The 115,343-nt window shown below is 45.8% G+C and carries 96 protein-coding genes and 2 tRNA genes (2 of these 98 cut by a window edge); 57 read left to right on the top strand and 41 right to left on the bottom strand.

Features of this window, described 5'->3' with window-relative positions:
* Together NWE73_RS14050 and NWE73_RS14045 are read right to left on the bottom strand one after the other, a co-directional pair.
* Positions 1 to 4,044, bottom strand: the 5' portion of a protein-coding gene (locus NWE73_RS14050; RefSeq protein ID WP_277578973.1) for an LVIVD repeat-containing protein. Its footprint begins 87 nt before the window's first position; the window shows 4,044 of its 4,131 coding nt (coding positions 1-4,044); it begins with the start codon at positions 4,042 to 4,044; its stop codon lies off the left edge, out of view.
* Between the two features lie 58 nt (positions 4,045 to 4,102).
* Positions 4,103 to 10,225, bottom strand: a complete 6,123-nt coding sequence (locus NWE73_RS14045) for a tail fiber domain-containing protein (RefSeq protein WP_277578972.1) — start codon at positions 10,223 to 10,225, stop codon at positions 4,103 to 4,105.
* A 201-nt stretch (positions 10,226 to 10,426) separates the two neighbouring features.
* Between NWE73_RS14045 and NWE73_RS14040 the strand changes: the two genes are divergently transcribed.
* The 3 genes from NWE73_RS14040 to NWE73_RS14030 all read left to right on the top strand — a co-directional run bounded on the left by NWE73_RS14040 (position 10,427) and on the right by NWE73_RS14030 (position 15,661).
* Positions 10,427 to 13,120, top strand: a complete 2,694-nt coding sequence (locus tag NWE73_RS14040; protein WP_277578971.1) for an RCC1 domain-containing protein — start codon at positions 10,427 to 10,429, stop codon at positions 13,118 to 13,120.
* A gap of 145 nt (positions 13,121 to 13,265) precedes the next feature.
* Positions 13,266 to 15,098 (top strand): methyl-accepting chemotaxis protein, encoded by a 1,833-nt coding sequence (locus tag NWE73_RS14035; RefSeq protein WP_277578970.1) that lies wholly within the window; start codon positions 13,266 to 13,268, stop codon positions 15,096 to 15,098.
* 158 nt (positions 15,099 to 15,256) lie between these two features.
* Positions 15,257 to 15,661 (top strand): SRPBCC family protein, encoded by a 405-nt coding sequence (locus NWE73_RS14030; protein WP_277578969.1) that lies wholly within the window; start codon positions 15,257 to 15,259, stop codon positions 15,659 to 15,661.
* Between the two features lie 87 nt (positions 15,662 to 15,748).
* On the opposite strand, the gene NWE73_RS14025 is transcribed toward NWE73_RS14030, so the two are convergent.
* The 3 genes from NWE73_RS14025 to NWE73_RS14015 all read right to left on the bottom strand — a co-directional run bounded on the left by NWE73_RS14025 (position 15,749) and on the right by NWE73_RS14015 (position 18,735).
* Positions 15,749 to 15,824: transfer RNA gene (locus NWE73_RS14025), tRNA-Arg, on the bottom strand.
* 18 nt (positions 15,825 to 15,842) lie between these two features.
* Entirely contained in the window at positions 15,843 to 17,936 is a 2,094-nt protein-coding gene (locus NWE73_RS14020) for a M1 family metallopeptidase (RefSeq protein ID WP_277578968.1), read from the bottom strand.
* A 109-nt stretch (positions 17,937 to 18,045) separates the two neighbouring features.
* A complete protein-coding gene (locus NWE73_RS14015) occupies positions 18,046 to 18,735 on the bottom strand; it encodes a pseudouridine synthase (RefSeq protein WP_277578967.1) in 690 nt (229 codons plus the stop codon).
* A gap of 158 nt (positions 18,736 to 18,893) precedes the next feature.
* Here NWE73_RS14015 and NWE73_RS14010 point away from each other — a divergent pair, with 158 nt between their 5' ends.
* A complete protein-coding gene (locus NWE73_RS14010; RefSeq protein WP_277578966.1) occupies positions 18,894 to 19,637 on the top strand; it encodes a type 1 glutamine amidotransferase domain-containing protein in 744 nt (247 codons plus the stop codon).
* Position 19,638: 1 nt separating this feature from the next.
* On the opposite strand, the gene NWE73_RS14005 is transcribed toward NWE73_RS14010, so the two are convergent.
* Entirely contained in the window at positions 19,639 to 20,901 is a 1,263-nt protein-coding gene (locus NWE73_RS14005; protein WP_277578965.1) for a glycoside hydrolase family 113, read from the bottom strand.
* A gap of 161 nt (positions 20,902 to 21,062) precedes the next feature.
* On the opposite strand from NWE73_RS14005, the gene NWE73_RS14000 reads away from it, so the two are divergent.
* Positions 21,063 to 21,632 carry a hypothetical protein gene (locus NWE73_RS14000; protein ID WP_277578964.1) on the top strand — a complete coding sequence of 190 codons (570 nt, stop codon included), beginning with the start codon at positions 21,063 to 21,065 and terminating at the stop codon, positions 21,630 to 21,632.
* Between the two features lie 47 nt (positions 21,633 to 21,679).
* On the opposite strand, the gene NWE73_RS13995 is transcribed toward NWE73_RS14000, so the two are convergent.
* Positions 21,680 to 22,519 carry a CvfB family protein gene (locus tag NWE73_RS13995; RefSeq protein ID WP_407652962.1) on the bottom strand — a complete coding sequence of 280 codons (840 nt, stop codon included), beginning with the start codon at positions 22,517 to 22,519 and terminating at the stop codon, positions 21,680 to 21,682.
* A 201-nt stretch (positions 22,520 to 22,720) separates the two neighbouring features.
* On the opposite strand from NWE73_RS13995, the gene NWE73_RS13990 reads away from it, so the two are divergent.
* Complete coding sequence (locus NWE73_RS13990; RefSeq protein WP_277578962.1) at positions 22,721 to 23,740, top strand: lipoate--protein ligase; 1,020 nt, start codon at positions 22,721 to 22,723, stop codon at positions 23,738 to 23,740.
* Here the strand turns inward: NWE73_RS13990 and NWE73_RS13985 are convergent.
* A complete protein-coding gene (locus tag NWE73_RS13985; RefSeq protein ID WP_277578961.1) occupies positions 23,737 to 25,497 on the bottom strand; it encodes a hypothetical protein in 1,761 nt (586 codons plus the stop codon). The two genes, NWE73_RS13990 and NWE73_RS13985, sit on opposite strands and share 4 nt — an antisense overlap.
* A gap of 484 nt (positions 25,498 to 25,981) precedes the next feature.
* Here NWE73_RS13985 and NWE73_RS13980 point away from each other — a divergent pair, with 484 nt between their 5' ends.
* Genes NWE73_RS13980 through NWE73_RS13960 form a run of 5 tightly spaced genes read left to right on the top strand, consistent with a single transcriptional unit; the run spans position 25,982 to position 31,798 of the window.
* The gene (locus tag NWE73_RS13980; protein ID WP_277578960.1) at positions 25,982 to 27,508 is read left to right on the top strand and encodes a coiled-coil domain-containing protein; all 1,527 of its coding nucleotides are present in this window, start codon (positions 25,982 to 25,984) and stop codon (positions 27,506 to 27,508) included.
* Complete coding sequence (locus tag NWE73_RS13975; RefSeq protein WP_277578959.1) at positions 27,505 to 28,458, top strand: Ig-like domain-containing protein; 954 nt, start codon at positions 27,505 to 27,507, stop codon at positions 28,456 to 28,458. Before NWE73_RS13980 ends, NWE73_RS13975 begins: the two co-directional genes overlap by 4 nt.
* A gap of 11 nt (positions 28,459 to 28,469) precedes the next feature.
* The gene (locus NWE73_RS13970; RefSeq protein ID WP_277578958.1) at positions 28,470 to 30,020 is read left to right on the top strand and encodes a hypothetical protein; all 1,551 of its coding nucleotides are present in this window, start codon (positions 28,470 to 28,472) and stop codon (positions 30,018 to 30,020) included.
* Positions 30,021 to 30,069: 49 nt separating this feature from the next.
* Entirely contained in the window at positions 30,070 to 31,047 is a 978-nt protein-coding gene (locus tag NWE73_RS13965; RefSeq protein WP_277578957.1) for a hypothetical protein, read from the top strand.
* A 25-nt stretch (positions 31,048 to 31,072) separates the two neighbouring features.
* Positions 31,073 to 31,798, top strand: coding sequence for a hypothetical protein (locus NWE73_RS13960; protein ID WP_277578956.1), 726 nt, complete (start codon positions 31,073 to 31,075; stop codon positions 31,796 to 31,798).
* A 44-nt stretch (positions 31,799 to 31,842) separates the two neighbouring features.
* Here the strand turns inward: NWE73_RS13960 and NWE73_RS13955 are convergent, their stop codons facing one another.
* The gene (locus NWE73_RS13955) at positions 31,843 to 32,484 is read right to left on the bottom strand and encodes a hypothetical protein (protein ID WP_277578955.1); all 642 of its coding nucleotides are present in this window, start codon (positions 32,482 to 32,484) and stop codon (positions 31,843 to 31,845) included.
* A 178-nt stretch (positions 32,485 to 32,662) separates the two neighbouring features.
* On the opposite strand from NWE73_RS13955, the gene NWE73_RS13950 reads away from it, so the two are divergent.
* Positions 32,663 to 33,760, top strand: a complete 1,098-nt coding sequence (locus NWE73_RS13950; RefSeq protein WP_277578954.1) for a hypothetical protein — start codon at positions 32,663 to 32,665, stop codon at positions 33,758 to 33,760.
* A gap of 5 nt (positions 33,761 to 33,765) precedes the next feature.
* On the opposite strand, the gene NWE73_RS13945 is transcribed toward NWE73_RS13950, so the two are convergent.
* The 4 genes from NWE73_RS13945 to NWE73_RS13930 all read right to left on the bottom strand — a co-directional run bounded on the left by NWE73_RS13945 (position 33,766) and on the right by NWE73_RS13930 (position 37,326).
* Entirely contained in the window at positions 33,766 to 34,668 is a 903-nt protein-coding gene (locus NWE73_RS13945) for a substrate-binding periplasmic protein (RefSeq protein WP_277578953.1), read from the bottom strand.
* A 9-nt stretch (positions 34,669 to 34,677) separates the two neighbouring features.
* Positions 34,678 to 36,030 carry an alpha/beta family hydrolase gene (locus tag NWE73_RS13940; RefSeq protein WP_277578952.1) on the bottom strand — a complete coding sequence of 451 codons (1,353 nt, stop codon included), beginning with the start codon at positions 36,028 to 36,030 and terminating at the stop codon, positions 34,678 to 34,680.
* A 228-nt stretch (positions 36,031 to 36,258) separates the two neighbouring features.
* A tRNA-Leu gene (locus NWE73_RS13935) sits at positions 36,259 to 36,340 on the bottom strand.
* 83 nt (positions 36,341 to 36,423) lie between these two features.
* Positions 36,424 to 37,326, bottom strand: a complete 903-nt coding sequence (locus NWE73_RS13930; protein ID WP_277578951.1) for a S1 family peptidase — start codon at positions 37,324 to 37,326, stop codon at positions 36,424 to 36,426.
* A 387-nt stretch (positions 37,327 to 37,713) separates the two neighbouring features.
* Between NWE73_RS13930 and NWE73_RS13925 the strand changes: the two genes are divergently transcribed.
* From NWE73_RS13925 to dut, 12 genes are all read left to right on the top strand, one after another.
* Positions 37,714 to 38,907: a porin family protein gene (locus NWE73_RS13925; RefSeq protein WP_277578950.1), complete on the top strand. Its 1,194-nt coding sequence runs from the start codon at positions 37,714 to 37,716 to the stop codon at positions 38,905 to 38,907.
* A 122-nt stretch (positions 38,908 to 39,029) separates the two neighbouring features.
* Complete coding sequence (locus tag NWE73_RS13920; protein WP_277578949.1) at positions 39,030 to 39,659, top strand: hypothetical protein; 630 nt, start codon at positions 39,030 to 39,032, stop codon at positions 39,657 to 39,659.
* Positions 39,659 to 40,102, top strand: a complete 444-nt coding sequence (locus NWE73_RS13915) for a GNAT family N-acetyltransferase (protein WP_277578948.1) — start codon at positions 39,659 to 39,661, stop codon at positions 40,100 to 40,102. Before NWE73_RS13920 ends, NWE73_RS13915 begins: the two co-directional genes overlap by 1 nt.
* 334 nt (positions 40,103 to 40,436) lie before the next feature.
* Positions 40,437 to 40,940, top strand: a complete 504-nt coding sequence (locus NWE73_RS13910) for a ribosome maturation factor RimP (protein ID WP_277578947.1) — start codon at positions 40,437 to 40,439, stop codon at positions 40,938 to 40,940.
* Positions 40,941 to 40,984: 44 nt separating this feature from the next.
* Positions 40,985 to 42,388, top strand: coding sequence for a transcription termination factor NusA (gene nusA / locus NWE73_RS13905; protein WP_277578946.1), 1,404 nt, complete (start codon positions 40,985 to 40,987; stop codon positions 42,386 to 42,388).
* 142 nt (positions 42,389 to 42,530) lie between these two features.
* Entirely contained in the window at positions 42,531 to 45,488 is a 2,958-nt protein-coding gene (gene infB / locus NWE73_RS13900; RefSeq protein WP_277578945.1) for a translation initiation factor IF-2, read from the top strand.
* Positions 45,489 to 45,490: 2 nt separating this feature from the next.
* Positions 45,491 to 45,895, top strand: coding sequence for a 30S ribosome-binding factor RbfA (rbfA, locus tag NWE73_RS13895; protein WP_277578944.1), 405 nt, complete (start codon positions 45,491 to 45,493; stop codon positions 45,893 to 45,895).
* Positions 45,885 to 46,832 carry a tRNA pseudouridine(55) synthase TruB gene (gene truB / locus NWE73_RS13890; protein ID WP_277578943.1) on the top strand — a complete coding sequence of 316 codons (948 nt, stop codon included), beginning with the start codon at positions 45,885 to 45,887 and terminating at the stop codon, positions 46,830 to 46,832. The genes rbfA and truB overlap by 11 nt, the downstream gene beginning before the upstream one ends.
* Before the next feature lie 196 nt (positions 46,833 to 47,028).
* Positions 47,029 to 47,298 (top strand): 30S ribosomal protein S15, encoded by a 270-nt coding sequence (rpsO, locus tag NWE73_RS13885; protein ID WP_277578942.1) that lies wholly within the window; start codon positions 47,029 to 47,031, stop codon positions 47,296 to 47,298.
* A gap of 162 nt (positions 47,299 to 47,460) precedes the next feature.
* Positions 47,461 to 49,554: a polyribonucleotide nucleotidyltransferase gene (gene pnp / locus NWE73_RS13880; protein WP_277578941.1), complete on the top strand. Its 2,094-nt coding sequence runs from the start codon at positions 47,461 to 47,463 to the stop codon at positions 49,552 to 49,554.
* 14 nt (positions 49,555 to 49,568) lie between these two features.
* The gene (locus NWE73_RS13875; RefSeq protein WP_277578940.1) at positions 49,569 to 50,837 is read left to right on the top strand and encodes a M16 family metallopeptidase; all 1,269 of its coding nucleotides are present in this window, start codon (positions 49,569 to 49,571) and stop codon (positions 50,835 to 50,837) included.
* Complete coding sequence (dut, locus tag NWE73_RS13870) at positions 50,834 to 51,283, top strand: dUTP diphosphatase (RefSeq protein ID WP_277578939.1); 450 nt, start codon at positions 50,834 to 50,836, stop codon at positions 51,281 to 51,283. Before NWE73_RS13875 ends, dut begins: the two co-directional genes overlap by 4 nt.
* Positions 51,284 to 51,427: 144 nt before the next feature.
* On the opposite strand, the gene NWE73_RS13865 is transcribed toward dut, so the two are convergent.
* From NWE73_RS13865 to NWE73_RS13850, 4 genes are all read right to left on the bottom strand, one after another.
* Entirely contained in the window at positions 51,428 to 51,925 is a 498-nt protein-coding gene (locus tag NWE73_RS13865) for a hypothetical protein (RefSeq protein ID WP_277578938.1), read from the bottom strand.
* Positions 51,926 to 52,260: 335 nt separating this feature from the next.
* Positions 52,261 to 52,827 (bottom strand): Yip1 family protein, encoded by a 567-nt coding sequence (locus NWE73_RS13860; RefSeq protein ID WP_277578937.1) that lies wholly within the window; start codon positions 52,825 to 52,827, stop codon positions 52,261 to 52,263.
* A 44-nt stretch (positions 52,828 to 52,871) separates the two neighbouring features.
* Positions 52,872 to 53,534 carry a lipase family protein gene (locus tag NWE73_RS13855; protein WP_277578936.1) on the bottom strand — a complete coding sequence of 221 codons (663 nt, stop codon included), beginning with the start codon at positions 53,532 to 53,534 and terminating at the stop codon, positions 52,872 to 52,874.
* A 7-nt stretch (positions 53,535 to 53,541) separates the two neighbouring features.
* Complete coding sequence (locus NWE73_RS13850; RefSeq protein ID WP_277578935.1) at positions 53,542 to 54,195, bottom strand: hypothetical protein; 654 nt, start codon at positions 54,193 to 54,195, stop codon at positions 53,542 to 53,544.
* A 59-nt stretch (positions 54,196 to 54,254) separates the two neighbouring features.
* Here NWE73_RS13850 and NWE73_RS13845 point away from each other — a divergent pair, with 59 nt between their 5' ends.
* The 11 genes from NWE73_RS13845 (at position 54,255) to NWE73_RS13795 (ending at position 66,812) form a co-directional block, all read left to right on the top strand.
* Entirely contained in the window at positions 54,255 to 54,710 is a 456-nt protein-coding gene (locus tag NWE73_RS13845) for a hypothetical protein (protein WP_277578934.1), read from the top strand.
* 97 nt (positions 54,711 to 54,807) lie between these two features.
* Complete coding sequence (locus NWE73_RS13840; RefSeq protein ID WP_277578933.1) at positions 54,808 to 55,503, top strand: polyprenol monophosphomannose synthase; 696 nt, start codon at positions 54,808 to 54,810, stop codon at positions 55,501 to 55,503.
* Complete coding sequence (locus NWE73_RS13835) at positions 55,478 to 56,338, top strand: SH3 domain-containing protein (protein ID WP_277578932.1); 861 nt, start codon at positions 55,478 to 55,480, stop codon at positions 56,336 to 56,338. Before NWE73_RS13840 ends, NWE73_RS13835 begins: the two co-directional genes overlap by 26 nt.
* A gap of 93 nt (positions 56,339 to 56,431) precedes the next feature.
* Positions 56,432 to 57,013: a hypothetical protein gene (locus NWE73_RS13830; protein WP_277578931.1), complete on the top strand. Its 582-nt coding sequence runs from the start codon at positions 56,432 to 56,434 to the stop codon at positions 57,011 to 57,013.
* A 104-nt stretch (positions 57,014 to 57,117) separates the two neighbouring features.
* Positions 57,118 to 59,013, top strand: a complete 1,896-nt coding sequence (gene mutL / locus NWE73_RS13825) for a DNA mismatch repair endonuclease MutL (protein WP_277578930.1) — start codon at positions 57,118 to 57,120, stop codon at positions 59,011 to 59,013.
* A 2-nt stretch (positions 59,014 to 59,015) separates the two neighbouring features.
* Positions 59,016 to 59,945, top strand: coding sequence for a tRNA (adenosine(37)-N6)-dimethylallyltransferase MiaA (gene miaA, locus NWE73_RS13820; protein WP_277578929.1), 930 nt, complete (start codon positions 59,016 to 59,018; stop codon positions 59,943 to 59,945).
* 33 nt (positions 59,946 to 59,978) lie between these two features.
* Positions 59,979 to 60,857 carry a YicC/YloC family endoribonuclease gene (locus NWE73_RS13815; RefSeq protein WP_277578928.1) on the top strand — a complete coding sequence of 293 codons (879 nt, stop codon included), beginning with the start codon at positions 59,979 to 59,981 and terminating at the stop codon, positions 60,855 to 60,857.
* A 30-nt stretch (positions 60,858 to 60,887) separates the two neighbouring features.
* Positions 60,888 to 61,433, top strand: coding sequence for a guanylate kinase (gene gmk / locus NWE73_RS13810; protein ID WP_277578927.1), 546 nt, complete (start codon positions 60,888 to 60,890; stop codon positions 61,431 to 61,433).
* 78 nt (positions 61,434 to 61,511) lie between these two features.
* Positions 61,512 to 61,751, top strand: a complete 240-nt coding sequence (rpoZ, locus tag NWE73_RS13805; protein WP_277578926.1) for a DNA-directed RNA polymerase subunit omega — start codon at positions 61,512 to 61,514, stop codon at positions 61,749 to 61,751.
* Between the two features lie 272 nt (positions 61,752 to 62,023).
* A complete protein-coding gene (locus NWE73_RS13800) occupies positions 62,024 to 64,240 on the top strand; it encodes a RelA/SpoT family protein (protein WP_277578925.1) in 2,217 nt (738 codons plus the stop codon).
* Positions 64,227 to 66,812, top strand: a complete 2,586-nt coding sequence (locus tag NWE73_RS13795) for an ATP-binding protein (protein WP_277578924.1) — start codon at positions 64,227 to 64,229, stop codon at positions 66,810 to 66,812. Before NWE73_RS13800 ends, NWE73_RS13795 begins: the two co-directional genes overlap by 14 nt.
* Before the next feature lie 4 nt (positions 66,813 to 66,816).
* Here the strand turns inward: NWE73_RS13795 and NWE73_RS13790 are convergent, their stop codons facing one another.
* The 15 genes from NWE73_RS13790 to gspC all read right to left on the bottom strand — a co-directional run bounded on the left by NWE73_RS13790 (position 66,817) and on the right by gspC (position 83,134).
* Positions 66,817 to 67,758: a hypothetical protein gene (locus NWE73_RS13790; protein WP_277578923.1), complete on the bottom strand. Its 942-nt coding sequence runs from the start codon at positions 67,756 to 67,758 to the stop codon at positions 66,817 to 66,819.
* A 12-nt stretch (positions 67,759 to 67,770) separates the two neighbouring features.
* Positions 67,771 to 68,169: a hypothetical protein gene (locus NWE73_RS13785; protein ID WP_277578922.1), complete on the bottom strand. Its 399-nt coding sequence runs from the start codon at positions 68,167 to 68,169 to the stop codon at positions 67,771 to 67,773.
* A gap of 145 nt (positions 68,170 to 68,314) precedes the next feature.
* Positions 68,315 to 68,752: a single-stranded DNA-binding protein gene (locus NWE73_RS13780; protein WP_277578921.1), complete on the bottom strand. Its 438-nt coding sequence runs from the start codon at positions 68,750 to 68,752 to the stop codon at positions 68,315 to 68,317.
* 188 nt (positions 68,753 to 68,940) lie between these two features.
* A complete protein-coding gene (gene gspN, locus NWE73_RS13775; RefSeq protein WP_277578920.1) occupies positions 68,941 to 69,906 on the bottom strand; it encodes a type II secretion system protein GspN in 966 nt (321 codons plus the stop codon).
* A gap of 2 nt (positions 69,907 to 69,908) precedes the next feature.
* Positions 69,909 to 70,592 (bottom strand): hypothetical protein, encoded by a 684-nt coding sequence (locus tag NWE73_RS13770; protein ID WP_277578919.1) that lies wholly within the window; start codon positions 70,590 to 70,592, stop codon positions 69,909 to 69,911.
* Positions 70,589 to 72,256, bottom strand: a complete 1,668-nt coding sequence (gene pilM, locus NWE73_RS13765) for a pilus assembly protein PilM (protein ID WP_277578918.1) — start codon at positions 72,254 to 72,256, stop codon at positions 70,589 to 70,591. Before pilM ends, NWE73_RS13770 begins: the two co-directional genes overlap by 4 nt.
* A 150-nt stretch (positions 72,257 to 72,406) precedes the next feature.
* Positions 72,407 to 73,666, bottom strand: coding sequence for a type II secretion system minor pseudopilin (locus NWE73_RS13760; RefSeq protein WP_277578917.1), 1,260 nt, complete (start codon positions 73,664 to 73,666; stop codon positions 72,407 to 72,409).
* Complete coding sequence (locus tag NWE73_RS13755) at positions 73,611 to 74,501, bottom strand: type II secretion system protein GspJ (RefSeq protein ID WP_277578916.1); 891 nt, start codon at positions 74,499 to 74,501, stop codon at positions 73,611 to 73,613. Before NWE73_RS13755 ends, NWE73_RS13760 begins: the two co-directional genes overlap by 56 nt.
* 3 nt (positions 74,502 to 74,504) lie before the next feature.
* Positions 74,505 to 75,023: a type II secretion system protein gene (locus NWE73_RS13750; RefSeq protein WP_277578915.1), complete on the bottom strand. Its 519-nt coding sequence runs from the start codon at positions 75,021 to 75,023 to the stop codon at positions 74,505 to 74,507.
* A complete protein-coding gene (locus tag NWE73_RS13745) occupies positions 75,020 to 75,613 on the bottom strand; it encodes a pilus assembly FimT family protein (RefSeq protein ID WP_277578914.1) in 594 nt (197 codons plus the stop codon). The genes NWE73_RS13750 and NWE73_RS13745 overlap by 4 nt, the downstream gene beginning before the upstream one ends.
* 3 nt (positions 75,614 to 75,616) lie before the next feature.
* On the bottom strand, positions 75,617 to 76,027 hold the full coding sequence (gene gspG / locus NWE73_RS13740; RefSeq protein ID WP_277578913.1) for a type II secretion system major pseudopilin GspG: 411 nt from the start codon (positions 76,025 to 76,027) through the stop codon (positions 75,617 to 75,619).
* A 774-nt stretch (positions 76,028 to 76,801) separates the two neighbouring features.
* On the bottom strand, positions 76,802 to 78,019 hold the full coding sequence (gspF, locus tag NWE73_RS13735; protein WP_277578912.1) for a type II secretion system inner membrane protein GspF: 1,218 nt from the start codon (positions 78,017 to 78,019) through the stop codon (positions 76,802 to 76,804).
* 66 nt (positions 78,020 to 78,085) lie between these two features.
* On the bottom strand, positions 78,086 to 79,777 hold the full coding sequence (gspE, locus tag NWE73_RS13730) for a type II secretion system ATPase GspE (RefSeq protein WP_277578911.1): 1,692 nt from the start codon (positions 79,775 to 79,777) through the stop codon (positions 78,086 to 78,088).
* Positions 79,778 to 79,783: 6 nt separating this feature from the next.
* Complete coding sequence (gene gspD / locus NWE73_RS13725) at positions 79,784 to 82,081, bottom strand: type II secretion system secretin GspD (RefSeq protein ID WP_277578910.1); 2,298 nt, start codon at positions 82,079 to 82,081, stop codon at positions 79,784 to 79,786.
* Positions 82,082 to 82,219: 138 nt separating this feature from the next.
* The gene (gene gspC / locus NWE73_RS13720) at positions 82,220 to 83,134 is read right to left on the bottom strand and encodes a type II secretion system protein GspC (RefSeq protein WP_277578909.1); all 915 of its coding nucleotides are present in this window, start codon (positions 83,132 to 83,134) and stop codon (positions 82,220 to 82,222) included.
* A gap of 170 nt (positions 83,135 to 83,304) precedes the next feature.
* On the opposite strand from gspC, the gene NWE73_RS13715 reads away from it, so the two are divergent.
* The gene (locus NWE73_RS13715; RefSeq protein ID WP_277578908.1) at positions 83,305 to 83,874 is read left to right on the top strand and encodes a hypothetical protein; all 570 of its coding nucleotides are present in this window, start codon (positions 83,305 to 83,307) and stop codon (positions 83,872 to 83,874) included.
* Positions 83,875 to 83,985: 111 nt separating this feature from the next.
* On the opposite strand, the gene NWE73_RS13710 is transcribed toward NWE73_RS13715, so the two are convergent.
* The 3 genes from NWE73_RS13710 to NWE73_RS13700 form a co-directional block, all read right to left on the bottom strand.
* Complete coding sequence (locus NWE73_RS13710; RefSeq protein ID WP_277578907.1) at positions 83,986 to 84,900, bottom strand: trypsin-like serine peptidase; 915 nt, start codon at positions 84,898 to 84,900, stop codon at positions 83,986 to 83,988.
* An 88-nt stretch (positions 84,901 to 84,988) separates the two neighbouring features.
* A complete protein-coding gene (locus tag NWE73_RS13705) occupies positions 84,989 to 86,116 on the bottom strand; it encodes a hypothetical protein (RefSeq protein ID WP_277578906.1) in 1,128 nt (375 codons plus the stop codon).
* Positions 86,116 to 86,691 (bottom strand): cob(I)yrinic acid a,c-diamide adenosyltransferase, encoded by a 576-nt coding sequence (locus NWE73_RS13700; protein WP_277578905.1) that lies wholly within the window; start codon positions 86,689 to 86,691, stop codon positions 86,116 to 86,118. Before NWE73_RS13700 ends, NWE73_RS13705 begins: the two co-directional genes overlap by 1 nt.
* Positions 86,692 to 86,761: 70 nt before the next feature.
* Here NWE73_RS13700 and NWE73_RS13695 point away from each other — a divergent pair, with 70 nt between their 5' ends.
* The 10 genes from NWE73_RS13695 to NWE73_RS13650 all read left to right on the top strand — a co-directional run bounded on the left by NWE73_RS13695 (position 86,762) and on the right by NWE73_RS13650 (position 99,184).
* The gene (locus tag NWE73_RS13695; protein WP_277578904.1) at positions 86,762 to 87,571 is read left to right on the top strand and encodes an N-formylglutamate amidohydrolase; all 810 of its coding nucleotides are present in this window, start codon (positions 86,762 to 86,764) and stop codon (positions 87,569 to 87,571) included.
* Between the two features lie 166 nt (positions 87,572 to 87,737).
* Entirely contained in the window at positions 87,738 to 89,180 is a 1,443-nt protein-coding gene (locus tag NWE73_RS13690) for a cytochrome c biogenesis protein ResB (RefSeq protein WP_277578903.1), read from the top strand.
* Positions 89,180 to 90,817: a cytochrome c biogenesis protein gene (locus NWE73_RS13685; RefSeq protein ID WP_277578902.1), complete on the top strand. Its 1,638-nt coding sequence runs from the start codon at positions 89,180 to 89,182 to the stop codon at positions 90,815 to 90,817. Before NWE73_RS13690 ends, NWE73_RS13685 begins: the two co-directional genes overlap by 1 nt.
* A gap of 233 nt (positions 90,818 to 91,050) precedes the next feature.
* Entirely contained in the window at positions 91,051 to 91,590 is a 540-nt protein-coding gene (locus tag NWE73_RS13680) for a cytochrome c3 family protein (RefSeq protein WP_277578901.1), read from the top strand.
* A gap of 17 nt (positions 91,591 to 91,607) precedes the next feature.
* Positions 91,608 to 94,745, top strand: coding sequence for a TAT-variant-translocated molybdopterin oxidoreductase (locus NWE73_RS13675; RefSeq protein ID WP_277578900.1), 3,138 nt, complete (start codon positions 91,608 to 91,610; stop codon positions 94,743 to 94,745).
* Entirely contained in the window at positions 94,742 to 96,103 is a 1,362-nt protein-coding gene (gene nrfD, locus NWE73_RS13670; protein WP_277578899.1) for an NrfD/PsrC family molybdoenzyme membrane anchor subunit, read from the top strand. The genes NWE73_RS13675 and nrfD overlap by 4 nt, the downstream gene beginning before the upstream one ends.
* Positions 96,103 to 96,627 (top strand): DUF3341 domain-containing protein, encoded by a 525-nt coding sequence (locus NWE73_RS13665; protein ID WP_277578898.1) that lies wholly within the window; start codon positions 96,103 to 96,105, stop codon positions 96,625 to 96,627. Before nrfD ends, NWE73_RS13665 begins: the two co-directional genes overlap by 1 nt.
* 2 nt (positions 96,628 to 96,629) lie before the next feature.
* Positions 96,630 to 97,211, top strand: a complete 582-nt coding sequence (locus NWE73_RS13660) for a c-type cytochrome (protein ID WP_277578897.1) — start codon at positions 96,630 to 96,632, stop codon at positions 97,209 to 97,211.
* An 8-nt stretch (positions 97,212 to 97,219) separates the two neighbouring features.
* Positions 97,220 to 98,419, top strand: a complete 1,200-nt coding sequence (locus tag NWE73_RS13655) for a molybdopterin oxidoreductase (RefSeq protein ID WP_277578896.1) — start codon at positions 97,220 to 97,222, stop codon at positions 98,417 to 98,419.
* 210 nt (positions 98,420 to 98,629) lie between these two features.
* The gene (locus NWE73_RS13650) at positions 98,630 to 99,184 is read left to right on the top strand and encodes a hypothetical protein (protein WP_277578895.1); all 555 of its coding nucleotides are present in this window, start codon (positions 98,630 to 98,632) and stop codon (positions 99,182 to 99,184) included.
* A gap of 59 nt (positions 99,185 to 99,243) precedes the next feature.
* Here NWE73_RS13650 and NWE73_RS13645 read toward each other — a convergent pair whose 3' ends face one another.
* Positions 99,244 to 99,504 carry a hypothetical protein gene (locus NWE73_RS13645; RefSeq protein WP_277578894.1) on the bottom strand — a complete coding sequence of 87 codons (261 nt, stop codon included), beginning with the start codon at positions 99,502 to 99,504 and terminating at the stop codon, positions 99,244 to 99,246.
* A 340-nt stretch (positions 99,505 to 99,844) separates the two neighbouring features.
* Between NWE73_RS13645 and NWE73_RS13640 the strand changes: the two genes are divergently transcribed.
* The 4 genes from NWE73_RS13640 (at position 99,845) to NWE73_RS13625 (ending at position 103,860) form a co-directional block, all read left to right on the top strand.
* Entirely contained in the window at positions 99,845 to 100,372 is a 528-nt protein-coding gene (locus tag NWE73_RS13640; RefSeq protein WP_277578893.1) for a PilZ domain-containing protein, read from the top strand.
* A gap of 129 nt (positions 100,373 to 100,501) precedes the next feature.
* The gene (thrS, locus tag NWE73_RS13635; RefSeq protein WP_277578892.1) at positions 100,502 to 102,472 is read left to right on the top strand and encodes a threonine--tRNA ligase; all 1,971 of its coding nucleotides are present in this window, start codon (positions 100,502 to 100,504) and stop codon (positions 102,470 to 102,472) included.
* Between the two features lie 143 nt (positions 102,473 to 102,615).
* A complete protein-coding gene (gene infC / locus NWE73_RS13630; RefSeq protein ID WP_277578891.1) occupies positions 102,616 to 103,206 on the top strand; it encodes a translation initiation factor IF-3 in 591 nt (196 codons plus the stop codon).
* Between the two features lie 324 nt (positions 103,207 to 103,530).
* Entirely contained in the window at positions 103,531 to 103,860 is a 330-nt protein-coding gene (locus NWE73_RS13625; RefSeq protein WP_277578890.1) for a DMT family transporter, read from the top strand.
* Positions 103,861 to 103,867: 7 nt separating this feature from the next.
* Here the strand turns inward: NWE73_RS13625 and NWE73_RS13620 are convergent, their stop codons facing one another.
* The 5 genes from NWE73_RS13620 to NWE73_RS13600 form a co-directional block, all read right to left on the bottom strand.
* A complete protein-coding gene (locus tag NWE73_RS13620; RefSeq protein ID WP_277578889.1) occupies positions 103,868 to 104,773 on the bottom strand; it encodes a prepilin-type N-terminal cleavage/methylation domain-containing protein in 906 nt (301 codons plus the stop codon).
* Position 104,774: 1 nt separating this feature from the next.
* Positions 104,775 to 106,850, bottom strand: a complete 2,076-nt coding sequence (locus NWE73_RS13615; RefSeq protein ID WP_277578888.1) for a type II secretion system protein — start codon at positions 106,848 to 106,850, stop codon at positions 104,775 to 104,777.
* A 10-nt stretch (positions 106,851 to 106,860) separates the two neighbouring features.
* Positions 106,861 to 107,790 carry a hypothetical protein gene (locus NWE73_RS13610; RefSeq protein WP_277578887.1) on the bottom strand — a complete coding sequence of 310 codons (930 nt, stop codon included), beginning with the start codon at positions 107,788 to 107,790 and terminating at the stop codon, positions 106,861 to 106,863.
* A 262-nt stretch (positions 107,791 to 108,052) separates the two neighbouring features.
* Positions 108,053 to 108,475: a hypothetical protein gene (locus NWE73_RS13605; protein WP_277578886.1), complete on the bottom strand. Its 423-nt coding sequence runs from the start codon at positions 108,473 to 108,475 to the stop codon at positions 108,053 to 108,055.
* A 44-nt stretch (positions 108,476 to 108,519) separates the two neighbouring features.
* Positions 108,520 to 109,545: an alpha/beta hydrolase gene (locus NWE73_RS13600; protein WP_277578885.1), complete on the bottom strand. Its 1,026-nt coding sequence runs from the start codon at positions 109,543 to 109,545 to the stop codon at positions 108,520 to 108,522.
* Between the two features lie 633 nt (positions 109,546 to 110,178).
* Here NWE73_RS13600 and NWE73_RS13595 point away from each other — a divergent pair.
* The 7 genes from NWE73_RS13595 to NWE73_RS13565 form a co-directional block, all read left to right on the top strand.
* Positions 110,179 to 110,655 carry a DUF2844 domain-containing protein gene (locus NWE73_RS13595; RefSeq protein WP_277578884.1) on the top strand — a complete coding sequence of 159 codons (477 nt, stop codon included), beginning with the start codon at positions 110,179 to 110,181 and terminating at the stop codon, positions 110,653 to 110,655.
* Positions 110,652 to 111,899, top strand: coding sequence for a DUF3443 family protein (locus NWE73_RS13590; RefSeq protein WP_277578883.1), 1,248 nt, complete (start codon positions 110,652 to 110,654; stop codon positions 111,897 to 111,899). Before NWE73_RS13595 ends, NWE73_RS13590 begins: the two co-directional genes overlap by 4 nt.
* A 178-nt stretch (positions 111,900 to 112,077) precedes the next feature.
* On the top strand, positions 112,078 to 112,269 hold the full coding sequence (rpmI, locus tag NWE73_RS13585) for a 50S ribosomal protein L35 (protein WP_011164102.1): 192 nt from the start codon (positions 112,078 to 112,080) through the stop codon (positions 112,267 to 112,269).
* 79 nt (positions 112,270 to 112,348) lie between these two features.
* On the top strand, positions 112,349 to 112,696 hold the full coding sequence (rplT, locus tag NWE73_RS13580) for a 50S ribosomal protein L20 (RefSeq protein ID WP_277578882.1): 348 nt from the start codon (positions 112,349 to 112,351) through the stop codon (positions 112,694 to 112,696).
* Positions 112,697 to 112,707: 11 nt separating this feature from the next.
* Complete coding sequence (fni, locus tag NWE73_RS13575) at positions 112,708 to 113,871, top strand: type 2 isopentenyl-diphosphate Delta-isomerase (RefSeq protein ID WP_277578881.1); 1,164 nt, start codon at positions 112,708 to 112,710, stop codon at positions 113,869 to 113,871.
* A 38-nt stretch (positions 113,872 to 113,909) separates the two neighbouring features.
* Positions 113,910 to 115,244, top strand: coding sequence for a hydroxymethylglutaryl-CoA reductase, degradative (locus NWE73_RS13570; protein ID WP_277578880.1), 1,335 nt, complete (start codon positions 113,910 to 113,912; stop codon positions 115,242 to 115,244).
* An 11-nt stretch (positions 115,245 to 115,255) separates the two neighbouring features.
* Positions 115,256 to 115,343 carry the 5' portion of a hypothetical protein gene (locus NWE73_RS13565; protein ID WP_277578879.1) on the top strand. It continues 818 nt past the right edge of the window, so 88 of the gene's 906 nt are visible here — the first part of the coding sequence; its start codon is at positions 115,256 to 115,258; the stop codon falls past the right edge of the window.

Below are 115,343 nucleotides of genomic sequence, written 5' to 3'. Positions count from 1 at the left end.
CGGGGTAGAGCAACCCGCGCCTCCAGCTCCCGGAATGGGGCCCATCGGAATAAAAACAGAGCCATTACAGTAAGCAAAGACATTAGTGGCAGTGATATAATCTACTTTTCCCGCAGGGGAACAGGCGCCCTGAGTAATTAATGGAAGCGCCTTGTATACCTTTACTGCAGAGTTGGTTGAATCCGCTGTGAATACATATGGGTAAAGAAGTCGCCCGTTGTTTACAAAGCCGGAAGTCGCGTAGGCATCGTTGATTGCAGGAGCAGCCGGGTTGCTAATATCTATGAGCGTAATACTTCCTGTACTGAGTGTAACATATGCGTAATTACCCTGAACTTCTATGTCTGATGGATTCAAAAGTTTGGTGGTATCAATGACGGAACCAACAATTGTAGGTGAGGTTGGAGTCGAGATGTCCAGGACGACCATAGATTTGTTTCCGGTTGATAGGACATATGCATAGTTGCCTAAAGTGGCAATGCTTTTACAGCCAGATAATGCCGCATTTGAAAATGACGAGCTGGTAAGTGATGCAGGATTAGAAATATCAACAATTGTCAGTGCAGCGCCGTTGCACGTAAACGCGTAGGTACCTGATATCGCCAAGCCTCCGGTGGTTCCTGAGATTGAGCCGGCGATTGCTGGAGCTGAAGGCGAAGAAATATTGACAGTAGAGAACTTTCCACTAGATGCCCCCACCACGTACAAATAGTTGCCGACAGCTTTCATGCTTTGAATTCCAAAAAAGTTAGTGAAGCTGGAAAGGATTTTTTTAACAAAAAATGGAGAAGATGGATTACTGATATCAATGACGGAGAGTCCGTAAGTTTGAGTCTCTCCAATATACGCATAGTTCCCGGATATTGTGATTGAGTTTGCCCCTATAAATAAAGGATCTGCCCACGATGAAAATAGGGTAGGAGTTTCTGGAGAAGATATGTCAAGAACTGTTAGCTGGGCTGAATTTCCATTAATAATAAAGGCCTTGTTACCTGAAAGAGCGATCCCGTTCGCCCCCTTTAGGCGCGGGGCAAAAGTGGTCTTTGAACTTGCTTTCATAGGACCTGGAATCCCCAATACCTCATGAACAAACAGCGTGTCGAAACCATCAACCGTAACAAGCCGATTTGAGGAGAGTCCCATTCGGTTTGGAGTTCTGAAGATTGAGTTCATTATCGGAGCACCCAGTGCCTCGGGCGAAAATGGGTTTGAGACATCCCATATAACTATGGCGCTACCGCCTGAAGAATAAAGATTATTCCCAACTGAAAACATATCCGTGGGAATGCATCCAGAGCAACTATAAACTCCATCGAACGACGTTGCAAGAAAAGGGGCTGCCTTGTTGGTAACGTCAATCACTTTAATTTTTGAATCGGCAACAAAGGCATAGTTGCCAATAACATTAACTAATTTTGATGAGGTAGATGCCCCTAATGAGCTATTTCCAACAATCGTTGGACTGCTTGGTGTCGTAACATCTATAACTACTAAAGCTATGGATGTTGCGCAGACTGCATAGGCGTAATTTCCCGAGATATCAAGTCCCTCACAGCCTGAGAGAAGTGCGTTCGTGATGCTCGCCAAAATGACAGGAGCTGATTTTGTGGTGATGTCGACAACTGTGAAACGACTGCTTCCAAGATAGTAGGCATAGTTCCCAGAGACTCTTACATTTTTTCCGGAAGCAAGTTTGGTGGCATCAGTAATTGTGCCGATGATAGAGGCCGTCGCGGGTGTTGTAACATCGATAACCGTAAAATAACCGCTAGAAGCTGTATAGGCATAGTTGCCAGATACGACCAAGTCATTGATTCCCGTATAGCGAGTTGTGTCGGTAATCACTTTGCTGACTGTGGGATTTGTTGGAGTGCTGATGTCAGTCACGGTCACCGTTTTCGAGGTCGCGCTTGCAGAGAGAACATAGTTTCCTTGGAATGCGAACCTTCTCACGGACTCGTAGATTCCGTTAAAGGCCGCGCTACTAATTGCGGAAAGTGATAAAGGGTTGCTGAGGTTAAATGAATTAATACCTGGTAAGGTCGTGTTGCCTGAAAAAGCAGTGGTTCCCAGGACTTCTACCCCAAGGCAATTACATACCAGGGAGTTTTTTAAAACTGGTGCCGTTGGAGTTGAGATATCAATACTGCGTAGAGAAGATCCGCTGACATAGGCGTAGTTGCCGGAAATTTTGATATTTGCTGATGTCGACAAACCGGCAAGTTTTGTCGCGTAGGTCGGGGATGACTTAGTGGTGATGTCAACCACCGTCATGAAGCTACTGCCTACGATAAAGGCGTAGTTTCCAGAAACTGCGATGTCTGTTACTGCGTTTAGATTTGTTGAGTCTGTTAATGTCCCAATCAGAGTGGGAGCTGTTTTGGTGGTGATATCAAATATGCTAAGAACGTTGGCCTGTATTACGTAAGCATAATTGCCACTAATCACCACTTTTTTTGCCCACGATAAAGGAGTATTGTTGAATCCAATCATGGATGCCGTAGCCATCGTGGTGGCATCAATGATAGAAAAACCATTTGCAGAAGCGGCATAAATGTAATTTCCAGATCGTCTAACAGCCATGACCTGTGAAAGATTCGAGTGGTTGATGGTTTTTGTTAAAAATGGTGATGCTGGGTTTGATAGATCAAAAACGTAAAGTGATGATTGGTTCGGACCAACAAAATAAAAATAGGTGCCATCAAAATCACCTCCAGGAAAATATAAATTTGAACTTACTTTGATCTGTTGTTGGCTAAGCGGAGTCATCGCTGCTGGATTGGTGATATCGAATGTCCATAGAGATCCATCAGAGTTAGCCAAAACAGCTGTGTTGCCAGCAGCGTAAGTATTATCAATACTTAAAGGACTTCCCGATAAAACTTGAGCAGCTTCAGGCAGCAAGGGCATAGATGTGGGACCAATATCGAAGGTCGCAAAAAGGCCTGTGCCCGTAGATAGTCCCACAAGCTTTGTGCCATCAAAGCTAATTTTTGATAGGGGATATGAAAAACTGAGGGTACTAGCTCTTTGCTGCAGTTGGGGTGATGTTGGAGAAGACAGATCAAGGGTATTCAAGTTGCCGTTGCCGTCAGTGACATAAGCATAGTTTGCCTTAATCAAAATATCATTAGAGTATTGGACTACAGTTGTTGTTCCAAAGGCCGTCGGGGAAGATTTGTTGGAGATATCTATGATAGCTAGAGGATTTGACGAACCGCTTGCGCTGGTAACGTAAGCATAGTTGCCATAGACAGCAACTCCCCTGGGCATAGATACGGAAGGTTCTTTCACCGATCCAACGGCAGCAGGCGAAGACTTGTTTGAGATATCAACTATAACTAGGTAGCCCGTCGAAGCTCCGGCTATATATACATAGTTACCGGAGACCGTAATTCCCGAGCCTGAGGTAAAATTGCTATTTGTTAAAGTACTAGCGACCGCCGGAGAACTTTTGGTTGTAACGTCTATTATTACCAGTTTTCCAGATGCCAAATAGACATAGTTACCAGCAACGACCATTCTTCCTGATGAAATAGAGGCATTTGTCACCGAGCCAAGCAAAGTTGGACTTGTGGGGCTGGCAAGTGAAAATACCAGCAGGGTGGTGCCTTGTACTGCATAGAGATAAGTTCCATCACTCGCAATGGATTGACCAGCACCCGCCGAACCAACGTAGTCCCCGGCGAAAGTGGGAGTTGAGAGATTAGTGATATTGATGGCGGTCAGGTAGAACAAGCCTGCAGCATTGGAGCCAACCATATAAGCGTAGTTACCAGCGACGGCGACATCGTTTGCTGTGATGCGGCCGGCAGCTGTATCGACGAGGGAAGTGATCGGCGTGACTCCTCCATACTTGGTAGTGATCCAACTCGTGCCATTGCAATATTTCATTTCTGAGGTTGCAACAAAGTATTCCATAGCTCCGGCAGAAGCTGTGGGTGATGAGCAGGCAGAATTTCCAATAGAAGGCAATAGAACGCAGAACAGGATTGCTATGGAAGCCCATGGTTTTTTGAAGTAAGATATTAATGAACATTCCATATGTACGTGCTTTTCTGAAGTTGGGTTAAAACTTAAACTGCAATTGTAATCCAAAGTTCTAATGTTTTTCTAAACGCGATAAAATTGCAGAGATTTTTTCCTCTAATTTTTTATTTTTCTCTTCAAGTCTTTTTACTGCATCCTGAAGCTTCTTGTTTTCATCCTGAACTGATGCTAAGTCGCGATTCATTTTCTTAGCTGAAGCATGATCCTGTTGAACTTGTTTATCAACCTCTTGAATAGCTTTAATGCTCCATGGAATCAGACCTAAATAGTTAACGCCCATATAGTCCGTGTTAGGATCGATGTTCTTCACAAGTTGTGGAAGAATCTGCACCAAGTCCTGAGCCATTACACCATACTCGATTCTTTCGTTCGGATCATCTTTCATCACATAAGAATAAACCGAGATTTTACGAACTGTCTCAAGACCAGAAACTATTGGTTGAATATTCTTTTTTAAACGACGATCGGAAACGTCAGTGATCGTACCAGTAAACTGAATATCACCAACGACATGCAATGCGCTGGCAGGGGAGGTCGTGCCGATACCAACATTGCCATTTGAGCTAATTAACATGCGTGCAGCACCAGCAGTCGTATCGCTGAACAACAAACCGCCAGCTCCACCCGCGTTTCCGGAACCATTACTTACAATCTTCCAAACATGTCCACCCGTATCTGAGTTTTCCAGGGCAAATTGGGTGCCAAAAATTCCGTTAGAGGCCACAACTAGGTTTGAAGTTGGACTTGTAGTGCCGACTCCAACGTTGCCCGTGTTGTAATAGATATCCGAACCTGTCGTCGTCCATTGAGACCCTGTTGGAATATTGGTATTACAAATAATTGAACTTGTTCCATCAGAGGTACACATTTTATTTGCTGTAATTCCTGAAACCCCAATCAAAGGGATTGAACCTGAACTTGTACCTGTGTTTAAGGTCGAAGATGTTCCTAATCCCAAATTTGTTCTTGCCGCCGCCGCAGTCGTTGCTCCTGTACCGCCATTTGCCACTGCTAACGTGCCGGTCACATCTGTCGATAGTGCGACTAAGGCGTTTACCCAGTTTGTGCCATTATAGCGAATAACTTGTCCTGTCGCAGGAGTCGTGATTGTGGCTGACAATTTATTATTGAAGTTATCGTAGTCAGTTTTACTGATCAAACCCGCAGTGACCGAAGCCGTTGAAGCCATCGGAATATTCAAAGTATGAGTGCTTGTTACTGAACTAAACGCTGGGGCAGTACCTGTGGTCCCAATCGCAAAGGTTTGCGTCGCCGCAGTGAGGCCTCCCAAAGAGGTGATACCACCAGCCGAAGGAGTCACCCATCCAAGATTGCCAGCGCCGTCAGTTTTTAAAACCTGGTTCGCTGTACCATCTGCGGCTGGCAAAGTCCAAACTGTTGAACCTGCGGCTGCTGCAGGTTTAAAGCCTGTGTAACCAGAAGTGGCTCCGGTCATGCGAATAGCACCCTTAACATCAAGAGGTGCACCCGGCGTAGTAGTTCCGATACCGACGAGGCCATTTTTATCGATTCTCATAGCTTCGTTGCTGTAGTAGTTACCGAAAATGAAGTTTCCGCCTGTGGATTTCATGACAAAGTCACCAGCTAATTCGCCGCTTGAACTTAGGAATGTGTTAGGGCCAGAGGCTATACCCATACTGGCTTTGGTCACTCCACCTACAGTGAATGAGCTGCTGACAAAACCTGCTGCCGGTGCATCCATAGTGAGTGCTTCACCGCTTGAAGACAAGGCAACATGAAGTTTTGAATTCGGGCTTGTTGTTCCAATTCCGACATTGCCATTTTTCAAAACAGTCACAGCATTGGCTTTGCTGGCGCCGCTGGCTCCAATACCGATCTCAAACAGAGGATCTGTGGCAACCCATGTTGTCGCATTTCCTCCGCCAACGTTAAATCGGCCAATGGCCGTTGAGTACATAGCTTCTGCGCGAGCTGTGCCACCCATGGCAGTCGAGTAGTCACCGCCCGCGTAAGTACTATCCCCTAGAGCTACTGCGGAATAACCAATTGCATTTGCCACTCTTCCCAAGCCCACAGAATTTGCACCTGAAGAATAGGCGCCGCCCATCGCGATAGAGTTACTTCCGATCGCGTAAGCTCCATTACCTATTGCAAATGAATACTGCCCCGAAGCTTGCGTCGCATATCCAAACGCAGTAGAGTATGTTCCGATGTTGACATCGTTCCACTCGCCAGTCGCGGTTGCTGTTCCTGCTCTAAATGCTGCTTTTTTTGGATACCACAACATTCTTGTGCCAGCTCCTGCCGTTACGAGAGAGGCACCGCTTCCAAATGTTCCTGTGGAAAGAATTCCACCGTCGCCAATCAATGAAAGTTTAAATTCTGGGGTTCCGGTACCAATGCCAACATTTCCGCTGGCGTCAACAGTAATGCCTTCATTGCCGCCATCGCCACTGAGCCAGAAGGAACCCAATTTAATATTTTGTGTCGCAGTATGATTGCCAAGATTGTCGGCGCCAGCAGATTGATTCACCCAACTCAAAGCACCAGCTCCATCTGTCTGAAGAACTTGATTGGCAAGGCCGTCGTCCGCAGGAAGTGTTAGAGAGTAGTTCGTGAAAGAAGTTGGGGCTCTGATCGTTGCTGTTCCACTTGTGGAACCTTGAATGCCCACGCCATAGAATCCACTCACACCTGTGCCGTCACGTTGTACAACTGTGTTGTTGGAGGCTGCAGTGTTGCCAGTGACTGTTGAATATGCACCAGCGCCTGTTCTTTGCACAAAGCCTGTTGTCGACAAGCCATTCACACCAGTGAGCTCAGTTCCAAGACCAATCGTCCCTGTAGTTGTGATCGGACCACCAGTAAGACCGGCACCAACAGTGATGTTCGTCACAGTTCCACCAGCGTCAGTTCCGCACTCCCAACCGTTGGCAGTTTTAACTAAGACTTGGCCATTTGTACAAGCCACGTTGTTCGGAGCGTAAGTGAAGTACTTCGTAGCAGCGCTGGTAATTTTGTTCACCGCGACGTCATTGATTTTTGCATCTGTCACCGCAAGGTTGTTAATCTTCGCAGTCGTCACCGCATTCGCGGCAATTGTCGCTGCGACAGATCCAGGCCCTGTAGCAGTCACATCACCTGTCAGGGCGGTGATGTAGTTCCCAGCAGCTTGTTTCGCTACAAAAGAATCATAGTCAGCTTTACTCAAAAGACCCGCAGTGGTACCTGCTGTTGCAGCCATCGGAATATTAAGTGTGTGTGTATTCGTCGCGGAACTAAATGCCGGAGCTGTACCTGAAGTTCCAATTGCAAATGTTTGTGTGGAACCACTTTGGCCGTTCAAAGAAGTTAAACCAGCTCCGGAAATGCCTAATGCAACGGCAGTAGAACCATTCCAATACTTGATTTCATTAGTATCTGTACGATACCACATTTTACCTTTGTCACCAGCGACTAGGCTTCCTGGGTCGGCAGCTACGCCATTCAGGCCCAAAAGGCCTGACATAACATCGCCAGCCTTATTCAGAGGTGTAAAACCCAATGCCGTCGTCACATCACCGGATGCGATATTCGCACCAGCTGTCACGCGGCCTTTGGCATCGACTGTGACTTTAGAATAAGTTCCCGCGGTCACGCCACTGGATGCAAGAGTTAGTGAACCTGAATTTGATAGGGTTGCGTCTCCTGATAGTGTTTGTGGTGTAGCAACGTTAACGGCATCACCCACCAGAATTTTTCCAGAAGCCAAAGTTGATGAGACTGCATCATTGATCCCATAGCCAGAAAGAGTGTTTGGCTTGCTTGTAATTGAAGACCATGCCGGAGTCACTGTCACATTTGATGCTGAGTTCAAGCGACCTTGAGCATCCACTGTAAAGGTGCCCACTTGAGTCGCTGAACCGTATGTGCCAGCTGTCACCGCGGTATTTGCCAATGAAATAGTTCCTGAACCAGTGATCGGACCACCACTCAAACCAGTTCCTGTGGCCACGCTGGTTACGGTACCACTTGTAGCAGGAGCCTGACAGGCCCAGCCAGTGACAGTCCAAGTCGCAACGTGACCCGTAGTTCCGCAAGAGAAGTTATTAAATTTACCAGTAGAGTCTACGATAGTAATTCCTGATGTGGCATTATTGACTCCGGTGAAATTCAAATCAGCACCTAAAATGGTGCCATCTAATATTTTACCCGTTGTAACTGCATTTGCAGCAATCGTTGCGGCGGCAGATCCCGGCCCCGCAGCAGTTACATCACCAGTTAAGGCGGTGATATAACTTCCAGCGGCCTGTTTCGCTGCAAAAGAATCATAATCAGTTTTACTTAAAAGCCCCGCAGTCGTGCCAGCGGAAGAGGCCATCGGAATATTTAATGTGTGAGTGTTCGAACCAGAAGACCATGCTGGGGTAGCACCAGAAGTGCCGATAGCAAAAGTTTGTGTAGATCCAGTTTGCCCGCCAAGTGAAGTTAAGCCAGCACCTGCAACCCCTAGAGCAATCGCAGCCGTTCCATCCCAATATTTAATTTGATTGGTCGTGGTATTGTACCATGTTTTACCTTTGTCAGCGAGGGTCAAGCCGCCAGGGTCAGCGGCATTGTTTGATAGATGCAAAGATTTATTCGCTGACATAGTCACGTAGCCAAGATTCGTGAGGTTGTTGCTATTCATGTCAATAGCGCCAGACATTGTACCGCCAGCTAATGGCAGTGCATCTGTGATTCCGTAGCCAGCAAGTGTCGAAGGATTTGTTCCAGAAGTGACACGACCTTTAGCATCGACCGTCACAGATTTATAAGTTCCTGCAGTGACTCCTGAGTTTGCAAGAGTCAACGCTGTTGAACCCGCCGAGCTGGTCGCATCACCAGTGAAAGCTGGCATCACGCTAGAAGAAATTTTTCCACCAGCATCCAGTTGCGGAATTTGATTGGCGCTTGTACCAACATCAACGTTTAAGGTCACAGTTCCTGTTGTTCCGCCGCCCGTGAGACCTGTGCCAGCAGTGACGCCAGTGATTGTACCACCGGCATTGCTATCCGCAGCAGGGGCCCACTTTGTCCCGTCATACTTCAAAATCTGCCCCGTCGTCAGTCCTGTCGTATCTACTGTGATTCCTTTAATTTTATTTACGGAAGTAGCGCCTTGTGTTCCGCTAACATCACCAGCAAGAGAGCCGGTAAAGTTAACAGTGGTGCCAACTGTCAAAGAGCTTTGTGAAGTACATTGCCAACCGTTGGCAACACTCCAAGTTAAGAGTTCACCAACTGCACAGTCTAAATGAGTGAGGGTTGCTCCAGTAGTTGAATCTGTGGAGACAAGTCTATTGATTCCGGGATTGGCAAATAACTTGGCTGTCGTAACCGCGGCATCATTGATTTTCGCAGTCGTGATGGCATTGTTGCCGACAGTGGGGTTGGGATAGGTTCCTGAAAGATCGCCACCCGCAGCCCCCATCGGAGCACGGGCATCGCTAAAACGTGAATCATCTCCGGCAGCTAAGGTGCCAGCAGTTGTTCCCACCGTGGCAGAAACAGTTACACTTGAAGTTCCAGTCACAGTAATTGGACCGCTTCCCGCAACAGTAGAGACAAGACCCGTCGCGCCGGCATCGTTCACGCAACTAATCGTGGTTCCGTTGGATGAAAGGACTTGGCCAGCCGTACAAGTTGGGATGCTCGTTTTTAAAACGAAATCAGACGCGACGTTAGTTCCAAGTTTTTTTGCAGAGATTGAATAAGCAGCAAAAGGAACACTGCGAATTTCGCTTGAAGGACTGATCGATTTCCAACCTGTGCCATCATGGAATTGAACTTGTAAAACACGGATCGCATCGATCATCGGAGTGTAAGAGACTCCGCCATCACAGACGAATGTTTGATCATTATTAAATGAATCGACCATCTTGAACAAAGGATCAGCAGGGTAAAGCTTAGTCCCAGAACCAATAGGTACATCGAACACACCACCAGAGTTGGTCATGTTGATGCCGTTCACTTGTTCACGGTAGATAATGCAAGATCCAGTAGGGTTGGTGATTTCAAATAGGAAGCTGACGTTGTTGTGTTCTAGAGGGCTACCATCAGCCTTTAGAATTCGTCCTTGGTAAGTTAACGAGTTGGTTGTGCTAGGACCCGTAGCCCAAGCGCCAAGACCGAATAAAATAGTGAATATGAATGCTATGCAGGTACGTTCCATACTGTTCTTATCGGACAAGAAACAGTAAACCTGAATGGGATTTGTATTTCAAATATGTAATGAGTACTACTTTAGTTTGGGTTTTGAAATTATTTTCTCAAAATGAGATAGCGGGGAAGGAACAAAAGTATGATGAGGCCAGCTTTGCGAGTGTTGTGATATTTCGATTTAGGATCGTTCACTAAAACCCGAAACATCTATATGTTTCAGGTTCGTTCTTTTCTACAAGCTTTGGCGACGTTTGCTGTTGGATTAGCCATATCCGGGTGTACTCTTGACGCGTCGGTGGTCTCTCAAAAAAGTCTGTCTTCTAATCAACAAATTCTTATCGTCGAAGATGCCAGTGCTCTAAGTTCCAAATTTGACAGCTTAAAGAAATATAAACTGATCTCCAACCTTTCTATTAAAGCAGATTCACTATCTAGTTCCGACTTTATTCAAAAAGGAACGTCTCAAGGACTCATTGTGATTGTGCAGCCAACTGCGAGCGATCGTGAGTTTGATCTGTATGTTTCAGTTTCAGCTGCGGCAGGAACTGTGGAATTTGAGCTTCCGGAAGGAAGTGTGGAATTCCAGGATGGTTCCGTCAACACTCTGACAACGTCACCGGCGCTGACAAACACTCTGGCGATGAATCACTCGAGACTGGCCTTGGGAGAAGAGTACGTTTGTTATTCAGATGTGAATAAGAAAGTACGATGTTTGGGGTCATACTACGGAGGCCAAACGGGAAAAGGCGATAGTAGCGAGGGTGAGCAGTATCGAGGCTTTGAAGTGAATACCTCCTTGATTTCTGGCTCTGGTGATTTTTATAAAGTATCCGGGGCCAGTTACTCAAGTTGTGGGCTGTCGAGCGAAGGAACTCTTTACTGCTGGGGCGACAACTATAGTAATGAGTTGGGAGTCGGTACTGGGGATATGGAAGTACTTCGGCCAACTCCGGTTGCTATGACCAATGTTGCTGGCGAGAAACGATTTATTGATTTTGATATGGATTTTGAGTCCCTTTGTGCGGTGTCTGCAGTGGGTGACTTATTTTGTTCTGGAGTTATAGATGCGACGAGCTCTTTGGTCCCAGTGAAGGTGGATCTTTCAGGTTTGTCGGGTACTGCTGGTAAAGTTGCACAGGTGTCAGTTGGTCGCGAGTTCGCGTGCGGTGTTACAAGTGATGGCCGGCTTTTCTGTTTTGGAAAAAACGATCAGGGTCAGTTAGGAAATGGATCCATGTTGGATTCGGTGACTCCAGTCTATGTTGATGTTTCGGGAGTTGCCGGAATCCAAAAGTTTGTTCAGGTTTCCCTTGGGATGAATCACGCCTGCGCGGTGACGGTAGAGAGTGTCATGTACTGCTGGGGTGACAACAGTACTGGGCAGCTCGGCAATGGGACGCAGGTTGATAGTGCCATTCCTATTGCTGTCAATACCGCCGCTCTGGTTGCAAGCGAAAAGTTCGTTATGACTTCGGTCGGCCATAATGGAAGTTGTGGAATTTCAAATCTCGGCAAAATTTATTGTTTTGGCGATAACTGGCATTACCTCACAGGAAATGGCAGCGCCTCGGATGCGTGGTCCCCGGTTGCTGTGGATAGTTCCGCTCTCTCCGGTGGTGCCTATTTTACCGGAGTCGCTTTGCATGAAGGGCGTACATGTGCGACATCCAGTGACGGGGGACTTTACTGCTGGGGAGATCCTTATGCAGATTCTTCATTTAAGGATAATCCAGCCTACCAACCACAGGAAATCAGCACATCGGCTTTGCCGATGGGTCAGTACTGGGATCAGGTGATCACCTCCGATGCTTCTTACAAAAAAGGTGTGGCGCTGATTTCGTCAGACGGCACGGGTTATGTTTGGGGTGCAAGTGTTCCGGGTATAAATGCAGATGTTGCATCGGTTACTCCCATTGATGTCTCTACGATGAGCGGAAGCACCAAGTTTAAGAAAATAGCTTTGGGCTTCTATACGATGTGCGGAATTTCATTTGACGATAAACTTCATTGTGCGGGATCGGGAGCAGCAGTGGGCCAAGGCGGCACGGTTACATCTGTGAGCACGTTGACTCCGGTAGATACCTCATCGATGACGGGGGCGACGACCTTTTCAGATGTCGACATCGCTCAGTACGTCGCATGTGGCGTTGCTACGGACGGTGTCGGCTACTGTTGGGGCGGGTCAGGTGCTTCGGATATTTTGTATAATCCAGGTTTGGGAAATGGGTCGTCGGCAACCAAATACAAACCTTATCCTATTAGTGTCGGCGCGATACCAGGCTCCAAACTTTTCTCTAAGATTGTGGTAACGAGTTTTCACGTCTGCGGCCTGATGACAGATCAAAAGGTCTACTGCTGGGGCAACTCAAATTACAATCGAACCGGAAACAGTAGTGGCACTTCTGTCTATACGCCGCAAGCATTGAACACTTCAGGAATGACAGGTTCTCAGTTATTCTCTGATATTCACGGGACCACTGAAACATTCTGTGGGGTATCAGCTGACAATATTGTGTATTGCTGGGGGGATTCTCGACAGGGACAACTCGGAAATAATAGCTTTGCAACATCGACGACACCTGTGGCGGTATCCATGGGAGGGTTGGCGGCAGCGGCAGCGCCGCTATCAGTTAAGGGTGGACCTGGCAGCTCTTGTGGAATCTTGGATGCGGCTTTTAATATTTATTGTTGGGGGGCTCCAGGCAATTCAGTGCTCACTGAGAATAACAGCGCGACTCCTGTGTTGGTGGATCGCACGGGGATGAATGGCAGTCCAGTGAGGATCACCAGTGGCGGAAATCTTTTTGTGACCACTTCGACTAATAAAATCTATTGTATCGGTTGGGATTGTAATTTGGGACTTTATAGAACTAAACCAACGAAGCAGTACTACGAAAGTTTCTAAGCTTGCGATGATTGTGGCTGTTGTGAGTTGATTCACAATAGCTCTACATAATCTGATTTAAAAAGATTACGTCCGCGCGAGTTTTCAATATCTCCTAAAGGCGCCTAAGCATCTGTCCGATCCAAAGGCATATTTAGGGGTACAAATGAAACGCTTCAGTCTTAAAGCTCAATTCCTAGTTGTCTTCGCGCTCTGCTTAATTGTCACTCAAGGCTTAAACTATCTTCAATTTAAAGAATCACTTAGCACGCAACGCGAACACATCATGCAAAGCTTCAATCTTCATTCCGAGTCCTTGGCGGCTTCGATCGCTGCGCAGTTTTATGAACGCTACGGAGACGTGCAGGCGTTTGCAAAAAACGAAGCCCTTTTGAATACAGATGCAAAAAGAATCACCGATTCATTCAACTCCTATGTAGCTCTTTATGGCATCTATGATTTGATTATGTTCGTTTCCCCGGAAGGAAAATTGATCGCTGCAAATACCAAGGATGCTAAAGGCAATCCTCTTGTCGTAGAGCCACTTTTTAATCTCAACTTCAAAGATGCCGAATGGTTCAAAAACACTCTTGAGGGAAAATTCACCGAAGACCCGGGTAAAGGATTCACAGGAACCTTCGTAGAACAGCCCAACGAGGATCCTTACATATATCAAGTGTACAAAGAGAAGCGTCTTTCCAACAGTTTCAGCTCCGTGGTGAAAGATCACAATGGCAAAATTCTTGGAGTTTTGTCGAATCGAGCGCACTTCAAATGGGTACAGGATGAACTCAAGTCCGCTTTTGAGAATCACAAATCAAAAAAGCTCAACTCGATTCTTCTGACTGTCGTCAACAAAGACGGCGAAATTCTTGCGTCGGTCTCTGACGATCAAGCCCTGCATAAACAGCAGTCTTTGAAGAATTTTGAACCGGTCAGCAGAATCACGCAAAAGCAACATGGTGTTTTTCTGGGTTCAGACCCTCGCCGACCGGGGCAGGATCAAGTGGTGGGATATAATTTCTTGGAACACGGAAAGTTCATATCAAGTCTTGGTTGGGGAGTCCTGGTTCAGGCAAATTCCGAAGATCTTTTTTCGGCTCTGATTGCAGCCAATACTTACTTCGTTGTGGGTGTGCTCGTCTTGACTCTCTTGGCACTGGCGTTGTGCTGGTTTGTCGTAGCAACCCTGGCCAAAAGAATACAGACTATCTCAGAAAAAATTACGGAAAACACACTGGATGTGGCCTCTTCAAGTGAGCAAGTCAGCGTGGCAAGTCAGGCTATTTCAAAAGGATCTGTGGAATCCGCGGCTACGATAGAAACTTCTGTTGCCTGCATGGAAGAGATTTCTTCAGTCACCAAAAAGAATAATGAAGGCGCCGAAAAAGCGGCAGAACTGTCACAAAAGTGTCAGAAAAAAGCCGAGAGCAGCAGCGCAACCCTGGCAAGTCTTAAAGATTCCATTATGAAAATAAATGAATCTGCCAAAGAGATTTCTGAAATCACCGGTGTCATTGACGATATTGCTTTTCAGACAAATCTGCTGGCATTGAATGCTGCAGTTGAGGCCGCGCGTGCCGGAGAACAAGGCAAAGGTTTTGCTGTAGTGGCCGAAGCTGTCAGAACACTGGCGGCCCGTAGCTCTGAAGCCGCAAAAAACATCAGTCAACTGATCAGCCGAAGCTCCGACATTGTGGATGACGGGACGGTCAAGGCAGAAGAAACAGAAGCTGCGTTGACGGAAATGCTCCAACTGGTGGAACAAATTGCGACTCTGAATTCAGAAATCTCGGGCTCTTCAAAAGAGCAAAGTATCGGGATTCAGCAGTTCGGAACGACCATGAACGAAATTGATTCGGCTTCGCAGAACAATGCCTCAGTCGCTGAAGAGCTTTCCGCAACCGCCGAAGTGATGACGCGAAAAGCGCAGGTGTTAAGAAGTGTCACTCTGGAGTTGGAGGATGTCGTCCACGGAGCCAAGGATGTCGGCACTTAAAGGACAAATGAACGGGGAGCATCTCGAAGATTTGATGATGCTCTGCCAAGTTGATGATGGAATGCAATGCAACACCAGCGCCGCAAATAAGTCAAACTTCTGAGCACAAGAATTCAACCCCTCAAGCAAAGTTGTTGGTAATTGATCGGGATTTCAAGGTGCCCGTAACAAAACTTTTTGAAGCCTTCGCCAGCGTTGAAGCGCTGAAAGAGTGGTGGTGGCCGACGGGACTTCATGCTGACCATATCGATCTGGAATTTCGTGAAGGCGGCAGATATTTTATTAACATGAAAGGTCATGCTGAAAGTGGCGCGGGAATGACCGGCCAATTTCAAGAGATCGTAAAAAACGAGCGCCTGGTAATGACCGACCAGTTCGCTGATGATCAAGGTCGAGCGATTTCGGCTAAAGAAGCTAAAATGCCAGGTGAATGGCCAGAGATTGGATACATCACCTTCGAGTTTGAATCTGTCGATAAAAACACTAGCTGTTTTAAGCTTTCCCAAGAAGGTATTCCGAATGAATTGCAGAAAGAATGCATTCAAGGGTGGTCTGAATCTTGAAAAGCTCGAGAGATATTTGCAGGCTGGCAGAACACACTGAGGCTCGGCATTTTTATTTTCTGGTCAAGGTGATGGTTAGCTCACAAATGGTGACCCCACCCCGACTCGAACGGGGATCAATCGTTTAGGAAACGAACGCTCTATCCTGTTGAGCTATGGGGTCTTCGCAATTCAAAACTTATTACATTTTTCGTTGAAGCGGCGATTCCGTCACCGGCCAGCTTGATTGCAAGACAGCCGGACGGCCCTTGAAAACCAGAATACCCATATTGCCATAATGAGTAAGGCGCTTCGCCCATTCTCCTGGATTGTTATCAGCACTCCAACGAACCCAAACGATAGCTTGAGTTGGTTTGTTTTTCAAGCGTGTGACTAGCACGGTGCTCACTTCAGAAAGCGCGAAAGCTTGATCCTCGATGGTGATTGAAGAATCAGAGATCTGAAATTTCTGATCTGCCAACTGTGACTTCATGAAGTTTGCAAAGGCTGCGTTATCTCCGACCAGCACAATGGCCCCTTCAGAAGGAACCTCAAAGGCGTCGCTCACGTTGTGCAAAGTGGTTTTGCCTTCAAGGGTTTTGCTCCAGTTTTGAACAAAGGCTTGGGCTCCGCCGTTGTTGCCGTCAAAATAAAAATGCACCGAAGGGGAGCCAAGCACTGATGATACGGTGGCAGGGCGCTCTTCCGTGTACAAAGAACGGAAAAGATGGAAATCAGGATCGACAGAGATTTTCACAGGGCGAGAACGTGAAACCAAAGTGAAAATCTGCGATTTGTCGGCAAGCTTCGCCACCTGACGAACCTCTTCGCCAGATTCTAGAGTCCAAATGACCGGGATTGAGAGGTTGTAAACCTCTTCTTGCTTCTGGCTCAAAACATAAGTCGTCGCATTGGATCCGTCCAACCAACGCATCACTTTGACGTCAGTCAATTCAATAACCGGGGCCCCTTTGCGATCCAGCCATTGCGTGAATAAACTCTCGAGATTTTGATTGGTGATTTTCTCAAAACTTGTTTGGATATCTCTAAAAGTTGCGCGCTTAAAGATGTTCACGTTGTAGAAATCCTGAAGGGCCTTCTGGAAAAGCTCTTTGCCAAAGCGGAACTCCAGCATATGGAAGAGCATCATGGATTTGCCATAACCCACGGCTTGAGAGCTGGAATTGTGGCGGCCCTTGAACTGACGAAGCGGGAAATCGCTTGCTGGATTTGTGGTAACAAAATCAGAATAGTTAGCGAGGGTCTTCATGCGATAGGCGCGGTCTGCGTTTATCTTTTCCTGTTGCCAGTAATCTGCCATGTAGGTTGTTAAACCTTCGCTCCAATTGCCTTTGTCGTAATCGACATAGACGCTATTGCCCCACCAGTTGTGAAGAATCTCATGGGGAAGGGAGGAGTTTAATATGAATGGAAGACGTACGACTGTGGAGCCCAGCAAAGTGAAGCTCGGCATCCCGTAGCCGGTTTCCCAAAGATTCTCTACGACGCTAAAACTTCCATAAGGATAAGGCGCAATGATTTCAGAGAAGTGTTGAATGTAGTCGGGCATCACCGCTAGGAAATTTTGTGCCAAAGCGGGTTCATCTTTGCGCAAAAGAACTCGCAGTTTTTTTCCGGATGCAGTCTCAGTTTCAAAACTTTTGAAGGGACCAGCAATCAGATAGATATCTTCTTGGGGGTATATTTCTTTATAGCGAGTGATATTGGTCAAACCTTGATTTTCAAGGCTGATCATTTGTCCTTGTGACAAAGATTTCCAATCAGCCGGGGTGCGAATGCTCAATTCAAAACTTTTTTGTGCACCTAGAACATCGGGATACCAGTAAGTGCTTCCGAAAAGTGTTGCACCCTCCAAGGAAATCAAACCACGACTGTCGTTGTCGACCACAGGATCATAGATCACACCGGAATAAACCAATGTCGCCGAGTTGTCTTGTGAGCTTAAAGTCAGACCATATTCTGTAAAAGGCTCAGCTTGGGTGGCCGGGTGCAGAACAACCAAAGAATCGTTTGCGCTGATGACGGCGACTTGAAGATCTTTATGTAAAAGAAAACTGATCTTGCGCGGAGTATCCGCAGGAAAGGTTAGCGTGTCTTGGGCTTTGATCATTTTGAGTGTCGGAAAAATTTCGACATCAAGTTTGTGATGAAGTGGTGCGGCCGCTTTAGTTGGAGCTTCTGCTGAAACCTGCGCCGGAGCCTGGAGTGTCACCAACAAAAAGAAGAGAACGCCAGCCACAAACATCAGCTTGTGAAGAGCTTTAGACCTAGACATCGTTTACCTCTGAGAAGGCGCATTTTTTACGCCGGGAAATCGAGGCCGTCAAAGAGATTTGAGTTTGTCGTACTGTTCTTGTTTGTGACCCTGCCGAGAAGCAAAAAAGCTAGGGAGGGGTGAAGAGAAGTTGAATCTTATTCCACTTTTCGCATTCAGGCGCGGTAATGCTTATATTCGTTTTGGTCCAAGGATGGATGAACTCCAAATGAACGGCTTTTAAGCACAACCCCTCGATTCCTAAGTGATTTCTGAAGAATTGGTTGTGTCGGGAATCGCCATGATAAGAGTCGCCCAGCAGGGGATGAGTGATGCGGTTGAGGTGCCGGCGAATCTGGTGAAAGCGGCCGGTATGGGGTTTGGCTTCAATCATTGAATAGCGCGCTGTGGGAAATTTTTTCCCGACGGGAATCGGGAATTCAATGGTGGCCAGACGTTTAAAACTGGTGTGCGCTTCGACTGCCACCCCTGTGGAATCAAGTTCTAAGGGGATATGAATGTCCCCTTCCACGGGAGTGTAGCCACGAACGACAGCGTGATAGGTTTTTTTGGTTAAGCGCTCTGCAAAAAGACGCGACACTTCCCGGGCAGATTCAGAGGACAAGGCAAAAAGTAACACGCCACTTGTTCCTGCATCCAAGCGGTGAACGGGGAAGACATGTTGACCAAGCATATCCCGAACTTGGTAGAGGCAGATCTTTTCGCGCGGAACCGGGTAGCCATCCTCAGGAGGATGCACATGAAAACCTGATGGTTTTTCAATGGCAACAAAGTATTCATCCTGATAGAGCAGTTTCATGTTCGCGACATTACAGAAACCCAAAGAAAAAGACCAGCTAAAAAGTCCCACCAAAGCCTAGCGATAGACAGTTTGAAAATGTGTTCATTTGCATTGGGACCTCGGGGAAATTGAGTTCACTCCGAGCGCACCGGAGAATCAGTTCAGGAGGCTTTGCCATGAGATCAAAGAAAATTCTAGTGGTCCTGACGAGTACGCAAAAGCTTGGAGACAGCGGACACCTCACCGGAGCTTATCTTTCCGAGATCACACATCCATACGAGGAGTTTTCGCGGGCTGGATATGAGGTTGATATGATCAGCCCCTTGGGCGGCAAAGTGCCTCTGGACGGAGTGATGATGGATGATCCCATCAATGCGACGTGGATGAATGATGAAGAGTTCCTTTCAAAAATTGAAAACACTTTAAGACCCTGGCAAGTCAACGGTCGCGATTACAGCGCCATCTATTTTGCCGGAGGTCACGGAGCCATGTTCGATTTCCCCGACAATATAAACCTGCAAAAGCTGGCCTCTGATATTTTCGAAAACAATGGAGTTGTGGGGGCTGTTTGTCATGGCTCAGCGGGCCTGGTGAATGTTCGTCTTTCCGATGGAAGCTATCTGGTGCGTGATCATGAGGTGTCATGTTTTACCAACGATGAAGAAAGATCTGTGGGACTTGAATCGGTTGTTCCCTTTCTTCTTCAGTCGCGCTTGCAGGAAAGGGGAGCTCAAGTGACCACCGCACCTAATTTTGCAGGCCATGTGATTAAAAGCGGCAGGTTAGTGACAGGCCAGAATCCAGCCTCTGCCGCCGGTGTGGGGCAGGGAATTGTTGAAGTTCTGGATTTTATCAATATAGGCAAGAACATTCCTGAACAAAATTGGTGCGAGTGGCATCAGCCATCGACTCAGGTGTGAGCTATTGGGGCGCAGTCTTAGGGGTAAAGAAATTCTTAAGCACATTCTCAGCGGGGGATTTTCCAAGAGGTGAAAATCCTCCGTTCACTGACATGTCAGAGTCATCGTCGACAAGAACTTGCCAAATTCCAATTCCTTGCATCCAAGGCCATTGTGGCTCCCACATGGCTTGCAGTAAAGCCTCCCACGCGGCCGCCTGATGTTCATAGTTGATGGGAGTGTGATCATCTTCGTATAAATAGGGAGCGACAAAGCATTTTTCAACACTGCGATATCCAACTTCCTGCACAGCCAAGCGGCTGCGGATTCCTAGTGTCTCATCCAGATTGCTGAGCATGTCGTTGAGGTTTTGTGCATAGGACATTGGATTTTTACTGAGCACTCCGACAAGTTCCGAGTAGCCACTGGGGTAGTCGGTGGTGGCGCTGCCCAGGGCACGGTAGTAGTCCAGTCCAACAAAATCCAAAGAGCGCCAGAAAGTTCGCATTTGCTCTTGATGAAAAATCTCCTCGGGAGTTCTCGTCAGGAAAGTGAGATCGTGATACCACTGCGCAAATTCTCCACCCCAAGTCTTTTGCCCTTCTTCCAGGACATACTGGTCCGTGTAATTCGCGCCGTAGGTAATTTCCACATCGGGTCCTAGGACATTTCTGGCTTTGGCGACGAAATCCACCCACAGTTCTGGAAATCCGAAACGCCATGATGGATCGCGACTGCCCAATCCTGATGTTAAAGAATGCATTTCTGCTCCAATGGAATACCAAGAGGCCCCAACTTCGCGGGCGATCTTCATGTACCGCTTGTGGTAGTTAAAGAAGTGATCAAACCATTCTGACGGATTGTCAGGACGTATATTGCCATGCCACCAGGTATAGCCATTTTCAACAAAAGGGAATTCATCTTGAGGTCCCACGACGAGCAGGATCGGACGAAAAGCTATTTTCATTCCCAAATCCTTAGCGTAGCGAATCGTCTGTTTCAGAAGAGCTTCCTCTTGTTCTTGCAAGTCTTCCGGTACATAGGAATAAATATCCGAGCTTCTTCCCGTGATCATTTTTCCACGGAAATTGAAGATCACCATATTGGCACCCAGAGAATGCATCTTCGCGAGCAGGCGCTTTACGCGCAATCCTTGGGGGCTGTCGTCGGTACGGAATCCCAAGGGCCAATAGGTGATAACATTGAAGGCAATATCAGCAGAAGCATGCCCCTGAGTGGGGGCTGTCATTAGAAAGATCATGAAAATAGCTATCCATGTTCTCATGACTTTATTCGGCGATAGATCGCAGTTGCGGTCAAGATGAGTGACAGCACTGGCCGAAGTGCCATGGCAGCAATATGTTATTTGTCGCCAAGTAAAGGGGGCTCTTGAGTCAGCAGATTTTATTTTCTAGCGTGAAGAGCGAAACCAGAAAGGATTCCATCATGAATCATATAGCTAGACTCGCGATTCTTCCCATTCTTTTTGTATCCGTGAAGGCCTTGGCAATAAGCTCGCTGACCAGATCTTCGACGTTTGTAGATGCACAGAAGCTTTGGCAAGATTCGCAAGAGGTGTCATCGACAGAAATCAACGGGAACTGGAAGCGTATTGCTGTCTATGAACACGAAGACTGCAAAGACATCATGCATGGCCCTGCTTATGATGTTTCAGGAATCAGGAATCAGGATGGCTCTGTTTTCACTTTGGCCTTTGAAGGACACCAGGTGAAGTTTTTGAATGTAGGCATCGCCACGAATACCCAGGGTCCTTATGAAATCCATTCAAGGTTCAGCAATTTCTCTTCTTGGGCTTATGATGAAAATACCAAAGCAAAAGAGATGACGGATCAAGCTTATGGAAGCTACAGCTGCAGAGTTGTTTCCGACGCCAACAAGCAACTTATTTGTGCTGTAGGAACGGGTCTCAAGCAGGAAGCGATTTCAGATTCCACCTTTAAAGCCTGTAGCAAATTAAAAACAGGTTTGATTGTATTGTTCTCAAAAGTTGATTGAACGAATTGATTGGGTAGGTCGGCCGATCAGGCCGGCCTGTAAAACCATTACTTCTTCTGTGGCACCAAGCGAATGCCATCTTCATCCACGGTGATCAGACGCTTCTTATAGAGACCACCCAGGGCGATTTTATACTTCTTCTTACTCACTCCAAAATAATCATAAATGATTTCGGCAGAGGTCTTGTCATTAATTTCCAAATAACCGTCTTCATCATTCAAAGCGCGGAGTATTTTCTCTGCAATATCATCAGCACCAGCAGTGCCAGTTTTGTGAAGCGCGAGATCGATTTTTCCATCAGTACGAACTTGCTTAATATAACCTTTGATCTTTTGTCCTGGGATCAATCTTTCAAAGACTTCATTGCTAAATAAAATACCCCAATGACGTCCATTGATGATCGCATTGATACCCAACTCAGTCTGGCGAGCGATTATCAAATCAACACTTTGTCCCGCAGTATATTCGCTTGGATTTTTATCAATATAGCGGTCGACGCGCATTGAAGCACAGATACGACCGGTGTTGTCGACATAAAGGTAGACCAGGCAATTTTCGCCAACACGCAAAGCGCGAGTTTTTTCGGCGAACGGAAGGAAAAGATCTTTCGGAAGTCCCCAATCCAAGAACGCGCCAACAGAAGATAATGAGACAACGCGGAGACTTGCGAACTCACCAACTTTTGCAAGGGGAGTTTCTGTTGTCGCAATCAAACGATCCTCAGAGTCGACATAAATAAAAACTTCCAGCTCGCCATCTAGGTCATAGTCTGCTGGGACGTAACGTTTCGGCAGCAAAATTTCGCCATCATCTCCACCATCAAGGAAGAGTCCGAAATCAGATTTTTTCACAATTTTTAGTTTATTCACTTTTCCGATTTCGACCATTTTCAAGAACCTTTTTCTAGTGCTGCTATGAGGCGACTTTGCTTCGACTTTGTTAGATATCAAGGGAAGAGGTCACTCAATGAGTCTGTTTTTTAATGCAAAACTGAGTAAAAAAGAAGACTTAAATGACATCTTATAGATTTTGACCTGCTTTGGGCACGGGAAGATGACAGAATCTCCAGCCTTTGCTAAGCTCCTCCCATGTCGAAATTAAAGATCTTCCTGTCAGAAAGCCTTAATCCTCACTTAAACCTAGCTACGGAAGAGTGGATTTTTCACAATCTGGATCCATCAAGCCAGGTTCTGTTTTTGTGGAGAAATGACAATACAGTCGTCATTGGGCGCAATCAGAATCCTTGGTCTGAGTGTAATTTGGCGAAAATGAAGGAAGACCAGGTCACATTGGCGCGCAGAACGACCGGCGGTGGAGCCGTCTTTCACGACATGGGGAACACCAATTTTACCTTCCTTTCTCCTAAAGAATCTTATCGCCGTGAAAACAACATCCAAATCATCTTTGATGCCCTGAAGACCTTTGGAATCAAAGGAGAGGCTTCTGGTCGCAATGATTTGTTGATTCCTTTCGCTGATGGCCCCCGAAAATTCAGCGGTAGCGCTTACCGTGAAAAGAAAGATCGCGCGTTTCATCATGGAACTTTGTTGTTGCATGCAGATCTCATGCGCTTAGGTAACTATCTGACTCCAAATCCAAAGAAATTGCAGGCCAAAGGAAAAGAGTCCGTGCGTGCGCGGGTTGCCAACTTGAATGAAATTTCAGCGAATCTTAAACACGAAGAGATCGTTGAGGCCATGATCAAGTCTTTCGAAAACTTCTATGGCGGAAAGGCTGAGACAGAATTCTTGAGCATGAAGAGCCTGCATGAAAATCAAGAACTTAAAGGACAATACGAAACTTTAAGTTCCTGGAATTGGCTTTATGGAAATACTCTTGAGTTCAACCAGAAGATGGATGAGTACTTGTCTTTGGGATTTTTTGATATTCATTTCAAAGTCGATGAGGCCGTTATCACGGATTTGCAGATCTTCTCTGATTGTTTGTATCCTCATTTGATCGAGGCCATGACTTTGGCGCTTAAGGGAAAACCTTATACAGTGGATTCAATTCAGCAAAGTTTTGCCGGTCTCTACCCGCAGTTTGTTGATTTGACATCAGGATTGAAAGAACTTGAGGCTTGGATTAGCAGTCAGGTTGAAATCTAGGCTGTTTTTTTGGTGGCCAGATCTGGTGGATTTGAAAACATTTGCTCAATACGTTTTTTATTCTCGAACTCGTCGATTTTTGCGTTCAGGTAGTTTTGCGCGCGATATTTATCCAAATCCTGAATGTCTATTTTCAAAAGATGTAAGTTCTTAATATTCTGCTTCATCAGGCGATCCTTCTGGTGCCCATAGAAAATGCCTCCTTTGGGAGTGTACAGAACGTATTTCCCATTTCGGGGAAGATAAACATAGAGATTAAATTCCACTCTGACATCAGCCGCCAGATCTTCAATGTTCAGTGCTGCCATTTCTTGATCGGCGCTTTCTTCAAACTTAGCGTTGATATCGGCGCGAGGAAAAAAGGCCATCGCGACTTCATTGCCCTGGTGAATTGATTTACGCAAAAACTCCGCATAGTCCAAGGCCCAATCTTCGAAGGGGACCTGTTTGATGTTAATATTCATTGTCTCTTGCTCTTGAATTTGTTCGCCGTTGGTTTTTAGGAATTTAAATAGTTTTTCGCGAACATTGCCAATGAAGGAGTCATCAATGATTTTATTTTTACCCATGGCCGCAATTAGGTAGCCAGAGAAACGGGAAGACTCAATCACAATGCAGGCCACGTTCGAAGATTGCTCGATAGGGGCTTCGTGAATGGCAGAGCCACGCACGCAGGACTGCTCGAGGGCTTCTCGAGTGCCGCGCAAGATGATTGAGTCAGTTTGTTCGTTTGCACTCTCTGAATCAGATTCAAATCCAGGCCGCTGTTTCTTTGAGTTTTTGTTGGTCTCAATGGGGCCCCAGGCGACATCAGACTTTTTTCGCTCGCTTCGAGTAGAGTGATTTTTTCCATCTCCATAGGGATCGGGATCGTAGACTCCAGCATGTTTTTGTCCTGCACCAATTCCCTCGCCAGCCATGCCCGGATCATTCGGGTTTAAACTCCCTGACATTGCAGAGAAGGGGCCGCTGGAGTTGGAGGCGCCATCGCTGACTGCAGATTTATTGGGATCAAGTGTGCCTCTCAAAACTCCCGCCAGATCACCATCGGTCGCATTATCGCTGAATCCAGAAGTTGAGTGAGAGTTTTTTGGCTGGTTTGATCCACCCAAATAGCTTCCATTGGCACTTTCAGAATTTTGATTGTGACTTGGTATATAGCCGTTCGTATTCGAAGAGGAACCATCACCAGAGGTGAAGCTGGATTGAGAGTCATCTCCTAATAGTTGGGCGAGAACGCTGGCGGCAGAGGCGCCACCGGAAAACCCTTGTCCACCGATGACTTGACTGCCGCCTTCGCCACCGCGAATAGAAATTGTGTGATTGTCGTCACCTTTTCCCAGGCTCATTCGGTTTGTCTGTTGAGAATAGGGTTTGGCTTGCTGATCTTTATAGTATTTATTCACGGTTCGCTCTACAGCAGGCCCTGTCACTGGCGGGTAGAGCAGGTATTCTGTGGCTGCGGCACTGAGATTCTTCAAGGAAAGGGCGTTTGATTCTTCAGCAAAGGCAATCACGCAGACCGGAAATGCTTGTGAAAGAATCTTAGGAAGATTGCGCACCTTCTTATTTGGATGATTGGTGCTGACCATAACAAACTGAGGCTGCTCTTGAACCAGAAAGATCATAGCCTCTTTAAGGTTGCTCGTAGATTTGATCTTCCACTCGCGATTTCTCAGGAAATTCTCAACGGAAGTCAGGCCAGCTGGATTGGCCTTGATGATCAACAAAGATTTCTTCCTCACATCCTCACTCATATTCACATTCCTGTTAAGAATTCTTATAGAGTCTTAACGGACGATAGGTATGAACAAACAAGCAGGAACCCGAATATTACTAGAAAATAACAAAATCGAGTTAAGTTCTCGAACATTTGCAGGGTAAAAAGTCCTGAAAATTTAAGAAGTTGTAGGCTTTGAGCGAGGCTTTAGTCGCTTTCAAATGTGAAAAGTTGTGTGTTGTTTAAAGCTTGTAGTCTGGAAAAACCGAGGTTTTATACAAACAATGAATTTTGAATAAAAGTATAAGAAATAAACAATACAAATGTGAGTAAAAGAATTTCATTTATTGAATGACTGCAATTTTTAATATCCTAAGTCTGGTTTGAATCTTCAAAATTGCTTATCAAACCCCGTTAAAATGTCCAGAAATGCGAAAATTGGCTTAATTTTATCCAGAACTGTCTTGTTTCACCGATAATTAACAATATGAGCTGAGAAATTCTCTTATTGTGGGGTGTTCGTGGAGCATTGTGATGCAACAAATTTTGGTAAATCAATACTTCGTAAAAGTATTCGTAATGTCTTAGCCGCCGGGATTCTTATTGAGCTGGTCTTAGTACCGCCATCCTATGGAAAAAACATTCTGCTTGCTCAGGCCGATGAAAACTCCTTTGAAGTGTCGCCGAATGGCGGGGATCTTTCCATCAAGGGTGCGACGGCTGCTACTAATCGTTCCTCTTCCAGTCAGCCAATGAACTTCTTCGTATCCGACTCTTCACGCCCTTATATACCACCCACTGAACTTTATCCTGATGGTGCCTTACAGAAAGCTCGTAAGGAAGAATTAGATGAGATCAAGCGGGCAGAGCGCGCTAAGGATCTGGCCGTAAAAGATGCAGAAGACTATGAGCAACGTAAAAAAGATGCTGAACGCGAGATTCAAATAAAGCGCAGAAAAATTGAAGATGCAAAAATTGAACAAGACAAAATGAAAAAGGAACAAGAGTTTTATGAAGCTGATCTTGTTCAAGTGCAGGCAAGTAAAGCCAAAGTCGACAGAGACTATACTTTGGTAAAAGAAAGTATCGATAAGTACTCTCAAGAGTTCGCTCAGGTTAAGAACGACTATGAAAAGAAAAAGAATGAATATGCCCAGCAAGAGCGCGCCCTGAAAATCGCTGAAAGAGATTCGGAGTTAAAGATCAACAACATGCAGGTTGAAATGGAGAAAATGCGTCGCGAGATTTCAACTGCAGAGGGCGATATCTCAAAAAGTATGAACAGAAAAGCGCGCATTGAGGCGGAACAGGTTCGCAGTAAATCAGAACTTGAAGATGTCGCTAATCAGTTGGCCGCGACAAAACAAAAAAGAGATGAGCTCAGCGACGAATTAAGGCAGGCGAATCACATTCTGAACAATCAACAGAATGAAATAGCAGAACACAAAAGAGAATTGGTGGCGATGAATGCTGAGATGGTTCAAATCGCTAACCAAACATCCAAAGCAAAAGCAAAAATTTTGGCTGATGCCAAAAAAATGGAATATCAAATTGCTGAAAATAACGGGATTCGTATGACTCTCGAGGCGGAAAAAGCCAAGTATGAAGCCGAGAACGTCAAACTTATGGCAGCATTGGCATCTGCAAGATCACGTAATGAAGCAAGTCAAATGGCTATGGAGCAGGATCGGGCGATGGTTTTAGAGACTCGCTTGAAGATTGAAAAAACCAAAACTGAAATCTCGCGCTTAGATAGCGAAGACAAAAAAGCAAAAATGGATAGCGACACCCTTAAAGTTAAAATGAGAAATTTGGCTTCGATGGCATCGAATTCAGATTTGGACGAGAGCGCCATTTCAAAATGGATTATGAAAAAAAGTTGTTATCTTCGTACAGAACCTCGTGAGTCCGCAGAAAAAGTGGGCATCATGGAGAAAAACAAGGCTCTGGCAGGGCAAGTAGCGGGTGCTTATATTAAGCTATTGAACTCTTCAGGGCGTCCTATGTTTGTGAATAAAAACTGCGCCACTGCTCAGGAGGAATTATGATTTTGAGAAGTCATAAGGCTCTCGTTCAAGCGGGATTTGTCTTGATTTGCTCTTTGTCCCTGACCTCTTGTTTTGACGGCGATGGAAGTATTAACATCGGTCAGATTGTTCCCGGGGCGCAAAGCGGAGTTTCTATTGCGATTGATAAGATTCAAAATGTATCCCGAGGATCCTGGGTCGTCGACGCTGGTGGAAAAGTTTATGTGACTTCTTCAGTTGTGCGCGTCGATGGACATTGCACGCGCGGCGTTGGCAGTGTGACGGTGGCCGTTGACGGAGTCGTCGCTGCTGAAACTGCCGTCTGTGGAGTTGATGGCGGATTTGTATGGAATAAAGTTTTTTCATCAGTCACACCAGCATTAGGGACGCAGTATGTTTTGGAAGTGCGAGGTATGAAGTCTGATGGATCCGCGATTTCCGGAGTGACTGCGACTGAAACTGTTGTCATCGATACAAATGCGCCAACAGCGCCTGTTTTGAATGCAGTGGCAGGTTGCAGTCTTTCGTTGGGTGTCTGGATTTGTAATTCAGCCCATGTTCAGATCAGCGGAAGTTGGTCCGGGGTGGAAGATGTTTCATCTCTCCAGTTTCCAGCTGGTGGAACAGTTGCCTATCCGACGGCAACTACGTTCACCTATGACTTTGACCTTACTGAAGGGCAAACCAGAAATTTGGACTTCACGGTCAAAGACCGCGCTGGAAACACTTCTGGATCCAGCTTGTTAAGTGTTTCCTACTCTCCAACAACGAGCGCCTTGGCCTCATCTGTTAACGCTGGCGGTACTGTCGGCTTTGCGGGTGGTCCGGTGAATACGGCAGCTTCGATGATTGGAAGTGTAGGAAGTGTGAGCGGCAGATCATTGGATCTGAATTCCGCTCTGCCAGCAAATCAAAGAGTTCAATTACAAATTGGTCCTATCGCTGTCGGTGCTCAGCAATTAAATCCATAAGGTGGTGGAAGATGAACAATATTAAAACACTCAACTATATTTTCAGTCTTATGTTGGTTCTTTGTTCTGGTGTCGCTTCCGCGGGACCTACTATGAATACAATTTATGTTCAGGGTTACTTGCGAAAAGCGACAGGCTCTGCGGTTTCTGACGGAAACTACAGCATGACATTCGCAATTCGCTCCGGTGCCACTTATTTCTGGACAAAAACAGTTTCGGTGGCAGTGAGTGGAGGTTTCTTCTCTCAAGGTCTATCCGGAGCTTCTTCGGCTCCTTACGGTGGAAACATTGACTCTGCGAGTTTGGCAGCGGCGGCCGCGGGGAGTTTGGCAGTGAATGTGCAAACGACCGTTGATGGCAATGCAGTGAGTTTTGACGTCCAAGCTTCACCGGTTCCTTTGGCATTGCTCGCGGATAAAGCGAATACAGTTGTCGCTGGTGGTGTTGACACGGCTGCGATTGCAAGCTCAGCAGTGACAGCGGCAAAAATGGCAGCTTCGGATACGATGCCCGCATGGGATGGCTCGGCATTGACGAATATCACGGCGAGCAATATTTCCGGAACAATTCCAAGTGGAAGTTTCCCAGCAACATTGCCAGCGTCTAGTGGTGCTAACTTAACGTCATTAAATGCCAGCGCGCTGACTTCTGGAACAGTTCCGGACGCAAGGTTTCCGGCAACAATGCCCGCAGCCAGCGGTGCTAACTTGACAAGTTTGAATGCGACTCAGTTAACCAGTGGAACCATTCCCGACGCTCGATTCCCGGCGACATTGCCAGTAGCCAGCGGTGCAAATCTAACGAGTCTTAACGCCGCAAATATCTCAGGAACTCTTCCGGCACTGGATGGCTCAAGCCTCACAAACTTGAATGCTTCAAATCTCGCATCAGGGACGGTTCCCGTTGCACGGATTCCAACGACATTATCCAACGCGACGACCTTTAGTGCTGCAGGGACAGCTTTGGCAGTCACTAATAATGCAACTGTGGGTGGAACTTTGGGTGTGACAGGAAATACGACATTAGGTGGTACTTTGACGTTGCCTAATGCGGGAACAATTACATCGGCAGGGACGACAGCCACTGCGGTAAATATCACTGCAACGGGTGCGGGTGGAGGTATTACTATTGCGCCAGTAGCGGCGGGTACGGGCGCAATTCAAATCGGAAGTACGAGCTCTGGCAACGTGACTCTGGGCAATACCGGTGGTGCCTCAACGACAACAATCACTAGTGGTACTGGCGGGGTTACAATTGGATCTGGCGGGAAGGCGATCACAACAGGTATTGTGACTTGTTCGGTTGCCGCTACAGCTACGGCTACACAAACTGTCACGGGTTGTACAGGTATTGCAGCCGGTGGCGCGGGTTGGGGTTGTAACTGCAATATCAACACCGTTCACGCGACTTTGGGGCCCGCTCCCACGACAAATGCTGTTAATGCTATTAAACCAGGATTTAGCGCACTAGCAACGACCGCCGCTAGTAACATCTTTGTTCAGTTAACGGCTGCGATCACAACGGCGAATAGCGCGACCATAAACTGCATGTGCTTCAAATAGTAAGCTGTCATGGGTTTTGAAAAAATTCAACAAAGGTAAAATACAACTAATGGACATCATCATGATAGACAACAACAAGTTCGACAAGTTGGATAAATTAGACAAGTCCGTCATCATAGCAATTTTTATCGTAATATTTTTACTCTTGTCGCAAAACTCGGAAGCCCAGGAGTATCAATTCAATAGTTCAGCAGAACCCTCTTACGGCAAAGAGAAAACTCAGCTTCAATTTAAAGCTGTGGATCCCACCAGTGCTGGCGCTGTCGGTGCGGATCCGGTCAACAATATCCAAAACGATCAGCCATTCACAGGCTATGTCGGGTATCCTCGCTTTCAGTTTGGTCTTTTTTACGCCCCAACTTCGACGGGATTCAAGCAAGAGTACAACAGCTTGCCTTTGAATTTCTCTTCAGCATCTTACAACAGCTTTAATGTCTTTGGACGTTTTTTGGTGAATCCGAATTTGAATGCAGAGCTTGAATATTCGCACTCAGCATTTTCGGTTTCGAGTAAAGACTTGGGAACTTATCAGGTTCAAAAGTCCACCGCAAATATTGATACTCTCTTGGGAAGAGTGATCTACTGTGATGTTTTAAGTCATGCTCTGAATAAAATCTGTTACGGTGGGGTCGCTGGATTAGATGCTTTTCCTTCGTTGAATTTTACCAATGCAACGGACCTGGAAATTACCAGCATCAAAGACATGGTGCTGGGTTTGCTGTTGGGCTATCAGCGGGAGCTTGGACCCTTTGCATATCTAAACACCAACCTAGAGTATCTCTATGGTTTGCGCCAAGGGCAGAGTTCTAATTTGGGTGTTGATTCAGACAGCAAGATCAAAGCGAAGATTGAATTTAATTTCTTAAGTCAAAAAAGTTTGAACTATTTTACTGCGGGTGCCGAATACAGCTATCGCGATGCCAAAGTTCACGGGACGACAGGCAGCTTTACAGATAACTGGAGCACCAAAGCGACCAGCTTTTCTTTGACGGTCGGATATACATGGACGTGGGATAATGGATTGTAGATTTAAAATTAAGGAGAACGGGAAGATGAAGAGCTATATCAATTTATTGTTGGTGAGTGGTTTACTTGCAAGTTTTGGCTTGAATGCGCATGCAGCCGAGTCAAGTATGACGGAACTTTATTGTTCTATTCGTGATTCGGGGATTAACCTTAACTGTCAGTGGGTCACCAAAGATGGTAAGAAGGCGATGCAGCCTGATGAACTTGCGGTTTTCATTGATCAAGCGGGTATTTCTGCATACGTCACGGTGAAAAGCAAAGCTGGTTATGAAAGAGCCTTTTTGATAGATGCCAATGCTGAACAATTTAAAAAGCTCAACGAAGTGAAACGCTCTGCTGCTTTGTCAGAAGTCAGTCGTTATAAGAATGATTTGTTCGTGGAAATTGAAAAAAAGCTGATCAAACTTTCAGATGAATTGGATTCACAGGCGGCTTCCGCAACTCTGGTGAAATACGATTCTTCAATTGCGTTGGATAAGTATCGCCGTGAATCTCACACGATCTCATCAGAACTTGATGGATACAGAAAAAATCGCGAGAAAGTTTGTTCTTCGACTCCGGCATTCGAGCAGATTTCCCGAGCGAACTCTGGTTTGCAGAAATCTCTATCAGGAATTTTGTATGCCTTCCAAACTCCAGGTTCTTGTATGGACGAGTTCAAAGTTTTCAAAGATAAGGACGGAACTGTGGACCTAAGACAGCTTGATGGTGTGCCTGAAAAGTTCCTGGAAAAATGTAAAAAGACTAAATAAGAAATCGGAAAAGAAAGCTTTGTTCTAAGGACAAAGCTTTCTTTTTACCAGCCCATTCCGACTGAAATACTCAGACCACCCAAGTCGAACTCATCTTGGCCTGCCAATGCGGCCTGCTGTTGTCGATAGGCGGCTTCCAGTGTGCCCATGAAATGGCGGCTGTTAGCTCCAGAAAAAATCATCTCAAGACCGATTGAAGCAATGTATCCGAAGGCAATGGCCTGTTGTTGTGCTTTGAGTTGAGAGAATGAACCAGAGATCGGTTTGAGGCCCAAAGAGTTTAGACCGAGCACACCACCAGCACCAATGAAGAGATTAACACCCACATCGCGGCGTGCGATCGGGTAGACCTGCAAACCCAGTTCTCCCTGCGTGAAATAGTAGGAGTAGTCGGCGTTGACCTGCGAACTTCCATCCAGAAATTTTTGTTTTCCAGAGGAAGCGCCAAAGCGGCCTTTGGCGTAAGTGCGGAAGTAGGTGCCCCCGGCATCGCGAGAGAACTCAATTCCGAAGCCAGGTGAGCCTTGAGCAAGAGATTTGTAAGACTCACCGGAGTAGATTTCCTGAAAGAGATTGAGCTTCGTTGAGCTGAATTCAATAGGGCTGGAGGCGTAAGACTTAGGTCCAACAAAAGTACTTAATGCAAATGTAAGTAAACATACTTTGATTGAACAAATATCTCGCATCGGGGCCGTCCTATGGTCGCTGATGTAAAGATTCATTAAGAGATTAACTTTGGTAAAATAAAATAAATCTCATGATACTTCTATAATATCGCTTATTTTTGATTCATTTCATAACATTAAGTAAAGAATCCTTAACATTTTACCGATCTATCAAATTGGGACTGAGGAGTTTCAATATATGAGAGCTTTGTGGAATGTTTTGGTTTTTGGTTTAGCCATAGGTCTGGTTTCTTGCAAGCCCAATAGCAGCGATGTCGAAACTCCGCGCTATCTTTTTGTTTCATCAGGGACTTGCTATGTAGGCAACGGTCTGACGGCAGAGACTCCGTCAAGAACAGTTTCAAAAGTAAAATTAGATACAGGTGTCGTTGATTCTGTCGTTCTTGATTACAACAGTGTGAATGCGGCAGATCGTCCTCAAGCACTTGTTGATTATGACTCCGAAAATATTTTGGTGCTTGTAGAGAACAGCAGCACAAATCTTCGTCGTATTGATCTCGTCAAAAAGGCCGGTGGAAACTCTTTCTCCACTTATTACAGCGATTCAGCTTCATTAACGAATACCGCAGCCCATGTTGTTCGCAGCATGATGTCCACGCCGGATGGTGGACTTTTGATTTCAAAATCGGTGGCGGCAGAGAAAATATCTTCTTCCAAAGGGCGTGTCACAGTCGGAGCCAATCCGTTCATAAATAGTCCCACGGGGGGAGCCAACTGTGGGACCACCAATAATACTTTGATAACTTCTGCAGTCGCTTTGCCAAACGGGAAATATATAATTGCCCATGCGGCAGCGACACCCAATAATCGCGTGCTATTTATAAATAATACTACCGGCTATAACTCCAGCGCTGATTGTACGGCGCCTCCGGCGGCGCCTGCGACAACGACTTTTCCGACAGCTATGGTCTATATTCCCACTGCTGCGGGAGCCACAACTGGTTATCTTTTGGTTGCCTGGTCCAGCAGTACAGCCAATCAAGATTATATCTATGCATACAACGTCAATGAAAGTACGGGAGCGATCACGGGGGCTACAAAGGCCTATGAAAATACCTCCGTGCTAAGAGGTATTTCTGCAATGACCTATGACTCCTCCACGGGCAGTGTTTACGTTGCAAATGGCTCAACGGCTTTGGCAAATGCTATTGAAAAATTTAGTTTCGATTCAACGTCGAAAACTTTGACCCGCTCGATGACGACGCCATTTTCTGGAACCACTTTTAATACCAAGTGCATAACCAGCATGCTTGTCGCGGAAGAAAGCTCTCAATAGAAATATTAGTTTCTGCTTCGTTGCTCCCGCGGAATCAGTTGCTGACGAACAAAGGGATGCCAACGCTCTTTATTCTGAAGCGGTAGGTCGTCGGGGAGCATGGGGTTTCTTAGATAGATGACCTTTCTCTGGTCTAAGTGAGCTTCTTTTAACAGGGGGCCAATTTTCTTATTGAAGAGAGCGTCAAAGCTTCCGTCCTTGATAGTCAATTCAAAGCCTTCTTCAAGTCTTCTGATTAAAGTCGAATTGCTCTTCGATACGAAATAGTAGTAGGGGGCAAGGTAGGCCAGCACCCAGCTATTGATAACTTTCAGATGATTTTTTGCGGCGACCGGATAGATTTCAACAATTCCCAAAGGCAAAAGATCGATGCGGGACTCGCGAAGTTGGCGGATGCCTTTATCAAGATTTGGAAAGCTCATGACATTGAGCCCGCTGCTTTCCTGGATAAAGTGGTCGGGCCAATCGAAGGCTTGGCCAATTTTATATCTTCTTAAATTCTGCAGGCTTGCGATCTTTTCCAATTCTTTGTTGGAGTCATTTTTGATCAGGGCTGCGCGAACACCCAGAAGGCCTTTGTACATGCAATAACGGATGGGGTGCGCAAGTTCCTCTCTTTCATGGCTTGTCATAGTGCTAAAAACGTCCAAAGTATTTTTATCCAACTCGAGAATAGCGCGATTTTGTGAGGCCCCCACAAAGGTTCTTTGCAAGCGATAGGCGCCGTACTTCGATTTTGTTTTATCAAGAAGCAGAGTTATAAGTTCCTCTTCGTAAGTTAACTCAGGAGCATTTTGTGCTGCTGAATAATTGATGCGGATAACTGTCGGAGCTGAGGCCGTTTGGCGCTTTGCCTGAGCTAAGCTGACGAACAGAACTATAAACCCGATAAGTTCAGCTCGTTTCATTGAACATCCTTATCTGCCTAAATCCAATTTCCGCGAAGAATGACTGATGTGCGATTTTTTTGACTGCTTAGCTTTATGCGGAAGTTGCTCTTCCAGCCAATCCATTGCCAGTTCCGCGACTTCTTCCAGCGCGCCCGGCTCCTCGAAGACATGAGTGGCGTTAGCGACTAAAACTAATTTGCAAGATCCCAGTTTTTTCTTGGCGAGTTCATTTAGTTTAATAACTTCAAAGTCATTGCCGCCAACAATAAGCAAAGTGGGAGCTTCGACTTGTTCCAAATAGTCCATAGCCAAATCGGGGCGTCCACCTCGGCTGACAACAGTGTAAATGGGGTGACGTGTTTTCGCCGCCGCGATCAGGGCTGCACCGGCACCGGTGCTCGCTCCAAAGTAGGCTATTGGCAAAGGTGTTTTTTTAAAGTGGTCCACGGCCCAATCCGTCGCCTTCATCAAGCGCTGAGCCAGGAGTTCAATGTCAAAAACATAACGGCGCTCACTGGCTTCCTCATCGGTCAGTAAATCAAACAAAAGCGTTGAAAAGTGTCTTTTATTGAGTTCCCGGGCCACATACTGATTGCGAGGACTGTGGCGACTGCTGCCAGATCCGTGGGCGAAGATAACCAAGGCTTTTGCATTTTCGACGGGGGTTAAAATACCGGAAAGCGTGATCATGCCATCTTTAATGGTGATTTCGTCACTCAACCCATGGGATTTCAAAAAGTGAATCTCTTTGAGCTGCTGTATGACTTCCTGGTCAGAAACCTGGTTGAAGAATTCATACCACATCCCAACTGCGATAAGATCGTCAGTGGTTTCCAGGCAGACGACATCATCAGCCATTGCTTGAAGTTCGTAAACAGTGTCTCTGGCGGCGACGGGGGCGGCGACAATAATCTTCGCTGGTTTTTTAGTGCGCAAAAACTGAATCGCCGCAAACAAGGTTGCTCCGGTGGCGATACCATCATCGACCAGAATGATTACGCGTTTTTCAATTAATTCAGGTTTTTTATTGCCGCGCAATTTTTGTATTTGCTCGCGCACTTCGGCGATTTTTTGTTGAGCGGTCTTTTCTATTTCATGACGGTTGAAGTGATAGGTTTGAATGACTGCGTGATTTAAGAGGGGTTTGCTATCTTCGCTCACGGCGCCGATGGCGAATTCGGGATTTAAAGGGGCCCCGATTTTTTTGACCATGATCAGATCCAAGGGGGCCTTGAGTATTTTGGCGACTTCGTAGCCGATAGGAACTCCGCCTCGGGGAATCGCCAGGATAAGAGGATTTTGGTTTTTGAAACGCAACAGGCTCTCGCCAAGGCGACGACCGGCATCCTCTCTATTCTTAAAGACAGCAAAGGGTCTCATAAAAACCTCTTACTAAGAATATTAGCCCTCTTTAAAGAAACGGGGAGTTGCATCTTGGCAGTAGACCAAAGTCTTCAGCTTCAGAGTGCCATTAGTGATTATCCAGCATTCAGATAGAGCGGGATGCGACACCGGCGCCGCAAGTAATGAAGTTTCGCTTAATTATGAAGAATGAACCCCAGAAACGAAAAAAGGCCATCCGAAGATGACCTTTTGAAATAAAAAACTTGGTGCGGGTGGAGGGACTTGAACCCCCATGCTTTCGCGGAAGATTTTGAATCTTCTGTGTCTACCATTTCACCACACCCGCAGTGAGGGTTCTTTTTAACGGATATTGAGGCCAAACCTCAAGATCTTTTTTTAAATGCGGCGCATTTTTTTGAAATTTGCTTACTAGTTAAGCGCTCTCATGGATTTTTCAATCCAATCTAGTTGAGCTCTCACATCCACGAACAGACCAATCCCGTGGCAAACGCGCATATCAGCACGTCGTTCTGAATTGACGTCGGCCACCATGGAGGTCACGCCAATCAAAGTCAGGCCGTTTGCGTCTTTCGCATACAGGGGGCCGCCAGAGTCACCGCTGCATACCCCATTATACGGCTGCTCGACGACGATTGTTTTGTCGACGGTGAACTCCTGTTTTACGTACTTCATATAGAAACTTTTTTTGAGGCGAGAAGGCGAAGCTGTCGTAAAGCGCAATGTGCCTGTCGAGTCTCCATTATCTTCGTCTGTTCTACCATACCCACTCATGACAATTTCCGTGGCCTTGGTGGCGTCATAAGAAGCTGATGGAAGCGGGCGCACTTTATAGCCAGCAGGTACAGAGCCGCTGAACTTAAGAACTGCCAAATCATTTGTCGCATTCTCAGGTCTTTCCCAGCCATATCTATAAGAAGGATGGATTTCCTGCGCTATCACCGGACGAGCCGTTCTTTTTATCGCTCTGCTCACACAGGTCACATTATTAGAGAACGCAATGATAGTTTTTTCTGAAGAGTCCCGGGAGGTACAGTGGGCCGCTGTTAAAACTTTATCGTCATCAATTAAAGTGCCCGTGCAGATTGCGGCGTCTTCGCCTTTGAGGTGAATAACCATGACGGTGCTTTCAGAAAGAGGAGTGTTACTGGCTAGAGTATTCCCGCCAATGATTCCGTAGGAGCTACCCGAAACTTCGCAGTTTTGTGCTTCCACATTGTCATTGGCGTTCGAAGAGCCGCCGCCACTACAGGCAGTTAGAAAGGATAAAGAAAGGGCAAGTGTGCCAGTGATTCCGATTAAAGAAGCCTTCATTAATTCTCCCGTAGAGCACTCGCTCCGGCACTCTATATATAGTCATCATCCTTGAATTTTGGATGGATCAATACGTTGGAAGCAGAGGTTTTATCAGAGGCCAGCGAGGGCCGGGGCAAAATGACTCCACTTTGCAAGAATTTCAGAAAGCGTCTCGTGGCTTGTCACTTCTTTATGCTGGGACGCGAAGGAAGCGCTTTCAGGGGTGGGCTTAGAATTGTCAGATATCAACGACTTAGACGCTGTGGACGAAAATCGGCCCTGTTGGCATCGGCCTTGCTTTAGCGAGTCCTGACTAAAAAAGGTTTAAGTTAACCACTACCACTATATTTGCTCGCGATGAAGATCGTGGGCGTGTGATGAAAGTCACATAATTAAGGAGACTTTATGAAAAAGTATTTTTATATCCTCGCGGTATTGAGCATGGCGCCGGTTATGGCTGCAGCTCAAACCCTCGAAAGCGATGTGGATGCTGAACTTGATCAATTGTATGCCAATCAAAAAGCATCCAATGCTCAAGCGACTGCACCGGCTCAAGCTCAACAAGCTCAGCCATTGAATCTTAATGGAAGCCAACCGATTTATATTCTAAATCAGGCTCCATCAAGTGCTTCAGCGCAAGTACAACAATCACAAGTTCAAAAACAACCTACTACTGTGATTGAAGCCTCTCCATTGACAGAGTCCCGCGCGGAACAAATCCGTCGTTCTCGTCAAGATGCTGAAGTTCAAACTGAACAAAGAATCGTAGAAAAGCTCGAACAGTCTCGTATGGAAGACGAAAAGAAGAGAGCGAGCGTTTTGTTTGGTGATAAATTTAATGCTTTAAATAATCAACAACAAGAAGTTCAGGCACAACCTGTTCAACAAGTTCAGCAGGTGCAACAAGTACAAGCTCCAGTGCAAGTACAACAAGTTGCAGAGCCTAAAGAAAACACGCGCGATATTATTCGCGAAGAGTTGGCTTCAGCGATGAAGTCCGAAGAAGTGGCGGCCGCGGCTCCGATCGAATCTAAGTATGTTGCCGCGATGGCCGGTATTGCTGACTTGCCAGATGTTCGCAATGTTAAAGGGAACTACTCTTTGGGTGTGGCGTTCGGTAATAAATATGACAACTTCGTTCTTGAAGGCGCGTTTATTTATTCAAACTACACTGTGGATCAAAGCGGTGGTCTTTATGGTTTGAATGTGAACTCTGCAAACAATCCATTTAATGTGGATGTGAATCAGTACACAGGACAACTTGCTGGTAAAGTTCAATTGTTCTCTGGTGTGATCAGACCGGTTCTTGGAGCTTTGGCTTCTTACTCATACAGATCATTCAGAATGACGAATGCGAACTATTCAGCTTACAACAGCTCTGAAGCGAAATCGCATGCAATTGATTTCGGTGCCTTGGCAGGTGTGGATCTTGAGTTCAATCCTAAATATTCTTTGGGTCTGGACTTTAGATATATGTGGAATATGTCCAGCCGTATCGATGCGAACACAAACTCATGGGTGAATTCGCCTGCATACGGTACTCCGATCGAAAAACTCCAATACTACGTCATGTCTGTAGTTGGACGCGTTAACTTCTAATTTGTTTCATAAAGTCTTAGTGGTAGGCAATACCCGCTAGAAATAGCGGGTATTGTGCGTTGTCAATCAGCCGCAGGCCAGTGATGCTGGACTTCGCCAGTTCTTTCGGTGAAGATCAATTCATGCATCTTCTTTTATCTCTTCTTTTTTCAGTCCATGTTCAGGCAGCCCCGGTCGTGACCGAGACTGTGGGGCAAGTTGCCGATTACGTGGCCACCAGTCGGGAGCTGCAAATCTCCACCGTTATTGAACGGGTGGTTTTCCCTGGCAAAATTTCTTCCCTGGAGATTTCTCCAGAGCAACCCGAATTTCGAAATGCTTTAACCGCTCTTCTTTTGGAAATTGTTGTCGCGATGGAGGCGGAGTCTTTCAGTGTTGCGAGTGTGAGCGAAAAGGATATCGAGGCAGGAATTGCTAAAGTCCAAAGAGCCGTCGCGGGAAAAGCTTATTGGAATCAGCTGGAGGTTTCCGAAGCCGAGTTGAAGAAGTTTACGACCCGTAAGTTCGTTGCCAAAAATTTTCTGAAGTTTAAAACAAACTCCATGGCAGGAATTGTGACAGATCAAGAGGCGGAAGCTTATTATGAGAAGAACCGTCTGAAATTTGGCAATATGCCCTTTGCCTCGTTCAAAGAAAATATCAAAACCTTCTTAGCCCAACAGCAACTTGAAGAGCGTCTGCGCAATTGGTTTGAAGTCATTAAGCGTAAATATAAGGTTCGTAACTTTATGGCGGATCGTCAGGGCACCTAATGCAACTAATGATTGAGTCTCTTTACACTCCCCATAAGGCCGCAATGCGATCTTTGATCGACGCCATCGTCGCCGATCAGGGATTGCATGCAGGATTTTACTGGCCCATGGACCTGTTGGGGGCTGAGATGGCGACAGCTGAGGCCGTGGGGATCTTTGTCGAGGAGGAGCTTGCCGGCTTTGTGCTTTACCGGGAAGTCCCAGGTGCTTGGGAGATTTCCCTGGTGGCAACTCACCCCAAATTTCGTCGCCGAGGGCTGATGGAAGCCCTTATAAAGCATCTAATAGCCGCAAAGGGTCAAGGGGTCGAGTTGTGGCTGGAAGTGCACCAGGATAACCACTCAGCGCAAAAACTCTATGAAAAACTCGGGTTTACGATGACGGGGCGGCGTCCGCGGTATTATAAAGATGGGGCCACGGCGCTCCTGTACTCATGTCCCTAGAAACTGAGATAACTCCTTGCGCTTGCTCGATTTTTTTGCTAGTTTGAGATCGAACGAATGGGCCCTCTAGGCCCATTTTTTTTTGCCACAGGATTTTTCCTGAACACGGGCAGTGTCAGCCAGATACGCGATCAGAGCTTTTTGATATGCGTTTGAGCCGGCACAATGCTGAGAAAACATGGATTCAATTCCAAGGTTTTTTATCACAGCACGAGTCACTTCATTAGCAAGCTGAATCACCCGTAAATCGGGGCCCTATTTTGGGGCAGTTTTTGGGCAATGTTGGCTTAATGAAGTGAAGGATTTTTTAAAGATGTCAGAAGTCCCATCTTGGATGGAAAAAGTAGAACAATTTGCCAATGAAGCAGCAACTCAAGAGGGTTGTTTCGTATACGATATCGAATTCATTGGTGGCGGCAAGGGTAGAACACTTCGTTTATTCATCGATAAAGAAGAAGAAGGCGCAATTAGCATTGAAGATTGTTCGAATGTGGCAAAAGCATTCAACGTTTTCTTGGATGCCAATGAGGATCTTATTCCTGGAGCCTCTTACACTTTGGAAGTTTCTAGTCCCGGTCTTGAGCGCCATTTGGTAAAGCCTTGGCACTTTAAAAAAGCTGTTGGAAAAAAAGTTTATCTAAAAACCTCCAAGGCTCTTGAGAGCTGCGGTGTGGAGGATAAGAAGTTGAAAGCTGCGAAAACGGTTGAAAACGTGATTTCAGCGGCGGACGACGAAGGTGTGCAATTCGTGATTGGCGATGTGAATTTTAAAATTCCTTACGCGATCATCGAAAAAGCTAAAGTTTTGTTTGAGATTAATAAAGGTCAGAAAAAGTAACTGAATACACTTCGACATTGTCGGAGTACGTTAGAGAGGGAACCATGGCTGAAAATATGTTTTCAGATCTTTCCAGAGTGATTGAGCAAGTTGGTAAAGACAAAGGTATCGACAAACAAGTCGTTATCGATGCTATCACTCAAGGAATGCTTGTAGCAGCTCGTAAAAAATACGGTACTTACCGTGAAATCGAAGCGGCATACAATGACGACACTGGCGAAGTTGAACTTTTCGAGTTCAAAGAAGTAGTCCCTCGTGAAAAATACATCGATGAGGAAGTTGAAATTCCTTATGATGAAGCTGTTAAATTGGATCCAAACGTTCAATTGGACGATTCAATCGGTATCAAAATGGCTGCTGAAGATTTGGGACGTATCGCTGCGCAAACAGCGAAACAAATCATCATGCAAAAAGTAAGAGATGCTGAACGCAATATCATCTTCAATGAGTTCGAAGAACGTAAAGGTGAAATCGCATCTGGTATTGCTCGTCGCGTGGAAAAAGGCGCTATCGTGGTCGACTTGGGTCGCACGGAAGCTTACATTCCACCTCGCGAACAAATCCCTGGTGAGCAATACAAGCCGGGCGATCGCATTCAAGGTTACTTGTCTGAAGTTCGTCAAACAACTCGTGGACCTCAAATCATCATGTCTCGCGCTGATGAACGTTATTTGATGAAACTTTTCGAAATGGAAGTTCCGGAAATTTACGACGGTGTTGTTGAGATCATGGCTGCGGCTCGTGAACCAGGACAACGCGCTAAAATCGCGGTTCGTTCTAACGACAATTCTGTAGATCCAGTAGGTGCCTGCGTTGGTATGAAAGGTTCTCGTGTACAAAATATCGTACAGGAACTTCGCGGCGAGAAGATCGATATCGTTCCTTGGGACGAAGACATCACTCGTTTCGCATGTAATGCCTTGGCTCCGGCTGAAATTTCCCGCGTATTCCTTGATGACGGAAACCGTGAAATGGAAATCGTTGTTCCAGATTCTCAATTGAGCTTGGCAATCGGTAAACGTGGTCAAAACGTCCGCTTGGCAGCTAAATTGACGACTTGGAAGTTGGATATTATTTCTGACTCTTCAGCGGCGTCTCGTACTGCGGAATCAATCTTCAATTTGATGTTGATCCCTGGCATGAGCGACACAATGGCGCAAAACATCTTCCAATCTGGTTTCGGATCATTCCAGTCTGTGGCTTCGGCTTCAGTCCAGGATATCATGACAATCCCAGGTTACGATGATCCTGAAAAGGCAGAGAAACTTTTGAGCGAAGCGAAAGCTTTGGTTAAAAAGTATGAATCTGAAGGCGTGGCGGTGCCAACGGCATCTGTGCCGTCAGCATCTACGAAGCAATCAGCGGGTAATTCTGCTAAAGAACAAGCAGATGCACTCTTGAAACAAGAGTTGAAGAAATTAAACTCTCAAGAAGCTGAAGAAGAATAGTATTTTTGTTTTTGCTACTCCGGTATTTGCCGGAGTGTAAGAGGCTACTCTGGTGTATATCAGAGTTTAAGAGCTACTTCGGCGGGAGCCGGAGTCTAAGAGGCTACTCCGGCAAAAAGCCGGAGTGTAAGTAGGAGACTGAGTGAGTAATCCAAAAGTTTTTGAATTTGCAAAAGAAGTCGGGATGACCCCGCTAGCCCTCATGGATAAAATCCGCGAGTGGAATTTGCCTGTGAAGAGTCACATGGCGGAGTTGGAACCAAGCGTTCTTGAGCAAATTAAAATCAAACTTAGCGGTGGAGGATCATCCTCTGAAGAAGCTAAGCCTAAAAAAGCGGCGACTAGAAAAGCTCCAGCAAAGAAAGCCGCTCCAGTAGCTGCGGCTCCTGAAGCTGAATCTGCATCGGCGAAAGCCCCTGTGATTCGTCGTAAAAAAGAGGAGCCAGCTCCTGTCGAAACGAAAGTGAAAGTAATCTCCAAGCCAGAAGTGGCAGAGCCTGCTCCAGCCGCCGTTGAAGAGACAGCTGCTCCAAAAACAACTCGTGTTGTAACTAAAAAAGTTGCAGCTCCTGCTCCGGAACCGGAAGTAGTAGCGGCGCCGGTAGTTGAAGAAGTTAAAAAAGCTCCAACGGTTAAAGTTGAAGCGCCTGTAGTTGAAGCGAAAGTGGAAGCTCCAGTCAAAAAAGTAGAAGCAACACCAGCTCCAGCGGCCCCTGCACCAGCAGCCCCTGTTGAACAACATGTGGCTCCTCAAGCTCGTAAGAAAGAGGTCGTGGTGGGTACAAGTGGAGTTGCAAGCTCTTCGACACCAGCAACAACAGTAAAAAGAAATATCATTGGACGTATGGATCTTTCCCGCGTTCAAACGCAAGCCCCACAGCGCCAGCAAGGTGATCGCCCTCAAGGTGGTTACGTTCCTCGCCCTCAAGGTGAACGTCCACCTCCAGGTGCTCCAGGTGGCGGTTACACGCCTCGTCCTGGTGGTTACCAAGCCGGCGGTTTCAACCGTCCAGCAGGTGGCGCTCCTCAGCGTAACATTCGCCCTGGTTTCGTAGCGCAAGCTGCTCCAGCCGAATTGCCTCCAACTGAAGGTGCGGGTCATTTCCAAAATAGAGATTTCGACAAGCGTAAGAGATTCGGTGCCCCAGCAGCTCCAGCTGCAGGTTTTGGCGCAGGTCCAAGTGCTCGTGAAAAAGAAAAAGAAGAAGAGATCAAAGTCTTCAATCCGGTTGAGTTCCGTAAACGTGAAATGGTATTCCAGCCTAAAAAGAAAAAAGGCGTACTTGATCGCGATGCTATGAGAACGCAAATCACCACAGCGGCAGCTCACAAACGTGTTGTTAAAGTTAACAACACGATGAAGTTGACTGATTTGGCTATGGAAATGGGCTTGAAAGCTCCGCAACTTGTCAAAGTTTTGATGACGAACGGTGTGATGGCCAACATGAATACGGATCTTGATTTTGATACGATCGCTTTGATCGTTCCAGAGTTCGGTTGGGAAGCTCAAAACGTTTTCAAAACTGCGGATAACGTCGCTTCTGAAAACGCTTTCGGTGACTTGGATGCTGAAAAAGTAACTCGTCCACCAGTTGTGACAATCATGGGTCACGTCGACCATGGTAAAACATCATTGCTGGATACTATCCGTAATGCAGACGTTGCTAAAGGCGAAGCCGGCGGCATCACTCAGCATATCGGTGCATACTCTGTTAAATTGGAAGATGGATCTTTGATCACATTCCTGGATACTCCGGGCCATGAAGCCTTCACGGCAATGCGTACTCGTGGTGCGAATGCAACAGATATCGCGGTGATCGTGGTAGCGGCAGATGACGGTATGATGCCTCAGACTCAAGAGTCTATTAATCATGCTAAAGCTGCAGGCGTTCCAATCATCGTTGCGGTAAATAAAATGGATAAGCCTGGTGCGAATCCAGATCGTATTAAGCAGCAATTAACTGAATTACAAATTGTTCCCGAAGAATGGGGTGGAAACACGATCTTCGTGGAAGTATCTGCTTTGAAAAAAACAGGTATCAAAGAGCTTCTTGAACAAATCAAACTTGTTGCAGAAGTTGCGGAACTTAAAGCCAATCCTAAGCGTTCGGGCACAGGTCTTGTGATCGAAGCGAAAATGGAAAAAGGTAAAGGGCCTGTTGCAACACTTCTAGTTAAAGACGGAACTGTTGAAGTTGGTCAGTACATTGTTGCCGGAACTATGAAGGGCCGCGTTCGTTCTTTGACGAATGATAAAGGCGAAAGAGTTCAATCTGTCGGTCCTGGTTTGCCAGCCGAAGTTTTGGGTCTTGATGCAGTTCCAGCAGCGGGCGATAAATTCGACGTTGTTAAAGATGAAAAGACAGCTGAAGAGATGTCATCTCTAAGAAAAGAACAAGCTTTGAAGGCGGCTTCAACTCCGACTGCAAAAATGTCTTTGGATGAGATCTTCTCTAAAGTTAAAACTGGTGACGTTAAAGAATTGGCGATCATCTTGAAAGCAGACGTTCATGGATCTCTTGAGGCCATCAACGGTATGATTTCTAAACTTTCTACTTCTGAAGTGAAGGCTCGCGTTATTCACTCGGCAGTAGGTGGTATCAATGAAGGTGACGTCTCTTTGGCGAACACTTCTAAAGGTATCGTTATTGGTTTCAACGTACGTCCAGACTTGGGTGCACAGGCCAAAGCGAAACAATTGGGCGTTGATATCAGAACTTACTCAATCGTTTACGAATTGGTTGATCAAATGAAAGCCGCTATGTCCGGTCTTCTTTCTCCAGATGTGGTTGAAGAAGTTATGGGTCGTGCGGAAGTTCGTAACACCTTCAACGTACCGAAAATCGGCTTGATCGCTGGTTGCTTCGTACTTGATGGTAAAGTTCAACGTAACAACTCAATCCGTTTGCTTCGTGAGAACAAAATTGTTTACGAAGGAAAAATCTCGTCTCTTAAACGTTTCAAAGACGACGCTAAAGAAGTGGCTTCAGGCTACGAGTGCGGTATCGGAATTGAAAACTATAACGACGTTAAAGTTGGCGATATGATGGAAGCTTTCGTTAAGAAAGAAATTGCTCGCGAACTAGGTGATAAGGCTTAAGTATGAAGAATATGGGTGATGGGCGCCGTGTCGCTCGCGTAGAACGAGAAATTCAAGCTACCATCGCTCAGTTTTTGATCCGTGGTTTCAAATCTCCGTTGCCAGGTCTTGTGACCGTGGCTTCGGTGAAAATGCCTGCGGATCTTCGTGCTGCTAAAGTTTATGTCAGTGTCCTGGGCTCTGCAGAGCAAGAAGCCGAAGCTCTTGAACTTCTTCAGGAGCGCGCTTTTGAAATTCAAAATTTCATCGGCAAAGAATTGAAAATGCGTTATTGCCCAAAACTTTCCTTCTACCCAGATCATCAGACAACTGAGGTCTTGAAGGTGGAGCGCATTCTTCACGAGCTAGAGCTCGAACGCCAAGCTAACAATCCAAAAACAGAAGAATCAGAATCTGATGATGAGTAGAAATACTCCGACGGAGTCGGAGTGCAAGCTGTTTAACGGTCTGCTGTTGGTTGATAAGCCATCAGGGATTTCCAGTCATGACGTGGTCGCACGTCTTCGTCGTATTTTAGGTACAAGATCCGTGGGTCATTCGGGGACTTTAGATCCCATGGCCTCCGGTTTGATGGCCTGTTTGATTAACGAAGGCACAAAACTGAGCCAATATATTCTTGAAGGTGACAAAGGCTACCGGGTTCGTATGCAGTTCGGTGTTCGCACTGATACATTGGATACAACTGGTGAAGTTTTGGAAACCAAACCCGTTGGTAAACTTGAAAAAGAAATGCTTCTGCATGAGGCCTTTAAGCTTTCCGGTGAAATGGAAGTCGAAGTGCCGATTTACTCTGCGATTAAAATTCAGGGTAAAAAGCTTTACGAATATGCCCGTGAAGAAAAGGAAGTGGTGATCCCTAAAAAGGTCATGAACTTCTGGGATATTGAGTTCCTGGGAATGGGGGAGGATTGGGCTGAGTTCAATCTTCGCTGCTCTAAGGGAAGCTATATTCGCACTTGGGTGGATCTTTTGGGGCAGGCCATGGGGCCTGGGGCGGCAATGAGTGCGCTTCGTCGTACTTATTCAGCTCCTTACGTTTTGGAACAAGCGCAAACTTTGGAATTGATTGAAGACTGTGTGAAAAAAGGCACTTTTGGGCCTGCTTTCGTCAGCATGGAAGTCTCTTTGCCTCAAATCAAACGAATTCGAGTTAAGGGGCAGGATCAGGTGCTTTTGGGGAATGGGCAGATTAGTCATGACCTCAGAGCTCAGCTTATCTCACTCTTTAAGCCTGATGAGGACCAATATATCCAAATTCTTGCTCAAGATTCGGGCAAGCTTTTGGCTCTTATAGGGTTAGAATCAGGGCGCGGTTTTGTCCTAAAAAGAGTCTTTAAATATTAGGTGATTTTGAGGACTTGACCGTTCTTGAAGGAACATATAGAACCTTAACTTCCTGCTAGGTCGACAGCCATGACGACCCCGGTGGGTAAAGCTTCTGAAGCATTTTGCGGAGGGGCTTCTTAAAGTCATCAGCTTACCTGATGACTAAAATAATAAATTTTCAGCAGTAATCTGCTGATCTACTAGGAGGACTTTAATGGCAGTCACTAAAGAACAAACACAGCAAATCATCAAAAAATTCCAAACTAGCGACCTAGATACTGGTTCTGCAGAAGTGCAAATCGCTCTTTTGACAGCTAGAATCAACGATTTGACTGGTCACTTTTCTAAGCACAAAAAAGATTTCCACGGTCGTCGTGGTCTTGTAACTTTGGTTAACCAAAGAAGAAAACTTTTGGATTACCTTCACCGTAAAGACGCTACGTCTTACCAAGCTGTTCTTAAAGCTTTGGATATCCGTAAGTAATCTGAAATTAGAAGGGGCGAAAAGCCCCTTCTTACTTTTTGACCTACGCAAAAATTGAATATTAAATAAAGTCACAAATAAGAATAACGGGTTCATCAAAAGAAAAAGATGAATCCACACAGCGGGAGCATGAGCTCTCGAATAATATTTCAAGGAGAAATTATGAAAACGACTGTAACTACTTCGGTAGGTGGAAAACAGATCACCATCGAAACAGGCCGTTTGGCAAAACAAGCGGATGGTTCCGCACTAGTCACTTGTGGTAACAACATGGTTCTTGTTACAGCAGTGTCTTCTAAAAAAGCTTCTGAGCTTGATTTCTTCCCTTTGACAGTTGAATACATCGAAAAATTCTACGCTACAGGTAAAATTCCTGGTGGCTATTTCAAACGTGAAGCAAAACCAACTAATGATGCGGTTTTGATCGCTCGTTTGATCGACCGTCCAATTCGTCCTTCTTTCCCTGAAGGCTACCGTCATGAAACACAAATCGTGGCGACAGTGCTTTCTGCAGACGGCGCATTCCCTCTAGAAATTCTTGCAAGCTTGGGAGCTTCAGCAGCTCTTCACGTTTCTGATATTCCATTCAACGGTCCAACTGCTGCGATCCAAATCGGTCGCGTAGATGGTCAATTCGTTGCAAATCCAACTCCGCAACAAATGGAAAAATCTGATATGGATATGATCGTTGCGGGAACTCGCAATGGTCTATTGATGGTTGAAGGTGAAACGAAATTCATCTCTGAAGCAGACGTTTTGGCTGCTTTGAAATTCGGTCATCAATCAATGATGCCTTTGTTGAATGCGCAAGATGAATTGCGTGAGAAAATGGGCTCTACTGCGAAACGTGCTTTCACAGCTCCAACGATCGATGCAGACTTCAAAACTAAAGCGGAAGCTATTTTGAAACCTAAAATCGCTGCAGCTTTGGCGATCAAAGAAAAACAAGATCGTTATGCTGCTGGTTATGCGGCTCAAGCTGAAGCAGAGAAAATGCTTCTTGCTGATATCGCAGATAAAGATTTGTTGAAACAACGTAAAAAAGACATCAACACTATCGTGGAAGAACTTAAATACCACGAAGCTCGTTCAATGATCTTGGACAGAGCGGTTCGTATCGACGGTCGTGACGTAAAAACTGTACGTCCTATCGCGAATGAAGTTGGTTTGTTGCCACGTGCTCACGGATCTGGTCTTTTCACTCGTGGTGAGACTCAAGTTCTAGGCACAGTAACTTTGGGTACTGGTGATGATGAGCAAATGGTTGATTCATTGCTTGGCATGCAAAAACGTAAGTTCATGCTTCACTACAACTTCCCTCCATACTCTGTAGGTGAAGTGGGTCGTATGAGCGGAACAGGTCGTCGCGAAATCGGTCACGGAAACTTGGCTGAACGTGCGTTGAAGGCTGTTCTTCCAGATTACGAAAAGTTCCCATACACAATCCGTATCGTAGCTGAAGTTTTGGAATCAAATGGATCTTCTTCAATGGGTACTGTTTGCTCTGGTACGACAGCGTTGTTAGATGCTGGTGTGCCTTTGAAAGCTAACGTTGCCGGTGTGGCAATGGGCCTTATCAAAGAAGGAAACCGCGTTGCTGTTTTGACTGACATCTTGGGTGATGAAGATCACTTGGGTGACATGGACTTCAAAGTAGCGGGATCTAATCAAGGTATCACGGCTCTTCAAATGGATATCAAAATTGACTCTGTCTCATTCGACGTTATGGAACAAGCTTTGGCGCAAGCTAAAGAAGGTCGTTCTCATATCTTGAATGAAATGGAAAAAGTGATCAAAACTCCACGTGGACAAATCTCTGAGTATGCTCCACGTATCGAGACGATCAAAATCAGACCAGACAAGATCCGCGAAGTTATCGGTTCTGGCGGTAAAGTTATCCGTGGAATCACTGAAGCAACTGGCGTGAAAATCGAAATCCAAGACGATGGAACGATCAACATTGCTTCTGCAGATCCATTGGCAACAAAAAAGGCTATTGCAATGATCAACGACATCGTTGCTGAAGCTGAAGTAGGCAAAATCTACCAAGGTCGCGTTGTAAAAATCGCGGAATTCGGTGCCTTTGTTGAAATCTTGCCGAACACTCAAGGTTTGTTGCACATCTCTGAAATCTCAAATGAAAGAGTGCGCGCAGTTACTGACGTACTTAAAGAGGGTGAGATTATTGACGTGAAAGTTCTTGAAGTAGACCGTTCTGGTCGCGTGAAACTTTCTCGCAAGGCTGTTCTTAACTAAGCCAAAGAGATTTAATGAATACTAAGTTCAAAAAATCTGAGCTACCAAACGGGATCCGGGTGATGAGTGAATTTCATCCAGGGTCCCGTGCCGTTTCTATCGGTGTCTGGGTATTGACGGGAACTCGTGATGAGGTCCCTGAGATTGCCGGTATGTCGCATCTTCTTGAGCATCTTGTGTTCAAGGGAACTGACTCCAGATCTGCCTATCAAATCGCGAAATCATTGGAAGCCCTTGGTGGTGACCTCAATGCCTATACCACGCGTGAATACACTTGTTACCATGCTCTGGTTTTGAAGGATCATTGGCAGAAGGCGCTCGATGTCCTTTCGGACTTAGTGTCTCATATGCATTTGACGCAAAAAGAGTTTGGCCTTGAAAAAGGTGTGATCTTGCAAGAGATCGCGATGTCCGAGGATAATCATGAAGACGTGATCTATGATATTTTCTATGATCAAGTTTATGGAAACCATCCCTTGGGCAGGCCCATTCTTGGGACTCCAAAGTCGATCGCTTTGATGAATCAAAAACAGGTGATGACTTATTATAAAAAGAACTACACGGGCAAGAACATCATCATCAGTGCAGCAGGCTGCCTTGATCATGAGGAGTTCATGGCTGGAGTTCAAAAGCATCTCGGTAAGAAACCCAAGTACGCACAAAAAAACACCCGTAAAAAGCCACGCTGGATGAAACGACGCCATGTCGTGGAAAAACAGGCTGAGCAAGTGCATATGTTGATGGGCTTACCGACGGCAAGTTTCAAAGATCAATATCGCTTTGAAGCGGTCATTTTAAACACCCTTTTGGGTGGTGGGATGACGTCGAAGCTTTATCAAAGTGTTCGCGAAAAGAAGGGACTCGTTTATTCGATCTTCTCTAGCTTGAACACCAATATCGACTCCGGAATGTTGAACATCTATGCGGGCACTGAAGCTAAAAATGTTCGCAAAGTCGGTGATTTGATTTCTAAAGAGTTCGCAAAAATTCGCAAAAGCGGCGTGACGAAAAACGACGTTGAGATGTTTAAGACTCAGGTGACGGGTAGTATCCTGCTGGGATCTGACGATATTGAAAATCGTATGACCTCATTGGCCGTCAATGAAATGGTCTTTGGAGAGTATCGCTCTGTTGAATCAGTGATTGAAGAAATCAATGAAGTCACAGTGGACTCTGTGAACTATTACTTGCGCAATGAAATTGACCTCGGTCAGGCTTCCGGTGTTTTGCTTGGGCCTGGCGTGAATGACCTTAAAGAGTGGTGGGGAGACCTAGAACTATGAATAAACTCACAGTAAAAATTAAAAAACTTGATAACTTCCACGGTGAACTTCCTGCATATCAATCTGCAGGTGCTAGTGGTGTTGACGTGCGCGCACAACTTTCAGGTCCAGTGACTTTGAAACCTGGCGAGCGTGCGATGATTCCTACAGGCTTGAGCTTCGAGATTCCACTGGGTTTCGAAATCCAAGCACGTCCGCGCAGTGGTTGGGCCGCAAAAAGTGGACTGACTGTTTTGAATACGCCGGGCACCATCGATGCCGACTATCGTGGTGAAGTGAAAATCATCGTGATCAATCTTGGCAATGAACCTGTGACCATTAGCGATCAAGAGCGTTGCGCTCAGCTTGTCGTGGCTCCGGTTTATCAAGCAACTTTTGAATTGGTGAACGAGCTTTCCGACACTGAACGTGGTGCTGGTGGTTTCGGATCTACTGGTAGAGCTTAAGGGCTCATTAAAAAAAAATAGATTATTTTAAGGGCTTCGGAAGAGGCCCTTTTTTTTTGAGCTCTCATCTGAGCTCAAAAAAAAAGAGCCAACCCGGAGAGGTCGACTCTTTTATAAATTTAAAATTCATCCGCACTTTTAACTTTACTTGATTAGAGTGTTCTTGAATTTACAGCTTGAAGAGCTTGTAAGGTGATAAAATCCAATCAGAGATTCTTTGCGTGATTGCTCAAGTTCTGCAGAATACAGGCCGCTTGCTTTATCGCGAGACAAAGTCATTTTGACCTTAGAAGAAGCGAAGTTGCTAGTTCCCCAGCCCGATCCGCCACTGACATAAGTTACTAAAAGACTGCCATTTTTAACCTGGAAAGAAGTGTTGAAGCCGCCAATACTTCTGTCTTTGCCGTCCATCACTCCGAAAGCATCCATAGTTGAAAAATAACCACCTTCTGCTCTCATGTGAATCTCATTAGCAGAATTAGTCTCAAAACTGATAGTGCGAGGGCAATCTCCCTGAGACTGATTATAAATAACTTCAAGCTCGGCCTGCGGGGTGTAAGAATGGTCCCACAGCTGATCTGCAAATGACAAACTTGGCATTACTAAACCGAAAGCAATTATGAGGCGACTAAAACGTACCATAAAATCTCCTTAAAGAATGTTTATGGGATTTTATTCAGCAAAGAGCATACCTAACAAATATCTGAGGAGAACGATTAGAAGCTGCTTAGGCAGCAGGGCATCCGTCTAATGAGAATTCATAGTGCAAAATAGGGTAACTACGGTCATCTTGAGTAAACAAACAACTCTGACTTGTAACCAGTGTTTTTTGGTTATTCCTGATCGGGGAGTAAAAACATTTAGACCCTCACAAATATTCCGAAGATCTGAAAAGATGGCGTATGTCTACGGATTAAAGGGCGGTGTGGTTTAAGCCGGGCAGGAGGATCCGCTGAAGATTACTTCAGCGGGAATTTTTAAAGGCGAGAAGCGTCGATTCTATTCCACAGCCACAAAACAAAAACGATGGCGAATAGAATTGTTACCAGGCGCAGGGCGCGGCGTTTTTCCATTTGGAAGTTTTCAGTCAAACCAACGGCCATCAGCAAAGATGTGAATGCGAAGCCTACCAAGGTGATAGGTGGGATCAGTTCGCTGCCGGTTTGGAAAATGAAGAACGGAATATCCGCGAATAAGATCAATGTGAAGATCTTGCGAAGCGAACAGGTGCGCTTTTCAAAAACCTGGAAATAATAATACACAAACATTGAACCGATGAAGCCTGTGACGACGGCCACTAATGGCGAGACGATAATGCCACTCATGATGCGGAAAAAATTAGGTGGCACGATGCCAGAGATAACTCCGGAAATCATGGAGACGGCGACCAGAGTAATGATCAACGTTGTCCAGTTCCAGTCAGGGATGACTTTGATTTTGTGAATGGGATGTCGGAGGTAGTCGACGATATATTTGACGACCTCTTTGGCATTTTGAGTGGAATCTTGCTGCTGATTTGGTGTCACATCTCTGTAGTCGCTCATGGAATAATTGCAGCATCATCCCTGGACTCTGGCAAGGCGTATTATTAGTCGCGCAAATCAGTTTCGGCCAAGGTGTTTGCGCGTTCCAAAAGGAGACGACCGTTTAGAAGTGCCGTGTCTTCACAGGCCCCCAGGGTGCTTAATGAAGGAAGTTTGAATCTCGTCAAAGAGGCAACATGAAGTCCATAGGTTAATCTGCTTAGCACGGATGTATGACGAGAAGGGACAGTCTCCACAGTCGCAAATGGAAAAGGCAAAGCTTTCAATGAGTTTGAAAAATGGTCTTCATCGGGAGCAGTGATTTCAGTCAGACTGATAATCGAAGAGAACTTGTGTGTCCGTAAGAGTGTTTCCATTTCTGCATAGGTCGGACTGTCCACAAAAAGATGAAACTTCCGTCCGAGGCTTTCTTGCTGAGTGAGAAACTCCAGAAAACGCTTCTGGCGATATTCGCTCTTGTTCCAGGGTAACTGGAGTTTGAAAACTTCGTAGCCGTGTTCAGCCAGATAAGAGGTATAGCCATTCCAATAGGTGTCGAAGTAAAAGAAGCTGCGGGGGCCGGTTACAAACAGAAGAGGCCAACGAGTTAAAAGACAATTGGGATGAAGTTCGAAGGGGATTTCTTTGCGGGCCCGAGTGCGATTAGAGAAGACAGCTAGGGCCACCGTAAAAACAAATAGAGAAAGAACAATTAAAAGGACATCCACTCACACATTATAGAGATGTGTTGAGGCGAAATGCAAAGTCAAATGAGTTCTGATCTGCAGAACGGTTGACCATGGATGTGCGGCCACTGACCTCGGCGCCAATCGAAAGATTCTTGTGAACTTGCGCCAGGATTCCAGATGAAATAACCAGAGAAGGAGTGGACTCATCAACACTGATGTTACGAGTTGAATCCGAGAACTTCATGAAACGGTTGGAAACGCCGGTGCTGATTGTATAGTGCCAGACATTTTGCAAGAGGTTGGTGTAGCCAATTTTTCCTTCAAGTTCGCGCAAAGAAAAATCCTCAGAACCGTTCGAGTTCGTGCCGTAGTTTCTAAAGATGCCTTCAGCATACCACTCTGGCGAAATCAAATCTGTTCCTGCATTCAGTTGGATGCCTGTGGCATGGCGGCTGAACTTTTCGCCACCTGTTGAGATGTTCGAGAAGGAGTTTGCGTAACCAATGCCCACATGCAGACGGGGATTGTCAGCAGTATTGTTTTCATGTTGAAGCTTTTGTTTTTTAGATGTCAGTTCGTTCAGAAGGTCGTCGTAGCTGACTTCCTCGTAGTCCTTGCCGGCAGCGGCCCAGACCATGGTCGGAGTGATGAGTAGAAAAAGGCTCGCCAACACAACTTTTACTGAGTTTTTGTATGTCATTTCTTGATTCTAGCAAGGCTTTGTCATTTTTCAAAAATTGATCTTTCTTTCTGGACCAGGTGACTGGCAAACTAAAAGAGATGTTATTTAAAGCCAAATCCAATTGCTACTGCGCCTTCTGTAAAAGCCCTCGCCGCATTTATCGCAAGAAAAATATTTCTGTGATGAATATCTTTGCGAGCTTAATGGCTAGCGTTGTTTTGATGTTCGCGATCTGGCAGGAATTCGATCCCCGCGCGATCATCGTTTTCGTTATATGTTTGGCGATTTCAGAAGTGTTCGTGCAGATTCGCTGGAGATTGGCGGTTGTTTGCAGAACCTGCGGTTTCGATCCGATTCTTTATGTTAAGGACCCGGAGGCAGCTTCTGCCAAGGTGAAGCTGCAATTGGATCTGCGCAAGCAAGATCCAAAATATTTATTGGCAAAACCATTAAATTTGCCCGCAATTTCGGCGGAAAAATCAAAAGCCCTGGCTACAAAAGAAAAAGGTCGCCTGGTTTCTCGCTCCATCTAAAATTGGCTTCATTTTAAGCCCTTAAAGTCGTGATTCTGCGGGGTTGGCCCGGCAGCTAGTTATTGCCTTGCTGTGCTGTTTATGACACTTTAGAGCCATGAAAACATTGGTCATTGTTCCTACCTATAATGAGAAAGAAAATGTGCAAACAATTGTGCCGGCTATTTTGGCGCAAAACCTGGGAGTTGAAATCCTGGTTGTGGATGACAATTCTCCGGATGGCACGGGTGCAATCGTTCGAGAGATGCAAAAATCCCTTCCGCAGTTACATCTTCTCTCTCGCCCTGGAAAACAGGGGTTGGGAAAAGCTTATATCGCCGGATTTCGCTGGGGTATGGATCATGGTTTTGACGCCTTGGTTGAAATGGATGCGGATTTTTCTCACCGCCCGGAAGATCTCGGACCTTTGATTAAGACTATGCAGGCCAATGATTTTGCGGTGGGTTCTCGTTATGTCGAAGGTGGCAGAACCGTGAACTGGGGTCTTATGCGTAAGATTATTTCTCGTGGTGGCGGGATTTATTCTCGTTTGATTTTAGGTTTTCCGTTGAACGACTGGACAGGCGGCTTCAATGCGTGGAAGAAGGAAGTTCTTCATGGCATCGATCTTTCGACAGTGGAGTCCAATGGCTACAGCTTTCAAATTGAACTTAAATACAAGGCTTTGAAAAAAGGTTTCAAAGGAGCAGAGTCTCCGATCGTGTTTGAAGATCGTCGCGTTGGTCAAAGTAAAATGTCCATGAAAATTGTGATCGAGGCGTTCTATCGTGTTTGGCTCATGCGTTTTAAATAGAGGAGTCTCACTCCTCTTCGTTACGCTCTTATTTCCGGTCTTTGTCTGGGCACAAGCTCAGCAGGGAACCGTCGTTGGCGATGAAGCTCAAGTTTATCAGGATCCTGATTTTGATTCTCCGATTATAACCGTAGTCCCGATGGGATCCGTCTACAGCATTTCCAAAGCCAAAAAAGGCCCTTTCTATAAGATTCGTGTCAAACCGGGGACTGTGGGGTGGATCGTTGATTCTGATATTCATCCAGGAGTCTTTAAGGTAACTCCGGAAACCCAGGCCGAAGTTGAAAAGCTGAAAGAGCAGCAAGCGTTAGAGAGTAAAAAGCGTCCGTTTTTTGCGACTCGCTATTGGGGGCCGGTGGCCGAGTATTTGAATTATACAGAAGACACCATGGGCGACGAGCGCTCCGCTGGGACTCTTTTCTATGGTCTGAAGTGGAACGGCTACAATACAATTTTTAGCGGTGAAATTTACACCGATGCAGAGATTTTATTTCATAGCGGCGCTCCCAGTTACTATCAAGACCTCACGGGGCAAAGTGCTGGCGGCTTTATCGTTAATGCGAATTTTCTTTTACAAACAGTCAGTTCTGTCAGCAAGTCGATGTTGTTTTACTATGGCTTCGGTCCGACCTGGCGCTATTCGCATTTTGACCTTCATCTGACAAATGGTTCGACGGTGAGTGAGTACTCCGCTGACGATATGGCGCTGGGTATTCTCTTTGATGTCGGTGTCGGCTATCGCATTGGCAGAGTTTCAGTGCGCACAGACGCCCGCTACTATTGGGAAAAAAATAAATACTATGGCCTGGGCGTGAATCTCGGCTGGGAGTTTTAATTCAACGCGGCGAGTGAAGCAAAAGGTGCCAGGCACCTTTTATCCCCCTTTTTTTTGGTCGACAAGATCTGACGACTCGGGCACAAGTTTTCCATGATTTTACGTTTTACACTTATTCTTAGTTTAGTTTTTGTTTCTGCGTCTTCATTTGCAGGCGATTTGCAGGCGGCCTTTGCTGCACTTCAAAATTCCAAAGTCAATTATGAGCCCGATGGGGCTGTCTGTGAACAGCTGGCAATCCTCAAAGCGCGAGTGACCTATCCGGAGTCAGCTTATGATATTACCGGTGGCATCGAGTATGATATCGGTGGTGAAACCCTGGGTGAGTTGGATCTTGTGATCCTGGAAAAGCAAACTCGCAAAGTCGTTCTTGTTGAAGAAGTGAAGTGTTGGAAGAACTATGGCAGCGGCTTGGATAAAGCCAAAGTTCAAAGAGATCGCTTCATGTGGAATCTGACCAAGTTCACCTCGAAAATCAGATTCACCTCTTACACTGACGAACAATTCACGGCAGAAAATTTCCAAAATGCATTTCCGTTTATTTTTGTTTCCCATGCTGGTGGCGTAAAGCACGGATTTGACCAAGAGTTGGATTTCAATATGAGTGAAGTCAGAGAGTTGCGTACACAGCTTCTCAAGTGCCAGGCATTTGGCCCCTGCCCAAAACCAGAATAGTCCATAACGCGGCGAGTGAAGCAAAAGGTGCCTGGCACCTTTTGCGGGCTCTGTTTGCAGCACCTTTTGACAGAGCAGAGTGGCTGATGCAGAGTCGCTGAATTATGTCTGATATCCACGTTTTATCTCCAGAAGTTGTCGACCAAATCGCTGCCGGCGAGGTGGTTGAGCGGCCAGCCCATTTGGTTAAAGAACTTGTTGAAAACAGCATCGATGCGAAAGCAACGCGAGTGCATGTGGAGTTCTTTGATGGCGGACGCATTGTTAAAGTCATCGACAATGGCAAGGGGATGTCTCCGGAAGACTTGCCTAAATCTTTAGAGCGATTTGCAACCAGCAAAATTTCAAAAACAGATGATCTTTGGAAGTTAAAAACTTTTGGATTCCGTGGCGAAGCCTTGGCCAGTATTGCGTCAGTCAGCAAAATCACGCTGACATCACGCCGTGAAGGTGACGAGCAGGCTCATCAGTTGGTCAGTGAGTATGGTAAGAAAAGTGAGATCGACAAGGTTGGTGGTTCCCAAGGGACAACAATCTTGATGGAGAATCTTTTTGAAAACACTCCGGCGCGCTTGAAGTTTTTGAAATCTGATGCGGCTGAAAATACAGCCATCAAAACCACTTTGAAAGCGATGGCCTTATCGCATTTTGATGTCGAATTCCGCATTCAGGAAAATGGCAAGTTGGTGAACTTCTGGCCCGCTTGTAAATCACGCAAAGATCGTGTTGAACAAATTCTTGAGATTAAGCCCATGTATGAGGGCGAAGCTGTGAGGGAAAATGTGAAGGCCTACGCGGTTTTTGCGGATCCCCATAACGTCGCCAAAACAGCTCGTAATATTTGGATGTTTGCGCAGAATCGTTGGATTCAGGATCGCAGTTTGCAAGCGGCCGTGAATGAAGCTTATCGCAGTCTTCTTATGCACGGCGAGTATCCGATTGCTGCTGTTTGGGTTGAAGTCGATCCCGACTGCGTTGACGTGAATATTCATCCGACAAAATCACAAGTGAAATTTCAAAACCCTTCTTTGGCATTTAGAGCGGTGGCGGGTGCTTTGCGTTCAACGTTAGAGCAAGCTCCGTGGATCCCAAAAACGGCGGGGGCTGCAGCGAATAGCGGTGTGAACTCCCATCTGTCAGCAGAATTTCAGGCCAATGATTTTAATTCGAACTTTAAGTCGACAGAAGGTCTTCCGAATTTTGCGAAGCAAATGCCGGCGATGCCCAAAGAGAATCTTTCTTTTGAAGACGCAAGTTTGAGTGTGACCCAATTCCAGAAAAAAGATTTTTCATTCCCAACGACTGTGAATCAGCCCAAAATTGACTATCAAACTTTGGCGCAAGCGGCGGAATCCCGTCAGGATTTTGCAGGCCCTCAGACTTCAAATTCTTCTGAAGTTCCCGAAGCACGGGGGTATTGGTCTTCCCTGGAAGTTTTGGGGCAGGCGAATTTAACTTATATCGTGACCCAGAATCGCGAGAAGATCGTTTTCGTTGATCAGCACGCCGCCCACGAGCGCGTCGCATTTGAAAGACTGATGAGTGCCTGGAAGGGTGGAAAAATTGATATTCAAGATTTCCTGTTCCCGCTGGCAATTGATATGTCTCCGGAAAAAGTCGAAGCGATTTTGACCCTGTCTAAAGAGATCGAGCGTCTCGGTGTCTTTATCGAAGCGTTGGGGCCAGGCACTGTGGGTGTGAAATCAGCCCCTTTATTTATTAAAGACACTATTCTGGGAAATGTCCTGGACCGCATGGCTGGCGAAGTTGTTGAGCAGGGTGGAAGTTATTCTTTGGAACGAGCCGTGGGCGATATTTGCGCCACCATGGCCTGCCACTCAGTGGTCCGTGCGGGGCAAGCTTTGAGTGTGGATCAGATGAAGAATCTTCTTCGTGAAATGGATCAGTTCCCACTTTCAAGTTTCTGCCCTCATGGGCGTCCGGTGAGTGTCGAGTATCCGTTCTATAAATTGGAAAAAGATTTTGGTCGAATTGTTTGATGATGAAAAAGAATAAGCCTGTGATCTTTGTCGTTGGAGCAACGGCCACTGGGAAATCCGAGTGGGCGTTGAAGCTTGCGCAAGAGTTCAAAGGCGTCATCATTAACTGCGACTCTGTTCAGCTCTATAAAAAGTTGGATATTGGTTCGGCCAAGCCTTCGAAAGAAGAGCAAGCCCTGGTGCCGCATTATCTGTTGGACTATATCTCTCCTCCAGAGGAAATGACGGCGGGAAACTACGCACGTGATTTCTTTGCATGCATGGAGCGGATCCCCGAAGGCACGCCGGTGTTTGTCGTGGGTGGTACAGGTTTCTATTTTATGGCCATTGAAAAGGGCATGTATCCTGTCACCAAAGTTTCCCCCGAGTTGAAAGAACAGGTGGAAAAGGAAATTGCTGAACAAGGTGGGGCTGAAAAGCTTCATCGCGAGTTGACTCAGGCCGATCCAGAATATGCGGCAAAGATTCATCTGTCCGATCACTATCGCATTGGTCGGGCGATTGAGATGATTCGCAGTCAGGGTAAAAGTGTTACGCAAATTCAAAAAGAGTTTGAAGATCAGCGAGTTGAATTTCCCTACCCACTTTTAAAGTTGGGGCCGACTTGGGATCGGGAAGTTCTAAGGGCGCGCATTCGGCAGCGCTGTCAAATTATGCTGGATCGAGGTTTGATCGCAGAGGTGCGCCAACTCCTCGACGAAGGTTTGGAATCTTGGGCCCCGATGAGCAGTGTTGGCTATAAAGAAGCCATTCAGTTCCTACATGGTGAATTGACGGAAACTGAGTTACTTGAGGAGCTTTCGATTAATACTGCTCAATTGGCTAAAAGACAAAGAACATGGTTTCAAAGAGATAAAGAGATTCATTGGTTTGACGGGAGTTCGGGTTATACAGAGGCGCGATCTCTGGTCGAGAAATTTCTCAAAACTTGACCCTCATTGAACGCACACGGAGAATGTAAAAATATGAAAAGCATGACAGGTTACGGCAACGCAAGAGCTCAATCAAAAGACGTCACGGTCGAAGTTAGTATTCGTTCGGTGAATGGCCGTTTTCTCGAAACTCGCTTTCATCTTCCGCGTGAGTTTGTTGCTTTCGAATCAGATCTTAAAAAAATACTCGGTGCCTCTTTGTTGCGTGGAACGGTTGATGTCTTTGTTTCTCGTCGTGTGAAGAACGCGGGCGGGAAGTCTAAAATGACGGTGAACGATGCTCTCGCAAAAAAATACCTGGCGGCTTATAAGCATTTGTCTAAAGAATTGGGTGTCCCGTTTAATGTGCATCTTGAAGCGATGGCTCGTCTTCCAGAGATTATTAAAATTGAAGACAGTTATGAGTTGTTTGCAGGCGAAGAGAAAATCTTGAAGAAGGCTTTCGCGGAAGCCTGCAAGAACTGCGATAAAGAGCGCATTCGCGAAGGCAAAGCTTTGCGTAAAGATCTTGAGGGCTTGTTGATTTCTTTAGAGAAACAAGTCAAAGCCATCACAAGCTTACGTGAAGAAGCTAATGCACAACTTCAAGATAAGTTTGAACAAAAAATCCGTGCTCGTCTTAAGGGCAATGAGATAGATCCAACACGCTTGTCTCAAGAAATCGTGATTCAGTTGGAAAAAGCGGATATCAACGAAGAACTTTCTCGTTTGAGTGAGCATATTAAAAACTACCGTCAGCTTGTTTCTTCCCAGTCAGCGGAAGGAAAAAAGTTGGATTTTTACACCCAAGAGCTGCTCCGCGAAGTGAATACTATTGGGTCAAAGTCTCAAGTAGCCAAGATCACTCAAGCCGTGGTAGAAGCTAAAACCCTTATTGAGAGACTTAGAGAACAGGTTCAAAACGTGCAATAATGATGAGAATGCAATAACGTGAAAACGCGTATGATTATCGTCGCAGCCCCAAGCGGTGCGGGAAAAAGTAGTTTTGTCGAAAGAATCACCAGGGATAATGATCGCTTGGTGGACATCGTTACTTTTACGACACGTTCCATCCGCAAGGGTGAAAGCAACGGTCTTCAGTATAACTTCATTAACCACGAAGACTTCCAAAAGAAGATCTCTGAAAACTTCTTTGTAGAGTGGGCTAAGGTTCACACTAACTTTTACGGGACTTCCTATGAATCCTTGGAAAACGCCTGGAAAGTAGGGAAATGCGCCATTATGGATATCGACATCCAGGGCGTTCAGACCTTCAAATCGAAATATCCCGATGCTAAGACCATTTTTATCCTGCCGCCGTCAATTGACGAGTTGCGCCGTCGCATTGAGAAGCGTGACGGGGTGATGCCTGCTGATATTGAAGTTCGTATGGCAAATGCGGAAAAGGAGCTGCGAGAGGCTTCTAAATTCGATTACCAGATCGTGAACGATAACTTCGAGCATTCCTATGCCGAATTTAAAAAAATCATTGAAAAATTGCTAGGTTAAGAGTACTTTAACCCCCTGGACACTCCGGCGGAGCCGGAGTGCAAAGTGTTCTAATTGTATCTATTCTAGGAGACAAGAATGGCTCGTGTAACCGTTGAAGATTGCTTGGAAAAAGTTCCTAACAGATTTGCTCTTGTTTTGATGGTCGCTAAAAGAGCGAAGCAACTTCTTAAAGGTGCTGAAGCTACTGTTTCAACTAGAAGCAACAAATACATCGTTAGCGCACTTCGTGAAGTTGCTATCGGTAACGTTGGTTATGCTGAACATCTTGATAACCAAGAAGCTCTAAAACAAATCGAAAAAGACCTGAACAAATAGTCTTTTTGACTCGGGCAGGGGACGTAACTCCCCAGCTACCTAGGAGTTCTGAGAGTACTCTCTCAGAACTGCCGTTGGAGCCAGCCGCTCCATAGAAAAACAAAGTTATTCGACAACGGAGTAGATCCCACCACTTCTGGATCCTCCCAAATACTCCCCAAATCCCGTCTCTTCATAAACACCATGACTAAGGTCTAAAGCCTTAAAAATACTAAGAAATTTCAAGTCTTTCTGTTGGAGCTGTCCTCTCTCCTCAGGTATGCTTATGAGATATGGTAGAATTTCTGAAAGAGGACGGAGCAAACACCAAGCCCGTCAAAACAGTCGACGACCTTCTTAATCGCATTCGTAGCTTTTGGCCGAACGCGGATCTCAAAGTTATTGAAAAAGCCTATTACTTCTCAGAGAAGGCGCACGAAGGGCAAATTCGTCGAAGTGGTGAGCCTTATATTTCTCATCCTCTTTCAGTCGCTGCCATTCTTGCTGATCTCCGTTTGGACTTAGACACGATAGCAACCGGTCTTTTACATGACACGGTTGAAGACACTCATGCAACACTTGAAGATATTCGAAATGAATTCGGTGATGTGATCGCTCACTTGGTTGATGGTGTTACCAAGATCGGTCAAATGAAATTCAAAAACAGTCACGAAAAGCAGGGCGAGAACATTCGCAAGATGATCGTGGCCATGGGAAAAGACGTTCGTGTCGTTCTGGTGAAGTTGGCAGATCGTCTGCACAATATGCGCACCATGAACTTTATGCCGTTCGATAAACAAGAGCGCATCGCACTTGAAACGCTCGAGATTTATTGTCCGCTTGCAGGTCGTATGGGTATCAGCTCTTGGAAGATTGAATTGGAAGACCTGTGCTTCCGTTACTATCGCCCCGAGATGTATTACTCGCTAGTTCAACATGTTAAAAAGACCGAAGCCGAACAAAGTCGCTACATCGACGATGTAAAATCAAAAATTTCCAAAGAGCTCAATAAGGCCGGATTCAAATCAGAAGTTTTCGGTCGATCGAAGCATTTATGGTCAATCTACCGAAAGATGCAGTCGCGTAACATTGATTACGATCAGGTTTACGACGTTCTGGCTTTCCGTGTCTTGGTAGACACCTTGGCTGAGTGTTATGCCGCTTTGGGGTTGGTGCATTCACTCTGGAAACCAATTCCTGGAAGATTTAAAGATTTCATCGCCATGCCGAAAGCCAATAACTATCAATCACTTCATACGACGGTGATTGGGCCTGGCGGGGAGCGCATCGAAATCCAGATTCGTACTCAAGAGATGAACTTGGTTGCCGAGCGCGGGATCGCGGCTCACTGGAAGTACAAAGAGCGCGGCAAGATGGAGGACACTTCAGATCTGCAGCAGGCCAACTGGCTTCGCGATTTGGTAAACCTGCATCAGCAAACGCGCAACTCCGACGAGTTTTTAGACACCGTTAAAACGGACTTGTTTGAATCTGAAATTTACGTCTTCACTCCGAATGGAGATGTGCGTGAATTCCCAGAGGGCGCAACACCTGTCGACTTTGCTTACGCAGTTCATACGGATTTAGGAAATAAATGCGTTGGAGCTCGTGTTAACGGCAAGATGGTTCCACTGAAACATCAGCTGCAAAACGGCGATACCGTGGAAATTGTAAGTTCAAAAACCCAACAGCCATCGAAAGATTGGCTGAAGTTTGTCGTTACCAATAAAGCAAAAGCGAAGATTCGCGCCTTCGTCAAAGAAGAACAACGTCGCAGAGCGGTCTTGCTTGGTAAAGAGCTGGTTGAAAAAGAGTTCCGTAAATTTGGTATGGCTGCCGTCAAGCATCTTAAAGGGGCTCACTATGAGCAGTACCTCAAGGATCACGGAATCAAAGACACTGAAGAACTTTATGTGACTGTTGGTTATGGCAAGCTTGAGACCAGAGTGCTGGTTGAAAGAGTGTCGCCTGAGGCTATCGCGAAAGAATCGGCAAAAACCGAAGATTCCACCTTCATGGAAAAGGTCTTTAAGGCGGCGACGCAAAAGACCAAAAAAAGCAATTCACTTATCAGTGTTGATGGAATGGACGACGTTCTTGTGCATTATGCAAAGTGCTGTCATCCAATTCCTGGGGACTCGATCGTGGGCTTTATCAGCCGTGGTCGTGGCATTACCATTCATCGCAGTGACTGCCGCAAAGCTTTCGAATTCGATCAACTACGCAAAGTAGATGTGAATTGGAATGTGAAGCAGGCAAGTGAAGGCCAGGAACGCATCGTTCGTTTGAAAATCATTTCCCAGGACGTGCCGGGTCTTTTGAAGTTGATGTCAGAGGCCTTTGCGCAGCAAGGTATCAATATCCAGTCGGCCCAAATTCGCACAACCAAAGATAAAAAAGCAGTTTGTAATTTCGAGGTGAGCGTACGAGATGCTGGCCAACTGAATCAGGCGATTTACGAGATTCAGAAGATCAAAGGCATTATCGGTGTATCACGTGTCATTCACTAAAATTTCATCTCGTTTTCACTCTCTCCTGGCACTGCTGGTGTTGATCGTCGCGGCGTCAGTGGTGGTGGGATGGATTCTTCAGGATCCATTTTTGGTTCAGATTCATCCCAGCTTTGCACCAATGGTCATTAATACCGCCATCTCTTTTCTATTCATCGCAATAGGTTTGTTTCTGTCTGATTATGGATATATTAAGACGGGCCGAGTGCTGGCGATTTCAGTTTTTGTTTTCGCATTTTTGGTTTTCATTCAATACCCGCTGGGGATAGATCTGGGAATTGACACTCTTTTTTTGAAACCTTTTGAAGGTTCTGGAGTGGTCGTCGGGGGGCGTATGTCAGCCAGCACCGCGATTAGCATGATGGTGATTGCGGTGGGTTTGTTTTTCAATAAGCAAACCTCTGTCTGTCAGTATGTTCGTGCGACCTGCGCCAGTCTTGCCTTTGGGTTGGGTCTCATCGGTTTTTGTGGATACTTCCTGCGCTTCAGCTCTGAATATGGCTGGGGTAATTTTTCTCGAATGGCCATTCATACGGCGATTTGCTTCATTTTTTTATCGCTGTCATTGCTGTTAAAAGTGCGTGCGAAAATTCGCCAAGACAATCCTCCCATTGGATATTTCGTTCCTTTCTACATGCTCTTCGTGGGGATTTTAACTTCTTTGCTGATTTGGCAGCTGCTGGTGGTTAAAGATTTTGACAGAAATCGTCGGATCACTTCAATTCGCGCCGATGCTCTAAAAACAAATATTGATAATTCTTTTTATCCTCTGGTGACTTCTTTGGAAAATATGGCGCATCGATTCGCCCTCAAGAGATACAAAAATCTTGAAATGTGGGAATTGGATGCTGAAAGTTTTGTTCAAGATTTTAATGGACTGAGACGGATAACTTGGGTCGATGCTGATTTTGTCACACGCTGGGTTTTTCCTAAGAATAATCACGGCCAGCTTGTTTTGAATTTAAATATTTTGCTTGAACCAAGTGTAAGACAAACTGTTGAAACCGTGATGCGGAGTCGGACTTCTGCGGTTTCCCCCAGTGTTGAGCTGAAGTCAGGTGGGCGGGGAATTATTTTATTTTCTCCGATCTATCGCGACGATGTATTTTTCGGGATGGTCTCGGTGGCACTGGCTGGGAAGCCGTTCTTTGAACGTATTGCGAATATTCCGGGCTATGATTTGACGATTTTGGAAGATGGATCGGAGCTGATCTCAACTGGCAAGCCAGACAGTGTCTACAGTCGGGATTGGACTTATCACACTCGCTATCAAAATTTAAAAGTTGATTGGGAACTTGTTTTGACTCCGAAGTTGGAGTTGATCCGCGCAAATGCTTCCGTGGTGCCAGCCTTTGTTTTGCTGTTTGGTGTGACGATTTCGATTTTGCTTTCGATCGCGGTTCGCTTCTATCAAAGAAGTAAAGAGGCGGAGCGCAAAGTTCGAGAGACTTTGGAATGGCAAAATGCAGGTCGCAATAGCATCTCGCTATTGGTGATATCGACAGATTCGGATTTAAGGATTCGTGACGTGAACGCTTCAGCCCTGAAGGTTTTGGGTTACTCTGCTGAAGAATTGGTTGGACGTGAAACACATTTCTTTGTGGATCGCGAGGAAGTGCTCGCGGTGCGTGGTAAGTTGGAAGAAAGACTGGCTCGGCGGTTGGAAACTCCGCGGGCATTTGCCGAGGCGCATTTTGAGCTGGGGTACCACGATGCTCAGGAAAGAACTTTGATCACTAAAAGTGGGAAAAGAATTGCGACTGTAGCTTCATTCAGTCAGGTTAAAGATGATCAAGGCCGGATTGCGGGTTACATGGCGATCTTTGAGGATGTCACTCAAAAGAAGCAACGCGAGAAACTTTTGCAGGAGCAAGAGAAAATGATCAAAACGTCTTCGCGCCTGGCTTCACTAGGTGAGATGGCGGCAGGCGTTGCCCATGAGATTAATAATCCGTTAACGATTATTTCCGGTTATGTCAGTGTGCTGAGAAAAAATTTGGCGCAAAAAGGTTTGGGCGGAGATGTCGAGTTGAATCGCAGAATGGATTCTATCGAAGCCACTGTTCAGCGTATTGCAAAAATCATCCGGGGCCTGCGAACATATGCAAGAGAGTCTCATGGCGGGGATGATGAGGTTGTGAATATTGATTTGATCATTGATGATACACTCGCGATTTGCCAAGAGAAGTTTAAGAACAACGAAATCTCTTTGCTTGCGAATATTGAGCCGAATCTGCAGATCAAATGCCGCCCTTATCAGATTTCGCAGGTTATTCTAAATCTATTGAACAATGCCTATGATGCAGTTTCTGGGGAAGCTACGCGCATTGTGGCCGTCGAAGCCAAGCGAGTGAGCGATGGCGTTGAGGTCAGTGTGACAGATTCTGGATCGGGCGTGTCCCCGGAGCTGCGTGAAAAGATCATGCAGCCATTCTTTACCACGAAAGAAGTCGGTAAGGGGATGGGCTTGGGGTTAAGTATTTCGACGGGAATTATCCACGGGCATGGCGGAAAATTCTACTTGGATAGTAATCATGCCAAGACACGTTTTGTGATTTGGCTTCCGGCCTAATTGCTTATTTCTGATTCCACGCCCAGCCCGCTTTGATCACGATGGAGCTGGCTTTCACGGTGTCAGATGGCGGGAAGTAGTTGTATTGCAAACTTACTGGAATATAGTTCTTGCGACCCATTTGAATATCGGTGCCCACCGAGAACGTGACGATTTGATTTGTCGCAATTTGTGATTCATTCAAAGCTGTCGCTGATTTTGAAAGAGCCAACAAGAAGCCCCCTCCAACGCCAGCCCAGATGCGATAGCGGTTTTGGGTGAGATAGTATTTCCCCATGCCATAAAGACTGCCGTAAGTGATATTGACGTTACAATCAGTGCTTGTACCACCAGAACAGCCGGGAATGGTGGCTGTGCCTGAAGCTTGGATTTGTTCAAGGAAGGCGGCCACTTGTATGGCGATATCTGGCGTTGCGATGTAATCATAAAAGCCGCCAACTCCAAAGCTGGTGCCTTTGAGTACAGGGGTATCCGTCAAGGCGGGAGTTGTGGCCGTGTTCTTTACATTCACATTCATGGTATTCATGATGTATTCACCAAGAAGACCATAAGAGTCTTTTAAATTGCGAAGGTATCCGGTATCGCGATTGGCTTTGCTTGGTGCTTCTTCTTTTATTGCCGGCTCCGAGGTGGCTTCTGCTTCTGCGGATCGGGCCACGGCCGCAGCACCAGCCGCCGAAGAGGCTTTTGCCTGGAGTGTGAAACCCACATCGGCTTTTCCCTTTAAGATATCCGCAAGAGCTTTTCCATTCTTAACTTGCTTTACACGAATGATGGCGGTTTTTTTGCCGGCAGGGTTGAGTAGGAAAAATTCATCTCCCTCAAGGACGTCATCGCCCTCAAGATTGATCAGAACTTTTTGATTTTTAACTTGAGTCACAGAAGCTGCGAAGCTCGTACCGTGGATAAAAAGAATAAGACTGATAGCGAAGATGATGCTTTTCAAATGCGTCGATCCCTAATCTTGTGTCATCAGGTTGTTTTCTAGTTCGCGAATAAATTGCTCTTTGTATCCGTCCCATACGGCCTTCGTAGAAAATTCATAAAGGCAGGACTGAGTTGATGTTTCAGTTTTTTGAATGGCTTTGACTTCGACGGTCCCAGGATGAGTGGTGCGCCAAACTTCCAGATCATTTTCAGCGACAACAAGTTCGTAAGAAGCAGCCGGGAACTCTGCATTGAACCAAGATTCTAAAGAGCTTTCTTTTTTGCAGCCTTTGAGTTGAAAAATCTCTGTGGACGAGGTTTTGACTTTGCCAGGGGCATTGGATTCGAACTCTTTACGTCCTTCAGACTTGTAGAGTGAACAACCGCTTAAGAAGATAATAGTAAGAGATAAAACAAAGATGCTCTTCATAACCCTTTTATTATAGGGGGTTAGAGGCAAAAATGAAAAGGCCCCGAAAACTTCAGGGCCCTAGTCTGGCTTTGCCAGACTACTGTCTGCACTCCGGCTCCGCCGGAGTAGACAAGTCTATTTCCCGATTTTACGGGAGAATTAGTTAGAACGGAATTTCGTCGTTCGAGTTGAAGCTAGGTTCAGGTCCGAAATCGTTGAAATTGAAATCATCGCCACCACCAGAAGATTGGCTGTTCGATGTAGATCTTTCGCCGTTTGCAGCGCCCAAGAACTGAACAGTGCTTGCTACGATTTCAGTAGAATAGCGTTTAGCGCCTTGTTGGTCTTCCCACTGGCGAGTTTGCAATTTGCCTTCAACATAAACTTGGCGACCTTTTGCAAGGTGCTTACCGCAGATTTCTGCAAGTTTGCCCCAAACAGTTACACGGTGCCATTCTGTCTTTTCTTGTCTTTGGCCATCTTTAACCCAAGACTCAGAAGTGGCGATATTCAAGCGAGCTACAGTGCTTCCGCTGCCGATAGCTTTAACTTCAGGATCAGCACCCAAACGACCTACGATAATCACTTTATTAACAGACATTTTCCCTCCGGATTTGACCACTTGGTTTTTGGTCAGTTTAAGAGTGAAGTCAATAAAGACTTCGGACTCTAATTTAATTGAGGAAAAGGTGAGCAATAATTAAGCACACCCCTTGTTCTAATCAACTCACAAGGGGTCTGAAGGATGGCTAATTTTCGGATACTGATGCGAAGTGTTAGGGGCGGGAATTAACGGGCAGCGCCAATACTTGGTGGCATCATCGGATTGGTCGCTGAAACCTTGAATTTGTACTGGGAACCCTCAGTGGTAGGGCTTTTGAAGCCATCAATAAAGCTCAGGAATAAAGCGGCCCGATCTTGAAAACTCTTCTTAGCTTTTAGATCGATATCAAATGTGTAAGCGCCGATTTGGTGAGTAAAGCCACCACCGCGATTGATGATATTGATGCCGATATTACCTTTAATAGTTCCTTGAAGTTCGTCGCCCGGCTTACCAATCGTGCCCGTTTCAATGATGAAGCGACCTGCTGCCAAGCGACCTTTAAGTTCCACTGTCGTGAGTTTCAAATCAGGAAGAGTCAATGGGCCCATTGGAGTGTTGACGTTTGAAGGCGGAAGCTCGAACTGATTAATCGTCAGATCGACATCCACGTCCGGTTGTTCTTGGAAAGTGAGGTCAGCCAAGGCCGTTGTTTGCAAATTCAACTGACCCTTCAGAAGAACCGGCAAATTTGCCAGTTCACGCAAATCATGCAAAGAGATCTTTTTTGCGCTGACTTCAATGCGCTGTCTTTCGACGCCATTGTCGCTGCGAGTGCCTTTGCCGACATTTAAATCCACATCACCTTTGAGTAAACCTTTAGCTGCAACATGGCCGTAAGGCTTTTGCTGAATCAAGCCACTGACAGAAGGTGTGATCGTCAGTTCAGAGGCGGAAAGAGCCGGTGTGCGGATAGATTCAATATAAACTTGATCCATCTTCACGCCTGGAGTGGGGAAGAGGCTCATTTTCAAACGGTCAAATGTCACATAGACCGAATTGTTTGAAAGTTTGGAAACCTGCGAGGAAATCAAATCACTCAAGTCATCAAAAGGAAAAAGAATGAAAAGGAAAACAATCGCTGAAAAGAAAGCGACAAAGAGTTTCCCTTTGTTTTCTTTTAGGAGCTTAAAAAACTGAGTGATGTTCTCCATGACTATTCTTCCGATCCTTGTTTCTTAAAGCGGCCTTTGAGCTTAGAAGGAGGTTCTTCCAAGGTAGGTTCTGGGGCTGACGGGACGGCAAGAGCTACCAATTTATAGACAACGTCGAAATAGCGGTTGTCAGCACGGTTGGCTGTAATCACCATGTCTTTCATCTTAACGCTGGGATTGATGCTTTGAAACTTATAACCCATGTCCATCACTTGGCGAAGGTTCAACTTCTCAAGTCGGATGTCCAAGGCGCCCTCAGTCAGGTTTGCAGGGATAAGCTGTGAATTGTTTTGGGAATCCTGGGTGCCTTTAATTTGTTCGGGCAAAAGATTCGCCATTTTAATTTGATTGTCGATGTTTGCACGAAGCATGTCGATCGATGGCGCCGGTTGAATATTAGGAACATCGGCAGATTCACGGCTGACTTTAAGAAGTTCGCGAATGGTCATGCGCTTGCCTTCGAATTCGCCAACAGACTCAGAACTCTGGGTGAGGTGTCCATAGGGAACTGAAAGGATGAGCAAGGCAACCGCAGCGATGCCGCCAAACAAAGTCACCTTTTGCATGGACGGGGACAGGTTTTCATAACGATCGCGAAGTTGATTGTAGGCATCGCTTTCTTGGATTCTTTCCCAAGTGGCGCGGCCTTCCGTAGCAAATTTATCTTTAAGATCGTCTAAATTCATCGAGTCACCTTTTGGATTCCACGGTCAACATTGAAGCTAAAAGAGAAAGAAGTGCGGCCTGGTAGAGTCCCTAAAGAACTTCTCTCGGTCTTCACTTGTCCATCAGTCGTGATATTGGTCAAAGACTTCTGCAGAAGACTCATTTCTTGCGGAGAGCTCACATAGCCTTCCATCGTCACGCGAGAATCCTGAACGTTCAAACTGTGAACATCAAGTGTCACTGCCCCCTTTGGAGGAGTGGCATCGCTGACTTTCTTAAGAACATCCATCGCTGAATTCATATTGGCAACGCTGGCCAAAGTCTTAAGGTCCGAAGCACGCTTTTTATTTTCGCGGATATATTTTTTGATTCCTGCTTCCGAAGCGTTTTTACCTTTAAGGTTTGCAACACTCTTGGCTTGGCTTTTCAGAACATCTTGAGTTCTTTCAGTCAGGCTCAACGCAAAGTCGGAACGCAATGAAGCGTAAACAAACAGAACCACCAGGGCGGCCGTAGCGACTTTGAATGTGTGACCCCATTTTTCCCAGAACATCTTCATTTGGTGATTTTCGCGAGCGAATTCACCACGCATAAAGTTCATCGGAGGATTGCGAGGCTTTTTAAAGCCTTCAATTGCAAGACCCAAAGCAACTCCGGCCTTGGCAGATACTTGCTGAGTGCGCTCGAACATGACATTCGGAATTTGATCCAAAGTTGGAATGCGATTCACCGGGGCTTCAAGAATCTGAGTCAAGAAGGGACCCAGATTTTGAATTTGCGATGTGCCGCCAGTCAAACCAATGCTGTCGATTTGCACATTGAATTCACCTTTGAACTCCAGAATAGAAAGTTGCAAATCGCGGGCAAGCTCACGAACACTTTTTCCGATGGTTTCAGAGAAAGTCACTTGGTCAAAAGTTGCACCTTGTTTATTCGTAAGAATGAAGGCCTTGGTCTGCAACTCTTTAAGAGCCTCAACATAAGGGATTTCGTATTTCTTGGCGATTGCTTCCGCGATATTTTTTCCACCCCAAAGAATCGAACGAACGCCGATCAACGAGTGTCCTTCAAAGGCGCTCACGATCGTGCGCGTGTGGCCCATATTCAAAATAAGTTGAACATGGCGAACGGGTCTTTCCATGTCTTCGAAAACAGGAGCCGGAGCCACAAGTGCAGGGGGAGCTTCGTTCCACTTTTCAAAAACATTCGCGAGAGCTGTGCCTTCAAGAGAAACTAAGAAGGGCTCAAAGCCTGAATCTTGAGCGCGCTGAATGCAGGCTTGCACATGCGTTTTCGGAGCAGCACAGGCAAGAACTTCTGCTCCGCCTCCGACTGTACGAATAATTTTTGCGTCGAAGATGGCATTGTCAGAAGAAAACGGAAGATCTTCCTCCAGCTCGAAAGCCAAACTCTTAAAGATTTTGATGCGATCATTGAAGGGAAAAAATTTATTGCGAATAGCAACGCGATCTTGACGAAGACCAACAATGAAACGAGTTGAGTCGTCATACTTCGATGTGAGGTCGCGAAGATACTCAATGACCTCGAGCTCTTGATCGCTGCCTAATTTGTTGCTGAGAGGGTGCTCGAAGAAATGGCTTACTTGAAAGCCTTTTGACGTCGACTGCATTTCGACAACTTTGATACTGCTGGAACCGATGTCTATACCTAGCGACTTCGACATAATCTCACCATATTCTTTCAGTTCCTCCGTGAACAAGAAGCATAACGCGATGATGGTCTAAGTATAGGATGTCTTTTGATTTATGTACAATTCTTTAAGCAGCCAAAGGTCATTCTTTGAAGACGTGAATTTCAACTGGACCTTTGGCTGTTAGCGTTCATTCCAGTAGACGATGCGCGGAGGTCCTTTTGCCAATGGAATTTTAGTGCCTGATTTTGCGCCCGTGCCGCCGCCAGATCCAGGGGGAGGTGCGCCACCGGCATCTTTTTTGTCTTTGTCAGTATAAGTTTTGATTTTAGCTGCTGTCTTGTTGAAGTCCATGACAATGGCAGTGATTTCGCGTGTCGCTCCTGCGAACTCTCCGGTACTGCGAATTTTAAAATTGAATACCGACTCAAAAATCAAAGGAACCAGATCGGTTTTTCCTTCGGTGCGAACACCTTTCTGTTGCACGAAGGCCCAGAAGTCCTCGGCATTTTTAAAAGGTCCCCCTTCGTTCGCATCGTTGCGGCGTTTGATGATCGCGCTGACGGCTTCGTCGGTCATACCTGGGTCCAAAGATTTTAAGACTTCTTTGCTGGCAATATTGGGATTGATGCCCTTCATTCCATAAATGGTCACTCGGGAAGCCAGAAGATCATAAAACTCATCGGTCATTCCAGGAACCATATGCATTTCAGCAAGACTGCGGAAGGCACGATTGGGCGGGTAACTGTCGCTTTGCGATTCTTGATTTAATTCAGAAAAACGCGATCTTTTGTCGCCACCATTCAAAGACTGGCTTTTTGAACTGCCCCAGTCGGCGATCGTGTTGATTAGCTCCTCGAAGCGGACATTGCTATACTTGCGGGCGAATTCTTCGTCGGATTTCTTTTTTTGTTCGAAAATATTCAAAAGCTGAGTTTTTGTGATTTCCTGCAAAGTTTTTGAAGGGGAGTTTAAATCGTTGATGTCGATTTTAGAGCCTTCATCTTCGATGGTCACAATATAGCTGGCATCCATCGAAGAATCTTTGACGAGTTTTTTGAAGCTGTCTTTGTCGACCACGCTCATCTCATCGGGAATTGGTAAAGGCCAGGCAAAAGGAAACTGCCAGATTTGATCGAGCATGGCATTGTTGGCGCCCAATTGAGCTCCAAATTTATCCTGTGCTTGTTGGTAGATTTTAATTCTAAGAAGGCTGAGCTGCATACCGGACTTGGCTGCATAGTAAGCTTTAACTCGATTCAAACCTTGAGAGTTCACAAGATATTCAACGTTGGCGTCATAGGAAACTTCCATCGCAAAATACATGATCATCATCACGCAGGCGATGGCCACCATGAGGGCAATGCCGCGGTTGTTGTTTAATGGCTTATTTAGTGGGGAGGCCAAACGAAGTCGGCATACCTTGACCAGTGCCTTGACCATTTGCGTTCTCCTCAGGGTTGTTAGGGAAGTGGATAGGAACGACCACTTGCATAGAGTATTTTTTGTTTTTTGTTCCTTCTTTTTTGTTCACGGTGACTGAGATTTCAACGGCTTGAGGGAATTTGCCCTTCGTTGCTCCGTCACCTTGAGCGTCGGTGCGCCAATCATTCACCCAGTCCTGTTTGCCTTTTCCGATATAGCGAAGCTTAAACTCCGAGACATTTTCCATCAGGACAACTTCGTCGCCACCTTTTGTGACATCGAGATCCACATAAGGAGTACTTCGACGCCAAAGGCACTTGGAGTTGCCGCGGTCTTCGCGCAGGCTCTTACACTCTTTCAGCGCATAACCCACTTCAACGAAGTCCGCTTGCTTGGTGTTTTTCACCGTGCGCGCATTGTTCATGGTGACGAAGTTTAAAGTTTCGTTGGTGCCAACCAGATTGGTGACAGGGTCCACGCGAGGAACCTCACGCTGTTCGCCATTGGGGCCGATGGCGGAAATTCCACCCGTTGGATCATAGGGATCAGTTTGAGGAACGACTCCACCAGGTGGAGGATTGGTGGTGGAAGAGCTGGCTTGTTTTTTAACCAAGGCCTGCATTTCCTTCTCAATATCGCGGTAATGATAGGCCAAGTTAATATCCCGTTCCATCAGGCGAACGGCATCACGCATGCGGGAAACATCGTCGATCTGCGATTGAAGTTTACCTTTGGCTTTGATGGCCTGTTGAATAGCTTGCGCTGCCAAAACGGTGAGTGTTCCCAGAATCGTAATGGTGATCATGACCTCAATCAGAGTAAAACCGGGTGAAAACTTCCCTTGTCGTTTCATCTATCAACCTCCTGCGCCAGGGCCGGAAGGCATTGAGATTTCTTTGTCGTAGTCGACAAAATATTGAGTGGCAGAAAACTGCAAAGGCTTTTTGCCGCCTTTATAAATGATAGAAACTTTAACCTCTTTGATGGTTTTTGAAAGATGCTGAGTTAAAGTTTTCATCATTGTTAATTGCAATTCATCGACGCCATTACCCTTGTCGGTTGCGGTAAGAGTGGCAGAGATGTCGGGGACTTCGAACTCTTTTGATTCCATTTTCCAGGAGTATTGAGGGTAGTCCGACCCGAAGTCGTCTTCTTTTTCTTCTGGAATGGAGTCCAAAGGCTTGCCCGTGTATTCCATTTCAACTTCGGCCATTTTTCTTTCCAGCAGGGCCGTGACCTCAGTGGATAGCTGGGTCTTTTTCACACGCATGAAGCTTCCACCCCAGGAGCTTGTAAGCAAAATAATTCCTGAGGAAAGTATGACCATGGCTATCACGGTCTCAATAAGTGTAAAACCTTTGCGTGAGCGAATCACCGTTGAATGTCCTTTAACGACTGAGCTTTTTCTATGATATCAGCTTGACCCGTTAAAGGATTAAAAACAAGAGTCCAAGTTAATTTATTTCCATCAGTGATCTGGATGGCCGCGGCCTCCACGAATCCTTCAGGAAAGAAGTGAATATAAGCGGTTCCAGAGCTGAGAGGTGATTTCGTATTCACAGTTTCTACCTGTGCAAAGCGAAGTCCGTCTGGCAGGGATTGAGGCTTTTTTGATAGGGACTTGTCGATCTGGAAAAGTGGCGGAGGAGCGTCCTCTTTTTTGTCGCCATTTTTGCCTTCTTCGCGCTCTTTTTCAGCAGCTTCGATGTCAATCGGAGTAGGGCCATTGGCTTTCTCAACCCAATACTTTTCGTCGTTGGTTTCCATCTGAATAACCAAACGATAAGTGGAGTTTGAAAGGCGGGCTTTGTTGCGGATCTCGCGGCTCAGAACCAAGAAATGGCGAGCGACGGATTTGATATTGTTCTGTTTCTTGAACATTCGCGGGGCTCCATAAGCGATGAGGGCTCCGACCAGAGCCAAAACAATCATCACTTCTATAAGGGTGAAGCCCCTGCGATTCATATATTACTGGATATCTTCTAGGGTGATATCTGAATCGTAACCAGAGCCACCTTCTTTGCCGTCTTTACCCAAGCATTTAAGGTTGTACTCGTTGCCGTTGAGTTCATAAACGAAGTCATGACCCCAAGGATCTTTTGGTGATTTCTTCAAATAAGCTTCCGGTCCCCAGTTGCTGCAATTTGCATCTTGAGTCACAAGGTTCTCAAGGGCTGCAGGATTTTTTCCGCAATCTGTGTAGTACATGGAAAGAGCATTCACGATTTGTGACATTTGAATGCGGGCTTCTTTTTGTTTCGCTTTATCAAGTTGACCTGTAAGACGAGGCAACAAAAGGGCTGCGATACCACCGATGATTGCTAGTACGATCATGATCTCGATCAAGGTCATACCTTTTCGGTTGCTGATGGGTGACATTAAATTCTCCTTGTTAACAGACTTGGAGAATAGCACTCCTCTTATGTCAGGTAAAGTCGGTTAGCATCGTTGGCTTTGTTCTTGCCGGACCTTTGTCACATAATAATTCTTGGTGCGAGGGATTTTGAAGTTTCACTTAGCCAGTGCCTGACGCTTCGTTCGGCACGGCATCCTGCCTCGTCGCCGCCGGGCTTTGCCCGGTTCGCGCATCCGGCGCCGGCGAAGGCCTCTCTTCGGTCAGGCACTGGCTAAGTGAAACTTCAAAATCTCGGCTTCGATGATTTGGGAAAAGGTATGGCCTTACTTTTGGTGTCGCTATTGCGTTATGTGGATTGATGGTGTGTTTTTGAGAAAAGGTACGGACTTACTTTTGGTGTCGCTACTGCGTTATTAGAGTTGGTGGTGTTTTTTATTGAGATAAAATTTTTTGAGGACCCTTTGAATGTTCACAATTGTGTAATTCGAATTTAATGATGCGCCTTCAAATTAGTAGTTATGGATACTTAGTGAATTATCTTGGAAGTTACTTTAAGTTGATTGACAGATTGAGCTTCAATCAAGTGACCTCTGAATGAGTTGGTTTTGTTGGAGCTGAAGTATTGGTTTAAGTTTTTATTGGCTGATAAGAGATGTCTTTGAAGTGGTTTTTTCAACGGAAGAAGCAATGCAACACCGGCGCCGGCGTTGTTTTAGAAAAAATTTACGTTAGATCCATAAAAGGAAAACCCACAATTTGTCGGAATTGTGGGGAATAGAAAACCTTTTTTAATTTTTTTAGCCGGCGAGGTTGGTCATTTCGAACATTGGGATCATGACCGCGAATACGATGGCGGCGATGGCGAAGCCCATGATGACGATGACGACGGGTCCCATCAAGCTGGTGAGGGCTTCGAGTTTATTTTTTACCTGGAAGTCGTAGGCGTCGGAAACTTGCATCAACATGTTTTCGAGGTCGCCGGTTTTTTCACCGATGTTGACCATGTGGATCACGATCGGTGGGAATTGGCCTGATTTTTTCAAAGGTCCAGAGATTGTTTCCCCTTCGGAGATATTGCTGCGGGCTTCGTCGATGGCGACTGCTAGAACGTGGTTGTCGACGACGTTTCGAACGATATCCAAAGCGGTAAGCATGGGAACGCCCCCGCTGAGCAAAGTTCCCAAAGTTCTGGTAAAGCGAGACACCGCGACCATGCGCACAGTCGGTCCCATCAAAGGAAGTCTTAATGAGATCGCATCCCATTGATCTTTTCCAGCAGGGGTGCTCTTCCAGTTTCTAAATAGCACAATGGCCAAGAAGAGGCTGCCGAAAATGATATACCAATAGTTGACCATGAACTGACTCATGGCGATCAAACCCACAGTGTACCAAGGTAAAACCAGCTGAGGGGCTGATTCGAAGACCGTGACCATCTTTGGAATCAAGAAAATGAATAAGAATGAGAGAAGACCGCCGGTCACCACCAACATGATCACAGGATAGGTCATGGCGCTGGAAACTTTAGCGCGAAGTTCGGCCTGGGCTTCAAGGAATTCCGCAAGACGCAACAAAAGAGTGTCCAAGCTTCCTGACATTTCACCGGCTTCCACCATGGAGATATAGATGTTGGTGAAAATATTCGGATACTTTTGTAAGGCTTTAAAGAAAGGCGAACCTTCGTTGACCATGTTCTTACAGTCAGCAACAGCTTCAGCCAAAGTGGGGTTTTCCACCTGTTCGGAAACGGCCAGCAGGGCGTCTACCAAGGGGATATTGGCCTTAATCAATGTGGCAAGCTGACGAGTCATCAAAGCCAGGTCTTTAACGCCAACTTTTTTCGTAGAGCGAGGGCCTTGCTTCTTTTTTGGATCCAGTTTCTTTTTGTCTTTGATATCGACGACAAAGATATTGTCTTTTTTGAGCTTGGCACGGGCCGCGCGCTGATTTTCAGCGTCGATGGTGCCTTTGGTGTTTCTTCCGTCTCGGGTTAAACCTTTATACTCAAAAATCGGCATTTCTTAATCTTCCTAGCTTGCTGAGTTGCTCTGCTCCGGTGCGAGCCGGAGGGGAGGCCAACCCAACTAAATATCCAATTGCGTATTCGTAGTTAATTGTTCGATCGTCGTGATGCCGGCAAGAACTTTTGCTATGCCGTGATCGCGGAAAGTTTTCATGCCATTGGCGACGGAAACTTTCTTAATCGAGTTACCATCCTGTCTTTGCATAATCAAAGAGCGGATATCGTCGGTGACAACCAAAAGCTCACTGATCGTCGTACGACCTGAGTAGCCTTTCTGTCCACATTGACTACAACCCATGGCCTTGCAGATATGATGTCCTTGCGCCTGCTCACGAGAAATTCCCAAAAGAGAAAGTTCAAAGTCAGAGGGTTCATGAGGAGCTTTGCAGTGCGGGCAGAGAACGCGTACCAGACGTTGCGCGACGACACCCATGACGGATGTTGCAATCAAGAAGGGCTCAACTCCAAAGTCGATCAAACGCGGGAAGGCACCGGCAGAGTCATTCGTATGCAGTGTAGATAAAACCAAGTGACCCGTAAGAGAGGCTTGGATCGCAAGTTCGGCTGTTTCCAAGTCACGAATCTCACCGACCATGATAATGTCAGGGTCTTGACGAAGGAAGGATCTTAATCCCGCGGCAAATGTCAGGCCGATCTTGGAATTGACCTGCACTTGTCCTAAACCATGAATACGTTGCTCCACCGGATCTTCCACGGTGAGGATGTTCACGTCAGGCTTATTTAATTTCGTCAACGCTCCATACAAGGTCGTCGATTTACCAGATCCCGTAGGGCCGGTAACCAGCAAGATACCATCATTGCGTGAAAGAAGGTCATCAAGGCGAATCAGGTTTTCTTTCGAGAAACCCAGTTGTTCAAGTTCAAGAACAACTGTGGATCTATCTTGAATACGCATAACCAAGCGTTCGCCATGCGCGGTTGGGACTGTGGAAAGACGGATATCGATATCTTTGCCGCCCACTTTCAAAGGAATACGGCCATCTTGAGGCAAACGTTTTTCAGCGATATTCAAATTGGCCATAACTTTAATACGCGAAGTGATCGCGTTTTGAAGTTTCTTAGGTGGTTTGTAAACGTCATTCAAAACACCGTCGGTGCGAAGGCGTACAACCATATCTTTTTCATAAGGTTCAATATGGATATCGGAAGCTTTTTCTTTGACGGCGCGGAAGAGGAGGCTGTTCACAAGTTTGATGACCGGTGCATCGTCTTCGCCAGCGTCCAGCAAGTCGACGATCGGGTCATCCAGATCGTAGTCTTCCTCGTCGATCTCATCCATGCCGGAAAGATTCGCCGTGCTTTTTTCGTAGACTTTATTGATGGCGTCTTGAATACGGCTTGAAGTTGTCACCAGCGGACGAACTCTTTTGCCAAAGAGAACCTTCAAGTCATCAAGGACTTTCATGTTCACAGGGTTGCTAATTAACGCCGTCAATGTATCTGCATCTTCTTTGTAGGGAAGAACTTGATGTTGTTTGGCGTAATTGATAGGGACATCACGGATCAAGTCGACGGAGATATCTGCAACGGGAATGTCTTTAATAAATTCCAAACCCAATTCTTTGCAAAGATCAGCGACCACTTCATCCGCCGTGGAAAATTCCTTCGCATTCAAAGCTTCGCCTACGGTGACGGGTCTCACCACCGAAGGGTTGTTAAGCACTGACTTGATTTGATCTTGAGTCAGTGAAGTTGCTTTAGCTAGGATCGTTAGAACATCCACGGAGGCCATCGTTTATTATTCCTTTTCCACTTCAGGTTTTACAACCGGAGCTGCATTACCTTGTACCTTACGAGTAATTTCATCCAACTGACGACCAAATGGATCTTTACCGCCCTCAGCCTTGATGTAATCCAAACGTTCATCCAGTTTTTTGGAGATGATTGAGTTTGAATCTGCATTGTTTCTCACAATTTTTGGTGTCAGGAACACGATCATATTGGTTTTATTCTTCACGCGAGTTGAAGACTTGAACAACCAACCGATGATTGGAATATCGCCCAACAAAGGAACTTTGATGATGGATTCTGTATCATCTTCTTTGATCAATCCGCCCAGGATGGCCGTATCACCGTTGTTCACGTTGATCATGGTTTTGATCGAACGTTTTGCAATCGGTTGAGTTGAATCCTGGAAAGCTTTCGGAGTCGAAGCTGTTGAAAGCTGAGAAACCTGTTGCTTGATTTCCATGCGGATCGAGTTTGAAGCGGGGCTTATAAACGGTTTGATGTTCAGCTTGATCGTCGCATCGTCAAACGTTGGCGTCGTGATTGTCGTGCCGCTGGTACCAGTAGAGCTTTGTTGAGAGCCCGTTACAACTTTATCACCGACTTCGATCTCAGCTTCTTGGTTATCAAGAGCCATGATTTGCGGAGTCGATAGAATGTTGGCTTTTTTGGTTGTCTTCAAGAAGTTGATGAAGCCAATCAAGCTTGGGATCGAGATTTGCTTGCCGTCTGCTGGATTTGTTACTTGAACAGTTTTTCCAGAGCCAAAACCGATGATCGCACCGGTTCCGCCAGTCGGGCTTAACATAGTGTTCAAATCAAGACCGCCGTTAAAGCCCACTTTACCGTAACCGTTGCTGCCGTATTGGTAGTAACCGATACCCCAGCTGTTACCGTCATTTGCACTCATCTCCATGATGATCGCTTCAACGTAAACTTGATCGCGTGCAATATCGATTTTATTCAAAATATTCAACACAACTTCGTAGTCTTGCTTACTGGCTGTGATCACAAGGCTGTTCGTTGTTTTGTCAGCAGTGATTTTCACATCGCCACCGAATATTTCAGCTTTGGCTTCCATGGCACCAGAAGGGCCAAGAGGGGAGAGAAGACTTCCTCCCGTCATTGGTTTTGGAGCAGCTTCTTTTGTGACGCCGGAAAGAGTTTGTGCAATTTTCTCTGCGTCACCGTTTTTTACGTAATAAACATAAACGCCGCCAGATTCTTCTGCGCGGATTTTGAAATCAAGCTGACCGATAAGCTTTTTGATGCGCACGATGCCTGATTTGTTACCCACCACGATGATCGAGTTGGTTCTATCATCCGGGATCGCCATGAAGAAACTCGCGCCTTGTTGCGATGAGGCGCCTGTGGAACGACTGAAGCGAGGAACCCCTGCAGTGAAAGTGCCGGGTGCGCCACCTTGAGTCTTGCTTCCTTTGTTAACGATCTTATCAACGAGGTCAGACAAGTCTTTTGCTTTCGCATATTTGATAGGAATTACTTCCAGCTGTTCTTCAAAGCCCGGAACGTCCAATTGGCTGATGATTTTCATCACGCGGTCAATATTAGAACCGTAGTCTGAGATGATGATGGAGTTTGTCGGCTCGTAGATATTCATCTCACCGTCTTTAGAAGGCAAGATGCGAAGATCACGATTCACCTGGGCTGCAGAGATATGCTTCAAGTGAATGATACGAGTGATCATCTGATCGCTATTTGGATAATAAGCGCCAGAGAAAGTGTCGATATTGTCACGTTGAGCGTTTCTTGCAGATTTAACTTTTAAGAAAGCGCCAGAAGGAACAACTGTAAAACCATTGATTGCAAGGGCTGACAGGAAAGCTTTGTAAGCTTCAGCCACTGAAATCTTAGATGGAGCCACGATTGTGATCTTTCCGCGTACGCCCGGATCGATGATAAAGTTTTTCCCAGTCAATTCGCTGATCGCTTTGATCACGTCGGTGATCTCTACGTTCGGGAAGTCGAAAGATTCAATCGTCTCTGGGAAGTTCTCGGTTGTGATATCTTCAATGGCGGCTTTGGCAAATTTGTCTTTTTCTTTTTTAGACAAAACACCGGCCGTGCTGTTGGTAGAATGGGCGCTGCCACCACGAGTTCCACCAGCACCCATGCCAGCCGGAGCGGATGGTGGCGCTGGGAATGAATCAGCTTCTGCGGGTGCATTTTGCCCAAAATCAGGAGGCGGTGGTGGAGGAGGGAAGTCCTCGAACTGCGCGTTCGCTACCGGGCCCATTAATTGAGCCGTCATCAATGAAGCAATTCCTATGCTGACCGGTTTTTTCATTTTTCTCTCTCCTCCTGAGGAGTTAAACGTACTAAATCAAATGTTGAAACATCTGCCGATGTTTCTTTTTTCGTTTGGAGCATGAAGTTGCTCCAGCTTCCACGACTGCCGTCGCTCCAGCACTGCGCGCGTGCGCGCCTACTGAATGTTATAAGTCATTGTTTCATTCTTGCCGTTGCGTTCGACTTGAATGCTGACTTTTGGGGAATTCTTCAACGTGTTGTAAAGCTCCATAGCTTTTGCAGGACTGTCGACAGGGGTGCCGTCGACAGACTTGATGACGTCCATACGCTGAATTCCCAATTGCTCGTAAATACTTCCTGGTTGCATATCAAGAATACGGAAGCCATTGATGGCTCCGGTTCCTGGTTCGCGATTTGGCACCGCGCGGGCTTGCATCAAGATGCTGGAAAGATCGTTCGTGTATTTCAAAAGATCCGCGCGTTTGATGGCAAAGGTGTTGTCGCCGACTTTTTGAACTTCTTTTCCGCCAGCGGCGCCGGCTTTAGGGCTGCCACCGAAGGCGACTTTATTGCCTTCTTTTTTCATTTCAAGATATTCAAGGCGATTTGAATTTAAGTTGCGGAAAATAACTTTCTGACGTTCCACTTTCATGATGGAAGCCATGCCTTCAATGTCTTTACCAGGGGAGTAAGAGACCACTTGGTTTTTGCCACGAACTTCAATGGCAGCAATGGATTTGTTAGGATTTGAATGCACCAAAGTGCCAATCAAAGTGAGCGGCAACTGTGAAGGCACAGGTTCATTTTCTTTTTGTTCTGTGCCTTTTGACTTATCAACCAGAGCGTCAGGAATAACACCGCTAGAAGCGAAAATGTTACGAGTCGTGATGCTGTTGTAGGCGCCACTACTAATATAGTTATCTGGAGGTGGAGCTTTGGGATGAGCGGGTGGTGCGGACTGAGGAAGCATGCGATCGCGATATGCCAAAATAGCAAGGTCGGCGACACAATAACCCACAAATGCAAAAAGCAAATAAGAGTACCACTTTTCAAACGGTGGGCGTTGATTCTTGGGGTTCTTTGAACTCACGGTATTACAATCCTTTGTTTTACCTAATGTTTGTTCGGCACCTAGTCCTTGGGCCTCAGGACATACTATCAAAAAGGCGGGGGAGCTGCACCAAAAAATACATACTAGACCATGGTCTTGAGATTGAAAAAAACTGCACACATTTTAAAAACTTAGGTCATGATAAAAATATGAGAATTCTCTACTTCACGGATGGAGCAGGAATTGATCTATCAGGTATTCGCGAATCATTATTGCGGATCCCTGAAGTGCTTACCTCTCTTCGTCGCGGCCAGGAACAGGCTCGTTACGTAGATTTGATGCAGGTAATGGCACTACCTGATGATGAATTTCGTCAGGTGCCAAGCGTTTTACGCACACTACTGATCAACCTCGTGCAAAGAGGCTTACATCAACGATGGGTCAATCACGACCATCGTGCTGATTTGATTCTGAGAAGAATCAATCATCGGTCATTTGCGGACTTGAAGTCCGAGGTGCTGCGCTTTATCCGAAGCAAAGTAGACGGGAAACAGGTCGCAACGAAAGACCTGCATCTTCTTCATTTCATGAGTCATATCGAAATCACAATCATCGGCCCCGGTTACGATGAGGTTGAATTGTGGTTGCGCAAAGAGATTGCAACCCGTTCTGATGTGAAAGTTCTTATCAAAGATGTTATCGCCGCTGACCCCCAACTTGATTGGTTCTGGCCGCAAGTGCGCGAGACATATATCAGCAACGAAAGCCCCATGATCTAAGATTGCTGCGACTTGCCTTTCGAATGTATCTCCCGAAATGAAAGTGCCGTCTTGAGGCGCGACGCGACACCGGCGCCGCAAGTAACACAGTTTCGTTTGCTTTAATAAAAGCTACTGAAATTTTTTGATGATATCTGCGATATAAGAAGTTTTGAAAATTCTTTCGCCCAGGCACTTTTTTGCATCGCAAACATTGATCATGTTGCAGCCATATTCAGGATTGTAGTTAAGATCGGTTTCTCCTCCAGAAAGAAGTCCAATTAAAGCATGGGTTTTTTCGTTGTAAACAGGTGAACCGGAATTCCCAGCGAAAGTGTCAATCGCGGCTTTGTAAGTCAGAGGATTCATATCTTTGCGAACACGGCCATGGGCATATTTTAAAGCCGCTCCCAAAGGGTATCCTAAAGTGTACAAGGGGTCTGATTCTTTCAAAGAGTCAGCTTCCAATTTTGCAGGTTCTCGTCCAGGGACGGGGCGATCAAGTTCGACAATAGTATAATCTGGCATTGCCCAACTGGCTTGGGAGTCGTGCGCAACTATTTTTTTGCAGGAATAAAGCTGTGAGCGTGGGATGCGGTAAACTTCTGCCTCGGGTGAGTAGTGTTGAGTGTCGTGACGGAAATCGAAGGCGATTTTATACTGATCACAAGTTTCTTCGGTGAGGCAATGGCCAGCCGTCAAAACATGCCGAGGGGAAATCAAGACACCCGTGCAATTGGCAATGCTTTGTTGTTGTGCGAATCTTTGATCGGCACACAGGTTGAATTGAGTGGTTAGAGGGTCTCCCGCAAAGACGACTGAATTGCCATCTTCCTGAATGTATTTGACATCGATCAGGGCGACATTGGATTTGGCGTTGGTAAGGATTTGCGGGTCCTCAATTTCTCCAATCTCTTTTCTTGAATCGCTGACGTAAACGACCCCTGAAGAGTTTTTTGTATCGTCTATTGTTAATCCCACGCGGCCCACGCGAGCGCAGCTGCAACCCATTACCAAAAAAATCAAAAGCATGATCGTATTTTTCATACGCGCAAACTAAACAACTTTGAATGATTAGACCAATTTCAATTGCGCAAGAATTTGTATTTATCCCTTACAAAAAACGCAGCTTTCTTTAGAGCGCAAAGAAAGGTTCAATCTCAATGGATCTTTCATTAGAGGGATGTAAGAAAGCCGGTGGCTCGCTGTCCGGTGGTTGCAGAAGATAAACACCAAAAGGCATTTTGGCTGAAATCCACGTGCGTGGCCGGCGGTAGATGAATTCGGAGCGCATTTGATTGTAGACGAGGAATTCATTTTCCTGAGCGTCATCAAAGGCTTTCCACAATAAGCTTTCAAAAATATCGCCATTTTCCGCGTTTAGAAAATTCAAATATTTGAAATTTAAACTGGCTTCAACTTTCAGACGGGAATAGGGCTTAGTTAAAGTCCTTGTCCAGCCCAGCATTTTTCCAAACTTTAAAAACTGTCTAAAGTTATGGGCTTTCAAAGAGTACTGCATCGGAATGAAATCTTGCAATCCGCCGGAAGACCAAGGTGCTACGCAGCCAACAATATTGTCGTCCTTATCAAAGGCGATTAGAAAGTGCTCGAGTTTTAGCCCCTTCCAGCGCTCCAGTTTGTCATAAAAGCTCTGCTTATCCCAAACCGTAGAAAGATCTTTTTCGCGGGACTTCTGGCAAATATAATTGATCAAAGCATCCACGTTGTGGGCGTTGCCATGGCGAATTTTCAGTTTTGGCAAAGGATTGCTGGCCCAGGGAAGTCGTCCATGAACCGAAACCATATTGAAGCGGCGGAAGAGATGATACTGAGGCAAAGGACGCTTCATCGTGCGCGGACGAACAAAAGCATTCAAAGCCTGAACTTCACCCATGCTGAGGATGGAGAACAAGTGTTTGCAGTTGAAGGTTTGAAAGACCTCTTCCATCACGGGCAGAAAGTGCTGAGTCCATCCTAGTACCGCGCGACGATTTGAAGTGATGCGCAGATCGCGACCAAAAGCCACGGTCTGAGGGGTGTTGTTCAGAAGAACATCGCGCACAACAAAGCTGGCCATGCCCTCAAGTTTATCCTCTTCTTTGAGAAGATAAGTGATGTGCTGTTCCGCTTGAATATCGTAGGGCGCAAAAAAATCACCATCGCGGTCGATTTTCATTTCAACCAAACCACGCACAGGGAAGTTTTTGTAAAATTCTGCTAAAAGGGCCGCATCTTCGTGTTTGGCAACTTCAAGATTCATTAAGTCTTCTTCCAAAGAACGTCAGCAATACCAGTGGCGTGGTTGGTCCAACGGGCGGCGACAAAAAGATAATCACTTAGACGGTTGAGATATTGCAGGGCCAACGCATAGCGATCATCTTTGACTGCAATTTCCGCAGAACGACGTTCGCTGCGGCGGCAACAGGTGCGCGCCACATGCAGATGTGAAGCGACGGGGTGGCCGGCCGGCAGAATAAAATTGCGCAGTTCCGGAAGACCCTGTGTCAGTTCGTCAATTTGATGTTCAAGAAATTGAATCTGCTCTTCGGTGATAGCTGGAAGCATTTTGAAAACTTCATCTTTTTCAGTCGCAAGAAGACTGCCGATATTGAAGAGTTCGTTTTGAATTTTTTCAAGAACCAGGTCCATGGATTTGAAAAGGTTTTGATCTGACAAGGAAGAGCGCACCACGCCCAAGTAGCTGTTTAATTCATCTACGGTGCCGTAAGCTTCAACGCGAGGATTGAATTTTTCAACACAGGAACCGTCCACAAGACGAGTTGTTCCTTTGTCGCCAGTTCGAGTGTAGATTTTTGCTTTGGGAGGTGTTGTCATAAGATTTACCCTTTTCAAAGTAATTGTCGCGATTTAGTCTGTCAGGGTCAAGCCAGTAGAAAGGCACAACATGGAAATAACTGCACCTCTCATAGTTACGATTCCTCATTCAGGAGAAAAAGTTCCTCCACAAACTCCGTGGTTGAATGCTTTGCCTGAGGAAGTTCTTATGTGCGATGTCGATCGCTATGTTGATTTTCTCTACGAACCGACTCTGCAAAGACTTAAAATTCCCTTTATGAAAACCGAATGGCATCGCTATGCCGCGGATATGAATCGCGTTCCTGAAGATGTGGACGCATCATCGGTGCAGGGGAGTGCAAATCCGGCGGGAATGCACAATCGTGGATTTCACTGGGTGATTACAACCTACAAGCATCAGTTAATGCCTCAACCAATGAGCTTGCAGGCCCACAATGAGCTGGTGCAGTTGGTCTATGAACCGTTTCATGCGGGGATACGCAACCTCTATCAGTCGTTACATGATAAGGGCTATAAAAGAACTTTCCATATCGATGCGCACAGCATGCCGTCAGTTGGCACAAGTGAGCATCGCGATCCGGGTGAATTGCGGGCTGACATTGTGGTGAGTGACAGCAAGGGGAAGAGTTGTGATCCAAGATTTAAAGATCTGGTGATCGCGGCTTATGTGACTGCGGGTTTTAAAGTGGGCTACAATTGGCCGTATTTTGGCGGTCGCGTCACAGAGCAGTACGGCAATCCTTCACGTGATCAACATACACTTCAGGTAGAGATGAATCGTGCCCTTTATATGGACGAGAAGACCAAGAAGTTGAAGTCTGAGGAAGCGAAGAAAATTCAAGAAAAGGTGTTCTTTGCTTTGGATTATATCAAAAAGAACCTTCCAACCATTTCCTAGTTTTTTGGATTCTGAGGAGCAACATATTGTTGCTCCAGGGGTCGACCCTGGGCGTCGATTGGTGAAAAGCGTAGTCAGAGGACGCGATCTAAATTATTGATAGCAGTGAGTAAAAATCATTAGTGAGCGAATCGAATTTGTTCACGCTATCAGTGAGGATACAGCTTTGACCACACCTGGCCCGCAAAAGAAATCTTTGCTAAAAAAATTGAATAAGCCGTTGGCTTCTTTAAGGCTCGCGGTTTTCATCATTATCTGTATTGCGGTCATCACGGCTGTCGGGACAATCATTGAAGCTAAGTACGATGCTTATGCGGCAAAGAAACTCGTTTACGATACGTGGATGATGTATACGATCATGGGACTTCTTGCGATCAATCTAATTGGCGTCATGATTGATCGTTTGCCGTGGAAGAAAAGACATGCGTCTTTCGTTTTGGCTCATATTGGTATTCTGGTTCTTTTGCTTGGCGCTTTGATCACAGCAAAATATGGGCTTGATGGCTCTATGCGCGTGGGAATTGGTGACAGCAACACCTTTGTGCAAACATCCGAAACGGATCTAGTCGTTTATTCGTCATTCGATGGGGACCGTTATTCAAAAACTTTTGAGAGCGAAGTGGATTTCTTCAGAAAACCACCAAGCGAACAGAAACCTTTGGAAATTCCTGCGGTCGAAGGTTCCATTAAAGTTGTCGACTACAAGAAGTATGTTTTGCCATCCCGTAAAGTTGTAGTGGATGAGTCTGGAAAAGCGGGTGCAGGGTTGCGTTTTCAAATCCAAAATCCCAACGTGAATGTCATTGAGTGGTTGGTGCAAAGAAAACCGAATGCTGTGGCCACTCATAACTTCGGTCCAGCGCAGGTTCACCTGGGGCCTATTCCTGAAAAAGGTTTCATGAGGAATGAAATCTATCTCAGCCCTGAAAAAGGTCCCAAGGACGAGTGGCGTCTTCGCTACGCTGTTTTCTACAAAGAGTCTGACAAGCCCGGCAAAAAAGGCTTCCTGAAAGAGGGCGATGTCTTTGATCCTGGATTTAAAATGGCCATGGAGTTCCGAGTTTTGCGTTTTATGCCTTCCGCTGTTGAAGACTGGGATCTGCAAACCTTAGAGCAGCCGACGCCTCTGACGACTTCAGCCGTGAAGATTGCCTTTGAGGGAAAAGAGCATTGGGTCCTCTTGAATGACATGGTGAAACTTTTCACGAATAACAGTGTTTATCTTCTCACTTATGGCAACCGCCGTATCGATATTGGTTTCCCATTGAAACTTAAATCTTTTGAGGTGGATCGCTATCAAGGGACCACCCGGGCGATGGCTTATAAAAGCATCGTCGAAGTTCCTGAGTTGGGTGAGCACGTAATCTCGATGAATGAGCCTTTGAAATACAAAGGTTTGACGATCTATCAGGCAAGTTTCCAAGAGGAAAATGGGCAGCCGGTTGCTTCTATTTTTTCCGTGAACGCGGACCCGGGTCGCTTTATCAAATATTTAGGTTCGTTGATCATGACCCTTGGTGTGATTTTGTTGATGTGGTTTAAGCATCTTGATTTTAAAATTGGTAAAAAAGCAGGCGTGAAACCTGATGTTAAGGGAGAGAAAAAGTAATGAAGTCTCTTTTAGTTCTCGTATTGACCTCACTCATTTCTTTATCGTCTTTTGCAAAGACCGGGGATGCTCTTAAGTATCTGCCAGTGCAAGATGGTGGCCGTATTAAGCCTTACGACTCTTTCTCTCGAGAGATGTTGGAAATTATTTATGGCAAAACCAAATTCGAAGGACGTGCTGCCACGGAAATCGTTTTGACGTGGATGCTTTCTCCGCAGGCTTGGCAAGACAAGAAAATCTTCGAAGTTCGCAATCATCAGATTTTGGATGCGATGAAGCTTTCCAAAGAGCAGAGATATTTCTCTGGTGATGAGCTTTTTGCCGGCGATCGTTTCCAGCTTTTGCGTCAAGAGCTTCAGGCGAAGCGTGAAACAAAAGAGAAACTCAATCCTTATTATCAAGCGGTTCAGCGCCTTGAGAATCAATTCTTTATTTTTCAAGAGATTGCCGCAGGCAGATTGCTGAAAGTTCTTCCGCCTAAAGAGGGCAATGCGTGGATTTCTGTCTCTGACCTTCCGGCTGCTCAGCAGGAACTTTTCCTGGAGCTGACGAAGGCCTTCGTCAATAACATTGGTGCTATTGCGAAAGGGGAGTCGGCTTCGACTCTTGAACAGACTGGTGCGGCGCTGGATGCGGCGGTTTTGAAGTTTGAGGCTTCAGCGCGCGCAGAAAATCCAGCAGCCTACGACCATGACACTAAAATCAAAGCAGAAGTGCACTACAATGACTTCCATCCGTTCCGTTGGGCTTATATTTTCTATTTCCTGGCGGCGACGGCCATCTTGTTGGTGTGGGTTCTTAACAAAGAATCTCTGATGAAGTTTGCATGGGTTGTTTTGGGAATCGGTTTTGCTCTCCATACTTATGGTTTTGGCTTGCGCATGTATATTATGGACAGAGCGCCAGTTTCAAATATGTATGAAACCGTGATTTGGGTTTCATGGGGTGTCATTGTCTTCGCGGCCGTGTTGGAGTTGATCTATAAGTTTAGAATGATTTTGTTTGCGGGGACTTTGGCGAGCTTATTTGCCTTGGTTATTGCAGATTTTGCTCCCGCAGTTTTGGACCCGACATTGACTCCATTGGAGCCGGTGCTTCGCAGTAACTATTGGCTGACGATTCATGTGATGACTATCACTATCAGTTACGCAGCTTTCTTTTTGGCTTTTGGTTTGGCGGACATTGGTCTGTTCTATTATTTACGCGGCGAAGAAAAACATCATGAGCAAATTCGTTCGATTGTGATGGGGATCTATCGCGCTATGCAAATTGGTGTCGCGTTCTTGGCGCCGGGAATTATTTTGGGTGGTATTTGGGCCGATTATTCTTGGGGGCGTTTCTGGGGCTGGGATCCTAAGGAAACTTGGGCGTTGATTGCACTTCTTGGGTATCTGGCGGTTCTTCACGCTCGCTATGCGGGAATGATTAAAAATTTCGGTATGGTGGCAACGGGAATTGTGGCCTTTTCGCTCGTGATTATGGCGTGGTACGGCGTAAACTTCGTTCTTGGCGCGGGGCTCCATTCTTATGGCTTCGGTGCGGGTGGTGTCGAGTATGTGTCTGCTTTTGTGGCAGTACATCTTTTGATGGTGGTTTATGTGGCGATAGTTCGCCAAGGCCGAACTAAAAAAGTCTGATTCTGCTCGAATCAGCATGCATACTTTTTGAGCGAAGTCCGCGGAGTCCCTTGTGTTTTCGCGGGCTTTTTCAATAGGTTTGCAAAAAGAATATGGACAACTGGACTTTTTGGTCTTTAAATAAGGCAAATTAAAAATAGGACAGCATTGTTGGCCTCAGAAGTAACAAGTGTTTTTTTGCGAAAGTTTGAAAACATAAGTTGCGGCAGCGAAGGTTTGGCAAAGGGATGATTATGCATCGGGTATTTAAATGTACGGCGGCGAGTGCGATTGCCTTTTTTAGCGCACTTATGGTTACAACACTTCTTACTGGTTGTAAGTTTCAACCGGGCATTGGTTATAACAAAGGGTATGCTCCAGAGCAGCCAATTGCGTTTGATCATCAATTGCACGTAGGAACGAACAAGATTCAGTGTCAGTATTGCCACAATCAAGTGGAGAGATCTAAACACTCGAATATTCCAGCACTATCAACGTGCATGAACTGTCACTTGCAAGTAGCAACTGACAAACCAGGAATTCAAAAATTGCGTGAAGCTTACGACGCTGGCGGCTCTGTTGAGTGGGTTCGCGTTCACATGCTTCCTGACTTCGTTCACTTCAATCACAATGCGCATATCGCGAAAGGCGTGAACTGCCAAACATGTCACGGACCAATCGAAACGATGAAGCGTGTGGAGCAATTCTCTGATCTCTCTATGGGCTGGTGTGTGAACTGTCACCGTCAACCTGAAAATAAAGCTCCTCTTAACTGTTCAACTTGTCACTACTAAGAGTTTCGGAAGGTATCATGTCTGAAATGCATCACGATCACGAATTAGAAATGAAAATGGCTCTTCGTCCAAAAGTAGAGCATGACACAAAATACTGGGAAACGTTGGAACAGTTGAACAACGATCCTGAGTTTGCGAAAAAAGCGCAAACTGAATTCATGTCTTCACCATTGCGTGAAGGTGACGGCGAAGACGGTTTTGCACGTCGTGAATTCTTGAAATTGATGGGCGCGTCTTTGGCTATGGCGACTGCGGGTTGTATCCGTCGTCCTGTGCAGAAGATCGTTCCATATAACAAGATGCCTGAGGAAGTTACCTTGGGTATTCCGAACTACTACACTTCAGCTTATTTTGATGGCAATGATGGCCTCGCGGTTCTAGTTAAGACTCGCGAAGGACGTCCTGTTAAAATTGAAGCAAACCCTGGGCATCCATTCAGCGTGAGTGGTTTGAACATTCGTTCACAAGCCTCTTTGTTGAATATGTATGATCCTGAGCGTGCTCAGGCACCAAAACGCAATCTGTTCAATGAAAAGAAAAGCAACAGCCAATTGGTTGATGTGAAATGGGAAGAGCTTGATAAAAAAGTAGTTGAGCAACTTGGAAAAGGTGACGTTGTTATCTTGTCTGGTGCGATCTCTTCTCCAGCAACTCGTGCGGTTGTTTCTGACTTCGCACAGGGCTTCAAAGCAAAACATGTTGTTTGGGATGCTCTTTCAAATGATGACGTAGCAGCTGGTCAAAAAGCTTCTTACGGTGAAGAAGTAGTTCCTGCTTACCGTTTTGATAAAGCTAAAATGATCGTGTCTGTAGACGCGGACTTCTTGGGAACTTGGATCAGCCCAACTGCTTTCACTAATCAGTTCGTTCAAGGTCGTAAAGACATTAAGAACATGAACCGTTTGGTGTCATTCGATTCTAATTACTCTCTGACAGGTGCGAACGCGGATATCCGTGTTAAAATCAAACCTTCTCAGCAACTTGATGTTGTAATGGGCCTTCTTCATGAAATTATCGTGAAGAAAGGTGCTTCTTCTCATGCTGGCAACGCCGGCGTAAAAGCGGCTTTGGCTCCATTCGCGGACGTAGCGAAGAAATTGAATATCGAACCTGAATTGTTCGCAAAAGTAGCCGCAGATCTTTGGTCAAACAAAGGTGAATCACTTGTTGTTGCAGGTGGTTTGGCGACTTTGACTGAAAAGTCCAAAGAATTGCAAATCGCTGTGAACATGTTGAACTCCGTTTTGGAAAACGATGGCAAAACTATCGATTCAAAAGGAGGCAACTCAGCTCTTAAAGGTTCTTACGAGGACATGGCTCAATTGATCAAGGACATGAACGATGGTAAAGTGAAAACTTTGATCATCCACCGTGTAAATCCTGGTTATGTATTGCCTAAAGAGTTGGGCTTTGCAGACGCAGTTAAAAAAGTTAAAATGGTCCTTTACACTGGCGACCGTATCGATGAGACGGGCGTTCATGCGGACTATTTGATTCCAGACAATCATTTCCTTGAGTCTTGGAATGATATGGAATTGGCAAACGGTGTATACACAATTTGCCAACCTGCGATTCGTCCTATGTATGACACTCGTTCATTCCAATTGTCTTTGATGAACTGGGCATTCATGGCGAAAACAGGTCCTCAGCGTCTTCGCGACTATGAGACTTTCTATGACTACCTTCGCGTCTTCTGGAAAACTGACATCCATCCTAAGCATGGCAAAGGCCAAGCTTTCGAAGATTTCTGGCAAGAAGTTCTTCAAAAAGGTTTTGTTGGGGAAATCTCTAAAGGTTCTTCGGCTCGTTCATTCAAAGTTGATGCTTTCACAGCGATCAAGCCAGCTAAATCTTCTGAAGGCTTTGAGTTGGTGTTGTACTCAACTTCTCAAATGGGCGATGGCTCATTGGCGAACGTTCCTTGGTTGCATGAACTTCCAGATCCAGTAACTAAAGTCACTTGGGACAACTATGTTTCAGTTTCTTTGGCAACTGCTGAAAAGCTTCACTTGAAACAAGGTTCTGTTGTTGAGTTGCAAGTCGGCGACAAAAAAATGGAATTGCCTGTTTACGTTCAACCAGGTCTTCATGACGAAGTGTTGGCAGTAGCTGTTGGCTACGGTCGCACGAAGGTTGGTAAAGTTGGTAATGGCATTGGTCAAAATGCTTTTGCTTTGATGTCTATTTCTAAAGACGGAAAAGTAGTGGCTTCTGGCGCGACAGCGACAATCACTAAGCTTTCTAAATCTCATCCATTGGCAACGACTTCTGGTCACTTCTCTATGGAAGGCCGTCAAATCGTAGCGGAAGCTACTTTGAAGGACTACAATAAGAAGGCAAGTGCTGGAATTAAACAGCACGAAACTTGGTCAATCTGGTCAGGCCACCAATACTCTGGTCACAAATGGGGTATGGCTGTTGATCTTCACTCATGCACAGGCTGTTCTTCTTGCGTCGTAGCCTGCCAATCTGAAAACAACATTCCAGTTGTTGGTAAGAAGTATGTTCTTGAAGGTCGTATTATGCACTGGTTGCGTATCGACCGTTACTACACGGGTGATGCAGCGGATGCTCAAGCGGTTTTCCAACCAGTTATGTGTCAACACTGTGACAATGCTCCATGTGAGACTGTTTGTCCGGTTCTTGCGACTGTTCACTCTGATGAAGGTCTCAATGACATGGTTTACAACCGTTGCGTGGGTACTCGTTACTGCGCGAATAACTGCCCGTACAAAGTACGTCGTTTCAACTGGTTCAATTATGCCAAGTTGATCGAAAAACCTATGCACATGGCTTTGAATCCTTCAGTGGGCGTTCGCGTTCGCGGGGTGATGGAGAAGTGTACATTCTGCGTTCATAAGATCCAGGATGCTAAGACAGCGGCTCGTAACGAAAAACGCCAGTTGAAAGACGGCGATGTTAAAACGGCCTGCCAAACTGCATGTCCTGCAGGTGGTATCGTGTTCGGTGACTTGAATGATCCGGATAGTGCTGTTGCGAAAATCTTCAAAAAAGAAGAGCGTGGCTACGCACTTCTTGAAGAATGGCATGCAAAACCGTCTGTACGTTATCTTTCTAAGATCCGTAACAACGATAAAGAAACTGTTGGTGGCCACGAAGGTCACGGAACTGCGAAACAAGGTGAACACTCATGATTAAGCGCAATCCATTAGTTCTTGGAAATAAGACACTGAAAGATGTTACTGATGACATCTGCGCTCCGCTTGAACGTTTCCCATCCAAAAGCTGGGTGGCAATGTTCCTCGGTGCGAAAACATTGTTGTTATTCTACATCTGCATCCTGGGTGCAGTTGTAGGTGTGGGTATCGGTTTGCTGGGTGTTACTCATCCGGTATTCTGGGGTACCATGATCGTTACTTTCGTATTCTGGATCGGTATCGGCCATGCTGGTACTTTGATCTCTGCCGTTTTGTTCCTCTTCCGCCAAAAGTGGAGAACATCGGTGGCAAGAACTGCGGAAGCCATGACGGTATTCGCCGTTATGACAGCGGGTCTTTTCCCATTGCTTCATACAGGTCGTCCTTGGTTGGACTACTGGTTGTTCCCGTATCCGAATCAGCGTGGTCCATTGTGGGTGAACTTCCGTTCTCCATTGTTGTGGGACGTTTTCGCGGTATCAACTTACGCGACTGTTTCAATGGTGTTCTGGTACATCGGTTTGGTTCCTGACTTCGCAACTATTAAAGATCGCGCGAAAAACAAAATTCGCCGCTCTGTATACGGTGCTTTGTCATTGGGCTGGAGAGGTACTGCTAAGAACTGGAGTCACTATGAAATGCTTTACTTGCTTCTTGCAGGTCTTTCAACTCCGCTAGTTCTTTCAGTTCATACGATCGTATCGTTCGACTTCGCGGTTTCTAACTTGCCAGGTTGGCATACAACGATCTTCCCTCCATACTTCGTTGCCGGAGCAATCTTCTCTGGTTTCGCGATGGTTGTGACTTTGATGACTTTGGTTCGTATTGGTTTCAAAGAATTCCAAAACTACGTAACTCTAGATCATATGGAAGTGATGAATAAAATCATCATGACAACTGGTATGTTGGTTGGTTACGCCTACGCTTCAGAGTTCTTTATCGCTTGGTACTCAGGCAATCCTTACGAGCGCTTCGTGTTCGTAAACCGTGCCTTTGGTCCTTACGGTTGGTCTTACTGGGTGATGGTATCTTGTAACGTATTGATCCCACAAATTTTCTGGTTCAAGAAAATGCGTCGTTCAATCCCTGTGATGTTCGTTGTTTCTATCTTCGTAAACATCGGTATGTGGTTCGAGCGTTTCGTTATCACTGTGACTTCATTGCACAGAGATTTCTTGCCAGCGAACTGGGGTATGTACCAATGGTCTTGGTTCGATACGGGCGTTCTTGTTGGATCGTTCGGTATGTTCCTGACTTTGTTCTTGTTGTATTTGCGCTTGTTCCCTGCGGTTTCTATCGCGGAAGTGAAGCCCGTTTTGCACGTAGGTTATGATAATGAAGGAGGGCACCACTAATGGCAGCTCAATACACTAAAGGTATTGCCGGCATTTGGGATAGCGAAGCACTAATTTTGAAGGCAGCTGCGAAAACTCGCGAAGCTGGTTTCACTAAGTTCGAAGCTATTTCTGCTTATCCTGTTCATGGTATGGAAGAAGCTTGTGGTATCAAACGTTCATGGATCCCTTACGTTACTTTTGTAGCGGCTTTGATCGGTGGAACTGCAGGTCTTGCTTTGACTTATTGGACTTCAGCGGTTGATTGGGCAGTGAACGTGGGCGGTAAGCCTTTCTTCTCTTTGCCTGCTTTCATTCCTATTATTTTCGAATTGACGATCTTGTTCGCGGCTCTTTCATCTGTAGGCGCTTTGTTCTACGCATGTAAAATTCCTCGTATGGATCCACCAGTTATTGACCCAGACTTGAGCTGTCACAAGTTTGCGATCTTCATTCCGCACAATGATGTTGGTTATGACGAAGCAAAAATTGAGAAAATGTTCAAAGACCTTGGCGCTAATACGGTTAAGAAGACGGAGTACTAGTAATGAGAAGCCTTGTTAATATCTCTATGGGTATCGCAGCGGCAGGATTGGCAGCACTTGCTCTTTCTGGCTGTGGTCCAAGCGGTAACAAACCAAACGTTGAAATCATCCAGGATATGATGGAGTCTCCGGCGATCAAAGCTCAGGAGTACGACGAAACATCTCCACACCACAGTGGAATGAGAGTTCCGCCTGAAAACACAGCGCCTGTGGGCTTTGAACCCTACAGATATGCGACAGATGTTGAAGGTGCTGCAAAGAATTTGAAAAACCCAATTGCTGGCAAGATGGATGAGGAAACTCTTCTGACTGGTCAAAAATACTACGAGACAAACTGTGCAGTTTGCCACGGGTTCAAGGGTGAAGGCGCGGTAGCTGCGAATGCTCCGGCGGCAAGTAAAATGGCGTTGAAGCCACCTCCAATGTTGTCTGATAAAGTTAAAGGCTGGCCAGATGGACACCTTTACCATGTTATCACAATGGGGCAGGGTGTGATGGGGCCTTACGCTTCTCACATTCCACAAAAGTATCGTTGGCAAGTTGTTAACTACATTCGCTTCCTTGAGAAGCGTGATGGTAAATAGGAATCGGTATGGCTGATCATAATCACGCAAACCTTCATGTCTCTAAATTCGAAGCTCCTGCGAAACTTAAAACTTTGAGTTTTGCTTTGGTAGCGATCGGTCTTTTGACCTTCGTTATCGGCTTGATGAAAAATCCAGATCGTCTTTGGACTTCTTATCTAGTTGCTTTCTTCTTCTTCTCCTGCTTGGGCCTCAGCGGACTTTTCTGGGTGGCTTTGAACAACACTGCAAAAGCAGGTTGGTCAGTAACCATTCGTCGTTTTGCTGAAGCAACAACTTCATTCATCCCATGGATTTTTGTGGGCGGTTTGGTTTTGCTTCTGGGTTTCAAAAAGCTTTACTTGTGGGCTGATCCGGCTGCAGTTGCTGCAAACCCAGTGATCGCTGCGAAAACAGCATACTTGAACACAGGATTCTTCTTGGTTCGTTTGTTTGTTTTCGTTGTGGGTTGCTTGGTGTTCCGTTGGATCATCGTTGGTAACTCTTTGAAACAAGATCAGAATGGCGATGCGAATCTTACCCATAAAAACGTTGGTCCTTCGATCGCGTTCTTGGTGTTCTTCGCTTTGATGTTCTCTTTCTTCAGTGTTGACTTGTTGATGTCACTTCTTCCGACTTGGTACTCAACAATCTATGGAATCTACACTTTTGCTGGTTTGTTCCAGGCTGGTTTGGCATTCTTGGCGATCGTTATCGTTTTGATGAAAAGATCTGGCATGGTTAAAGGCTATGTAACTGTTGAGCACCAACATGACGTTGTGAAGTACCTTAAGGGTTTCACAGTGTTCTGGGCTTACATTGCATTCTCTCAGTTCATGCTTATGTGGTATGCCAATTTGCCAGAGGAAACTGAGTTCTACATCATGAGATCTTTGGGCGGTTGGATGTCTATCTCAACAGCTTTGTTGATCTTCCGTTTCGTAGTTCCTTTCATCGCATTGTTGCCAAGAGGCGCGAAGCGCTCTGACAATAACGTGATCGCAGTTTCTGTTCTTGTATTGATTATGCAATACGTAGACATCTACTGGTTGGTATATCCAAACTTCTTCGACGGCCAAGTAACATTCGGCTTCTGGGAAATTGGTATCTTCGCAGGTTTCGCCGGTCTATTCATGTTGTGCCTGTTCTCTTTCTGGAGCAAACACAGCCTGGTACCTCTGAAAGACCCACGCATGCACGAGGCATTGAGCCATCACGTAGCATACTAATTCAGTCAAAACTTCGAATTAGCAAAAAAAAGCCATCCCAAAAGGATGGCTTTTTTTATTTGAGGGCTTGGGGGTACGCCGTACCTTTTTGCGATGCCCCGCATGGCAAAAAGGTACGGCGTACCCCCAAAATTGTTTTTTGAAATCGGGAGAGGGCTTTTCTTGTGGGAGTTGCCGGGGATCGAGGAGACTGGTGGCACTGGAGGCTTCATGAAGATTGGAAGCAGGTATTTGCTGGGGGTTTTGGTTCTTTGTTTGGCGTCGATGAGCTATGCAGCGGATGCGGCTAAAATTAAAAAGTTGGTCGCTGATTTTGACAAAATTCAAGTCTTCAAAGCCATTATGGCGGGGCAAGGGCCGCAACCATTGCCGGATGACCCCAACAATCCTTATCCAGGGAATCCGCCGGATCAGAATCCGCCACACCCTCCATATCCACCGGGAAATTGTCCGCCTTCAGGTGGTTTTCCAAAGGGTTGCATCGAAGCTGTCTGCAATCATGTCAGTCGTTTTGACTGCGATGAACAAAGTGAGCTGGCTGAGGTCTCTCGAAATTGCCGAAATGTGAATGCGAACTGTGTGAATGCAATCTGCAATCGGGTGAGTCGTTTTGAGTGTGATGAAAAGGTCGAGCTCTTTACGGTCACGGGAATGTGTCGCGGTCTTTTGGATATCAGCTGTATTGATTATGTCTGTTCTAGGCTTTCGCGCTTCGAGTGTGATGAACTTTCTGAGCTTCGTCGAGTTGCAGATCAGTGTCGGTAGGGAAGGTTGCGATGTAAAGCACTTGAAGGTTTTGCTTCAAGTGCTTTAAGGGGAGGAGGCTACTTAGACATTTCATCTATTTCTTCTTCAGCCTTCTTGCTGGTTTCTTTGATGTCTTTTTTGGCTTTCTTGGCGTGTTTCTTTTTTTCTGCATTGGCCTTTTCCTGCTCCATCTTCATTTTGTCCGAAGCTTCTTTATTGGATTTGTCCATTTTGTCGGCCGCTTCTGTGGCCTGTTGCTGCATTTTTTCAGTGTCATATTGTGCAAACGCCAAAGTGCAGAAAAGGGATGTCGTAAGAGCTGCGATCATGAACTTCATAAATTCTCCTTTGTGAATAATATTTGTGTCTTGATAGTTATATGTGGAATTGCTCTGGTAAATCAGTAATTTGACAATGTTGTTTAAAGCTTTCTATTCAGGTGTCCACGGGCTTGACGGTTATTTGTGATGATTTGAAATCTATTGGAGATGAAGCGCGGGCGTCTTCCTTGCAGTAAACCTTTGTAGGATGCAAGAACCAATTCGAGACATCATTTATCTCAGTTCGAGCCAAACGCTCCCGAACTATCTGACTCAACTTAGGGGAGTCAGATGGCGTTGGGTTCAATCGCCTGAGAAGTTAAAGCAACTTATTAATAATCAACAAGGAGAGATCTGCGTGATCGTACGCTCTGATTTTCTTAGTCCGCGCACTGTACAAGCCTTCATCAGTTGGACACAGTTGAAAGTTAAGATGTCCTTTATTTTTATTGCGCAAACTATTGAAAACTCAGTTTATCAATTAGGTTTAGGATCCTCGACGGTGCTTTTTTTGAGAGAGTCAGAGGGTGCAGCAATCACCGGAATTGTGACTCGATGCCTTAATGGCCAAGGGATGAAAAGTCGTAAGTCTGAACGTCAACCGGTTCAATCACCGGTTATGTTGAAGAAGTCCATGGTCGCCGAGCAGTCGCCAACAGGCGGTGGGGTCCAGTTTCTTCGTGAGGGCTCCATGACTGACTTTTCTCAAGGTGGAGCTCAAATCGAGGTCACCCAAGGTTTGGTCCGCGTGAAAGACTTCGTGAGCTTGATGTATCAGGACCAGTGTGGAAAGTGGGTCTCGGTTGAGTCTCAAGTCCGCTGGATAGCAGCATCCGTTACCGGACAGCAGATTATTGGTGTGCAATTTCTTGCGGTCTCTGCTTGACCCTCTGACGGTGGGGGATTACAAATAATGTGATGCAAAATTTGCTTATTCTTTCATCACAATCAACTAGTTATCGCAACTCCGCGATCACTCTACCTACTCCGGCGAAGTCGGAGTGAAGACCAGCTAATGTCACAAGTTACAATTATTTTGCCGGACAACTCTACGAAGGTTTTTGATCACGAACCGACAGCGCTAGAAGTAGCACAATCAATCGGTCCACGTCTTGCCAAAGAAACATTGGGCGCTAAGCTTGATGGTTCTAATGTCATTTCAGATCTTCGCACCAAAATTAAAGATCAAACTAAAGTAGCCTTGATCACCACAAAATCTCCTGAGGCCTTGGAAGTGATCCGTCACTCTTGTGCTCATATCATGGCTCAAGCTATTCAAGATATTTGGCCGGAAGTTAAAGTGACTATCGGTCCTGTGATTGAAAATGGTTTCTATTACGACTTCGATTCTCCGTTTGCCTTCACTGAAGAGCATTTCGAAAAAATCGAAAAGAAAATGGCCGAGATCGTGTCTAAGGATCTTCCGATTCATCGTGAAGACTGGCCAATTAATAAAGCCATTGAGACGTTCCAGAAAATGAATGAACGTTTCAAGGTTGAGTTGATTCAAGACTTGGCCGCTAAAGGTGAGACCGTTGTTGGGATCTACTTCAATGGAACAAACTGGTTTGACTTGTGTCGTGGACCTCACGTGCAATCAACCGGTCAAATTAAGTCATTCAAATTGTTGAGCGTGGCGGGAGCATACTGGAGAGGCGATGAGAAAAATGCGCAACTTCAACGTGTCTACGCAACTGCTTTCGGCGATAAAAAAGATCTCGATTTGTATCTTCACAATATCGAAGAGGCTAAAAAACGCGATCACCGCAAATTGGGTAAAGAACTTGGCTTGTTCCATTTTAATGAGCTGGCACCAGGTTCTCCGTTCTTTACCGGGAAGGGTGCAACCGTCTACACAGCGTTGCAAACTTACCTGCGTGAATTGTATTTTGAGACCGGTTACCAGGAAGTTATCACGCCACAGATTTTCGACGTGAACTTGTTCCATACTTCTGGTCACTACCAGAATTATAAAGAAAACATGTTCTTCACGAAAGTGGACGAGCGCGATTTTGCTTCGAAGCCGATGAACTGTCCTTCGCACTGTTTGCTGTTCAACTCGGATAAGTATTCATACCGTGATTTGCCAATCAAAATGGCCGACTTCGGTCGTTTGCACCGTTATGAAAAATCAGGCGCGATGCACGGTTTGACTCGTGTTCGTACTTTCTGTCAGGACGATGCGCACATTTTCTGTCGTGTGGATCAATTGCAGGAAGAAATTGCGAAGTTCATGCACTTGCTCAATAAAGTTTACGACAAATTGGGCATGAGCAATTACAAAATTTATCTATCCACTCGTCCAGACAACCGTATGGGCAGTGAAGAGTACTGGGATAAGGCTGAAAATGCCTTGGCTGAGGCTTTGACCTCTTTGAATTTGCCATACACGATCAACCCTGGCGACGGAGCGTTCTACGGGCCGAAGCTGGATATTATGTTCGTGGATGCTTTGAGCCGTCCTTGGCAGTTGGGAACTTTACAAGTAGACCCGAACTTGCCAGAAGCCTTTGATTTGAAATACACGGGCGAAGATAACAAAGAACACCGTCCGATCATGCTTCACCGTGCGATCTTGGGTTCTTTGGAGAGATTCATCGGTGTTTACCTTGAGCATACAGCAGGGCATTTGCCGCCTTGGTTGTGTCCAACTCAAGTGGCGATTTTGAACGTTACAGACCGTGTGAACGTATTCTGTGAAGAACTTATGAATTCTCTCAAAGAATCAAAAGTTCGCGTTGAATTTGATCGCCGAAATGAGAAATTAAACTATAAAATCCGTGAAGCTCAACTGCAGAAGATTCCTTACATGATTATTGTCGGGGATAAAGAAGCAGAAAGCAGAACGGTTTCATTGCGCTTGCGTGATGGCTCTGAACACAAGGGCTTGACCGTGGAAGCAGTGATGAATTTGATTACGACAGATATTAATACAAGAAGTTTGCAGAGCTCTCTTGCGAAGTCTGCAAGTTCAGCCGAAGGCTGACTAACTAATAAATAGTTAGCCAACGCTGATACATTTAAACAAAACCGTGGAGGTTTACCATTAGCAAGTTTTCAGGAAATTCTTTTGGCGGCGGCGGCGGCCGTTTTGATCGCAATAAGAAAGATTCTAAGGATTCTCTCAGAGTGAATCGTGAGATCCGTGCTCAACAAATTCGCGTTATCGACGACGAAGGTAACATGTTGGGCGTTATGACTGTTCCAGAGGCGTTACGTATTGCTGAAGATCGCGGCCTCGATCTTCTTGAGATTGCTCCAACAGCAACTCCTCCTACTTGCAAAATCATGGATTACGGCAAGTGGAAGTATGAGAAAAAGAAACAAGCAACTGCTGCTCGTAAAAAACAAACTGTTGTAACGATCAAAGAAGTTCAAATGCGTCCTCGTACGGACCAGCATGACTTTGAAACTAAGATGAATCACGCACGTCGTTTCCTTCTTGAAGGCGACAAAGTGAAAGTGTCATTGCGTTTCATGGGTCGTGAATTGGCCCATCAAGAAGTCGGTTTGGAAGTGATCAAAAAAGCGATCGCTTTCGTTGACGATTTGGCCTTGGTGGAATCTCAACCTAAAATGGAAGGAAAGCAGTTGTTCCTAATGCTGGCTCCAGATCCATTGAAGATCAAAGAGTACCAAAAAGCACATCCGAATAAATCTAAGCAAGACTCCAAAGAACTCGACGAACTTAAAGACGTTGAGGAAGAAGACGAAGAGTAGGAATCCGCAAAAGGTGCCAGGCACCTTTTGCTTCACTCAGAGAGTCATAGAAAGGAAGCGCAAGCTTCCTTTTTTATTTTCGTCTCACAGTGGATGGTTAACTTTTGTCGAATAGAACGCGAGGCATTTTGCCCTTTGATCTATAGCGGAATTGTGCGAACATTGAATCATCTGGCACTCATGATCAGACCTCTGAATTCCATCGAGGTTCTTGGTGCTTGTCTGGGATTATAAAGTCTCCCTCTGTTAGCTTAACGGCAACGACTTGCAAAAAATGATATCTACGCTCTGACATTATCGGAGTGGGGAAGAAGGAGTTGGGTTATGTCGACCTCAACAGCTTGGATTGTTTTACTTATTGCAGGGATTTTGGAATTTGTTTGGGCCACAGGCCTGAAGTATTCCGAAGGTTTTACGAAGCTCTGGCCTTCGGTGTTTACGTTGATAACGATGGGGATTAGTTTTTATCTGCTATCTCTGTCAATGAAAGTGCTCCCCGTCGGAGTCTCATACACAGTTTGGACAGGCATTGGAGCTGTGGGCGCCATTGTCATTGGGGTCCTTGTTTTTAAAGAACCCTTGTCACTCATGAAGTTGGTCTTCTTAGGAATGATCGTCGGCGGAATTCTTGGTCTGAAATTCGTCGAAAGCTAGCGCAAATTTACGGGGAAGATTCCGCGGTGGCGTCAAAAGTGAAGACTTGAGAAAGATTGTTCTCAAGTCCGCCATCATTGATTTGTAGGGAGATTTTGGCCACGCCTGCGGATTTAGGTGTGAGTATGATTTGCCCTATGGAGTTAATGAATTTATAGCAATGGATTTCAACAATACTCGTATCAGAGCTGCTACAAGTTTCAAAAATGAAGTTTTGACTTTCAGAGGCATCGCCGGAGTTTGCGTTGATGGGAATTTTTTTGTCAAAGGGAAGCGGCAAAGTTTGATTGGGGATTGGTGCAATAAAGGGTTGATAGTTCAGGTTGACGGGATAGATAAATACCTTTTTGCTTTCAGAGAAAAATTGTGTTCCTACGGGCGTTAGTGAGAGTTCTATGGCGAGGTAGTCTGCATGGTCACAGGATGGCAAGTTTCCAGGGCAATGAGCGGTGAATTTAACGGAGGACTGATAGGCACAAGTGATGTTCTTGTTTGGGTCAGGACTGCAGGGAGCGCCTATTAGGTCATAGTATACAGGTGCTGTCGTAGGCCCGGCCAAAGCTGTAAGGGGATTTGCGGAGCTATCATAGAATGTAAAGTCTGTGGCAATATTTGCGGTGCATATGTTCTTAACGCAAATATTGACTCCCCCCGATTGCATTTTTCCGCCTATCACGCAGGGACATAAGCTGTCGTTAATAGGACTGACTTTCGCGCTTTTTTCTAATAAAAAATCAGTAGACGTGATCTTGAGCTGTAAATTTTGGTTTTCCAGAACTCGAGATATTTTATTTTCATTTGTTTTATAATGCTTTTGAATTTCCAACTGCGGAACCATTATGATCAATGCGACAACTCCCATAAGAGCTATGCATATTATAATTTCTAAAAGGGTGAAGCCTTTGTTGTTCATGTTACTTTAAGTAAACCCGTATGACATCGTTGGGCTGGAGTATTCCTGGCTTGAAAGAAAGAGTCGTGCCCACGAGTGAAAAATCCACATTCGAGGTCAGAGTGATCGTGGCTCCATTTCGAGATAATTCGACTGAGCTGAAGTTCGCCGCAACGGAAGGTGACAATTGCAGATCATTGGCTGCAAAATCCGCAATCCACTGGTCAAGTTTACTTAAGTGTGCTGAATAGTCTGGGCTGCAAATTGGTATTGGTTTGGAGTTGATTCCCGGTTTGTTGCCGAGGGCCATATAGCGGGTTCCCACTTGGGAGCCCGGAGTAAGAGTGCAGGTCGTGGCGTCAGTGTGTACTATGGGTATGTAAAGAACATTTGCTAAGTTTAAATGATCTTGAATGGATTTGTATGCGGCATCAACGGGATTCGAAATTCCCGGCATCAGAGGATAGCTTTGAACGCTCCCGCCCTGCGTGCCTATGTTATCGTAACGTTCGTAGCATGATCCCGGGATGTAGCTTGAAGATGGTGGGTTTGAAGATTCAAAGGCTGGGCAAATGGTTGCATCGGGGCTGGGAAGTCCCAGCTTAATTATGAAGTAAGGGGTTTGGACAAGGCATTTAGTTAATGTAAAACCGCTGCCTGGAATATATTTATAGTTAGGATAGCTTGTAGCTACTGTCTGAGAAATCATTTTTTCCGCTGCTGCGGAGTTCATGGTTGCGATATCGGCATCGCAAGAATCACCATTGATGTATTTGCTATCATACGATGTGCTGGTAGAAAAAAGAGCATTTAGGGTCGCAGGAGCTCCATCCAAAAGAACGTTTGCAGAGAAGTTAAATACCTTCTGTTGGTTTCTGCCCCAATAATTATAGGTCGTTGGTGAAACGGTCCACTTCATTAAATAACCTTTTAGGCAAGAGCCATTTTGAAACCAGGCGAGGTTGAAGTCAGTTTCATCGTCCTCATTTGAAATTATAAAAAATGCGGTAGGTGTAAATTGATCCATTGAAAATGGAGAAGGGCTTTGTGGTGTCTCAAGGTATCTTATCAAGGAGCAAAGAGGAGTGTCCAATGATGAAGTTGTAGGGTAATTAAAATACGACTCAACGAGATTTTTCATAGAGTCTAGTTTGCTAGTTCTTAAACTGGTATCATCCGAAGTCAAAAACGGAAATACAGCATTTGCCCCTTCAGGATAATTCGTTATGTAGGAGGTGGGATTGAATGACGATTTGTAGTTTCGCCAACTACCCGCTACTGAATAGAGTTCATAGTATGTAAAATTGCCGGGATACGGATAGGGGGGCATGGTCGTGATTTGGTTTCCATTTGTATCTAAATAGTATCGGTTTGCCGTGGAGGTGTATGGCGTAACTAAGGGATACAGACCGACTGTGACATTCATGGTGGAGAGTTTGTTTAATAAGGCTTCCAACGCGGATTTGATTTGGTCCTTGGCAAAGACCATGCTGTTAGAGTTATCAACAAACAAAACGACGTTGATTGGTCGACCGGAAGCGACGGTGTTGTCTGGTACGTAAGTGACGACATTGGTGAAATCTGGAGTCACCACTCCTTTCTTTTCAACCAATGCGGACTTGAAGCTTAAATAGTTAATAAATGTTTTGACCGTGACAGTATAGTAGGAGGCGCGATCACAGAATGTTTTGTTTTCTGGACAATGAACTCGAAAGGTCAGTTCATTTTTAATATTTCCAGATTCGTTTGTTGTGCTGGCCAAAAACATTTTTGTTTTAGTTGTTAAATTGAATGGTATTAATTTGTAATCGGTGTCGGTATTGCACTCTCGCGTGTCGATTTTCATGCATTGTGCAAGTTGTTCGTTTTCTGGAAAGTCTTGAAGAGACCCGAAATACAGGGGTTGAGTGACCAGCTTCAGCATTTCAGTGTTTTCAATGTCACGATCCACTTTTGAGGCTTCCGTAGCTACAGAGTTGTTGAGCCAAGTATTCATAGTCATGATCCCGCTCGTCAACATGCCGAATAGGCTTAGGGCGATGAGTATTTCAACCAGCGTAAATCCACTATTTGATCTTAAATGTTTTAATCTTTTCATAGTGTTTCCATTACGGAGTTACCGTGACGTTGAAAGTATAATCTTTTGAAGTATTGTTTTCTAAGCCGCCATCGTTAATTTGCAAGGTAACTTGTGCCGTGCCCGCGGCCATAGGTTTTAGTTTAATTGTTGCCATGCCGCTAGAAAATGGTGTGTCCGGAGGACTTGTGATCTGCACGATGCCCGTATCCGTGCTGAAGCACTTGGTGAAAATAAAGTTTTGAGTCTCGGAGGGGTGTCCTGATGAGCCCGTGATGTCGACAGTCTTTTCAGTTCCCGCCGCCAAAGATAAAGTTAGGTCGCTGACAGGCATTACGACGGGTGGGTAGTTGATGTTATTAAAATATATAATCGGAATATCTCTTGCTTTGATATTCTGAGAGTTGCCTTTTGCATTTTGATTTGAGAGTAAGTGCAGGGTGATGAGGAGGTGTTCGGCGTGATGGCAAGTTGGCTGGGCGCCAGGGCAGGCGGCTTCGAAGGTCGCACTCAGTCCATAGCTACAGTCATCCTTATTTGAATTCTGACATAAGCTGCTATTGGCATTATACCAGGCCGGAGACTCTGGCGGTCCGACTAGGCGATTTTTAGAATTTATATCGATCGTGTTATCTGAAGGGTCGATAAAATAAAAACCCTGTGCGGAGTTGTGGGGGCAGCAGTTTTCAGCACAGGTGGCGGTCGGCGTTCCGAATAAGCAAGAGGCCAAGATGCTATTTTGAGTGAGTTGACTTGATTCGGTCAGTCCATTTTGAACTTTAATTAGGGTCATGATTTGAGAAATTTCGAATTCACGAGCGTATTTGTGATTCGAGTAAGCTATGTTTTTTTGCATATTGACGATGCTATTGCTGAAGCTCACGCAGAATATAGAGGCGACTGCTAAGAGAGTTAAAACTAAAATAAGAGCGGAGCCCTGCTCTGTGCGTATAGTGCTCATTCAGCCATCCTTTTGCGTATTCTCCTCATGTTTAGTTTCGGAAGAAAACAGAGAAGATTGAGTTGATCTTTGTTTCAGGCCGGGATGGTTGGAGCTCGGAGTGAGGTGGTGGACGCCTTGCGAGGCTTCCAAACAAAGGAAGAATGGTAGTTAAGGTGATGGAATTATTGCTATGCGGTTCATTTTTTGGATATTTTTTTAGTCAGAAAATTATTGTGTCGCAGACGTGAGCCTCATTGTTAAATGTTTCTAATGGTTTTCTCTATCGGCAGAAGTCATTGGAGAATTTGACTAGATCTGGGGAGGTTGAGTCTTTAGGATCGAGGCCGACCATTCTGTCGAGCATATAAACGAAGTCGCCACTGTACATATTGTACTCTTCTTTGTACTCGAGGCCGTCACAAATTCCCCAAAGACCATTATCGCTTCCCACATAAGTTTTTTTATGGCGGCCAATGATCTTGGCTTCACCTTGAGGTGTGGTGCAGGTGTAAGTGCAGGCCCATGATCTTTTGCCACCGTACCATGTTTTTACCACGCCTTCTTTGGCGTCATAAGTCTTCGTATATGGGTCCACAGTGCAATGGCACTTCGAGGCTTGAGCACTGGCTTGAACGTTGGGGCTACCTAGCAAGAGGCTTAACATCGTGACAATAATTGTGACTGTGCCGTTGAGCTTACGCACGGGAACTCCCATAAAATAGAGCTGAGGCGGTAGGCCTCGAACACCTATCTACGGAAGCAAAGCGTAAGCCATTTCCAAACTTCAGGGCGGCGCTCGCCAATATCGAAGTGATTGCCGTCGAATTCGATATAGTCGTGCTCAATCTGATGGGTTTTCAAAATCTGCGAAATCTGTCTGGAACCGTATTGTAAGTTATAGTTATCTTTGGTCCCGACATCGAGATAGATCGCATTCAGTTTCTTGAGGCCGGAAATGCGTTTTGGAAGAAAGTGTAGAGGGTCCTTTTCCAGCCACTCTTTCCAGACGGCCTCAATTTTTTCGCCATTCTTAGAAAGCGGATAATTAAAGTCACCATGTTCACCATTGGGAGAGTAACAAGCCGCCATACCGAAGGCATTCAATAAAGAGTGCCAGTTGCGATGCTTGGTCAATTTCCCACTGCGAAGTTCTTCCAAAGCGCGAATGCCGGATTGATATTTTTCCCATAGAGGCAGGGCTTGATAGAGATCGTTTAAAAGACTGGCTTCAAAAAATGAATCCGGCGCAATAGCAGCCATCACGCCAAAAAATTCCGGATACTTTGAGGAAAGATGAAGGGCACCATAGCCACCACTGGAGCCACCCATCACGCACCACTCAGAAGCCTTGTGTGAAACATTAAAGTGTTTCTTTATAGAGGGTACAATCTCCTGCATGATATAGTCTTCGTAATTTCCAACTGCCGCAGAATTCAAAAACTGCGAGCCACCCCAAGTACTCAAAGCATCAACAAACACATACAAGGCCTCGGGCGCTTCACCGCGCGCAAAAGCTTGATCAATCACCTGAACCGCATTCTGTTCGTTGAATTTCGGATTGAAGTAAAAAGGAGCATTACCACTGAATCCACCCAAAATAAACACCACCGGCCAAGGCCCTTCGGATTTGGGAACCAGCAGGGGATTGTAGCGAAGAGCTGAATCTTTAAGGGGATTGTGCTTTAGATGAGCGCTGTCAATTTTGAGAGTCTCAATGTTGAAGTTGGTAATCTCAAAGCCGCGTAAATTTTGAAGTGTTTCAGAGGATATCATGCCGTTAACTATGGCATTGCTCTGGGGCCAATTCAACTGGATAGGGAAATAGTTGAAAGAGCTTTGGCTGATTTTGGGGATTCAGAGATCGCCCCGATAAAAAAGTGATGCTTAAATTTGGTTAAGGTCATTTGTAGAAAAAATATATTAGATATTTTATTAATTCAAAAGCTCAATCATCTCCTAACATAGATGGATCTAAAAATGGGGTAAGGCTAATATTTTAGTTATACAAACAACGAGCTCTCATCTTAGCTTGGTGGACCTAGGGACGGGGTAAAGGGCGGCTTTACTTTCGGCGCCGGTGCTGCATTGTTTCTTCATTTGTATTTTGCGTTTTGGTAGGTGTTCCATATTGAGACATTCAAGAAATCTGATGTAAGAAAATAATTGAAAATATTTAAAGCTTTAATTTGTTGGACTAAGATTTCCTCTCATCATGGGCTTATGTTTTGAGTTTCACGAGGTTGTGAATCTAAATGAAGCGGTTGTAAGGGAAAAGTTCAGAATCTCTTTTCGTAATTCATCCGAAGTCTCGTAATGAAATGGTCACTCTGATATTAAATATTTTGCTGCCGACAGATCTGTTCTTAGAGCGAAAAAATGCCGAAAAATATCATATCGAGGTCCTAGATGAATCGTCTGTCCGCCTGGCTTTGCTTGGCAGTATTAATATTTACATGTCATGTCGTCGAAGCGGCTGCTCTTGGTGAAAGGGCCAGTGATATTTCAGTTCAGGCCAAGGCGGGGACCTCGTCCAATCTTAAAGTCTCAACCGCAGCGAAAACAGCATCTTTGGGAGCGGCCTATACGGTTCGCGAAACTGTCAGTGAAATCCGCACGCTTAAAGAATATATGACCGCTGACGGGACTACTTTCGCAATTTCTTGGACGGGTGTGAGTGCTCCCAACTTTTCTGAAATTTTTGGAGTCTATTATTCTGAGTTTAAAACAGTCAGAGATTCACGCACGACGCGAAGTCGAAGGGTGATGGCATTGCAGACTTCAAATATTGTCGTGAACAGCGTCAGTCTTGGCGACACCATGACGGGAATTGCCTATGTTCCAAAATTGCTTCCAGCGGGTCTGATCGCCGAGGACTTGAAATGAATAAGCTACTGTTGTTGATGGTTGGTTTTCATATCCTCGCTGGTTGCAGTGGCGGCGGCGGAGGAGGGGCGGATGCCGCTGGCGCGGGTGATCCGTTTCCAGATGGTGCGGCGGCTTATTCGCCAGTGATGTCGGGCAATAACGTTCTTCCACTGCAAGTAACCACTGCGGGCTATTTGAATGAACCAGTGGTGTCTGTTGTGATCTGCAATCCGGGAACCAATGGGACTGGAAGTTGTGTCACCGTGAATAATATCTTATTGGACACGGGCAGCAGTGGCCTTCGAGTCTTCAATAGCAAATTGACAGGATTGAATTTAACTCAAGTCACCAATGTCGGTGGGAATCAACTAGCGAACTGCACGAAGTATGCGGACGGCACGGCCCACTGGGGGCCGGTCAAGACGGCGGATGTCGTCTTGGGTGGGGAGATCGTTTCCAGTGTCAATATTCAGGTTTTGAATGATCAATACGCGGATGCGACTCCTTGTGGAACCCCCGAAGTTGACAATGGTTCGGCAGGCTATAACGGTATTTTGGGGGTGGGAATTAGAGATCAGGATTGTGGTGCAAACTGTGTAGCCACTACTGTGAATGGAAAATATTATTCCTGCGCAGGATCCTCAAATGGAAGTGCCTGCACTGATTCCTTGGCAACATTAGCTATGCAAGTGCGAAATCCGGTGGCGGCGATAACAGCGGCTTCTAATTCTGATGGAATTGCAGATAACAACGGGACGGTGTTGATCTTACCCAGTGTTCCTTCAACGGGTGCTGTCACGGCCAGTGGATATTTGATTTTTGGAATCAACACGCGCGCAAATAATACTCCCGCTGGCGGCACCAAGGTGATCGCCACCGACAGCCAGGGGTTGTTTGTGACGAACTTTAACGGCCAGAATCTGACTTCATTTATTGATAGCGGTTCGAATGGGCTGTTCTTTCCAAAAACATCTTCAACGCCTTTGTGCTATGGGGACTGGTATTGTCCATCTTCAACCCTGACTTTGCAGGCCACGCATAAACCTTTTGGCGGAGGCACGTCCTACGCTGTTACTTTTGAGGTGGCTAATGCAGGTTCCATCTTTAGCAGTAACAATTATGCTCTTTCTAATTTAAGCGCGGTATTTACCGGATATTTCGATTGGGGCCTGGGTTTCTTCTATGGACGGTCAGTTTATACGTCCATCAATGGAAAAGGCGCGTCTGTTAACGGGGTTTCTGCGCCCTTTTACGCCTACTAAGTGCCTGTAATTAGGGCATTTTGGTCATTAACGAGGGCTCTTCCCAGCTAAACCCTTAAAAAGCTTGATTTCCCCCTCACTTCGACCTAAAACAATGAGTCCATAATTATAACTGTCTAAGGCATAACTAAGAGCTGGCCCCAACGGGAAAGACGCCTTATCGGTAGAAGGTACTATTATGAAAATGCGCACACACTCAGGCGCTAAAAAACGTTTGAAAGTTCTTTCAAGCGGAAAAGTTAAGAAAAAAAGCACTCGCATGCGTCACTTGAACTCACACATGAGCTCTAAGACTAAAAGACAACTAGGTAAGACATCATACGTTGAAGATGCAAACATGCTTCAAGTTCGTCGTTGCTTGGTATTCTAAATTTATTAATTTCCTTAAATTTATAGATAATGTTTCTCAGACTCAAAGTAGCAGTAGGAACATCTAGTCGGAGTAAAAAATGGCTCGTGTAAAAAGTGGTAAAACAAATCGTGCTCGTCACAAAAAAGTTCTTAAAAGAGCAAAAGGTTACTATGCAGCGGGTTCTCGCTCATACATCCATGCGGTAGAAAAAAATGACCGTGGTATGGCTTTCGCTTACCGCGATCGTAAAGCTAAAAAACGTAACTTCCGCACTTTGTGGAATCAACGTATCAATGCTGCTGCTCGTTTGAACGGAACTACATATTCTCGTTTGATCGGTGGTTTGATCAAAGCTGGTATCGCAGTTGACAGAAAAGTTATGGCTGACCTAGCAGTAACTGATCCAGCTGGATTTGCAGCTCTTTGCAAACACGCTTTGGCGTAAGCCTTTGCGCTATGAAAGAGTCCGAATCAAGTTCCCAGTTCGAGACCAGAAAACGCGATCATATTAAGATCGCGTTGGATTCAAGGTCTCAAACTGAAGGACAAAACGGATTGGACTCGATCGAACTAATTCATGAGGCTCTGCCTGAGTTAGATTATAAAGAGGTCGATATTTCGACCTCTTTCTTTTTTTCTGGAAACGCATCTCAAAAAACGCATTCCAAAACAGATGCCATTTCTTTGAAGCTCTCGTCTCCTATTTTCATTTCCTCCATGACTGCGGGCCATGAACACGGCCGACAAATCAACGAAGCTCTGGCTCGTTTGAGTGATCGTCGTCAGATTTTGATGGGCGTAGGTTCGCAACGTCGCGAACTGAATGATTCCAATGCCGCCGAAGAGTGGGCGCAGGTTCGCAAGCAAGCACCTCGCGCACGTCTCCTTGGAAATATTGGAATCACTCAGTTGATTAAAACTCCCATTGATAAGATTCAAAAACTCATTGAGGCCACCGAAGCAGTTGCTTTGTTTGTGCATCTCAATCCTCTGCAAGAGGTGTTGCAGCCGGAAGGAACTCCGTCGTTTAAAGACGGCCTTCAGGCTATTGAAAATCTTGTCAAAATTGCCGGTATTCCGGTCATTGTGAAGGAAGTGGGCTGCGGGTTCTCGGCAGAGACTTTAAAGCGTCTTCACAATACGGGAATCTTTGCCGTGGATGTCTCTGGCAAAGGGGGCACTCACTGGGGGCGAGTTGAGGGGTATCGTTCGCAACCAGAGCAGATGCTCTATAAAGTTGCGCAGACTTTTCAAAACTGGGGCATTAGTACCGTTCAGTCGATGCTAAATGCTAAGGAAGCTGCTAAAGGTAATCCAAGATCTTATGAAGTTTGGGCATCCGGCGGCGTGAGAAATGGTTTAGAAGTTGGTAAGCTTGTGGCATTGGGAGCGCAGAAGGTGGGGATTGCAAAACCTTTCCTTGAAGCGGCTTTACTGGGGCAAAATTCAGATCAGCTTCTTCAGCCCGATAAGGCTGAACAAAATATTCGGCCCGAACAAGCCGATCAAAATTTGGAAGACTTGCTCAACAGGCTTGAGACCGAACTGAAGATCACAATGTTCTGTACGGGTTGCCGTACACTTCAGGATTTGCAAACGAAGCCCGTCATACAGGCGTAATAAGCCCGTCAAACGGACGGAATTAAAAAGGTGATTCAATGAAAAAACAACTTCAAGATGTTTTTAAAGGATTCTCCAAACTTTCCCGCGAAGAAAGATTGAAGGCATTGCGCGAAGTAGGCGCTTTGCAAGATTCAGATATCGACTATCTTTCTAAAGGTGGTCTTCGTGATACGTCTTTGGGCGAAAAGTTCATCGAAAACGTGATCGGCTATTTCCAGATGCCTTTGGGTGTAGCGACCAATTTCCGTATTGATGGCAAAGACTTCGTGATTCCGATGGCTGTTGAGGAAACCTCTATTGTCGCGGCAGTTTGCAAAAGCGCTAAGTGGATCCGTGAATCGGGCTCTATTACCACGGAAGTTGTGGGCTCTGATATCATTGGCCAAATTCAAATTGCGAAAGTGAAAAGCTTTGCTGATTTTGAAAAACAAATTCTTTCTCAAAAAAATTATATGATCGAGATCGCCAATCGCGAAGTGGCTTTTGGGCTGGTTCGCCGTGGCGGTGGAGTTCGCGATATCCAGGTTCGCAGAGTGCCTCGCGGCGATGGCACCGACATGGCGGTGGTTCACGTTTTGATGGATCCTTGCGATGCGATGGGTGCGAATATCATGAACCAAGTATGTGAATACTTGAAAGAACCGATCGAGCAATTCACCGGCGAAAAAGTGACAATGTGTATCCTTTCCAATCTGGTCGACACCAAAGTCACCAGAGCCGTTGTTCACATCAAAGACATTGATCCCGTGTTGGCTGAAAAAATCGAAGAAGCTTCTTTATTTGCCCAACAAGATCCTTATCGTGCAGCGACCAATAACAAAGGCGTCTTGAATGGTATCGATCCCGTGTTGGTGGCGACGGGCAATGACTGGCGTGCCGTGGAAGCGGGTATTCACGCTTATGCTTGCCGAGATGGTCAGTATCGCTCTATCACACGCTGGTACCGTGATAACGGCGGCTTGACGGGTGTGTTTGAGGCTCCTCTGGTGGTCGGTACTGTAGGTGGCGTGACAGCTCTTCATCCCACAGCAATGTTGTGCATGAAAATGCTCGGGACATCTTCGGCGAACGAATTATCTCGTGTTATCGCAGCAGTTGGATTGGTGCAGAATCTGGGCGCTTTGAAAGCTCTTACGACCGTAGGAATTATCGAAGGCCATATGAAGCTTCATACTAAAAATCTTGCTCTAGGTGCCGGCGCAGAAGAACGCGAAATTCCTATGGTGCAAAAGAAACTTGAAGAGATTCTTGCCATTCGTAAGCGCATATCACTGAGCAATGCGATTGACGTTCTTAAAGAACTTCGTGCGGGTCAAATGTCTGTGACCAGTTCGACTGCGACGTCTTCATCGACGCATCAGCACTCCTAAGGAGTCCATCCTTGGCGTTAGTCTTTTCAATTCCCGGCAAGACTTTTTTGTTAGGTGAGTATTTGGCTCTTCACGGAGGGCCAACGCTCGTTGCGTTGA

Origin of the sequence: Bdellovibrio svalbardensis (assembly GCF_029531655.1) — a bacterium.
Taxonomy (GTDB): domain Bacteria; phylum Bdellovibrionota; class Bdellovibrionia; order Bdellovibrionales; family Bdellovibrionaceae; genus Bdellovibrio; species Bdellovibrio svalbardensis.
This window is presented reverse-complemented; position numbering and strand designations above follow the sequence as displayed.

Coding starts and splice junctions, on each gene's coding strand:
- NWE73_RS14045 (WP_277578972.1), bottom strand. CDS start 10,225: ATGGAACGTACCTGCATAGCATTCATATTCACTATTTTATTCGGTCTT.
- NWE73_RS14040 (WP_277578971.1), top strand. CDS start 10,427: ATGTTTCAGGTTCGTTCTTTTCTACAAGCTTTGGCGACGTTTGCTGTT.
- NWE73_RS14035 (WP_277578970.1), top strand. CDS start 13,266: ATGAAACGCTTCAGTCTTAAAGCTCAATTCCTAGTTGTCTTCGCGCTC.
- NWE73_RS14020 (WP_277578968.1), bottom strand. CDS start 17,936: ATGTCTAGGTCTAAAGCTCTTCACAAGCTGATGTTTGTGGCTGGCGTT.
- NWE73_RS14015 (WP_277578967.1), bottom strand. CDS start 18,735: ATGAAACTGCTCTATCAGGATGAATACTTTGTTGCCATTGAAAAACCA.
- NWE73_RS14010 (WP_277578966.1), top strand. CDS start 18,894: ATGAGATCAAAGAAAATTCTAGTGGTCCTGACGAGTACGCAAAAGCTT.
- NWE73_RS14005 (WP_277578965.1), bottom strand. CDS start 20,901: ATGAGAACATGGATAGCTATTTTCATGATCTTTCTAATGACAGCCCCC.
- NWE73_RS14000 (WP_277578964.1), top strand. CDS start 21,063: ATGAATCATATAGCTAGACTCGCGATTCTTCCCATTCTTTTTGTATCC.
- NWE73_RS13995 (WP_407652962.1), bottom strand. CDS start 22,519: ATGGTCGAAATCGGAAAAGTGAATAAACTAAAAATTGTGAAAAAATCT.
- NWE73_RS13990 (WP_277578962.1), top strand. CDS start 22,721: ATGTCGAAATTAAAGATCTTCCTGTCAGAAAGCCTTAATCCTCACTTA.
- NWE73_RS13985 (WP_277578961.1), bottom strand. CDS start 25,497: ATGAGTGAGGATGTGAGGAAGAAATCTTTGTTGATCATCAAGGCCAAT.
- NWE73_RS13975 (WP_277578959.1), top strand. CDS start 27,505: ATGATTTTGAGAAGTCATAAGGCTCTCGTTCAAGCGGGATTTGTCTTG.
- NWE73_RS13970 (WP_277578958.1), top strand. CDS start 28,470: ATGAACAATATTAAAACACTCAACTATATTTTCAGTCTTATGTTGGTT.
- NWE73_RS13965 (WP_277578957.1), top strand. CDS start 30,070: ATGGACATCATCATGATAGACAACAACAAGTTCGACAAGTTGGATAAA.
- NWE73_RS13960 (WP_277578956.1), top strand. CDS start 31,073: ATGAAGAGCTATATCAATTTATTGTTGGTGAGTGGTTTACTTGCAAGT.
- NWE73_RS13955 (WP_277578955.1), bottom strand. CDS start 32,484: ATGCGAGATATTTGTTCAATCAAAGTATGTTTACTTACATTTGCATTA.
- NWE73_RS13950 (WP_277578954.1), top strand. CDS start 32,663: ATGAGAGCTTTGTGGAATGTTTTGGTTTTTGGTTTAGCCATAGGTCTG.
- NWE73_RS13945 (WP_277578953.1), bottom strand. CDS start 34,668: ATGAAACGAGCTGAACTTATCGGGTTTATAGTTCTGTTCGTCAGCTTA.
- NWE73_RS13940 (WP_277578952.1), bottom strand. CDS start 36,030: ATGAGACCCTTTGCTGTCTTTAAGAATAGAGAGGATGCCGGTCGTCGC.
- NWE73_RS13930 (WP_277578951.1), bottom strand. CDS start 37,326: ATGAAGGCTTCTTTAATCGGAATCACTGGCACACTTGCCCTTTCTTTA.
- NWE73_RS13925 (WP_277578950.1), top strand. CDS start 37,714: ATGAAAAAGTATTTTTATATCCTCGCGGTATTGAGCATGGCGCCGGTT.
- NWE73_RS13920 (WP_277578949.1), top strand. CDS start 39,030: ATGCATCTTCTTTTATCTCTTCTTTTTTCAGTCCATGTTCAGGCAGCC.
- NWE73_RS13915 (WP_277578948.1), top strand. CDS start 39,659: ATGCAACTAATGATTGAGTCTCTTTACACTCCCCATAAGGCCGCAATG.
- NWE73_RS13910 (WP_277578947.1), top strand. CDS start 40,437: ATGGAAAAAGTAGAACAATTTGCCAATGAAGCAGCAACTCAAGAGGGT.
- nusA (WP_277578946.1), top strand. CDS start 40,985: ATGGCTGAAAATATGTTTTCAGATCTTTCCAGAGTGATTGAGCAAGTT.
- rbfA (WP_277578944.1), top strand. CDS start 45,491: ATGAAGAATATGGGTGATGGGCGCCGTGTCGCTCGCGTAGAACGAGAA.
- truB (WP_277578943.1), top strand. CDS start 45,885: ATGATGAGTAGAAATACTCCGACGGAGTCGGAGTGCAAGCTGTTTAAC.
- rpsO (WP_277578942.1), top strand. CDS start 47,029: ATGGCAGTCACTAAAGAACAAACACAGCAAATCATCAAAAAATTCCAA.
- pnp (WP_277578941.1), top strand. CDS start 47,461: ATGAAAACGACTGTAACTACTTCGGTAGGTGGAAAACAGATCACCATC.
- NWE73_RS13875 (WP_277578940.1), top strand. CDS start 49,569: ATGAATACTAAGTTCAAAAAATCTGAGCTACCAAACGGGATCCGGGTG.
- dut (WP_277578939.1), top strand. CDS start 50,834: ATGAATAAACTCACAGTAAAAATTAAAAAACTTGATAACTTCCACGGT.
- NWE73_RS13865 (WP_277578938.1), bottom strand. CDS start 51,925: ATGGTACGTTTTAGTCGCCTCATAATTGCTTTCGGTTTAGTAATGCCA.
- NWE73_RS13860 (WP_277578937.1), bottom strand. CDS start 52,827: ATGAGCGACTACAGAGATGTGACACCAAATCAGCAGCAAGATTCCACT.
- NWE73_RS13850 (WP_277578935.1), bottom strand. CDS start 54,195: ATGACATACAAAAACTCAGTAAAAGTTGTGTTGGCGAGCCTTTTTCTA.
- NWE73_RS13840 (WP_277578933.1), top strand. CDS start 54,808: ATGAAAACATTGGTCATTGTTCCTACCTATAATGAGAAAGAAAATGTG.
- NWE73_RS13830 (WP_277578931.1), top strand. CDS start 56,432: ATGATTTTACGTTTTACACTTATTCTTAGTTTAGTTTTTGTTTCTGCG.
- mutL (WP_277578930.1), top strand. CDS start 57,118: ATGTCTGATATCCACGTTTTATCTCCAGAAGTTGTCGACCAAATCGCT.
- miaA (WP_277578929.1), top strand. CDS start 59,016: ATGAAAAAGAATAAGCCTGTGATCTTTGTCGTTGGAGCAACGGCCACT.
- NWE73_RS13815 (WP_277578928.1), top strand. CDS start 59,979: ATGAAAAGCATGACAGGTTACGGCAACGCAAGAGCTCAATCAAAAGAC.
- gmk (WP_277578927.1), top strand. CDS start 60,888: ATGATTATCGTCGCAGCCCCAAGCGGTGCGGGAAAAAGTAGTTTTGTC.
- rpoZ (WP_277578926.1), top strand. CDS start 61,512: ATGGCTCGTGTAACCGTTGAAGATTGCTTGGAAAAAGTTCCTAACAGA.
- NWE73_RS13800 (WP_277578925.1), top strand. CDS start 62,024: ATGGTAGAATTTCTGAAAGAGGACGGAGCAAACACCAAGCCCGTCAAA.
- NWE73_RS13785 (WP_277578922.1), bottom strand. CDS start 68,169: ATGAAGAGCATCTTTGTTTTATCTCTTACTATTATCTTCTTAAGCGGT.
- NWE73_RS13780 (WP_277578921.1), bottom strand. CDS start 68,752: ATGTCTGTTAATAAAGTGATTATCGTAGGTCGTTTGGGTGCTGATCCT.
- gspN (WP_277578920.1), bottom strand. CDS start 69,906: ATGGAGAACATCACTCAGTTTTTTAAGCTCCTAAAAGAAAACAAAGGG.
- NWE73_RS13770 (WP_277578919.1), bottom strand. CDS start 70,592: ATGAATTTAGACGATCTTAAAGATAAATTTGCTACGGAAGGCCGCGCC.
- pilM (WP_277578918.1), bottom strand. CDS start 72,256: ATGTCGAAGTCGCTAGGTATAGACATCGGTTCCAGCAGTATCAAAGTT.
- NWE73_RS13760 (WP_277578917.1), bottom strand. CDS start 73,666: ATGGTCAAGGCACTGGTCAAGGTATGCCGACTTCGTTTGGCCTCCCCA.
- NWE73_RS13755 (WP_277578916.1), bottom strand. CDS start 74,501: ATGAAACGACAAGGGAAGTTTTCACCCGGTTTTACTCTGATTGAGGTC.
- NWE73_RS13745 (WP_277578914.1), bottom strand. CDS start 75,613: ATGAATCGCAGGGGCTTCACCCTTATAGAAGTGATGATTGTTTTGGCT.
- gspG (WP_277578913.1), bottom strand. CDS start 76,027: ATGTCACCCATCAGCAACCGAAAAGGTATGACCTTGATCGAGATCATG.
- gspF (WP_277578912.1), bottom strand. CDS start 78,019: ATGCCGATTTTTGAGTATAAAGGTTTAACCCGAGACGGAAGAAACACC.
- gspE (WP_277578911.1), bottom strand. CDS start 79,777: ATGGCCTCCGTGGATGTTCTAACGATCCTAGCTAAAGCAACTTCACTG.
- gspD (WP_277578910.1), bottom strand. CDS start 82,081: ATGAAAAAACCGGTCAGCATAGGAATTGCTTCATTGATGACGGCTCAA.
- NWE73_RS13715 (WP_277578908.1), top strand. CDS start 83,305: ATGAGAATTCTCTACTTCACGGATGGAGCAGGAATTGATCTATCAGGT.
- NWE73_RS13710 (WP_277578907.1), bottom strand. CDS start 84,900: ATGAAAAATACGATCATGCTTTTGATTTTTTTGGTAATGGGTTGCAGC.
- NWE73_RS13705 (WP_277578906.1), bottom strand. CDS start 86,116: ATGAATCTTGAAGTTGCCAAACACGAAGATGCGGCCCTTTTAGCAGAA.
- NWE73_RS13700 (WP_277578905.1), bottom strand. CDS start 86,691: ATGACAACACCTCCCAAAGCAAAAATCTACACTCGAACTGGCGACAAA.
- NWE73_RS13695 (WP_277578904.1), top strand. CDS start 86,762: ATGGAAATAACTGCACCTCTCATAGTTACGATTCCTCATTCAGGAGAA.
- NWE73_RS13685 (WP_277578902.1), top strand. CDS start 89,180: ATGAAGTCTCTTTTAGTTCTCGTATTGACCTCACTCATTTCTTTATCG.
- NWE73_RS13680 (WP_277578901.1), top strand. CDS start 91,051: ATGCATCGGGTATTTAAATGTACGGCGGCGAGTGCGATTGCCTTTTTT.
- NWE73_RS13675 (WP_277578900.1), top strand. CDS start 91,608: ATGTCTGAAATGCATCACGATCACGAATTAGAAATGAAAATGGCTCTT.
- nrfD (WP_277578899.1), top strand. CDS start 94,742: ATGATTAAGCGCAATCCATTAGTTCTTGGAAATAAGACACTGAAAGAT.
- NWE73_RS13665 (WP_277578898.1), top strand. CDS start 96,103: ATGGCAGCTCAATACACTAAAGGTATTGCCGGCATTTGGGATAGCGAA.
- NWE73_RS13660 (WP_277578897.1), top strand. CDS start 96,630: ATGAGAAGCCTTGTTAATATCTCTATGGGTATCGCAGCGGCAGGATTG.
- NWE73_RS13655 (WP_277578896.1), top strand. CDS start 97,220: ATGGCTGATCATAATCACGCAAACCTTCATGTCTCTAAATTCGAAGCT.
- NWE73_RS13650 (WP_277578895.1), top strand. CDS start 98,630: ATGAAGATTGGAAGCAGGTATTTGCTGGGGGTTTTGGTTCTTTGTTTG.
- NWE73_RS13645 (WP_277578894.1), bottom strand. CDS start 99,504: ATGAAGTTCATGATCGCAGCTCTTACGACATCCCTTTTCTGCACTTTG.
- thrS (WP_277578892.1), top strand. CDS start 100,502: ATGTCACAAGTTACAATTATTTTGCCGGACAACTCTACGAAGGTTTTT.
- NWE73_RS13625 (WP_277578890.1), top strand. CDS start 103,531: ATGTCGACCTCAACAGCTTGGATTGTTTTACTTATTGCAGGGATTTTG.
- NWE73_RS13620 (WP_277578889.1), bottom strand. CDS start 104,773: ATGAACAACAAAGGCTTCACCCTTTTAGAAATTATAATATGCATAGCT.
- NWE73_RS13615 (WP_277578888.1), bottom strand. CDS start 106,850: ATGAAAAGATTAAAACATTTAAGATCAAATAGTGGATTTACGCTGGTT.
- NWE73_RS13610 (WP_277578887.1), bottom strand. CDS start 107,790: ATGAGCACTATACGCACAGAGCAGGGCTCCGCTCTTATTTTAGTTTTA.
- NWE73_RS13600 (WP_277578885.1), bottom strand. CDS start 109,545: ATGATATCCTCTGAAACACTTCAAAATTTACGCGGCTTTGAGATTACC.
- NWE73_RS13595 (WP_277578884.1), top strand. CDS start 110,179: ATGAATCGTCTGTCCGCCTGGCTTTGCTTGGCAGTATTAATATTTACA.
- NWE73_RS13590 (WP_277578883.1), top strand. CDS start 110,652: ATGAATAAGCTACTGTTGTTGATGGTTGGTTTTCATATCCTCGCTGGT.
- rpmI (WP_011164102.1), top strand. CDS start 112,078: ATGAAAATGCGCACACACTCAGGCGCTAAAAAACGTTTGAAAGTTCTT.
- rplT (WP_277578882.1), top strand. CDS start 112,349: ATGGCTCGTGTAAAAAGTGGTAAAACAAATCGTGCTCGTCACAAAAAA.
- fni (WP_277578881.1), top strand. CDS start 112,708: ATGAAAGAGTCCGAATCAAGTTCCCAGTTCGAGACCAGAAAACGCGAT.
- NWE73_RS13570 (WP_277578880.1), top strand. CDS start 113,910: ATGAAAAAACAACTTCAAGATGTTTTTAAAGGATTCTCCAAACTTTCC.